Origin of the sequence: Lentzea albidocapillata subsp. violacea (assembly GCF_900100275.1) — a bacterium.
Taxonomy (GTDB): domain Bacteria; phylum Actinomycetota; class Actinomycetes; order Mycobacteriales; family Pseudonocardiaceae; genus Lentzea; species Lentzea violacea.
Window position 1 is genome coordinate 402723 of sequence record NZ_FNET01000001.1, and the last position, 115343, is coordinate 518065.

Consider the following 115343-nt stretch of genomic DNA (forward strand, 5'->3'; position numbering starts at 1 on the left):
TCCTCAACATCTGCCGGCACCGCGGCGCCAAGCTGTGCGTCGAGGAGACCGGCACGGTCAAGCGCAACTTCCAGTGTCCGTACCACGCCTGGACCTACGGGCTCGACGGCAAGCTGGTCGCCGCCCCGAACCTCACCTCGATGCCGGACATCGACCGCACCGAGTATGGCCTGAAGACCGTTCACCTGCGCGAGTGGCTCGGCTACGCGTGGATCTGTCTCGCCGCGGAGCCGCCGCCGTTCGAACAGACCGTTCAGCACGACGTCCAGGAACGGCTCGGCAACCTCGACGCGATCGGCAACTACCAGGTCAGCGAACTGGAGCTGGGCCGCCGGATCACCTACGACGTCAAGGCCAACTGGAAGCTCATCATCGAGAACTTCATGGAGTGCTACCACTGCGCGACCATCCACCCCGAGCTCACGGAGGTCCTGCCGGAGTTCGCGGACGGGTACGCGGCGCAGTACTACGTCGGGCACGGCGCGGTGTTCGGCGAGGAGATCAAGGGCTTCACCATCGACGGCGGCGAGGGCTTCGACCGGCTTGATGGAGTGGACTCCGAGCAGGACCGCCGGTACTACGCGATCACGGTGCGCCCGCAGGTGTTCATCAACCTGGTGCCCGACCACGTGATCGTGCATCGGATGTTCCCGATGGCCGCCGACCGCACGATCGTCGAGTGCGACTGGCTCTACGCCAAGGACGTCGTGGCGTCCGGCAAGGACGTCTCTCGGTCCGTGGAGCTCTTCCACCGCGTCAACGAGCAGGACTTCGACGCGTGTGAACGGTGCCAGCCCGCGATGTCGTCGCGGGCCTACGCCAATGGTGGCGTCCTCGTTCCCTCCGAGCACCACATCGGAGAGTTTCATCAGTGGGTGCAGGACGCTCTGGCGACCGGCACGACCAGGGGGCACGACCAGCAGACCACATCAACGAAGAGGTGGTAACCGCTATGCCCGCCAAACCCGAACCGACAACCCATCCCACCAGGAAGACGGGCACCGACCGCGTCGTGTTCGTCGTGTCCGCGGCCGTTGCCGGGGCGTTCCTGGCCTGGGGTGTGCTCGGCACCGAAAGTCTCGGCAGCGTTTCCTCCGCGGTGCTCGGCTGGCTGATCACGAACGCCGGCTGGGCGTTCCTCACCGCGGCCACCGGTTTCGTGATCTTCGCGTTGTGGCTGGCTTTCAGCCGTTACGGCAAGATCCCGCTCGGTCAGGACGGGGAACGGCCGGAGTTCCGGACGATCTCGTGGGTCGCGATGATGTTCAGCGCCGGCATGGGCATCGGGCTGATGTTCTACGGCGTCGCGGAACCTCTGTCCCACTTCGTGAAGCCACCGCCCGGCACGGTGCCGGGTGGGTCGGACGCCGCGGTCGAGACCGCGATGGCGACCTCGTTGTTCCACTGGGCGATCCACCCGTGGTCGATCTACGCCGTCGTCGGCCTGGCGATCGCCTACGGCACGTTCCGCCGCGGGCGCAGGCAGCTGATCAGCGCCGCGTTCGCCCCGCTGTTCGGTGACCGCGTCTCCGAGGGCCCGCTCGGCCGGCTGATCGACATCCTGGCGATCTTCGCGACCCTCTTCGGCTCCGCCGCGTCGCTCGGCCTCGGCGCGCTGCAGATCGGCAGCGGGTTGAAGGCGGGCGGCTTCGTGGCCGAGAACCCCGGTGTCGGCGTGCTCATCGGCATCATCGCCGTGCTGACCGTCGCGTTCGTCGCCTCGGCCGTCTCCGGTGTGGCCAAGGGCATCCAGTGGTTGTCCAACATCAACATGGTCCTCGCGACCGTGCTGGCGGTCTTCGTGTTCGTCGTCGGGCCGACGGTGCTGATCCTCAACCTGGTGCCGGCGGCCATCGGTGACTACTTCCGCGAGATGGGCGAGATGATCTCCCGCTCCGGCGCGTCCGGCGGCGAGGCCATGGAGAGCTGGCTGTCGTCGTGGACGATCTTCTACTGGGCCTGGTGGATCTCGTGGACGCCGTTCGTCGGGATGTTCATCGCGCGGATCAGCCGCGGCCGGACGATCAAGCAGTTCGTCAGCGGTGTGATCCTGGTTCCGTCGGTGGTCAGCCTGATCTGGTTCACGATCATGGGCGGTACCGCGATCACGTTGCAGCGCACCGGAACCGATCTGGCCGGCGCGGGGAGCCCGGAGGGGCAGCTGTTCGGCGTACTCGACCAGTTCCCGCTGGCCGCGGTCGCCGGCGTGGTGGTGATGGTCCTCGTGGCGATCTTCTTCGTCTCCGGCGCCGACGCCGCCTCACTGGTCATGGGCACGCTGTCGCAGCGCGGCGCCATCGAACCGCGTCGTGGCCTGGTGGTGTTCTGGGGCGTGGCGACCGGTGGCGTGGCCGCGGTGATGCTGCTGGTCGGCGGTGGCGGCGCGACCGCGCTGACCGGCCTGCAGAACCTCACGATCATCGCCGCCGCACCGTTCGCGCTGATCATGGTCGTGCTGTGCGTGGCCCTGGCCAAGGACCTGCGCAGTGACCCGATGGTCCTGCGCAACGAGCAGAGCGCCGAGATCGTCGAGCAGGCCGTGCTCGTGGGCAACGAGGAGTACGACGGCGACTTCTGCCTGCAGCTGGCGCCGATTCCTGCCAAGGCCGTCGGCAACGGCAACGGCAAGGTCGTGGATCCCGTGGTGCTGGAGGAGAAGGCCTGATGGCGCGACGCGCTCCCGAGCAGGACATCGACGAGAACGACCTGGAGGTGGGTGAGCCCGGCCGGCCGGCGGCCGGGGTCACCGGCGTCCTGGTCTCGCTCGGCCGCAGCTGGGAGCAGATGGGTGTGGTCCGCTCCGTGCGGACCCTGCCCCTGCTCAACCAGCATGGCGGGTTCGACTGCCCGGGCTGCGCGTGGCCGGATCCGCAGGGTCATCGCAAGGTGGCGGAGTTCTGCGAGAACGGCGCGAAGGCCGTCGCCGAGGAAGCCACCACGCGGCGGATCGGCCCCGAGTTCTTCGCCCGGCACTCGTTGTCCGAGCTGGAGGAGAAGACCGACTACTGGCTCGGTCAGCAGGGCAGGCTGACCGAGCCGATGGTCCGCCGGCCCGGTGACGACCACTACCGGCCGATCAGCTGGGACGACGCGTTCAGCCTCATCGCCCGTGAGCTGAACGCGCTGCCCAGCCCGGACGCGGCCGCCTTCTACACCTCCGGCCGGACCAGCAACGAGGCCGCGTTCCTCTACCAGCTGCTGGTCCGCTCGTTCGGCACCAACAACCTGCCGGACTGCTCGAACATGTGCCACGAGTCGTCCGGCTCGGCACTCGTCGAGACCATCGGCATCGGCAAGGGTTCGGTGTCGCTGGAGGATCTGGAGAACGCCGACCTGGTGCTCGTGGTCGGGCAGAACCCCGGCACGAACCACCCGCGGATGCTGGCGTCGCTGGAGACGGTGAAGCGGCGAGGCGGGAAGATCATCGCGGTCAACCCGTTGCCGGAAGCCGGTTTGCTGCGGTTCAAGAACCCCCAGAACGTGCGGGGCGTGCTCGGCCACGGCACCGCACTGGCCGACGAGTTCGCGCAGATCCGGCTCGGCGGTGATCTCGCGCTGTTCAAGGCGATCTCGGGGTTGCTGCTGAAGGCCGGCGCGGTCGACCACGACTTCGTCTCGCGGTACACCCACGGGTTCGCCGAGTTCGCCGCGCAGGACGTCGACTGGGAGCTCACCGAACGCGCGACCGGGCTGGAGCGCGAGCAGATCGAGCGGATCGCGGACATGATCGCGTCCGCCGAGCGCGTGGTGGCGTGCTGGGCGATGGGCCTCACCCAGCACAAGCAGGCGGTGCCGACCATCCGCGAGGTGGTCAACGTGCTGTTGCTGCGCGGGATGATCGGCAAGCCGGGCGCCGGCGTGTGCCCGGTGCGCGGCCACTCCAACGTCCAGGGCGACCGCACGATGGGCATCTGGGAGAAGATGCCCGAGTCGTTCCTGGCTGCGCTGGAGCAGGAGTTCGGTGTGCCGGTGCCGCGCCGCCACGGGTTCGACGTCGTCGAGGCGCTGCACGCGATGCACGAGCGCAAGGTCCGGGCTCTCGTGGCGGTGGGCGGCAACTTCGCTTCCGCCACGCCGGACACCGAAGCGACGGAACGTGCTCTTCGCAGTCTTGCTTTGACCGTGCACGTGTCGACGAAGCTCAACCGTTCGCACGTGGTGGCGGGCCGGACGGCGTTGATCCTGCCGACGCTGGGCCGCACCGAACGTGACGTGCAGGAGGCGGGGGAGCAGTTCGTCACCGTCGAGGACTCGATGTCGGTCGTGCACACGTCACGTGGACGGCTGGGGCCTGCCTCGTCGCACCTGTTGTCCGAGATCGCGATCGTCTGCCGGCTCGGTTCGGCGTTGCTGGGCAACGACCACGCGGTGCCGTGGGCGAGCTTCGAGCGGGATTACGACCTCGTGCGTGACCGCATCGCGCGGGTCGTGCCCGGCTGCCACGACTACAACCGCCGGGTCCGCGAGCCCGACGGGTTCGTGCTGCCGCATCCGCCGCGTGACAGCCGCGAGTTCGACACGCCGACCGGCAAGGCGAACTTCACGGTCAACGAGGTGGAACTGATCGAGGTGCCACCCGGCAGGTTGCTCTTGCAGACCCTGCGCAGCCACGACCAGTACAACACCACGATCTACGGGCTGTCCGACCGTTATCGCGGCATCGAGAACGCGCGCCGCGTGGTCCTGGTGCACCGGCAGGACATCGAGGACGCGGGGTTCGCCGACGGCGACCTGGTCGACATCGTGTCCGAGTTCGGCGACGAGGAGCGGTGGGCGCGCGGGTTCCGCGTGGTCGCGTTCCCGACGCCCCGCGGCTGCGCGGCGGCCTACTACCCGGAGGCGAACGCCTTGGTACCGCTGCGATCCGTGGCCGACGGCTCGAACACCCCGGTCTCCAAGGCCGTCGTCATCCGGCTGGTACGGCCGTGAGCTCAGATCAGGGCGCGAACGGCGCGTTCGAACCCGATCACGTGCTGGGAGGCGAGCTCGGCCGCCTTCTTGCCGTCGCCCTCGACGATGGCGGTCAGCAGTGGGACGTGTTCGTCGACGTGACCGGCCATTCCGGACAGTCGCGGCAGGAACACGCACCAGATGCGGGTGGCCAGGTTGTCGTAGGAGATCAGCGTGTCCTCGAGGAACGGGTTGTGCACGCAGCGGTAGATGGCGCGGTGCACGCCGACGTCGGTGCGGAGCAGTTCCGTGTTGTCGCCCGATGGCGCCGCCGTGTCCAGCTGGGAGCGCAGCTCGGTCAGCGCGGCCCGGTCCTCGGTCGTGGCGCGTTCGGCTGCGGCTGCCGCGGCGAGGGGTTCCAGCGTCCGGCGGACCTCGGAGATGTGCGCGAGGTCGGAGATGTTCACGTCGGTGGCGAACGTGCCGCGGCGCGCGAAGGCGACGACGAGCCGTTCCTGCTCGAGTCGCTTCAACGCCTCGCGGATCGGGGTGCGGCCGACGCCGAGCTCGGCGCGCAGCCGTTCCTCGTTGATGGGCTCGCCGGGCTTGATCTCCAGCATCACCAGGCGATCGCGCAGGACGGTGTACGCCTGCTCGGTGAGTGAAGCGGCCGCGGGCTCGTCGTTGACCCGAGTGTTCATGTGACCTACTGTACTACGCAGACTGATATACCAGTAGTCGACCAGATGATTTCGCTGGAGGCGTCGCGCATGACCAGCCCGGCTCAGCCCCCCGGAGCACACCTGCCCGAGCACCCGGACTTCCTGTGGGAGAACCCGGAACCGAAGGCTTCCTACGACGTTGTGATCGTCGGCGGTGGCGGGCACGGCCTCGCGACCGCGTACTACCTCGCGAAGGTGCACGGCATCACGAACGTCGCGGTGCTGGAGAAGGGCTGGCTCGCGGGCGGCAACATGGCCCGCAACACCACGATCATCCGGTCGAACTACCTGTGGGACGAGAGCTCCGGCATCTATGAGCACTCGCTGAAGCTGTGGGAGGGCCTGGAGGAGGACCTCGGTTACCCGATCCTGTTCGACCAGCGCGGTGTGCTGAACCTCGCGCACAGCCTGCAGGACGTGCGGGACAGCGTCCGGCGGGTCAACGCGAACCGCCTGAACGGCATCGACGCGGAGTGGGTGGATCCCGCCGGGGTCAAGGAGATCTGCCCGATCGTCAACGTTTCGCCGGACGTGCGCTACCCGGTGCTGGGCGCGACCTATCAGCCGCGTGCGGGTATCGCGAAGCACGACTACGTGGCGTGGGGCTACGCGCGGGCCGCGCACGCGATGGGTGTCGATCTGATCCAGAACTGCGAGGTCACCGGCCTGGAGACCGCAGGTGGCCGGATCACCGCGGTCCAGACTTCGCGCGGTCGCATCGCCGCCGGCAAGGTCGCGTTGTGCGCCGCCGGACACAGTTCGGTGCTGGCGAAGATGGCCGGTATCCGGCTTCCGCTCGCCTCGCATCCGTTGCAGGCACTGGTGTCCGAGTTGCTGGAGCCGGTGCATCCGACCGTCGTGATGTCGAACGCGGTGCACGTCTACGTCTCCCAGGCGCACAAGGGAGAACTGGTGATGGGCGCCGGGATCGACAGCTACAACGGTTACGGCCAGCGGGGTTCGTTTCACATCATCGAGCAGCAGATGTCGGCGGCGCTGGAGCTGTTCCCGGTCTTCGCCAGGGCGCACCTGCTGCGGACGTGGGCGGGCATCGTCGACGTCAGCCCCGACGCCTCGCCGATCGTCGGTCTGACCCCTGTTGGTGGGTTGTATCTGAACTGCGGCTGGGGAACCGGTGGTTTCAAGGCGACGCCCGGTGTCGGCGACTGTTTCGCGCACACGATCGCGCACGACAAGCCGCATCCGTTCAACGAGCCGTTCACCCTCGAGCGCTTCACCACCGGCGCTCTCGTCGACGAGCACGGCGCTGCCGCCGTCGCGCACTAGTAGGAGCCGAGAATGCAACTCATCCCGTGTCCGTGGTGCGGGCCGCGCGAGGAAGCGGAGTTCCACTACGGCGGCCAGGCCCACGTCGCCTATCCCGAGGACCCGTCCGCGCTGACCGACGAGGAATGGGCCCAGTACGTGTTCTTCCGGGAGAACCCGAGCGGCCCGTTCGCCGAGCGCTGGAGCCACAGCGCCGGGTGCCGGCGGTGGTTCAACGCCGTCCGCGACACCCGCAGCCACGACCTGCTCGCCGTCTACCGCGCGGGCGAGCCGATGCCAGAGGTGCTCTCATGACCTTCCGCACGCCCACCGGTGGCACGATCGACCGGAACACCTTGCTGCACTTCACCTTCAACGGCCGGAAGCTGACCGGGCACCCCGGTGACACGCTGGCCTCCGCTCTGCTGGCGAACGGCGTGCACGAGGTCGGCAGCAGCGTGAAACTCGGGCGCCCGCGCGGGATCGTCGCGGCGGGGTCCGAGGACCCGACCTCGCTGGTCCAGGTCGAGGAGCCGTTTCCAGAGCCGATGTTGCTCGCGACGACCGTCGAGCTCTTCGACGGTCTGGTCGCGCGTGGTCTGGCGGGCCAGGGCAGGCTGGCGCCCGAACCGGACCCGGCGCGGTACGACGCCAAGCACGAGCACTGCGACGTGCTGGTGGTCGGCGCGGGTCCGGCCGGCCTGGCGGCCGCGCTGACCGCCGCCCGCAGTGGCGCGCGGGTAGTCCTGGTCGACGAGCAGAACCAGGCTGGCGGCGCGTTGCTGGGCGTGGACGAGTACCTCGACGACCGGCCGTCCGCGGCGTGGGTCGCGGATGTGCTCGCCGAGCTCAGGAGCACGGCGGGGGTGCTGGTGCTGGAGCGGACCACGGCGTTCGGCATGTACCAGGACGGGTTCGTGCTCGCCCTGCAGAAGCGCACCGACCACCTCGGGTTCGCCGCGCCGGCCGGCGTCGCCCGCCAGCGGGTCTGGCGGATCAGGACCAGGCAGATCGTGCTCGCCACGGGTGCGCACGAACGTCCGGTGGTGTTCGCCGGCAACGACCGGCCAGGGATCATGCTCGCCTCGTCGGCCCGCACGTTCCTGCACCGCTACGGCGTACTGCCCGGTTCGCGGGCGGTGGTGTTCACCACCAACGACAGTGCGTACTGCGCGGCGATCGACCTCGCCGAGTCCGGTGTGGACGTTCCAATGATCGTCGATGCCCGGCCGGAGGCTCCCGCCCGGCTCGCGACCGAGTGCGCTGCGCGCGGCATCGAGGTGCGCGCCGGGCACGTGGTGATCGGGACCGAGGGTGCGGGGCGGGTGACTGACGCGCACGTCGCTCCGCTCGACGGTGTGGCCGGTCACTGCGACACGGTCGTGTGCGACACGGTTCTGGTGTCGGGCGGCTGGAACCCGGTGGTGAACCTGTTCAGCCAGGCCCGCGGAAAGCTGCGCTATGACGCGGAACTCGGTGCGTTCGTGCCGGGGGAGGAACTGGAGACGGTCCGGGTCGCGGGCTCGGCGACCGGTGAGCTGGACCTGACGGCGTGTGTTCGGCAGGGACGCAACGCCGGTGCCTCGGCAGCGATCTCCGCCGGGTTCACACCGCGCGGTCAGATGCCGCTGCCGGTGTCGGACTCGCGGTGCACGTCACGGTCCGGTCTGGTGCTGTGGCGGGTGCCGGGCGACGACGACGCCAGTTTCGTCGATCTGCAACGGGATGCGACGGTGGCGGACGTGCTGCGGGCGACCGGTGCGGGTCTGCGGTCGTTGGAGCACATCAAGCGCTACACGACCATCGGCACCGCGCACGACCAGGGCAAGACGTCCGGCATGATCGCGGCGGGCATCGTCGCGGAGGCACTGGGCGTCGAGCTGGCGGACCAGCGGCCCACGACGTTCCGCCCGCCTTACACCGCGGTGTCCTTCGCCGCGCTGGCCGGCCGGGACCGCGGCGAGCTGCACGACCCGGTGCGGGTCACGGCGATCCACCCGTGGCACGTGGCGCACGGGGCGTTGTTCGAGGACGTCGGCCAGTGGAAGCGGCCCTGGTACTACCCGCAGGCCGGGGAAGACCTGCACACGGCCGTGCTGCGCGAGTGCAAGGCCACGCGCGAAAGCGTCGGCATGATGGACGGCTCGACGCTGGGCAAGATCGACGTGCAGGGCCGTGACGCCGGCAAGTTCCTGGACATGCTCTACACCAACATGATGAGCACGTTGAAGGTCGGCAGGATCCGCTACGGCGTGATGTGCGGCGTCGACGGGATGGTGATCGACGACGGCACCGTGATCCGGGTCGGGGAGGAGCGTTACCTCGTCACCACGACCACCGGCAACGCCGCCAAGATCCTCGACTGGATGGAGGAGTGGCTGCAGACGGAGTGGCCACACCTCGACGTGCACTGCACCTCGGTCACCGAGCACTGGGCCACGATCCCGCTGGTGGGCCCGAAGTCCCGGGACGTGCTCGCCGCGGTGGCTCCTGATCTCGACGTTTCCAACGAGGCGTTCGAGTTCATGACGTGGCACGACACTCATGTGGCGGGCGTTCCCGCGCGTGTGTGCCGGATCAGCTTCTCCGGCGAGCTGGCCTACGAGATCAACGTGACCGCGTGGCACGGCCTCGCCGTGTGGGAGGCGTTGATGGCGGCGGGGGAGCAGTACGGGATCACGCCGTACGGCACCGAGACCATGCACGTGCTGCGCGCCGAGAAGGGCTACCCGATCATCGGCCAGGAGACCGACGCCACGGTCACCCCACAGGACCTCGGCATGTCCTGGGCCGTCTCCAAGAAGAAACCCGACTTCATCGGCAAGCGCTCGTTCGCCCGCGCGGAGAACAACCGCACCGACCGCAAACAACTGGTCGGTCTCCTGCCCGTGGACCCGAGCGTGCTGCTTCCGGAAGGCTCCCAGATCGTCGAGACCGATCGCCTGCCCGAACCCCCGGTCCGGATGCTCGGCCACGTCACGTCCAGCTACCCCAGCGCGGCGCTGGGCCGCACGTTCGCCCTCGCCCTGGTGCGGTCAGGACACGAACGGATCGGCGAGACCCTGTACGTGCCGGTCGAGGACTCGCTGGTGCCGGTCACCGTCACCGAATCCGTGCTGTACGACAAGGAAGGAGCCCGTCGTGACGGTTAGTCCCCTCGCTGCCTGGCGCGGCCGGCTGGCGGCGCTCGCCCCCGCGCTGGCTGTTGCCGAGCGACCCTTCCGCTCGCAGCTCACCGTGCGCGCGTCGGAGCCTTCCGCGATCGCGGCGATGGGTTCGGCGCTGGGAGTCGTGTTCCCGTCGGTTCCGTGCACCTTCACCGCGGGCTCTGGACAGTTCGGAGACGTCGAGGTGCTGTGGCTCGGGCCCGACGAGTTCCTCGTCGTGGCGGCTCCGGATTTGCAGGTGTCGATCGAGGAGGTGTTGCGTGGCGCGCTCGGTTCCTCCCGTGGGTCCGTTGTGGACACTTCGGCTCAACGCACGACCGTGATCCTGGAAGGACCGCACGTCCGTGACGTGCTGGCCCACGGATGTTCCGTGGACCTGCACCCGTCTGCGGCTCCCGCCGGCACCTGCGTGCAGACGTTGCTCGCCAGGACCGGGATCATCCTGCAGGTCACGGGTCCGGACCGCTGCACGGTGCTGGTGCGGTCGTCGTTCGCCGAGTACCTCGCGGCCTGGCTGAGCGACGCGTGCGTCGAATATCAGGCGGCCGCGCCGTGAGCCTCAGCGTGTTCGACCTGTTCAAGGTCGGCATCGGGCCGTCCAGCTCGCACACGGTCGGCCCGATGCGCGCAGCGAAGTCCTTTGTGGACTCTCTTGGTGACGAGCTGCCGCAGATCGCCTCCGTGCGGGCGGAGCTGTTCGGCTCACTCGGCGCGACTGGCCACGGGCACGGCAGCGTGAAGGCGGTCGTGCTCGGGCTGGCCGGACATGCTCCCGACACCGTTGATCCACTCGACGCCCAGCCGGTGGCGGACTCCGTCGCGGAAACCGGGAAGCTGGAGCTCACCGGTGGCCACGTGATCAAGTTCTCCGTCGCCGACGACGTGGTGCTGCACCGGAAGAAGCGGCTCGACTTCCACAGCAACGGCATGGTGTTCCACGCTTTCGACCGCTCCGGTCACCCCGTCTCGGTCCGCACGTACTACTCGGTCGGCGGCGGCTTCGTGGTGGACGAGGACGCGGCCGGCGCCAAGGTTCTCGTCGAGGACTCGACTCCGGTGGAGTTCCCGTTCTCCACCGGGGAGGAACTGCTCGCCCACACCCGTCGCACCGGTCTGCCGATCAGCTCGATCGTGCTGGCGAACGAGCTGGCTCGACGCAGTGAACAGGAAGTCCGGGAGGGCCTGCTGGCGATCTGGGACGTCATGCGCGCCTGCGTCGAGCGCGGCTGCGAGACGCCCGGTGTGCTGCCGGGCGGCTTGAAGGTGCGGCGGCGTGCGGCAACGTTACGCGAGCAGCTCGAAGCGGTGGGTGAGACATCGGATCCGTTGCGCGCCATGGAATGGGTCACCCTGTTCGCGCTCGCGGTGAACGAGGAGAACGCGGCGGGCGGCCGGGTCGTGACCGCCCCGACCAACGGGGCGGCGGGCATCATCCCCGCGGTGCTGCTCTACTACGACCGGTTCGTCCCCGGCTCCTGCGCGGACGGCGTGGTGCGGTTCCTGCTGACCGCGGGCGCCGTAGGCATGCTGTTCAAGCAGAACGCCTCCATCTCCGGGGCCGAGGTCGGCTGCCAGGGTGAGGTCGGATCGGCGTGCTCGATGGCCGCCGCGGGCCTCGCGGAGGTGCTCGGCGGCTCGCCGGAGCAGGTGGAGAACGCCGCGGAGATCGGCATCGAGCACAACCTCGGCCTGACCTGCGATCCGGTCGGTGGACTGGTGCAGATTCCGTGCATCGAACGCAACGCGATCGCCTCGATCAAGGCGATCACGGCGGCCCGGATGTCCGTACGCGGCGACGGCACCCATCACGTGAGCCTCGACAAGGCGATCAAGACGATGCGCGAGACCGGGGCCGACATGAAGGACAAGTACAAGGAGACCTCCCGGGGCGGGCTGGCCCTCAATGTCGTCGAGTGCTGAGCGCCTGGGCGCGGGTGCGCCGGTGGCCGCCGTGCTGCGGGCGCTGGCCCGGCGGGCCGAACGCGACGGGATCGCGCCGCCGGCCGCGTTGACCGGATCGTGGTTCGGCTCGCGCGCGGTCGTGGCGCCCAGCCTGGACGTTCGCGCTGTCGATGCCGGGGAAGCACTCCGCACCGGGTCCCGCCGCTCCGGCGGTTTCATCGGCGGTGGCTGGTTCCTCGCCCTGCGCTATCCCGACGACGGCCTGGACTCGCTCGACGCGACCGGGGCCTGGTCGGACTCGGTGCTGCGCATGGATGATCAGGGCTGCTGGTGGTTCGAGAGCTTGTCCGGCCAGTCGTGCCCACCGGACGTTCGCCGCGCGGTTCGCCGCGGGGACGTCGCGCAGCACTGGGAGATCGACTGGATCCCGCCCGACGGCGACGCGCACCGAGCGGCGGTGCGGGCCTGCCTCACCGCGATTGCCGCAGGCGATGTCTACCAGACCTGCGTCTGCACGCGGTTCACCGGAGAGTTCAGAGGATCTGTGGCCGACCTCTTCGCGGACGGGATCGAGGCGACCGCGCCGGAGCGGGGAGCGTTCCTCGGCGGCGTTGCCTCCTTCTCGCCGGAGCTCTTCCTCTCCCGGCACGGCAACGAGGTCCGGTCCAGTCCGATCAAGGGAACCCTGCCGCTGTCGGCCGATCCCGCGCTGCTGCGGCGATCGGAGAAGGAGGTCGCCGAGAACGTCATGATCGTCGACCTGGTGCGCAACGACCTCGGCCGCGTCTGCCTGCCCGGCACCGTGACCGTTCCCGAACTTCTCCAGGTCCGTCCCGCGCCGGGTGTCTGGCACCTGATGTCCACTGTGTCCGGCGCCCTGCCGCCCGCAGTGTCCGATCTGGACGTCGTGGCAGCGGTCTTTCCGCCCGGATCGGTGACCGGAGCACCGAAATCCTCGGCACGCCGGTTCATTCGCCAGTGGGAGCACGCACCGCGCGGCGCGTACTGCGGCGCGGTCGGGCTCTCATCACCGGTCGCGGGGCTGGAGCTCAACGTGGCCATCCGGACGGTCGAGGTCTCGGGCAGCACTGCCGTCCTCGGCGTGGGTGGCGGTATCACGATCGACTCGGACCCTGAGGCGGAGTGGCAGGAGTGCCTGACGAAGGCACGCGCCGTAACGGGCCTCACGGCTCGTGCGAAAGTACCGATTTTCGTTGGCTGACAACATGTTCTTCGGTCTTCGGCACTTGACCGAGAGGTAGTCCGGAGTTAGTGTGAGCTTAATATATCAGTCGGCTACCAGGCGAGGAGACGTCGTGGCTCGACACTTCACCCTGACCTTGAGCTGCCCGGAACGGGCGGGCATCGTCCACGCGGTGACCTCGTTCCTGGTCGACCAGGGCTGCGACATCGTGGAGCACCAACAGTTCGACGACGACGTGCGCAGCAGGTTGTTCCTGCGCACCGCGTTCTCCTGTGCCTCAGCCGATGTCGACGATCTCGCGAGTGAGTTCGCCGCTGTGGCGAACGAGTTCGAAATGGACTTCAACCTGCGGGACGAGCGTCAGCCACGCGTCCTCGTGATGGTGTCGAAGGCCGGTCACTGCCTGAACGATCTGCTGTTTCGCTGGCGTGCGGGGAGTCTCGGCGCCGAGCTCGCGGCAGTGGTGTCCAATCACGAGGACCTGCGCCCGATGGCGGAAGCCGCCGGACTCGACTTCGTGCACGTGCCGAACACCGCCGACACCAAGCACGCCGCGGAGCAGCGCCTGCTGGACCTCGTCGAGGAGTACCAGGCCGACCTGGTGGTGCTCGCGCGGTACATGCAGGTGCTCTCCAACGACCTGTGCGCCAAGCTGGCCGGGCGAGTGATCAACATCCACCACTCGTTCCTGCCGGGGTTCAAGGGCGCCAAGCCCTATCACCAGGCCTACGACCGAGGCGTGAAGTACGTCGGCGCGACGGCGCACTACGTGACCCCCGACCTCGACGAGGGACCGATCATCGAGCAGGAGGTGCTGCGGGTCGACCACACCTTCGACCCGCGCGCGCTCACCGCCGCCGGCCGCGACGCCGAGGCGCTCGCCCTGTCACGAGCGGTGCGCTGGCACTGCGAGCACCGCGTGCTCCTCAACGGCAACAGCACCGTCGTCTTCCGATGACTCACCGGAACGGAGAAGTGATGCGTGGCCAGACAATCGACGACTTCTTGACCGACCTCGCGGCGCGGGTGCCCGCGCCCGGCGGCGGCGCGACCGCGGCGTTGCACGCGGCTCAAGCGGCGGCGCTGGTGGGGATGGTCGCCCGCTACAGCGACGGTGCCCGGTTCGCCGAGCACGCCGAGGAAATCGCGGGCATCGTTGCCGGCGCGGACCGGTTGCGGGTGGAGGCGCTCCGGCTGGCAGAGGCCGACGCGACCGCGTTCACCGCCGTAGCGGACGCCTACTCGCTGCCACGCGCCACGGATGACGAGAAGGCGTTGCGCCGCAATATGATCGCGGTCGCTCTGAAGGGGGCGTGCGTGCCGCCTGCCGCCGTTGTCGAGGTCGCCGCTGACACCGTAGTGCTCGCGGAGCGGCTGATCCCGATCGGCAACCGGTCCGTGATCACCGACGTGGCGGCCGCCGCGGAGGCGGCGCGGGCGGCGGCGACGACCGCGCGGGTGAACATCGAGGTCAACCTCGGCGGGATCACCGACGCCGACAACAAGGCCGTGCTGCTGGCCTCTGCCCACTCCGTCGACCTGATCGTGGAACGTGCCGAGAAGGTAACGGCCGCCGTGCGCGCGGAGCTGGCCGCGTGACCGCGACGACGACCGCCGGGCGCCAGATCGCGACCCCGTTGAGCGGGAAGGCGCTGGCCGCCGAGATCCGACGCCGCACCACCGAGCGGGTGACCGCGCTCGCCGCCGCCGGCACCATCACCAAGCTGGTCGTCGTCACGGCCACGGACGACGAGTCGAGCATCTGGTACGTCCGGTCGATCGCCAAGGCCGCGGCCGCGGTCGGCATCGACTGCGACATCGCCGACCTCGGTCCGACGGCGTCGCCGAGCCACATCCGGCACACCCTGCGCGACCTCAGCCAGGATCCGACCGTGCACGGCATCATCCTGCAGACGCCGCTGCCGTCCGGGGTCCAGCTCTCGGACCTGGCCGGCGACATCGCCCCGGCCAAGGACGTCGACGGTGCGAACCCCGCGAGCCTCGGCCGGTGCGCGGCGGGGCAGCCCGGCTTCGCGCCCGCCACGGCCGAGGCCGTGCTCGAGCTCCTCGACCACCACGCCGTCGAACTCGAGGGCCGGCACGTCGCGATCGTGGGCCGGTCGATCGTGGTCGGAACACCCGTGGCACTCCTCCTGCTCGATCGCCGCGCCACCGTCACCGTCTGCCACTCACGCACGACCGCCCTCGAATCGCACACCTCGCGGGCGGACATAGTGGTCGTGGCCGTGGGCAAGCCCGGACTCGTCAGCGCCGGCCACGTCGCACCGGGCGCGGTTGTCATCGACGTCGGCACCACGCCGTCCGAGAACGGAGGACTGCTCGGCGACGTCGACGTCGCAGAGGTCGAACGGGTCGCCGGTGCCCTGACCCCCGTGCCCGGCGGCGTCGGCCCGGTCACCACAGCGTTGCTGCTGTCCCACACCGCCGATGCGGCGGAGCGCTGACACGATTGGCCGTGAGTGGTCGGAATCAGGGCCCGCTCAAATGCTGTCGAGCAGTTCTGCGAATCTGGTGCCCAGGCGGGTGCGGAGCCTGCTGAGCTCGTGCCGGATGGGGGTGGCCGGAGCCGAGGTCACCGCCGCCATCACCGGCCGTGCCAGCTCCACGGCGGCGTCGAGGTCGCCTCGGCACGCCTGGCTGTCGGCCAGGCGCAGGGTCAGCATGAGCCTGCTGCCGTGCATCCGGGCGGGCACGTTCGCCAGTGATGTCTCCGCGTACATCACCGCGCGGTCGGCGATCACCGATCGGCCGGTGACCTCTGCCAGGTCGCGCAGGCCGCCGGCCAGGTGCGAGGCGACGTAGGTCGCGCCCGCCGCGCCGGTCAGCCACGGCGCCTCGATGCGGTCCCGGTCGTCAAACTGGTCGGCGGCTCGTTGCGCGGCCCTCGACAGCCTGGCGAATTCCCGGTGGTCACCGAGCATGGCGTGCGCGCGGGCCTGGTTCAGCTGCGCGTGCACGCCCATCCACCGACGGTTGCGGTCCACCGCGGCCGCGGCACCGCTGTAGTCGAGCGCGGTCGCCGCGTCGCCTTCGATCATGGCGAGCACGCCCATGCTGCTCAGCGCCTCACAGGCCGTTGCGACGCCACCGGACGCCAGCGCCCACTCGACGCTGCGATGCAGCCATGTCATGGCGATTCCGTGCTGCCCCCGCTTGACCCGGAGCCATCCGGCCAGGTCGGCGTACCTGGCGGCGAGCTGCAGCAGACCGTTCGCCTGTGCGCCCCGCGCCATCGGCACCAGGGTCGTGAGGGTGCGCAACGCCCGTTCGACAGGAACAGCGAGGTCACCGGCGACCTCGCTGATGTCGGCATCGAGGTACGTCGTCAGCAGCGCGGCGAATCCGTGCAGCGTCTCGGCACCCACGGTGAGCCCATCGACACCGGGCACCTCCGCGAGGCCGCCGGGCACCGGCGCCGCGCAGCCGTTGATGCCATGCGACGGGCAGATGACGCCGAACGCCGGCAACCGGACGTACCGGGTGAGCGAGGGCCGCAACTGGTCAGCACCATGTGGTGCTCGGGGCAACGGGACCGAAGCCTCCCCGGCGGAGGCGACAAGTCCAGCGCACAGCCGCGCACGGATCCTCGTCGCCACGGCGAGCAGTGAGCCGCCCGCTGCCAGCAGATCGTCGGCCTTGTCGGCGAACGCGATCCGCGGCTCCCTGGCGCCACTCTCGATCTTGGAGACGTAGGAGTGGTGATAGCCGAGGCGAGCAGCCAGCTGGACCTGAGTGAGACCCGCCTGCTCACGCAGGCGGCGTAGTTCCTGCCCGAACTCGTTCCGGCCTGTTTCCTCGTGCGTCATCGCCTGCCACTCCCACGCTTCGTTCGGGCGCCGGACGTGGAAGGCAGTGTGGTCGCGTCCGGCGCCCTGAACGCTACGGCGGCTCTCCTCGCGTTGTCAGCAGGCAGGGCGGTGAACTGGTCGCCGACACCATTGTTCGAATCGAATTTCGACGATTCCTCGATGCTCGTTCATCGGTATATCCTGTTTGGACAGTCAAGTTGCTGAACACTGTGGCCGACCGCGCGACTTTGACAGTTCTTGACAACCGCGTTCCACGGGCGTCGGTGTGCCTCCTCGTGCTCATACGGTGATCCTTGCCCTGCAGCACGTTGTTGAGGAGATCCGAGCGATGATGAACGCACGCCCAGGCATCCGGCGCTTCGGCAGATTCGCCGCGACTTGGCCGCTCGTGGCCGCAGCCTTCGTGGGCACCGCCCAGCCCGCCGTCGCGGCCGACGTTCCTCCGAACCCTGTGCAGAAGCCTGGTTGGATCCTCGATCGGCACGACGAATTCAACGGTTCGCTCGACAGCAGTCTGTGGATCACCAACTACCTCGAGTCGCGGACGCCGGCGTGGCGGTCCAAGGCGCGGTACGGGTTCCGCAACAACGCGCTGGTGCTGCGGATCGACAACGACCAGCCGACGTATTACGCGGGCGGCGGCAAGATGAAGGTCTCCAGCATCCAGACGGGGCAGAAGACCGGGCTGCACAAGGGTTCGCCCCAAGACCACACGATCCCGACAATCTGGAAGTACGCGCCCAGGTACGGCTACTTCGAGATTCGCGGGAGGACGTCCGCGCGCAGCGGGCTGCACGCCGCGTTCTGGACGGTGGGCAAGCAGGACACGCCGTCCCAGAGTGCCGAGATCGACATCATGGAACATCCAGGGCGGACTCCCCGGAACTTCAACTTCAACCTGTTCAAGTGGTCGGACCCGAACATCACCCAGGTCACCCAGTCGGTCGGGACGTCGTTCGACCTCGCCGGCGGGATGCACATCTACGCGCTCGAGTGGACGCCCACCCAGATCAAGCTGTACGTCGACAACCGGCTGACCAGGACGGTCAACCAGTCGCCGGCCTATGCCTCAGGATTCCTCCTGGGAATCTACGAGAACGCGGGGTGGACCGGGAACGTGGATCCCAATGACCCGAGGCCGAAGGAGTTCGTCGTGGACTACTTCCGTGCCTACCGCAAGGCCGGCTGACGCGTCTACATTGGACTGAACGGTGCCGTCGCGATCTTGACGAATCGGCGGTCGAACAGAGCGGCAGGAGGGTTGGCGCTGATCCTCGGCTGCGTGATGGCCATCGGAGTGCACGGTCCACAGGAGACCGCGCACTCCGATGGCCGGCAGGAACCCTGGCGGCCTCAAGGTGATCTTCGGCGTGGCCCGCGATCGTGGATTCCCACACAGTGCGCGGCGCCGGCACCGTTCCCACCGCGAGCGCCGGTTACGACGCGGGCAAGAAGACCAAGGGCCGCCACGACGCCAAGTAGTGGGCCCGCGCCCCTCGGTCACCCGTGAGCTACCGGGGTCTTCACCGGCGTTGTCGACGCCGCCGCACCAGGATGACCGCCCCGACCGCGAGCCCGACCAGCCCAACGCCGCCCAGCACCACCAGTGTCACCTCGGCGGTGGACGGGCCTCGGACGTACCGCGTGTGGACCACCACCGCCCGGTACGTCTCGTCCTCGGCTGCCTGGGTGAGGTGGATGTCGTCGGTGACCTCCTCCGGGTCGACCCGCGCGTCGTAGCGGGTCAGGAACCGACGCTCGGTCACCAGCTTCGCCAGCTCCGGATGCTCGTCGAGTTCGTCGGGCGTCAGCCAGCCGGCAAAGGTCAGGTCGGGCTCGCTGTCGCCGGGGGTGGGGTCGGTGACGTCCATCCTGTGGTCGGCGAGCACGTACAGCCGCAGCGGTTGGCTGCGCTCGGCGGCGGCCGACAACCGCATCGGGTAGACCGGCTCGTCGGTGGCGAAGCTGATCCGCATCGGCGGCAACCCGTCGTGGAAGGTCTCCTCCGCCGCCTCCGGCCGCAGGTGCACCGCGATGACCAGCCAGCCCTCGGCCAGGTACGGGCCGAGGTGCCTGGCGAGGTCAGGGGGCAGGGCGAAGTCCTTGGCGGTGAGCCAGTCGCTGACCGCGCGGTTGTCGGTGCCGGTCAGCTGGGCCAGCTCGTAGGGCCCGACCTCGACGTGGTCGACGACCGTGACCTCGCCGCCCGGTGCCTCGACGCTACCGGCTCCGTTGCCGTCGATCTTCTTCTCGCGGTACTCGACCCTGGGCCGGCTCACTTCGTCCAGGTCAGTGAACAACGCAGCGTCGGCGATGGCGAACTCGGCCCGGCTCGGCACCGGCATGAGGAACGCCACCGAGTCCGACGTGGTGTCGGCGGTGATGTTCACCGTGACGTGCTCGGTCGGGCCAACCAGCTCGACCAGCGCGGTCTCCCGTACCGGCGTCAGCTCGTCGGCGATCGCCGCTCCGCACGCACAGGCGTTCGCCACGCCCGGCCCAACCAACACCGCCCCGAGTCCACCGAGCAGGGTGAGCAGGGTGAGCAGCCAGCGTGCCAGCACGGAAAGTCGCATGGTTGCTCAGAGTGCGCCAACACTCTCGCGGTTCACGCCGTGACCAATCCGTTGTGACGGTCAGGCGGCGAGGTCGAGTGCGCCGGGGAGGTGGGCACGCACGTTGTCCCTGGCGACCCTCTTTGCACATCGTGACCCGACGCCGATCCCGGGTTCGGAACTCTGGGAGCCACCCAACCATCGAGTGAACTTCCCGGAGCAGGCACACGGGGCCCGTGATGTCTCACATGCGTGTCGTTGTTATGGTCGCGGAGGCGAGGGGTGGGGCGGAATGGTCGTGATCGTCCAACTGGTGTACCTGGTGTTGACGACACTGTGGCTGGGGTCGATGGTCTACAGCCTGGTCGTGGTGCAGCCCAGGGTCGCCAGGTTCTTCCGGGATGACGAGCAGCGCGAGGAGTTCCTCGTCGTCCTGGCCAACGGCAACCGGTGGCCGGTCGTCGCGCTCGTCGTCGGGCTGCTGCTCAGCGGGGGTGGCGTCGCGATCGCCGGCTCCGGGGCGGTGTCCGTCGGCTTCACCCTGGCCGTGGGGCTCGACCTGGTCGCGGCGGGGATCTTCGTCGACGTCTCGTGGCGGCACTGGCCGGCCAGGATCTTCGCGCTGCCCGAGGAAATTCCCGGCTTCCGCCGTCGGCTGACCGTGCGTGCGGCTACCATGACTGTTCTTATCGGAGTGTCCTATGTGGTCGCCTTGACGGTGAGTCTGCGATGAGGATCGTGATCGCGGGGTCGAGCGGTCTGATCGGGACCGCGCTGCGCCGGTCGTATGCCGCGGACGGGCATACCGTGATCCGGTTGGTTCGCCGGGAACCCACCGCCGCCGACGAACGACGCTGGGACCCTACTGCTTCACCGGATTCCGGATTGCTGGCCGGCGCCGACATTGTGGTCAACCTCGCCGGAGCCGGGCTCGGCGAGCGGCGGTGGACGCGCGCGTACCAAGAAGTACTGCGGCGCAGCCGGATCGACACCGCGCACGCGCTCGCCGCGCTGACCGCGCAGGCCGACCCGCAACCCCGGATCCTGCTCTCGGCGTCGGGAATGCGTTACTACGGCGTGGATCGCGGTGAACTCGAGCTGACCGAGATCGCCGACTCGGCCCGGTCCGGTTTCCTGCCAGACCTCACCCGGGAATGGGAACGGGCCACCGAACCGGCCACGATCCCGGTGTGCCATCTGCGTATGGGTCTCGTGCTCGCCCGCGAAGGTGGGGTACTCCCGCAGCTGCTGCCGTTGTTCCGCAAGGGACTCGGTGGCCGGTTGGGTTCCGGCCGCGAGTACTGGAGCTATGTCGGCCTCACCGATGCCGTGCGCGCCATCCGGTTCCTCGCCGAATCGCCCGGTGCGCGGGGCCCGTACAACATCACCACGCCGAACCCGGTTCGCAGCATCGAGTTCACCCGCACCCTGGCCAGGGTGGTCGGCCGGCCCGCCGTGCTGCGCGTACCCACCTGGGCCATGCGGCTGGCACTGGGCAAGGTCGCCCCCGAGGTGCTCGGCAGCCTGCGCGTGCTTCCGGCCCGTCTGACCGAGGGCGGGTTCCGGTTCACGCAGCCGGAGCTGAAACAGGTACTGCGCCACGAACTCGTGCGGCGCTGAGTCACAGGCCGACGTGGAAGCCGGGATTGGTAGACGACACCGCGAGCGCGACCGGCGTCGATCCCTCAGGCACACCGGTGTCGCACCACAACGGGCGGCCGACCAACAGTAGCGACCTGGCGCGTTCAAAGGGCTCCGGACCTGGCGTTAACGCCGCGTGAGGTCCGGCTGAGCGTGACTTTGCCGGTTTCTCCACTTGAAGAAGCCCCAGAACAGGAACGACCCCGCGCAGAATCCTACGAACAGCCAGATCGACTTCAGCACGTCCACCGAGCGACTGCCCTCCCGCTGCAGTGTCTGTTGTGGACCTAGCAGCAGCAGGACGAACAGCAGAGCCGCTGGCAGGTACACGGCGAACCACACACGTCGGCTCCATTTCCGCAGCAGGCCGCCGTGCAGGAAGTCGATGGGAATCAGGCCGATCGCAAGTGTCTCCATGCTGAGCACGGCGATCTGCACCAACGCGGTGTCCAGCACACGCAGCGGCAGCGAGGTGGCGTCGCCGGCGGTCGCCGGGTGCGTGCCGAACTGCCACAGGACCCAGGCGCCGCAGGCGAGTGCAAACAACAACACAACGCCTCGCAGTACGCCGGCAGCGCGCACGCGCAGCGGATCGGAGTCCCTCGCCTTGATGTCGTTGTAGGCGATCAGCAATCCGTACACGTAGCCGGGAACGAAGTCGAGCCACCGCGACACCACGGCGCAGACGACAGCCACGACGAGTGCGGGTACGACGATCCGCAGCCGGGCGATGCCGCCCGCGGGGCCATTGCGGTAGTGGGTTTCGATCGCGAACTCGTAGCTGATCGCGACCAGCGGGATCGCGATCAGGTAGCCGAGGGCCTGTGCGATGTCGGCGCGCCCCACGCCCGGACCGGCCTGCACCCAGGTGAGCAGGCAGGCCGCGATCGCCGCGAACAGCAGCACAAGTGGCCACGCCGTGGGCCGGGCGGGCTTCCGCTCTCCTCGCAGGCCCAGCCAGCGCCGGATCGTGGGTTCGTTCTTCTTGTAGGTGTTGTTGAACAGCTCAGCGGGCCAGCCGACAAGCAGCCAGACCGCGATCACCAGCAGGATGCCCCACGGGAACAGGGCAGCGGCGGAGTCGAGCACCTGCGACGCGGTCGGCATGCTCGTGACGAACTCGGGTTCGGGCCAGCCCGATGTCGGTGTTGTCGTCACGACGTCCTGCCCCGACGTGGTCGTGGGCGGTGCAGACGTCGTTTCCGAGCTGGTGGTCGGCGGTGTGGTCGTGGTGACCACGGGCGGCGACGTCGTTGTGGGAGCCGCCTGGCCGGGGTTCACCCTGAACGCGGCGTGGGCGTAGTCGCCGCCCGGGCATTGGGCGACCACCCTGTGGTTGGTCACGGAGGCGTTGCGCGGCACCGAGAAGGTGGCTGTGAACGTACCGTCCGCGCTGACGGCGGCGGCGCCGGTGGTGGACTCGTCCCACAGGATCTCGACGCGGTTGTCCTGGCACGCGGTGAACCCGGTACCGCGGACGGTGACCTGGGTGGCGGGCCTGCCGGTCTGTGGTCGCAGGGTGATCACCGGGTCCGACTGCGGCGCGGCTGTCACGGTGAAGGTGGCCGTGGCGTACTCGCCGCCGTCCTGGCACCGGCCGTAGACCAGGTGATCACCGGTTGTGGCCTCGGTAGGCACGGTCATCGCGGCGCTGAACGTTCCGTCGGCCCGGATGGGCGCGGTGACGCCCGTGCCGAAGCCGTCGAAGAGGACGTCCACCGTACGGCTGCCGTAGTCGGGGCACGTGTTGTAACCCTTGCCGGAGACGGTCACCGAGGTGCCCGGCGGGCCGGACACCGGGTTCAACCACACGGAGAGTGGCGCGGCCACTGCGGGTGGACTGGCGCAGAACAGCAGCGCCACCACGCCGAGAACGGCGCTCCAGCACCGGATCCGCATCAGACGTCCCCCCACGAGTCCGCGCCCGCGGGAAGCTCGCCGTGCACGCGGCGGCGCTCGTTCACGGCGTCCACGAGCGCCTGCATGCTGATGGCACGCATGTCCTGCCCCACGGAGTCCTGCATGAACTCCCGGTGGTTTTCCCGTCCGTACAGTGCGAGCTGCATGCGTAGTGCCGTGATGTGCGTCGCGAGTTGCTCAGCCCTGGTGCGCGGGCGGCGTTCGAGCCGTTCCGCGAGCCGTTCCGAGAGGGTCTCGCGGTCGGCCGGCACGCCGAACGAGGGCGGTGGCAACCCGATGGCCTCGTCGAGCGCTGCGCGGTCGAACTCGACCAGCAGGTCGACGCCCTCGCGGCCTTCGCCGAGCGCCTGCTTGACGACCTGCCGGTACCGTTCGACCCGGTCGGGAACGTGAATCTGCGGTGCTGCGGCCTGGTCGCTGAACAGCGCCTCCACGCCGCGGGCGAACAGGTGCTCGGCGACGGCGACCACGGCGTCGGAGGGCACCAGTTCGATCGAGCGGCGGTACTCGTCGGCCGCGGTCATCCAGCCGTAGTCGATCGCGATGGCGATGAGCGCCGGGTCGACCGTCAACGGATCATGCACGTTGATCGACGGCACGACCACGCGCACGTCGTGGCCCCACCCCGCCGGATCCGGGTCGATGTCGGACCGGTACACCTCGTCCACCGCGATGTCGTTGGCGCGGAAGGCGATGTCCAGCGTTCCGCGACCGCCGAACGAGCCGTCGGGTGGCGCTCCGAGCGCTGAGCAGCCGATCGCCCACACGTAGTCGGCGCCCGCCTCCACCGCAGCACGCACGGGGCACACCTCACGCACGCCACCGTCCACATAGGTCCCCGCGCCCAGGGACACCGGAGGGAACGCCACGGGGATCGACGACGAGGCGAGGATCGCGTCCACGAGGTCGACGGGGCCCTCGCCGTTGTCGGTGAACCGGCCGTGCTGGTCAACGAACCGCAACGCTCCCGACTCCAGCCCGACCATTCCCATCCGGAGCTCGATGCCGGAGGCGGCGAGCGCGGCAGTGTCGAGGTTGCCGGCGACCAGCCCGCGCGTCGGACCGAGGTGGTAGATGCTCTGAGTCCGGCCGAACTGCTCGACCACGCAGACCAGGTGCTGGATCGTCGGTACCAGGTCGAGTGCCGCGCCCGCCGCGCCGAGGAGAAACCCCAGCGGACCGAGGAACAGCGTGGCGATGCCGGCGGCGCCACCGGCCGTGATCGCCCTGGTGGCGAAGTCCCGCAGCGCACGCTCGACCGCCTCCAGCGACGGTGCCCCGCCCAGCAGGCGTTCGAGCTCGTGCAGTGCCTCGGTCTTCAGGTAGAACGAGTCGTTGCTCGCCAACCCGCGCCAGATGGACTCGAGACGACTGAGGTACTGCGGTCCGTGCGCCAGCATGGTCCCGTTGACCGCCCCCACGGACACACCGGCGATCACCTGCGGGTTGAGCCCCGTCTCCTCGTACAGGTACTTCAGTGCGCCGAGCTGGAAGTCACCACGTGCGCCCCCGCCGCTCAACGCCAGTCCAACAGTTCTCATGTCCGTCTCTCCCCTGTGCCGGATGGACGCCAACTTGGCCTCCGCAAGCCTCAGCAGCGCGTCGACGGAGTCGACGGGGACGTCGAGCCGGTGGGCGATCTCCACCGCGCTCGCGCCCAGTTCGCGCAGGTGCAGGGCTTGCGCGTAGGTGGTTGGCAGGGCGTGCAGCACCTCGTCTGGCTTCACGAAGCGATGCTGGAGGCGACGGCCGTGTCGTGGCTTGAGTACCTCGGTACTCAATCGAGGCCGAACAGGCCGGGAAGGTCGTTGCGCGTGACGCCGAGCCTGCCGTACAGGCGCGCGAGGTGGTTTTCGACGGTGCGGATGGACAACGTGAGGCGGTCGGAGATCTCCTGGTTGCTCAACCTGCGGGCGACCAGTTCGGCGATCTCGCGCTCTCGCGTGGTCAACGCCGCGAGCACCGGCGACTCGTCCACGGCACGAAGGGCTGGAGTCACCGCGCCCTCCACTCGCCGTGCGAGAGCGCGACACCGGTGCACCGCCGCAGCCTTCGCGTTGATGTCGTTCGTGAACGCTCGAGCGGCGCTCGCGGCCGTTTCCGCGGCGAGTAGCGTCGCGCCGAGCTCCTCGAACCGTTGCGAGACGGCTAGAAACTCGGTTCCGGCCTGGGCGGCGGCGTGCGCTGCGAAGCACCGCACCAGTTCGCCGTCCACCTGATCCGCGAGCAGCGCGAGCCGCTGCCGCAAGCCGGGGAACCCGAGCCGGACGCCGTCGTGCAATGCCAACGCTTCCAGCGCCCGCTGGCCCCGTGCCACGGCTGTGTCGGCCGCGGAACGAACGAGCCGCTCGGCCCGGCTGTGCTCACCCCGCGCTGCCGCCAGCCACGCCTCTGCCAGGAGGATCTCCGAGTCGTGGGTGTGGACCATCGGCTGGTGGACACGCTGTGCCTCGGCCAGCAGTTCGAGGGCGCCGTCGAGATCGCCCAGCCACGTCGCGGCGATCGACTGGCCAGCGTGACACCAGGACAACATGCTGCCGAAGTCGTGCTGCCGCAACAGGTCTGCCGCTTCCCGGAACTGATGGCGTGCCGACGCGACGAGCCCTCTGGAAAGCAACGCGCGTCCCAGCAGCGTGGCCCACAGGCCGCGCACGTCGTCGGTCCGCCGGTTCGTTGCCGCCGTGTATCCCTCCTGCGCGAGGGCGTGCATGTCGGCGAGCCGCCCGGCCAGCCAGTACGCGGTCGCCTGGCCCGCTTGCAGGTAGTTCACCGACCACGGCACGTCGGCGGAGGCGCTGCGCGCGAACGTGATCCCGGCATCGGCGGCCTCGATCGCTCGGTTCGTGTGGCCGGTGAGAGCCAGCGCCGGGATCAGGGCCTGCAACGCCCGCGCGCGGCTGAGATCAGTGGCGGCCGCCGAGGTGAGCACTGCCTCCGCGATCGCGCGCGCCTCGTGCGGGCGACCGTTGAACATCACGATGAACGCCCTGTGCGCAGCGAACTCGTCGTGTTCGGGGCTGGGCCCGAAGTCGTCCTGCGCCTTGCGGAGAACCGTCTCCGCCGCCTCGGTGTCACCGAGGCCCCAGAACAGGTTCGACGCGGTGACAATGGGCCGCCACGCGTCGTGGCCGCCCTCGTGCGACCGGCTCAGCACGGCCGCGGCCTCATCGTGACGACACTGCCAGTACAGCGCATCGGCCAGCAGGACATGCGCGTCCGGCCCGCCACCCTTCTCCGTCGCGCTGCGGGCGAACCGCTCGGTCGCGCGGTGGTCGAAAACGTGCCTGGCCTCCCGCGCGGCCGCCAGCAACGTCTCCGGGTCGAGTGCTCTTCCCCCGTCGAGACTCCAGCCGGCCAAGCGGATCAGGTCTCCCCGGCGACGCACACCGGCCGCCGCCAGCTCGTCCGCGAGCCCGCTCAAGATCGCCCGGCGGCGCAGCATGCCCATCCGAGCACGCAACGACTCGCCGTAGAGGGGGTGCGCCAACCGGATCGACACCCGGCCGCCGTCATCGGTGGCGGACACCAGCCCGCGCGCCTCCAGCGACTCGAGCACGTCGACGTGAGGCAGGAACTCGAGTTCCAGCGGTTCACCGACGGCGAGGACCTCCAGCACCGCGGTCTCGTCCGCGGTCAGTCCGACCAGCCGCGCCTCGATCAGCTCGGACAACCGCTCGCCGAACGCGATGTCACCGTCCCAGCTCCACACGCCGCCGCGCAGGCACAATCGGCCGGACATCTGCCCGGCCCGCGCCAGCTCACGGAGGAACAACACGTTGCCTCGGGTCGCGTACCACAGCCGGTTAACCGTCAGCCTGCTCACCTGGCCGGCGAGTCCGGCGGCTAGCACGTCCGCGGTTTCCAGGCGGGACAACGGTTGCAGCTCGAGCCGCACCGCCAGCCCGTCCTTCCACAACGTCGTGATCGGGTCGGCCACGGGCTCCCGCGCCCGCACGGTGACGACGACGAACACGGTGCCCGTGGCAGCCAGCATGTGGATCGCCGCCGCCGAGGCGTCGTCGAGCAGGTGGCCGTCGTCCACGAACAACAACACCTGCTGCTCACGCCGTAGTTCGTCCCGCAGGCCCTGCATCAGTTCGACCGTGCTGTCGCTGGTGTCGGCGCCGGAAGGAACCAGATGGATCAGTGCACCGAACGCGACGTCGGACAGCGACCGGTTCGCGGTGACCCGTTCCACGACGCACCCGCGTTCCGCCGCACGCTGCGTCAGTTCCGTCGCGAGCCGTGTCTTGCCGACACCAGCCGGCCCGGAAACCACGACACCACAATGGTCTGGACCGACCAGGATCTTCTCGAGGAGATCCAGTTCCTCCGTCCGGCCGGTCAGCGGCCAGTTGCTTTCCACACCCGTACGTCGCTCACGGAACAACTTGCGTAACCGACCCATCACGGTCCGATAGCGAGGAACACCCGAACGGATGAAGTGACGTGATGGAGTACCCGGCTACTCACTCACCCAGAACCCCACCTCGGCGAACGTGACGCCGTCACAAGCAGCCAAAGGGAGGGGCATCATGACCACACGCACCTGGGCACTGCGGGCAGCAGCACTGTGTGCCACCGTGCCGTTGATCGGCGCACCGGGCATGGCGAACGGGGACACTTCTCAGCAAGCCACGGCGTACACGCTGGTGGCCAAGCACAGCGGCAAGTGCCTGACCGCAGCGGGCACGGGCGACGGCGCGGCCGTCATGCAGATGACGTGCGCAGGCCACAGCACCCAGAAGTGGATCCTGGACATCGGGGGTACCACTACGAAGATCAGGAGCGTCGGCGCCACGAACCACTGCCTCGACCTGTGGGGCAACATCAACGGCGACACGGTCGGCATCGTGAGCTGGACCTGCTACAACGCGCCGCAGCAGAACTGGCGGCTGAACTGGCGCGGTGGCCGGTACTACGAGATCCGCGCCCACGACACCGACCGGTGCATCGACGTCCCGCACACCAGCCGAGCGGAAGGCGTTCCGGTGTACCAGTGGGGCTGCCACATCGCCGACAACGCCAACCAACAGTGGGAGCTCAGGTACGAGGGATAGGTCGAGGCCCTGCGGTCGCAGGCGGCGGGGTCGTCCTCCACGGCCCCGCCGCTGCGCACACCGGTTCGCCAAGGTCTCGGCCTCGGTCAACTGGGCAGGTGAACCGTGGAGGTTGTCGCGGCCGTCACTTGCGGGATGCAGCCTGGACGAACAGCTCACGTTCAGCCCTGCCAACGCGAGCGCGCCCACCTGCCGCTCCAGTTCGACAGCTCGATCACACCGTCACCAGGCGCTCAGGGCTGATCTTGCTGTCGATATGTGCACGGCAGGACCGGGTAGCTCAGGCAGCCTGATCCGGGTGGTGCCGGGGGAGGGTGGGAGCAGCCTGACGAAGCCGGGACGTGTCAGCGTTGCCAGATAGTGCGGGTCCGGCGAGCGGAACGGAAAGGAGTACGCGAGGAACCCGCGTTGTTACCCGCTGTGCTGCACGGCTCGTCAGGTTTCGCTCAGCCAGGCCGTCGTGCAACACGCTTGCGCATCGCCCAACCGTCCTTTCCAGGACTTCGCCACCGGTGATCTTCACCGCCCGTGGCATGAACGCTGCGTGCGCATACGTGATCTTCAACCGCTGCACCCGCGGCGGTGATTCCGCCGATGGACAGGCGCTGAGGTCGGTCGAGGTACGCGACGCAATGCAGCCGAAGCCGTCCCGCCAGAGTCCCAAGATCGCCTTTGTGTCTGCATTCAAGATCGAGAGATCCTGGCGTTGTCTCGTAGTCGTGACGTGGAATAGATGCGCTACGCGAACTAGAATTCAGAGATTGGCAGCTTCACTCAAATGGAGGTACAAGGTCCGCGTGTCATCCTGCCAATATCGGTCCCCGACCACGAAGTGGTCGCTGCGCGGGGGGCGCATCCTGGGGGATTCTGTGTATGCGCGGGATCGTCTTATGCTGCCATTATGTGGTGGCGAGTTCGTGCACTCCTCGTTCAGTCGAAATCGGTTTCGATTCGAGGGATTCGATGAGGTCAGTACCTCGGCAATGGCGCGCGGCCGCAGCGGTGCTCATAGCCGTGCTGTCGATCGCAACGGCCACCGCGCCCGCGAGCGGTGAAGTCTCAGCAAAGCAGCGGTCAGCCGCTGAGCTGGCGAAGATCGCGCAGGTGCCGGATCGCATGCCACTGCCGCAGAGAGATCAGATCAGAGTCAGCAACGGCGCCGACTGCGAAAAGCCGACTAAGGACGGCGCGTCCGCCTGCCTGACGGTAGTCCGCCCTGACAAGTCCACGGTGGCGGCGCCGCCCGGCGGTGAGATGTCGACGTCCGCAATCCAGCCCATGCCGCAGTTCTGTGTTGACAATCCGTTCACTGGATGGTGGGTAAACCGAACGAGCGCCTGCTCGATCTCCGGCCTGAGGCTGACCACGACGCGGACGGTCAATGGCGTCACCACTGTGACGGGCGAGGCGAACATGAACGTCTACCCGTACGCGTACAGCTCCACAACTCTTCAGACGATCGGCTATCAGATTCAGTTGTCGATGCACAACGGTTGGGGTGATGCGAGGAACGCTTCCGTGTCCGGCGGGTCGAACCTGGTCGGCGCCTGCCTGACGCGAAGCCGTCAGTTCCCGTCCCAGCCTCTTCTGCCGCTCAACAGCTTCAAGGACGGCGAGTGGTACTTCGACACCACCGCGACCGCTCCCGGAGCCATCGGGCACTGTGATCCGACCTGGGAGGTCACTTTCACCACCTCGGGATACGCGCCCGCAACCGCGAACTATCTGACCTACGCCTTCCGCTGTGACAACGCGACCGGCGGAAATCCCAATGTGGGCTGCGTGGTGCCGCAATACCCGTCAGCACTGCTCTACTTCAGCAGCTCCTACCCGGCGCTGGCGTCTCACGTGTCACGGGCGCAGGCTTCGGGACTTCCCGGCGCCACGTTCGATGCACCGTTGACGCGCAGCACCGACGCCGCAGTCGAGGCACGCAACCGCGCGCTGGCCTGTGGAGACGCTCCAAGCATCGACGGCAAGACCTGTGACGAGTATCCGTTGGCCACGTCACGGAACGGCTTGAGCGCCGGCGGAGCCCGGCGAATCTTCGACAACTGCGGATTCGCTCCGCAGCCCGGCAGCGGACCAGACGGAGCGAGCGCGTGCATGATCACCGCAAGCGAGAACAACGCTCAAGGCGGTCTCAACACGCAGTTCTACCGCAGTGAACGGGTCCTTGACGGGGATCCCTTCCGGGTGATCGTCATCTAATCGTCGGAAATCCGGCCATACTGCGGGGCTTGCGTGAGGAGATAAACTGGAGGCGCGAGCCCCGCAGTGTCGGTGCCGAATGACGAGGAACTAGGAGAACGCTGTGCACGACTACAAGATTGTTCGTGTCAGCGAGCAAGGCTTCGGGTTGTTCGACCGAGGCGAAGTTCCCATGATCCCTGGACACTTCACCAACGGACTTTTGCGCCCGCTGCCGTTCGGAGCGTTGGTGTACACCGGGGTCAGTGTCGGAACAGTTAATGTCGCGGCGAAAAGCCTTGTCGACAGACCTGATCTCGCCGAGGTTGCCAACTGGGATGATGCAGTCGAGGTCAGCGTGCGCAGCGAGTACGGTCAGCTCAATGTCGAGTCGTACGAAGACGGACCTGTTGATGGTTTGCCGCTTCTGAGTGCGCGCGGGCCAGGTTGGTACCGGATCCGTGCGCACGTACGACATCGTGACCGGTACTACGATGCGATCAACGCAGACGGAGCGGAGAACTATCTTCTGCTGAGCTGGCCGGAGGGGAACCCTTCTTCCGAAGTTGTGCTGCGTGCAACCGATATGTGTGGGAGGCAACTCCGATTGACCAGCGCATATACCCCGGAAGCCGTCTCTCAGACGCCGCCGATGGCGCGCGATGAGACGCGTGAGCGGACGCACCAAGCGCTTCTGGACGCACAGAAGCTGGCCCCTGATCCTGAGAGTCAGTGAAGCGTTCTATCGCGTGGCCGCACGTTCGCAACCGGCCCCCTGGCCCGGATGGCTCACGCACGCTCAAGCTCGACGCACCGGCTCCACGGTTGTTGTCGGGCCAAGTACACCCCAGTCCCTGCTCGCTGGTGCGCACAGCAGTGCGGCTCACTGTCGGTGCATCGTCAGCCCTGTTGATCGGGAACACTTGAGCTGCCCGCGTCGCTGTTGGTGTCGTTGTGTCCGATGAACGCACGGGTGACGGCGTAGCGGCGGCGACGAGTGCGGCGATGGTGTGGGACGCCGACGTTGTCGACATCGACCGGTCCTGAGTTGGAGGAGCGGGTTAACCGACTTCGCACGAAAGCGATCGGCGAGGGCGCGTCAAGGTGTCGCCAGGTTGAGCAGCCGCTAGCCGATGATAGCGCTGGCGCTGCTCACCCAGGACCTCAGCACTCACGCCATGCCACGAGTCAATAGCGGACTGGGACACCGAACGCCTCGTTGACACGTCTGAGACGTGGCATCTCTGGCTGGCCAAGGCGAACGTGTCGGAACGTGGTCGAGCCTGAGGAGACGTCATAACCCCACCAGAAATGTTCGGCAGCGCGCAGCAAGGAGCGGGCTGTCCACTGGTGGTGATCTTGAGTCGACAGAGGAAGATCCAGCGCTGGGAGACGAACGCCCTGTTCGTGGCGCTCGACACCAGCGTCACCTCATGCACCCCTCAATGCTGGAGATGCTGGTTCGCGGAGCTTCTTCGCTGGTCAGCCGTGGGAGCACGTTCCGGGAGCAGTGGGGACATCCGCGCGACGTACGGCGCCGGGGTGACCGTGCCACGGGTGCTGGGCTTCGTGTTGGTGCGGCTGCTGGCCGAGGGCATGCGCTATCTGGTACAGGAGCTGTGGAAGGACCTGCTGCGACGGTGGTGACCGTGCCCCGGTGACCTGGGCTGTTGCCGGGGCCTTTCGCCTGAAAGTGCGCCAGAGGCAAACCTTCGCCTGGCTGAGCTTCTTGGCGATGGTGCACGTTGCCGCGCCGCTCCTTGGTGGGAGGATGACGTAAAAGCGCCGCCTGACCTGCAGGGATCACGAGGACAGGTCGGGTGTTGATGACGTGCGGCGGCACACCTGACCTGAGCAACCTCACCGCTTGCGGCGTACGCCTTTGACGGTGACGAGCACTGGGTAGATCGCCGTGACGATTACACCGACGACGATCAGCACAACCGACGCCAGCGCGACACCTCCGACCAGCAGCGTCAAGCCGACCACGTAGGTGAGCAACAACAGGACGACGAACAGCGCTCTCTGCGACAGCCGGTGGTGATGTCGTACCCCGCTGAGATTGGCAAGATCCCTCAGTACTGCAAGGATCGCTGCGGTGCCGACCGGTGTACGGATGCCCCGCACGCCCACTCCGCTTTCGCGACGAACCGCGAGACTTCGCGCAACCAAGCCACGTTACGAGCCAGATCGGCCTCCATCGCGGGGGGCGGGTGGTTCGAGCCGGTGCCCTCGACGCGCTCGTCGCGTCTGAGTGCGGACGTCAGCATCGCCGCCTCCGCGAACGCTGCTCGCTCGTCGCCCGCGAGACCCGCGCGATCGGCGGCGTGCAGTGCGCGGTCGTATTCGGCCGGGTCACAGTAGTCGGTCAACGCGCGGCGCGCGTCCCAGATCTGCACGACCCGCAGGTGCAGGCGGAGATCCATCTCGTGCGGATGCGGCGCCCACTTGTCGTCCCACCACGGCCCGAGTCTCGTGCCTCCCAGGTCCATCGTCACGTGCGGAAACCGTGCGGTGAGAGCCGCCCACAACGAGTGCAGCTGGTGATGCGCCCGGTACCGCCGCGCCCAGAGGATCAGCGTGGTGAGGCGCGGACCCCAGCCCGGAACGGTCAGGCCGACGAGCCCCAGCGGCACGGCCACGAGGATCACCGGTCCGGTCAGGACCATTTCACCGACTCGCGGTGTGACACCGAAGCGGGCTAACAGGAGATAGGACGCCTTGATGACACTGTAGACGGCACCAGCCGTGCATCCGGCGGCGCCGACCGCCATGCCCCGCCGGATCCACGGATCGCTCGCCAGTCGGGACCACCGCGCGGACAGCAGCGCGGCGGCGACGATCAGCACCCCGAGGTAGACCACGTAGGTCACCAGGTACAGCGACGTGAACGGTGCGTCGACGTAGTGTGCCAAGAATCCAGCGGAGTAGTCGGCGGGTGTGGCCACGAACGCGAACGTCAACGCGACCAGGACCGCGGCCAGCAGCACCGCGCCATGCCGCCTGGCGAGTCGCTTCGCCACCGGCGCCGGGTGCACCGAGAACAGGAAGAACACCAGCACCAGATACAGGCTCACCATGGTGAGCAGGTGCTGCATCACGGAGATCCGCCACTTCACCGCGCTCATCGGGTACACCAGGTGAGCGTCCGCGGTCACCAGGCCCAGTCCGATCGCCAGCAGCATCACGAGCATCGCCGCACAGGCCGCGCGCAACGCCTGGTTCGCCGGATTCATCATCATTGATCTCAGCATGTATCCCAGCGACAGCGCCGCGACGAGCGTGATCGCAACGATGATCGGCGGCATCACCGGCTCCTGGCACGGGTGAGCGCCGCATGGAAGCGTTCATCGGCCTCCGCGATCTCGGGCGCACGCTCGCGGGGCGGGATCATGCTGCGCGCCGTCCCGACCCGTTGCCACATCAACGCCGCCGCGATCTCGGCCTCGGTCTCCTCGTGCTGCGAGTAGCCGTGCCGGCGCGCGAAGCGTTGCGCTGTCTTGACCACCTCCGGGTCCAGTTCGGACAGTTCGTCCGCACCGCCGAGGTCATCCAGCGTCGTGCCGCGATGTCCGAACAGGATGTGCGAGACCTCGTGCATGATGATGTGCTCTTGCTGCAACATCGGCAGCCGGTCGTCGAACACGATCACCAGGTCGTCCCGCCGTTCGACGACGAGACCGCCGGGGCCCTCCGCGGGCAGTTCCGCAGGGAACAACGCGATCGGTTTACCACGCCGGACCGCAATCTGATCGAGCAGGACGCCGATGTCGAACGGCACCGGCCACTCGAATGAGTTCAGCTCACGGTCGATCCGCTCGCGGAAGCTGCGGAGACTTGAACGGTGTGGCTCGGTCATGAGTGGCTGATTCCTGTCCTTCGGACTCGCCGAGTTCCTCGATGAGCTGGGCAACCGCCGCGAGGCTGTTCGCGGAGAGGCTGCCGAGTCGGGCGTTGACGCCCTGCACGCCGTGCTTCTCGGCCACCTCCTGCAACCGCCGCGCCGCCAGCAGCGAGTCCAGCTGCTCGTCGGCGGCGGCCGCGCTGTCCTCGTCGAGGAAGTAGCTCACCCGAACGCCGAAGAATCGCGCCAGCGCCTCCAGCGTCTCGATCTTCGGGTTGACCTCGTGACCCATGCGCAGCTTCCACACCGTGGTGCGCGACTTGCCGATGTGCTCGCCGATCACCTGGTCCGCGACGCTGTCCGGACCGTCGCGCTGGGCCTTCTTCTCGATCAGCGTGGTCAATGCTCGCGCCAGGGTGCGCCGTTCCCCTGCAGCTGGCACGGATCCCTCCCCTGGGGCGATCCGGATCATGGTGAGCCGGAACACCGTGTTCATTAAACTTTACTTGACATCGACCCGTGGGGGTCGGCTAGATTGCTCAGCGTACTCAAGGGGGAATTGAGTCAAGTCGGTGCGCTGGGGGTGCACCGTCGAACGGCAGGGCTGCCGGTCTCTCGAACGGCAGCCCTGCCGTATCCGTCGCCTTAGAACGTTTCAAGGCGAAAAAGTCCTGGGGGGACACATGAAGATCGTGCATGCCCGCCTTCGCGGCGGGCAATTTCGACGCGCCAGAAGGCTGGCATTGCTGGGGGTCGGCACGCTGTTGCTGGCCTCGATCACCACATCGGGAGCCACGGCTCTGCCCGCGGAGTCGCCGGCCGCGTCGGATCCCAACAACTTCGCACCCGCGTCCCGGACGTTGAAGCCGGTCGCGGTGCACCAGACGATCGGCACGGTTGCGGAGCCGGGCAACCTCGTCACCGGAGGGGCGGCCCGGTTGTCCGGCAACGGTTCCTACGTCGTCCTCGACTTCGGTAAGGAGGTCGGTGGCCTCGTCAGCCTGCGGTTCGCCGGTGTGAGCGGCGTCGGCAGGCAGGTCGGCCTGGCGTTCTCGGAGACGGCGGCATACGTCGGCACGAACAGCGACCGGAGCAGCCAACACCAGAGGGAGGACGGCGCGATCTACGCCTCCGTCGACGCTGCCGGCGCGTACACGATGCCCAAGGAGAAGCTGCGCGGCGGATTCCGTTACCTGACGCTGTTTCTCGCGAGTGACGGCTGGGTCGACGTCAACGACGTGACGCTGAAGTTCACGCCCGACCCCGATCGCGCGAACCTGCGCGACTACCCGAACTACTTCCGTTCCAACGACGATCTGCTCAACAAGCTGTGGTACGCCGGGGCTTACACGGTGCAGACCAACACGATCGCACCCGACACGGGCCGGACCGCGGACGCGCCGAACCCTGGCTGGAAGAATGCCGCGGTCATCGGGCCCGGCACCAGCGTGCTGACCGACGGAGCGAAGCGCGACCGCACGGTGTGGCCTGGAGATCTCGGCGTCGCACTTCCCACCGCCTACGCGTCGCTGAACGACACGAAGTCCTCGCGCAACGCATTGGAGGCGCTGTACGGGCTGCAGGGCGCCGACGGCATGCTCCCGTACGCGGGGCCGGAGATCGGCCAGCCGGGCAAGGTCGACACCTACGCCTCTGACACCTACCACCTGTGGACGCTGGTGGGCACCGGCCTCTACCACCGCTACACCGACGACACGGCGTGGGTGCGGTCGGTCTGGCCCAAATACACCAATGCGATGCACTACAGCCTGGGCAAGATCGACGGTACCGGTCTGCTGAACGTCACCAAGGTGGCCGACTGGGGGCAGGCCGCAGGTGGCGGCCGCAAGCTGTCGGCGAACGCGCTGCTGTACGGGGCGCTCACCAGCGGGGTCAAGCTGGCCGACGCGCTGGGCGACACGGCACGCGCCACCGCCTGGCGGCAGCGGGCGGCAGCGGTGAAGGCCGAGGCGAACACGAGGCTGTGGAACCCGGCCACCGGTCTGTACCGCGACACCCCCGACAGCGACCTGCACCCGCAGGGCGGCAACTCGCTGGCCGTCTGGCTCGGGCTCACCGATGGCGTCGCGAAGGACTCCTCTGTGGCCAGGACGCTCACCGGGAACTGGTCCGCGATCGGTGCGGTGACACCGGAGTATCCCGGTGTGATCGGCACGTTCACCGGCTCGCTGGAGCTCGTCGCGCAGCTCGTGGCGAACAACGACACCGCCGCGCTGGCGTTGATGCGCCGGGAGTGGGGCCACATGCTCAACTCCCCGAACGGAACCAACAGCACGTTCTGGGAGAGTTTCCACTTCGACGGTGCGCCCTACTACGGCTCGTACATGAGCGCCGCGCACGGCTGGTCGTCCGGCCCGACCAACGCGCTGACGTTCTTCGTGCTGGGGCTGAACCCCAGTGACGCCACGCGCTACGACTTCGTGCCGCACCTCGGCGACCTCACCCACGTAGAAGGCAACATCACCACGCCGAAGGGTGCGGTGAAGGGTAGCTGGGACTACACGCCGGGCACGTTCACCTCGACGCTCACCGCGCCGGCAGGCACCACGGGACGGATCGGCATTCCCACCTATGGCTCCCCGTCGGTGAAGGTCATGGTCAACGGCGCCACCGTGTGGAGTGACGGCAAGTTCCAACCCGGTGCGGGCCTCTCCGGAGGCTCGTCCGATGGCGGCTACATCTACCTCACCGGTGCCGGTGGCGGCAGCTACACCGTCACCGCGACCGGTGTGGTGCGGACCGAGAAGTTCGACATCGCAGTGCCTTCCGGACAGCTTCCGCCCGGCTACACGTTCTGCGCGTCCGAGGGCCAGACGTGCACTCCCAACGGCTCGCAGGTGGTTGCGTTCGGCGCCGGCAGCCACGAGTACAGGGTGGTCAGCGGTCCGGTCACGTGTGAGGTCGCTTCCTTCGCGAAGGATCCCACGCCCGGTGTGTTCAAGTACTGCTACCTCGCCCCGGCAGGCGGTCCGGCTGGTGCCGTCAAGTGCGCCTCCGAGAATGACGTGTGCCGAGTGGACGGCAGGCGTGCTATCGCGTACGGCACGAACGGTGCGTTCCGGTTCATGACGGTCAACGACACCGTTCCCTGCACTACCGCCGCGTTTGGCTCCGATCCGTTGCAGGGCACCACGAAATCCTGCTACGTGCTGCCGGAGGCGCCGGCGGGTGCGTGGGAGAAGTGCGCCGACGAAGGCGCCAGGTGCGCGGCCGCGGGCCTGCAGGCATTCGGCACCAAGGGTTCGTACTGGACGGCGAAGTCGGACGGCACCGCGAAGTGCGAGCTCGGCACGTTCGGCACCGATCCGCTCTACGGTGTCGTCAAGTCCTGCTTCATCTGGGCCGGCACGCCCGCCGGCTTCACGCGGGAGTGTGCCGCGGAGAACGGAACGTGCTCCTTCAGCGGCACGCAGACCGTCGCGTTCGGACGCAACGGCTCGTACGTCTACAAGACCTTCACCGGCCCGACGTCCTGCGTCGAAGGGGCGTTCGGCACCGACCCTGTCTACGGGGTCGTGAAGTCCTGCTACCTGGTCAGCTGACCGGCAGCACCGGGGTGTGGGCGGCCTGCCCGCCCGCACCCCCTTCTTCGGCCGTCTGATCACAACGCATCAACGGTCTCTTCTCAACGTAACAACGAAAGGTGTGTTCGGCATGTCCAAAAAACGTTCATCACACCGCGGCGCTGCCGTCGGACTTATTCTCGCTGCTGTAGCCGGCGGCCTGTTCACCCCGGCCGCGCACGCCGTGAACCCGCCGCACGTGCAGTGCCGAGCCGGAGGTCCGTCCGAACAGGACCGTGCGCTCGCCTCCGCTCTGGCCGGGCGAATGACCCACTACCTCAGGAACGATCTCGACGCCGAGAAGATCTCGTGCGCCAGAGCGATCTACGAGAACACGCTTGCCAAGGGCTATCCCAGCCACGCGGCGCTGATCGAGATCGACGCCGCCATCACCGAAGCACGGTTGCTCAACCAGCTCCAGGGCCACTCCAGCAGCATCGGGCTGTTCCAGATGCTCGACGACAAGGGCACCGTCGCGCAGCGAACCAACGTCCCCTTCCAGGTCAACTGGTTCCTCGACACGATGAACCGGTTCTACCCCCGCGACTCTTGGCTGAACAAGCCGATCTGGGAAGTGGCACAGGGAGTCGAACGGTCGGCGTTCCCCGATCGTTACGAGCCGAACGCCGCCGACGCGAAGACGATCCTCGAAGGGATCATGGCGCAGTCGTCGTCGGACCGGGCGTACCCGTTGTTCCACGAGACGCGCACCGGCACGAACGGTGGCTGGAGCGGGTTCAAGCCACTGCCCGGATTCGGCGGTGCGCCGCACTTCGAGGCACACAAGGTCGTGACCGCCGGGTTCGCCGACGGTTCCGCGCACTACGTTGCGACCGGCACCGACAAGTTCCTCTACCACAACATCCGCAACGCGGACGGCTCGTGGCAGGGCTGGAACCGCATGCCGGGCAACACCGGCTCCGCGCAGTTCCAGGCGAGCGGAATGACCGTCGCGGCGACTCCCAACGGGGACCTGCACGTGTTCGCCATCGGCAACGACGGCTTCCTCTACCACAACATCCGCAAGGCCGACACGACGTGGGCCGGCTGGAACCCCCTGCCCGGCAGGGGAACCGTCTTCTTCCAGGCGAAGTCCCTCAGCGCCACCGGCATGAGCGACAACTCGGTTCAGATCATCGCCAGCGGCGGGGACAAGCTGCTCCACCACAACATCCGCAAGGCGGACACGACCTGGCAGGGCTGGGGAACGTTGCCGGGCTACGCGGGCGCCGCCCACTTCCAGGCCGGTGAGGTCTCCATCTCCGGCCAGGTCAACGGTGCCGTCCAGGTAATCGCCACCGGCAACGACGGCCTGATCTACCACACCATCCGCAACAACGACGTTAGCGGCACGTGGCAGCAGTGGAACCCCGTCGCGGGACGCGCCGGCTCGCCGTTCTTCCAGGCTTCGGCACTCGCCGCCGCCGCGAACGCCAACGGCGACACCCAGATGACCGCGATCGGCATCGACGGACTCGTCTACCACAACATCCGCAAGGCCGACACGACCTGGCAGGGCTGGAACCGCATCGCCGGCTTCAACGGGGCCGGCGAGATGGCCGCCAGCACCCTCGCCCTGGCCGCACGCCCCGGATCCGACGACATCCAGCTCGTCGCGACCGGCAACAAGTAGTCCGCACAACGAGAAATCCTGGGGGAAAATCATGAACACGACCTTCGGCAGAGCGAGACGCGCCGCAGTCGGCGTGCTCGCCGGAATCGCGGCACTGGCAGGGACGCTCACCGGCGTCACTCCCGCCCTCGCCACCACCGGCGGTGACATCGCGAACATCGCCGACGACCACATCGGCAAGGGCTGTTCGGGCAACGGCTGGGAATGCCACCCCGGTGCGTGGTGCGCGGACTTCGCCGGCTGGGTCTGGCGTCAGGCAGGCATCGACGCCCGCGGCATCGACGCCAGGGCCGCGAGCTTCGTCGAGTACGGCAACAAGAACGGCACGAGGACGACGACACCGCACGTCGGTGACGCCATCGTCTACCGCTACAACGGATCGAACTGGGCAGAGCACGTCAACCTCGTCTACGAAACGCGGTCGGACGGCCAGATCCGGACGATCGGCGGCAACGAGGGCGACCGGGTCACTCTGTCCGGCTGGCACCGGCCGGAGAACTTCCAGGGGCCGATCATCATCGTGCGGCCCACTGGACTGAACGAAGCTCCTGCACGGAGGCACTTCACGCTGTTCCACGAGGTGCGAAACGGTACGGACGGCGCCTGGAGCGGGTTCAAGCCGCTGCAGGGTGCCACCGGCTCACCGACCTTCGCCGCGAGCAAGGTCGCGACCGCCGGGTTCGCCAACGGTTCCGCGCAGTACACGGCCATCGGCACGGACGACTCGCTTTACCACAACATCCGCAACGCGGACGGTTCGTGGCAGGGCTGGAACCGCGTGGCGGGCAACGCGGGCGCCGGCCAGTTCCAGGCACGCAACGTCGCCGCCGCCGCTACCCCGAACGGTGACCTGCACGTCTTCGCCATCGGCAACGACGGCCTCATGCACCACAACGTCCGCAGGGCCGACACGACGTGGGCCGGCTGGAACCCCCTGCCCGGTGCGGGAACCGTCTTCTTCCACGCCAAGTCCCTCACGGCCACCGGCATGAGCGACAACTCCGTGCAACTCGTGGCCAACGGGCCGGATGGCGTGCTGTACCACAACATCCGCAAGGCGGACACGACCTGGCAGGGCTGGAGGATGTTGCCCGGCAACGCGGGCGCGGCGAACTTCCAGGCCGGTGAGGTCACCATCGCGGGCCACGCCGACGGTACGGTCCAGCTCATCGCGACCGGCAACGACGGCCTGATCTACCACACCGTCCGCGGCAACGACGCCGCCGGCACCTGGCAGCAGTGGAACCCGGTCGCCGGACGGGCCGGGTCGCCGTTCTTCCAGGCTTATGCGCTCGCCATGGCCGGAAACACCAACGGCGACACGCAGATCACCGCCGTCGGCATCGACGGCTTGGTGTACCACAACATCCGCAAGGCCGACACGACCTGGCAGGGCTGGAACCGCATCGCCGGCTTCAACGGAGCCGGCGAGATGGCCGCCAGCACGGTGGCGATGGCCTCACGACCGGGCAGCAACGACATCCAGCTCGTCGCGACCGGCAACGCGTAGGAACCTGGAGCTCGACCTGGGTTTCTAGGTCTGTATCGAAGTCCGTGTTCGCGATAGCCGGGCCTGACGCGGCCCCTGGCGGCACGGTCGAACGACCCACATACAACACCGGTATGCGGGCCGTTCGGCCGCACCACCAGGAACCACCTCAGGCGCGACTCTCATCGAACGGGACTTCGATACAGACCCTAGTTGACGATGCGTTGCGTGGAACGAAAAACTCTGCGCAACGCATCGACCTCTCACGCGTGGGGTTGCGGCCCGGGAGGCTTGTGGAAGCTGTCCTCGAGGAAGATCATCAGGCCGCTCAAGAAGTACGACATCGTGTCGATCAAAGTGAAGCCGGCCCGCAACGGCTCTCGGGTCGAGAGCTGGAAACCGGACATGACGAGCCTGCAGATGCAGGACAATCTACCGCCGTGGAAGCGGCGGCGACCGTTCGTCGATCCGTACATCACGGAGTCCATGTGCGAAGTGTTGGGCGCGGTCAAGACGCATCCACCGGCTCGGTCGTTGGCCGCGGTTCGTCCCGTTTCAATCCAGGGCGTTGACTTCGAAGCTCATCCGGGGGTGACGACGGACGAGCAGGGGGAGATCAACCAGTATGTCGGCCAGATCGACATGTTCGGCACTGACCGCACAGCGCTGGAAGCTCCGCGTTTCCGAGGCTGGTACCGGTACAAGTGCACGACGCCCACCTGCGGCGGTCACCGTCAGGGCATCCTCGACCGGGAGTTCGTGGCACTGCAGCGCCGTCTCTGCGACCTTGACGGCGATGCGTTGAAACTCGCGTTGCGCAAAAGTTCTTCGACGAGATGTGCTCCGATGACAAAGACGTGGCGTTCTACGTTGGCAACCAGGCCAAACGCCATCATGTGTTCGGAGTGATCGGCGTGTACTACCCGAAGCGCTTGACCCGGACGAGGTCGCGCTCGAGCCGCAGGCGCACCTGGTGAAGGACGACCTCGCGATGACACCGCTGCTCGTTGGCCTCGAAGCACATGACCGCTACGCACTGCTGCTTGGCGAATTCGACGAGTTGGTCCAGCGCGATCTCTGCCGCGTCATCGGTCAGCAGTGCCGCGTAGCGATCACGGGCTTCGGTGAGCTCCTCAGATCTCCACCGAAACCTGCCCGGTTGGTCTTCGGGTTGCCCAGGCCACGCAGGTGCACGTAGTCGACACTGGCTGAGGTGACCGCGTTCGTGAGCGCAGTCTTGCTGAATCCACGCTTGCGCGAGATCGGGTTCAGGCGAACATCGACGAGGACGTCGACCCGCTGTTCGCCGAGGCGCACGAGGAACGCGTCGAGATCGACTCTTTCGTAGCCCGTACCGACGATGCCTGGTGACTTTCCGTGCATGCCCCGACCTCACTGCTGCGTGCGTCACCGGATCAGGGAGCGTTTCGACAGCCTGGCCGGTCACGTGGCCGGTGCGGTGTCGGCGGGATCGTGGCCACGCGGGCGGCTCAGCGGGCGATGGGCGCACCCTGGCGAACTGGTGTCGATCGGGCGGAGTCAACCTCGTTGGTCACGAGCGGCCTGTTCACGCGCGTGCGCAACCCGGTCCTCACCGCGATGATCGCGACCGGCGTCGGCCTCACCTTGTTGGCGCCCAACGTGATCGCGTTGGGGCGCGCTCGAAGCGGGGCTAATGGGCCGCGGAACCCGACGACCGGCGTACCTCGAATGTGTTCACACCCACCGGCTCCAAGATCATCGTTAACGCCAGGGTTTTCGTTCCGATGTTCCTCACGGGCCGGCCATACACCGTGAGTTAGGGGCTGCCTGCTCACCGCGCGGTGAGCAGGCCATGCGACCTGTGAGGCTACGAGGTCAACGGGTGGTATTCACCGGTGCGTGTGGCGAGCGCGGTGGCGATCTCTTCGAGTGTGGCGCGGACGTACGTCGTCGTGCTTCCGGCGTCGGTGTTGGTGTCGTTGTGTCCGGCGTATGCGCGGGCGACGGCGTAGCCGAAATGGCGTTCGACCCAGGTGAGCGTGGTGTAACGGATCCAATGGTGCTGACTCCCTGCTTCCCCGCCCAAGGCGAATTTCGCCGGCGCGCCTCCACAGGCTGTCGTAGCGGTGGTAGGTGATCTGGCGTCCGTCTGCGTTGCGGAGTAGCCGTCCGTTCATGGGGGCGCCGCGATGTTCATAACCCCACCAGAAGTGCTCCTCGGCGGCGCACCGCCAAGGAGCGGGCTGTCCACTGGTGGTGGTCTTGAGCCGACAGTGCAACACCCGCTGACCAGCAAGCTTTTGGCCTTGAGCTTGACAAGCGAGCAACGACTTCAGCGAGTGGATCATGACCATGCAGAGGGAGATCCAACGCTGGGAGATCCAACGCTGGGAGATCCAACGCTGGGAGCCCCGCTTGCGACGCTCGGCACCAGCGTTTACCTGATGAGCGTTTACCCTATGCACCCCTCAATGCTGGAGATGCTGGTTCGCGGAGCTTCTTCGCCGGTCAGCTTGAGGCAGCGCAAGCTCATACCTGCGAACTCAGCACGTATCCAGTTGAGTGGCCAACCGGAGGGGTCATCGGCCGTGGGAGCACGTTCCGGTGGGATTGCCCCGTTTTGACGGACAGGGTTGATGAGGTGTGATCACGCTACCTGATCGACTGGCTGGTACCGGGTCGATTCGTAGGCTGCGGGGCTGAGGTAGCCGAGGCTGGAGTGCCTGCGGCGGGTGTTGTACCAGCCCTCGATGTACTCGAAGATTGCCTTGTGTGCCTTGGTTTTCGGGGGCCAGGGCTGCCGGTCGAGCAGCTCGGTCTTGATGGTGGCGAAGAACGATTCGGCGACCACCGCGGTCTCGGTCAGGTCGAAGTCCTTCGCGACCTGACCGATCGAGCGGTCACCACGCTGGCACTGCTCGACGATTCCCGCCTTGAACTCCGGGGTGAACGCACGACGAGGACGCCGGGGCTTGTTCGAGCCCGAGGTCTTCATAAGGACATCCTTCCAGGGGCAAAACCCCTGATCTCAGATGTCCGTCAAAACGGGTCAGGCCCACGGGAGCAGTGGGGAGCAAAACCATGCGCCGAACGTGCCAGTAAGTTCCTCAACGAATTTGAACGGAGCCGCACTCACCTGCAAGAGTTGCATTTCCGCAGGTCAGTGCAGCTTTCATGCCATAGGAATCCACTCCGTCTTCACCGTGACCGCGTCCAGGGCGTCCGGCAACGGCGTCACACCCAGGCCCGGCCCGGTCGGCACGCTCAGGTGTCCGTCGTCCAGCACGAACGGCTCGGTGATGTCCATCCGGTAGTAGCGGCCAGACGCCGAGGTGTCGCCGGGCAGCGTGCAGCCGGGCAATGCCGCCAGCGCCACGTTCGCGGCCCTGCCGATGCCGGTCTCGAGCATCCCGCCGACCCAGACCGCGACGTTGTGCGCCGCGCAGACGTCGTGGATGCGCCGCGCCTCCAGGTAGCCGCCGACCCTGCTGGGCTTGATGTTGACGATCTGGCAGGCGCCAAGCTTGATCGCGTCGGCGGCCGACGACGCCGACGTGATCGACTCGTCGAGGCAGATCGGCGTTCGCACGACCTTGGCCAGCTCGGCGTGGGCGAGCAGTTCCTCCTCGGCCAGCGGCTGCTCGATCAGCAGCAGGTCGAACGGGTCGAGCTTCGCGAGGTGCCGCGCGTCGCCCAGCGTGTAGGCGGTGTTCGCGTCGACCTGCAGCAGCATGTCGTCGCCGAACCGCTCGCGCACGGCCCGCACGGGTTCGACGTCCCAGCCGGGCTCGATCTTCAGCTTGATCCGCTCGTAGCCCTCGTCGAGGTAACCGCCGACGGCGTCGAGCAGCTCCGGGATCGAGTTCATGATCCCTACCGACACCCCGCACGGCACGCGATCGCGGACCGCGCCCAGCTCACGGCCGAACGACACCCCGCGAGCACGTAGTTCGGCGTCGAGCACGGCCATCTCCAGGGCGGCCTTGGCCATCCGGTGGCCGTGGAACTTCGCCAGCCGGGGTGCGACGGAGATGCCGTCGACCGGTCCGGTCAGCGCGGGGACGAAGAACCGCCGCAGCACGTCCGCGCAGCCCTCCACGTATTCCGGCGAGTACACCGGATCGACCAGGGCACCGCACTCGCCCCAGCCCTCACCCTCGTCCGTGACGGCGCGCAGCAGCAGCAACTGCCGCACGGTCTGCGTGCCGAACGAGGTGCGGAACGGCGACTTCAGCGGCATCTCGATCCAGCGGATCTCCACCCCGGTCAGCTTCACGAACTGCTCCTTTCCACTACGTACCAGCCGGACCTGTCGAACCCGGTGACGCGGGCACCGCTCGCGAGCAGCCCGCCGAGCACCTCCCGCACGGCGTGCCGCCACTCGGTGGCCGCGGCCGGGTTCGTGACCCGCAGCGCCTCGATGTCCGGGGGCACGGCGACCAGCACGGTGGTGCCCGTGGACGTGTCTCGCACGGGCAGTCCACCGGCGGAGAGGCCCAGTGCGACCGTGCCCGTGGACGTGCCTCGCACGGGCAGTCCGCCCTCGGAGATCCCCAGGGCGACCGCACCCGTGGCGCTGACGACCCGCGGCTGACCGGCACAGGCGGCGACGACCTCGGGGGCCTCGACCCGCCAGCTGACCAGCAGCCGGTCGCTCTCACCGCCGGCGTTGATGTCGTCGTGCATGAGGCCGTAGAAGTCCGGCAGGTACTCGATCGCGTCCGCGCCGAGCTTGCCCAGGTTGAAGTAGGCGTTGCGGCGCACCAGCGGGTCGAACGTCCAGGTGACCTCGCGCAGCCCCCGTTCCAGCGCCCACGTCCGTTGGTGCAGCTTCAACGCGTAACCGACGTTGCGTCCTCGCGAGTCCGCCGCCACCCCGGCGATGTGGCTGTGCAGGGCGCCCTCGTTCGGCGGCGAGCAGAAACCGATGCACGCGCCGATCAGGTCTTCGCCGTCGAACGCGCCCGCGACGTAGCTGCCCGCCTTGGTCATCGCCCGCAGCAGCTCCGCGGTGACCGGGGGAGTGTTGCCGTTCGACCGCCAGATCGACTCGTAGAGCCGTTGGGTGGCAACGAGTTCGGTGTACTCGGTGAGCCGGCGGACGACGACGTTCTGTGCCACCAACATCATGTCAACTCCCTCACGAGGGCCGCGAGCAGCTGCGTGCGCGGAACGAGCTCCGCCACCAGCACGTGCTCGTGCTCGGCGTGCGCCCCGCCACCGACGGCACCGAGTCCGTCGAGCGTCGGAATTCCTGCACCTGCGGTGAAGTTGCCGTCGGACGCGCCCCCGACCGCGGCCTGCGTGATCCCTGGAAGGAGCCCGGACGCCAGTTCGAACAACGCGGAGGACGCGGAGAGCTCCATCGGCGGACGGTTCGGGCCGCCGTCGACCTCGACCTTCGCGCCGTCGAGCACGGGACGCAGTGCCTTCATGTCGTCGTCGACCCGGAGCTGTTCGGCGAGGTTGCGCACGCGCACGTCCACCATGAACTTCCCTTGCGCGGGAACGGTGTTCGTCGTGGTGCCGGACGAGAGCACGGTCGGCACCACGGTCGTGCCGGTCGCGTCGTCGGCCAACTGCGCGACCGCCAGAATCTGATGCGCTGCCTCGATCGTGGCGTTCACGCCGCGTTCGGGTTCGAGCCCGGCGTGCGAGGCACGGCCGTGCAGCGTCACCTCGTACATCGACGTGCCCTTGCGCTCGGTCTTCAACGCGCCGCCGTCCGCGGAGCCCTCGCAGACGAGGACGGCCGCGTGCTCCACCGCCTCGGTCTCGATCAGGCCGCGTGACGACGGCGAGCCGATCTCCTCGTCGCCGGTCACGAGAACCGTGACGCCGTCGGGAGAACCCAGCGCCGCGACGGCGTGGAAGATCATCGCGACGCCGGTCTTCATGTCGAAGCAGCCGGGCCCGCGCAGCACGCCGTCCTGCACGCTGAACGGAATCCGTGCCAGCGTCCCGATCGGCCACACCGTGTCGTGGTGGCCGAGCAGCAACACCCTGCGCGGCCCCGAACCCAGCCGCCACCGCAGATGGGTGCGGCCGTCGACCACGATCCGTTCCGGTTCCGAGCCGAGCAGTGCGGCACCCACCTCGGCGGTGACCTCCGCGCTGCGGGCCACCGCCGCCAGGTCGGTGGACGGCGACTCGCAGGACACGAGCCGCTCGATGTCGTTCAGCAGGTTCATCAGGACACCTTCGGCGTGGCGCGGACACCCATGTGCACGTACTGCTCCCCGGTGGGCAGCGAGTAGAACACCAGGGAGGACCAGCTCCTGGAGTCCGGCCACAGGTAGAGGAAACGCCCGTCGCCGGCCGGGACGAGATCCACCAGGGGCGGCTTGGGGAACATGTCGGCCATCGGACCGGTGGGCGTCAGGTCCAGCTGCAGCCCGTTCTCTCCCTCGACGATGTCGAGGATCATCGAGGCCCGCTCGTACCTGCCGAGGTAGGTGGCGTTGTCCACGGCAGGCGGTTCGGCGGCCGGCACCCGCGGCATCGGCATGTCGAGGTCCGCCAGCTCGGCGAAGATCTCCTTGTACAGCTCCAGGTACACCTCGCGGGCGGTGTCGCCGTTGGTCAGCAACGTGACCGCGAGATCGTGCTCCGGCAGGACGCGCAGGAACGCGGACTGCCCGATGGTGTTGCCGTCGTGGCCGATCAGCCGCTGCCCGTCCCAGTCGAACCGGATCCAGCCGATGCCCCACGAGTCGCCCAGCGCCTCCGGGTCGGGCACGTCGGTCTGCTTCTCGGTCATCGCGGCGGCCGACTCCTCCGACAACACCCGCGTGCCGTCCTGCGCCTCGCCGCCGTTCAGGTGCATGGCCGCGAACCTGAGCACGTCCTCGGTGCTGCCGAAGATCGTTCCGGCCGGGCCGACCGAGCGCGGCAGCATCCACACCGGCACGGTTTCGAGCTTCTCGTCCCTGGTGACGTGGCCGACGGCGGCGCGGTGCAGCAGCGCCTCCTCCGGCAGCGTGCCGGTGCGGGTGAGTCCGAGCGGGGCGAAGAGCTTCTCCCGCATCGCGACGTCCCACGTCTTGCCGGTGAGCTTCTCGATCACCCGCCCGGCGAGGACGAAACCGGCGTTGCTGTAGGAGAACGTCGCGCCGAGCGGGTGGTTCTGGGCGGCTTCGGCGAGCAGTTCGGTGTAGCGCTCCAGGCAGTCGTCGCCGCGGCCGGTGTCGGTGAAGTTGTCACCGTCGATGCCGCTGGTGTGGGTGAGCAGGTGCCGCATGGTCACCTTCTGCTCGACCACCGGGTCGGAGAGCTTCAGCTCGGGCAGCACGTCGACGATCGGCGCGTCGAGGTCGAGCAGGCCTTCGTCGACGAGCCGCATCACGACCGTCGTCGTGAACACCTTGCCCATCGAGCCGATCTGGAAGATCGTGTCGTCGGTGACCTCGACCCCGGTCGACAGGTTCAGCACGCCGTGGTGCGCGAGGACCGTCTCGCCCTGGTAGAGAATGCCGAGCGCGGCACCGGGCAGGTCGTGCTTCTTCGCGAGCGCGGAAAGCCTGCGCTGCCAGTGCTTCTGGTCGAGCGGCTTGCGGTCCTCCGCGTGCTCGCGCACCCAGTCGACGACGCGGCGGTTGAAGTCCTCGCGGTGCGACGGCTTGCCGCTGAGGATGAACAGGTGCGACTCGTCGGGATAGAGCACCAGTTCGGCCGGCACGCCGTTGCGGCGCAGCGCGGTGAACCACTGCTCGGCCTGGCCCGCCGGGCACCGGTCGTCGGCGGCGCCCTGGTAGACCAGGGTGGGTGTGCGGACGTCGGCCACGCGCGTCAGCGGGGAGAGTTCGGCGATGTGCCCGCCCGCGCCGCCCAGTTCCAGCTCGGTCAGGTAGTGGCCGCCGTCGGACGTGCCGCCCATGCTGGTCAGGTCGCTGACCACGCCGCCTGCCACGGCAGCGGCGAACCTGGTGTCGCGGCTGGTCAGGTAGCAGGTCATGTAGCCGCCGTAGCTGTAGCCGGTGACGGCGAGCTTCGCCGGATCAGCGAGCCCCTCGGCCACCAGCTGGTCGATCGGTTCGAGGAAGTCCTTGGCGTCGGACTTACCCCACGCGCCGAGCGCGGCCTTGTAGAAGGCCTCGCCGTAACCGTCGCTGCCGCGCGGGTTGAGGAGCAGCACCGCCCAGCCCTGCTGCGCCAGCACCTGGTGGTAGAGGTGCACCGGGTCGGCGGTGCCGTTCCACGCGTTGTGCGGGCCGCCGTGGATGTCGAGCAGCAGCGGCGACGGGCCGGTGCGTGCGGGGTCGCGGACCAGCCAGCCGTGCACGACCGTGCCGTCCGAGATCGTGAACTCGCGTTCCTCGCGGACGAACGGCGTGATCTCGTTGTGTCCGGTGTGGACGGTGACCTCGCCCGTGGTCAGGTCGACGGTGGCGACCTCGCCGAACGACGTGGGTGTGCTCAGCACGACGGCTGCGCTGTCCCCGGCGACGGAAAGCCCTGCCACGACACGGGAATCCCCGCCCAGGACCAGGCGCGGCACGTCGCCGGCTTCCAGGCCCACGGCGTAGAGCTGGGTGCAGCCTCGATCGCGCGCGCAGAACAGCACCGTGTTCCCGTGCTGGGCGGGCAGTCCGCCGGGATAGCCCGCCATGCCGGGCATGACGTTGCGGTCGAGCGACGCGGACAGGGTGCGGACCTCGCCGTCCAGCGGCAGGTGCAGGAGGTCGAGGTGCCCGGCGTCCGCGGTGGTGCGACCGGTCACGAGCAGCCCGGCCTCGGTCCACGTGACCGTCGCGGCCTGCCCCTCGGCGAGTCCGGCGACCTTCGGTTCCGAGGTGCCGTCGACGTCGACGACGTGCACCGGCACGCGGAAGGTCAGGTCGGCGTCCTCGTCGCGGGCGGCCGTGAAGGCGAGCTTCGTGCCGTCCGGTGACCACGCGGGGGCGCTCGCGTGCCAGTCGCCGCTGGTCAGCTGCCGCACCTCGCGGGTCTCCAGGTCGAGGACGTGCAGGTGGGCGCGGACGCTGCGCAGGTAGCCGGACCCGTCGGACTTGTGGTCGAGACGGCTCGTGACGATCGGCGCGGTGGCGTCCGCGATGTCGATGGGCGCCGAGAACGCCAGCTTCGTACCGTCGGCGCTCCAGACCGGGGCACCGGCACCGAGCGGCAGCGTCGTGAGCTGTTCCGGCTCGCCGTCCAGCAGCCAGACCTGGGCCGGGCCGTCCTGGGCGCGCAGGAACGCGATCCTGCCGTCCGGTGACCACGCCGGTGCCGAGTCGGCCTTACCCCTGGTGAGCTGCTTCGCCGTGCCGTTCGAGATCCGCCAGAGCGCGCGTTCGTCGCGGTCGTTCTCGCGGTCGGTGGTGCGCAGGACGTAGACGACCTCGGACCCATCGGGCGAGATGGCGGGCTGTTCCGGCAGCGCGTGGCCGTACAGGTCCTCGATGGTGGTCACGATGCGGATCCCCTCAGTTCGGAACGGAACAGGTCGAGCACGTTCAGGCCGAGGACCCGGACGATGTCGTCCTCCGGCCAGCCCCTCTTCTGCAGTGCCTCGGTCACCAGCGGCAGTCCCGCCGGTCCCTCCAACCCTGGCAGGAACCGGTCGGTCGGGACGCCCTCGATCAACTGCGCCTCGCAGCACGGCGGTGTGACGTCCTCGAGGACCTCCTTGACGAAATCCGGGCCGAGGCCGACGTGGCGCACTCCCATGACGCCCGCGATGTGCTCGATGTGGTCGGCCAGGCGGTCGATCGTGAAGTCGGACTCGTGCAGGAACGGCGCGAAGAAGTTCACGCACACCACGCCGCCGTTGGCCGCGATGCCCCGCAGTTGCGCATCGGTGAGGTTGCGGTGGTGGTCGCGCAACGCCCGTGCCGACGAGTGCGTCGCCATCACCGGACGGGACGAGAGCTCCAGCACGTGGTCGACGCCCGCCACGCTCAGGTGGCTGACGTCGAAGATCATGCCGAGGCGTTCCATCTCGGCGTGCGCGGCGACGCCGGCCCTGGTCAGCCTGCTGCCGGTGGCGTCCTCGCCGCTGCCGTCGGCCAGCGCGGTGCGGCCGAAGTGGGCGAGGGACGCGATCCGCACGCCCAGCCGGTACAGGGTCTCCAGAAGTTCCACGTCCTCGCCGACGCCCGGCGCGCTCTCCAGCGCGAGCACGAGCGCGATCTGGTCGCCTGCCAGCGCCTGGTCGATGTCGGTGCCGTCGAGGCAGAGCCTGGTCTCCGGGCTGGCCTCGGCGATGCGGTGCGCTGCCTCGATCATCCGCAGCGTCTGCCTGAGCGCGCCTTCCGGCCGGAACAGGTCGTCGATGAACACCGGCAGCACCTGCAGGTTCACCCCGCCCTTCCGCAGTTGCGGCAGCCACCGTTCGCGGAAGTGCGGCACCCACCGCTCGACCGGGCGGTGGACGATGGCGTCCAGCAGGTCGTTGTGGGTGTCCGCGACGACACTGCGCCCGTGCAGATCGTCGATCATGAAGCCTCCAGCCTCGTGTGCCTTCTCGGCGCGGCCGCGAGCAGCTCGCGCGTGTACTCGTGCTGTGGATCTTCGAGCACCTGTCCGGCCGGACCCTCCTCCACGATCCTGCCCGCCTTCATCACCGCGATGCGGTCGCTCACGTACCGCACGACGGCGAGGTTGTGCGAGATGAACAGCATGGAGAGGCCGAGCTGTCGTTGCAGGTCGCGCACCAGGTTCAGCACGGCGCCCTGCACGGACACGTCGAGCGCGGACGTGATCTCGTCGGCGATGACGACCCTGGGGTGGCCGGCCAGCGCCCTGGCGAGCGCGACCCGTTGCCGTTGCCCGCCGGAGAGCCTCGCCGGCAGTGCCGTGGCCCGGCCGGGGTCGAGGTTCACCAGTTCGAGCAGCCGTGCGACCTCTGCCTTCTTGTCGGTGCCCCTCGGCATGGCCTCGGCGATCGAGTTGCCGATGCTCATCCGCGGGTCGAGCGACGAGTACGGGTCCTGGAAGACCATCTGGACCTTGCCGTCCGCCCTGATGTGGCCCGAGGTGGGTTTCCGGAGGCCGACCGCGGTGGCGGCGAGCGTCGACTTGCCCGACCCCGACTCGCCGACGAGGCCCATGACCTGCCCCGCCGGCACGGTGAGGCTGACGTCGTCGACGGCCGTGTGGTGGCCGAAGCGGACGGTGACGTTGGTGAAGACGAGTTCGCTCATCGCACACCTGCCAGTTCGGTCTCCGACTTCCAGCACGCGACCCGGTGGTCCTGCCGGTGGGTCGTGAGTTCGGGTTCTTCGGTGCGGCACTGGTCGTCGGCGAGCGGGCACCGCGGCGCGAACGGGCACCCGCGACCGATCTCACCGGGTTCCGGCGGCCGGCCGGGGATGACCGCGAGTGGCGCGTCCCGGTCCGTGTCGAGGTCCGGCACCGCCTTCAGCAACGCCGTCGTGTACGGGTGCCGCGCGGCCGTGAAGAGCTCGTCCGTGGGCAGTTCCTCGACGATCCGGCCCGCGTACATCACGAGCACGCGGTCGCAGGTCTGCGCCACGACGGTGATGTCGTGACTGATGAGCAGCACCGCCGCGCTGCGGTCCTGCCTGATCCTGGCGAGCAGCTTGAGCACCTCGCGCTGCACGGTGACGTCGAGCGCGGTGGTGGGTTCGTCGGCGATCACCAGCTGCGGTTCGCCCATCAGCCCCATCGCGATCATCGCCCGCTGCCGCATGCCGCCCGAGAACTCGTGCGGGTACTGCTTCGCCCGGCGCTCCGGCTCCGGGATCCGCACGGCGTCGAGCCGGTCGACGGCCTTGCGCGCCGCGGCCCCGCGGCCGAGCCCTTGGTGCACCTCGGACACCTCGGCGATCTGCCGGCCGATGCGTTTGGTGGGGTTGAACGAGGTCGTCGGGTCCTGGAACACCATCGCGAGCCGCGTGCCCAGCTCCCGGTCCGGGGTCCGGTCGAGCGGCTTTCCGTTGAACTCCAACGTGTCCGCGGTGACGGTGCCGGGGTGCTCCACGAGCCGCGACACGGCCAGCGCGGTGAGGCTCTTGCCGGAGCCGGACTCGCCGACCACGCCGATCATCTCTCCCTTGTGGACGGTGAACGACACGCCGCGCACCGGCGTGATGCCGCCGGGGAAGGACACGTGCAGGTTCCGGACGGTCAGCAACCCGGCATCGGCCGGTGCGCTGGTGGTCTTCGGCGCCAGGGTCGCGGCGCGGTGTGACCGCTGCCGGTGACCCGCCGCGGCGGCCTCGCCGAACAGGTTGAACGCCAGCCCCGCGAGCACCACGGCGACCGCCGGCCCCAGCGCGGGAGCGGGGGAGATGTAGATGCGGTTGAGGCCTTCGCCGAGCAGCCGTCCCCAGTCGTAGGAGGGTGCCTGCACGCCGATGCCGAGGAACGACAGCCCGGCGAACGCGGTCAGCGCCGACCCCGCCGCGAGGGTGGCGTTGATGACGAGCGGCTCGGCGATGTTGGGCAGGACGTGCCGGGTCAGCAGCCGGAACCGGCCCACCCCGCACACCCGCGCGGCCGCGATGAAGTCGCGTCCGCTGACCGAGGCCGTCAGCGTCTGGGTGAGGCGGGCGAACGACGGCGTGATCGCGAACGCGATGGCCAGCGCCGCGCCGATCGTCCCGGTGCCGAAGATGACGGCGAAGAACAGCGCCAGCAACAGCCCGGGGAACGCGACGGCGATGTTCACCGCGGACGTGACGATCCGCGCCGCCCACCTCGGGAGCACCGACGGCACGGAACCGAGGACCAGGCCCGTGGCGACGCCGATCACCGTCGCCAGCAACGCGAGGCCGATCGTGAGCCGGGTGGCCACGAGGACACGGAAGAAGATGTCGCGGCCGAGCTGGTCGGTGCCCAGCAGGTGGTCCGCGGACGGGCCCTGCTGGAGGGCGTCGGTGTTGATGGCGGCGGCGCGGTCGCCCCAGAGGAGCGGGGCGAAGATCGCCAGGGCGAGCAGGATGGTGAGGAGGACGGCGGAGGCGGCGCCTACGGGGGAGCGGAGGACGGTCAGGCGACGCATGCCGCCTCCCCGGACGTTGGTGGTGCGTGAGTCGGGCGGGGAACGGCGCACGCATCCCCGATCGTCGGCTGCGGCCCGGCGAGCGGGCGGAGGGCCGGGCGCATCACGCCTCCCTGATCGTCGAACGCGGATCGAGCAGTGCCAGCACCACGTCCACCACCAGGTTCACCAGCAGCACCCCGGCCCCGTACACCAGCACGATGCCCTGCACTGCCGGATAGTCCTTCTGCTGGATCGAGCCGACGATGGTCGACCCCAGACCGGGCCACGCGAACACGTTCTCCACCAGCACGGTCCCCGCGACGAGGGCGGCGAGCATCATGCCGCCCAGGGTCAGGGTCGCGGTGACGGCGTTGGGCAGCGCGTGCCGCACGTACACCAGCCGTGCCGGCAGGCGCTTGGCCCGTGCGGTTCGCACGTAGTCGTTGCCCAGCACGGAAAGCAGCTCGACCCGCACGATCCGGGCGAGCACCGCGGCCGGGCCGATCGCCAGGGCCAGCACCGGCAGCACCCACGAGCCGGCGGCGTCGTTGCCCGCCACGGGGAACAGGCCGAGCTGCACGGCGAACAGGCCCACGAGCCCCACGGCGAGCAGGAACTCCGGGATCGCGGCCAGCACCACGCTCGTCGACGTGAACGCCAGCTCGCCGCCGCGCCGGCGGCCGCCCTTCGTCAGGACGGCCATCACGACGCCCACCGGCACCGCCACGGCGACGACCACCAGGAAGGCGAGCACCGCCAGCTGCACGGTGGCGGGCAGGCGGTCGCCGATCAGCGACGCGACCGGGGTGCCGCTGATCAGCGATGTGCCGAACTCGCCGCGGAACAGGCCGGTGAGGTAGTGCCAGTACTGCACGGGCAACGGGTCTTCGAGGCCCAGGGCGGCGCGGCGGGCGGCGACGAGGTCCGGTGGTGCGGCCAGGCCCAGGGACTCGCGGACCGGGTCGCCGGGAATCAGGTGGATCATCAGGAAGGCCGCGGTCACCAGCACCCACAGGGAGGTCAGGAACCGGAGTGCCCGCCGCCGGGCGAACGGGGCCCACCCGGTCATGAGGCGAGCATCCGGATCGACGCCGGGTCGAGGCTGTCGCTGATCGTGAACCGCGCGCCCTTGACGAAGGTCGGTACCACGGCGTCGAAGTACGGCACCAGGCTGGTGTCGCGCACCAGCGCGGCCTCGGCCCTGTTCCAGTGCTCGCAGCCGTCCGCGCCGGTCAGTGACGCGGCCTGCTTGGACGCCGCGGCGAACTCGGAGTTGGTGACGTGGGCGAAGTTCACGCCCTGCGGCGGCACCGGGCCGGACGCGAACGGAACGAGCTGGCTCGGCAGCGACAACGTCACCGGCGCCATCGACACGTCCCACGCGCCGGTGCCGAACAGCGTCTGGTTGATGCCGGCGCCGTCGACGGGCGCGATCTCCACCTTCACGCCGATGCCCTGCCACGCCTGCTGGATCAGCTCGGCGGCCGACGTCAGTGTCGGGCCGAGGACGGTCGGCTGGAGCAGCTTGACCGACAACGGTGTGCCGTCCTTCGACCGCACGCCGTCCGATCCGGCACGCCACCCCGCCGTGTCCAGCGCAGCGGCGGCCGCCGCCTTGTCGAACGCGGGCAGGTGGGACGTGACGTTGTCGCCGGTGCAGGGACGGGGTTCCACGGTCACGAGGCTCTTGGACGGCCTGCCCTTGCCGTTGGTCAGTACCTTGCCGACCTGGGCGAGATCGAGCGCCTGGACCAGCGCGCGCCGGACGGCGGGATCCTGGCCGGGATGGCCTGCCGCCTGGTTGAACCACAGCGTGCCCAGCGGGGTCGCGATGTCGACGTGGTCGAGTTTCTGGCCGAACAGGCGTTCCTGGTCCGGGCCGGCCACGGTCGCGGCGGTGAGCTGACCGGACAGCAACAGGTTCACGGCGGTCGTCTCGTTCGCGATCACCCGGACGACGACCTTGTCCGGCAGGCCCTGCTGGTCCTTCTCCCAGTCGCCGGGGCCCCACGCGAAGTCCTTGCGCCGCACCAGGGTGTAGTGGTCGTTGGGCACGATCTCGGAGATCGTGAACATGCCGGTGCCCTGCTCGCCCTTGGTGAGCAACGAGCGGTCGCTCAGGCCCTTGGCGCACACGATCGGCAGCGTGCCGACGTTGTTCAGCAGGAACGCGTCGGGCGCGCCGCTCGTCACCGTGACGGTGCGGGTCGCCTCGTCCGCGGTGGCCGACGTGCCGGGCGCGACCTGGATTCCGGCCAGCGGCGACTTGTTCTTCGGGTCGCCTACGAACGTGATGTTCGCGGCGACGTCCGCGGCGGTCAGCGGTGCACCGTCGGCGCACGTGATGCCTTGGCGCAGCGTGAAAGTCGCCGTCGTGACCGTCGCGTCCCACTTCTCGGCGAGACCGGCGACGATCTCGCCACTGGACGTGCGTTCGATCAGCCTGCCGTAGAGGAACCGGCCGACCGAGCGGGCGACGGACAGGACCGTCAGCGCGGGATCGAGCGTGCCCGGATCCGTACCGATGGACATCGTGAACGTCCTGCCCTCGGCCAGGTTCTGGCTGCCGGACGGCGCCGGCGTACCGCATCCGGCCAGGACGACGACCGCGAGTAAAGCCACCGCGCGCTTCATGAGGTCCTCCGGACTTGGTCGACGGCGAGGCGTCCGGCGCGGCCGATCACCGCGTCGGCGGCGGGGTTGCGCAGGTCGAGCGACTGCGAGCGGGTGAACACCGCGACGGCGTAGCCGCGGCCGTCCGGGTAGGTGACGACGCCGGCCTCGTTGCGGACGCCCGGCAGCGTGCCGGTCTTGGCGGCGACCAGGACGTCGGCGGGGAAGCCCGACGAGAGCCGGTGCGGCCAGATCTGCTGGGCCATGATCGCCCGTACCCGCTCGCACGCCTCGGGTGCGGCGGCGCGATCGGTCCAGATCGCGTCGAGCAGTGTCGTGATCTCCCTCGGCGTCGAGGAGGTGGTGCGTTCGGGATCCACAATGGACAGCTTGGGAACCAGGGCGGGATCCGTCAGCGCCTCCTCGACGTCGTCGGTGCCGAGGTCCGCGACCACCGAGGCGAACAGGTCCTCGCAGCACCCCAGGATCCGGGTCCGCGGCAGCCCGGCCACCACCGCGTCGACGGCGGCCTGCCCGACGCGGTGGAAGACGACGTCCGTCGCGGCGTTGTCGCTCATGGTCATCATGAACAACGCCAGGTCGCGCCAGCTCATCTCGACGTCGTCGCGGCACCCGGCCGTGCCGATCCCGCCGATCCGGTAGCGGGGCGTGACGCGCGTCCGCGCCATCTCGTCGAGCCGTCCCGCCGCCACCTCGGCCGCGTAGGCCACGGCGACCGGGATCTTGAACACCGACGCCAGCACGACCTGCTCGTCCGCGCCGTGCCCGGCCTCCGGGCCGTCGACCCCGATCTCGCGGGCGTGCACGAACCCTTCCACGCCCGCTTCGGCGAAGGCCTCCGCGATCACCGGACGACCCGGCGGTCCGCGCGGCCGGTGTGCAGGAACAGCGCCCGCCCGTTGCCGTCGTCACCGACGAACGCGTGCGGCATGTGGATGCCCATGACGGGCTCGGCGGCGACGAGCGTGTCGTCGCGCCACGGCACCAGTTCGGTCCTGCCGGCGGACTCCGGGCTCAGCTCGGCCATGATCCCCTTCGGGATGACCTCCATCCAGATCCGGCCGTCCTCGTCCTGGGTGACCACGCGCTCGCCGACCGCCGACACGTACACGCCGGTGAACCGCTCGCCGTCGACCCGCGCAGGTTCCGCTGCGGGCTCGGGCATCGCGGGCAGCTCGACGCCGGTGAGCTCGCGCAGCACGTGCCGGAAGATCGCCTGGTACAGGTCGATCGTCTTGCCGCCGTTGGTCAGCAGCGCGACGGCGACGCCGTGCTCGGGAACCAGGCGCAGGAAGGCGTTCTGCCCGATCGTGCCGCCGTCGTGCCCGATGACCGTCGCCTGTGGATAGTGGAACAGCTCCCAGCCGAGCCCCCAGGCGTCCCCCATCAACGCCAGGTCGGGCACCTGCACCTGGACCTGCTGCATGGCCGCGACGCTGTCCGATGACAGCACCCCGGCGCCGTCGTTCATGTGCATGCGTGCGAACTTCAGCAGGTCGCGAGGGCTCATCGAGAGCACCGAGCCGGCCGGGGCGTTCGACCGCACCAAAGCCCAGACCGGCGCCGTCTGCGGCCCGGCGGCCTCGTCGTGGGTGAGGTGCCCGGCGGCGGCCCGGTGCAGGATCGCCTCGTACACGTCCGCGGCGGCGTGGGTCAGGCCGAGCGGCGCGAACAGGTGCTCGCGCAGGCAGTCGTCGTAGGACTTGCCGCGCACGACCTCGACGATCCGGCCGAGCACGCAGTAGCCCGCGTTGTTGTAGCTGAACATCTCGCCGGGCGCGAAGAGCTGGGGCGTGTCGTGCAACGTGGCGACGTACTTCTCGACGCAGTCGTCGCCGCGGCCGGTGTCGGTGAAGAGGTCACCTTCGAAGCCCGACGTGTGGTTCATCAACTGCCGCACCGTGATCCGCGCGGCGGCGTCCTCGTCGGCGATCCTGAAGTCGGCCAGGTAGTCCCGCACGGGCGCGTCGAGGTCCAGCAGGTCCTCGTCGACCAGTTGCATAGCGAGCGTCGTCGTCCAGACCTTGGTGATCGACCCGATCTGGAACAGCGAGTCGGTCGTCGTCTCGACGCCGGTGTTCTTGTTGAGCACCCCCGCCGCCGACTCGGCCACCTCGTCGCCGACGGTGACGGCGACCGCGGCACCGGGCACCCCGTGCTCGGCCAGCAGTCGCGGCAGGTTCTCCTGCAGCCAGTCGTTGATCTCGTTGAGCTTGGACATCCGCGCCTCATCCACGTCGACGTGACTCCGGTCACCGCCAACGCTAGGTTCGGCGCCCGCACGGACACCTCGTCGCCGCCGACGAATCTGACCTCCCCGATCTGTCCGCGCCGACGAACCCACCCGGTGGTAGAGCCTGCTCCACCCCGGTCCCGGCAGCCTGCGTGATCGCTCCGCACCGCCTCGCAGATCTACGTTCTTGCTCAGAAGTCGTTGCGAGCCAAGGAGAACGTGATGAGTGCAGACGCGCTGTCGCTGCAGGCGGTGCGGAAGGTGTACGGCTCCGGGGGTGGTGCCGTCACCGCGCTGGACGAGGTCACCGTCGCCATCCGGCGGGGCACGTTCACCGCCGTGATGGGACCGTCCGGCTCGGGCAAGAGCACCTTCCTGCACTGCGCGTCGGGCATGGACCGGCCGACGTCCGGGCGCGTGCTGCTCGGCGACACCGATCTCGGCGGCCTGAAGGAGGCCGCGCTGACGCGGGTGCGGCGCGACCGGATCGGGTTCGTCTTCCAGGCCTACAACCTGCTGCCGTCGCTGACCGTCGAGCAGAACGTCACCCTGCCGCTGCGCCTCGCCGGACGCGCGGCGGACCGGGGCTGGCTGCACGAGATCGTCGGCAGGGTCGGTCTAGACGGGCGGCTCGACCGGCTTCCCGCCGAGCTGTCCGGCGGCCAGCAGCAACGCGTCGCGATCGCCCGTGCGCTGGTGGCCCGGCCCGAGGTGGTGCTGGCCGACGAACCGACCGGCGCGCTGGACTCCAGGACCGCGCACCAGGTGCTGACGCTGCTGCGGTCCATTGTGGACGACATGGGGCAGACGGTCCTGATGGTCACGCACGACCCCGTAGCCGCTTCGGCCGCGCACAGCGTGCTGTTCCTGGCGGACGGACGGCTCGCGGGCGAACTGGTCGCGCCAACTCCGGAGAAGGTCGCCGAGCGCATGACGCACCTGGGGGAGTGGTGATCGTGGGACAGGTCCTGACCGCCGATTTGCCGGCCTTCGCGCTGGTGATCGCATGGAAGTTCGTGGGGAGTGACCGGCGGTGCTGAGCCTTGCCTGGCAGACCGTGAAGGCCCGCACCAGCGGGTTCATCGGCGCGTTCGTCGCCATCCTGTGCGGCACCGCGCTCGTCGCGGCCTGCGGGATCCTGATGGAGTCGGGCCTGCGCGGCGGCGTGCCGACCCAGCGCTACGCGGCCGCCGACGCGGTCGTCACCGGTGACCGGATCGTGCGGCCGCCCGGCGGCGACGTCACGGCGTTCGAACACGCCGCCGAACAGCCCTCCCTGCCCGCGGCGCTGGTCGCCAAGATCGCCGCGGTGCCGGGCGCGCGGGCCGTTCCCGAGCAGACGTTCCCTGCCGTGGTGGTCGGGCCGGACGGGCAGCCGCTCGCGAGCAAGTCCTCGTACGGTCACAACTGGGACTCCGCCGTGCTGGCGCCGTTCACGCTGAAGCAGGGCACCGCGCCGAAGCCGGGCGAGGTCGTCCTGGACTCGGGGCTGGCGGCCGAGGCGGGCGTGGGTGTGGGTGGCGACGTCAGGATCATGACCCGTTCCGTCCCCGGGACCTACCGCGTGGCCGGAGTCGCCGAGGCGGCCGGACAGGCGCGCCAGGCCTCGGTGTTCTTCAGCGAGACCGAGGCGGCCGCGCTCTTCGGACGCTCCGGCCAGGTGAGCGCCATCGGCGTGCTGGGCGCCGATGCCCGGCAGATCGAGAAGGTTCTCACGAACGACCACGTCACGGTGTCGTCCGGTGCCGACCGCAGCGCCGCCGAGTTCGACGACGTCAGCCAGACCAAGTCGATCCTCGCGATCCTGGCCGGCTCGTTCGGCGGGTACGCGGTCCTGGTCGCGATCTTCGTCGTGGCCAGCACCCTCGCCCTGACCGTCGAGCAACGCCGCCGCGAGTTCGCCTTGCTGCGGGCCGTGGGCGCGACGCCGAGGCAGATCCGCAAGCTCATCGGCGTCGAGACGACGGTCGTCTCGGTCATCGCCGGCGTGATCGGCAGCCTGCTCGGCATCGGGGTCAGCCAGGGACTGCGGGCCGCGTTCGTGCGGATCGGCGTGGTGCCGGCCGACTTCGACCTCTCGATCAGTCCGATTCCGCTGGTGGCGGCCCTGCTCATCGGGGTGGGCGCGGCGCGGCTCGCGGCCTGGAGCGCGTCGCGCCGGCCGTCGTCGATCAACCCGGTCGAGGCGCTGGGGGAGGCCGCCGTGCAGAAGCGGGACGTCGGCAGGGTCCGGCTGGCCATCGGATGGGTCCTGACCGCGATGGGACTCGGCGCGACCGTGGTGCCGTTGTTCGTCGGCGGGCAGATCGGCGCGGCGCTCGCGGTGTCGGCGGCACTCGTGCTGATCATCGGGCTGGCGCTCACCGGGCCAAGGGTGATCGGGGCGGCGGTCCGGGTGATCGCGCCGGTGCTGGCCAGGTCGTCCGGCGTGAGCGGCTATCTGGCCTCGGCGAACGTGCTGAAGAACTCGCGGAGGCTCGCGGCCGCGGTGACGCCGCTGATGCTCGCCATCGGGTTCGCGGTGGTGAACTTCTACAGCCAGACGACGTTCACGGCCGCCGTGCAGCAGCAGACCGAGCGGTCGATCACCGCCGATCACGTGATCACCGGTGTCACCGGCGTGCCCGCCGAGATCGTCCGGCAGATTCCGGGCGGGACGGCCACGTCGCTGGTGCGCACGCAGGTGATCACGGCGAGCAGGACCGGTGACAGCGTCGAGGTGCAGAGCCGTCCGGCCAACGGCCTCGACTCCACCGCGAGCGGCATGGTCGACCTCGGTGTCGTGTCCGGCAGCCTCGACGACCTCCGGACGGGCACGGTCGCGTTGAGCGACGCGCACGCCTCCTGGGAGGACAAGCGTGTCGGCGACACGGTGGAGTTCTGGTTCGCCGACGGCCAGCAGGCGAAGCTGAGGGTCGTCGCGACCTACGAGCACGACCTCGTGTTCGGCGACTACGTGCTGTCCGCCGCCGACGCCCGTGCCCACACCACGGCCGGCATGGACAGCGCCGTGCTCGTGAAGGGCGCGGACGTCACCGCTCTCAACTACCTGACCAGCCGCTATCCGGGGTTGCAGGTGACCGAGCGGGTGGCTGCGCAGGACCGCAGCGCCGAGCGGACCCAGTTCCTGCTCAACCTGGTCGCGGTCGGTGTGATCCTCGGCTACGTCGCGATCTCCGTGTCGAACACGCTGGTGATGTCCACGGCCGCGCGCCGCCGCGAGTTCGCCCTGCTGCGGCTGGTCGGCACCGGACGCCGCCAGATCGTCCGGATGATGCGGACCGAAGCGTTGCTGACGGTGGGCCTGGCCGCGGTGCTGGGGTCACTCGTGGCGGCGGTGCCGCTGGCAATGCTCGCGCTCGGCCTCATCGGGAGCCCGCTGCCCGCCGGGTCGATCCTGGTCTACCTGGGCGCGCTCGCCGGTGCCACGCTGCTCGGCCTCGTGTCGGTGGCGGTGTCCACCCGGTTGTCGTTGCGCGGCAAGCCCATCGACACGATCGGCATGCGGGAGTGAACGCGAGGAAAGCCACCCGGACTGGGTGGCTTTTTCTCGTGCCGTCATCAGCCCACGGGCGGTGCCATGTCGAACCAGTTGAAGCCCTCCACCAGCTGCGTGGTGGACCCTCAACCCCAGGAGCGAAACGTTGGGTGTATCAGGCCATCCCCACGCACCTCCGCTAAAGAACCTGCTGGATCGGGCTGGGCTGCCTGCCGAGGTGCATCGGCATCGAATGCAGCCCGTAGACGATCGAGAGCTTGCGGAACGACAGGTCGCCCGGCGCGACCGCGAGGCGCATCTCCGGGAACCGCTTGACGAGCGCCGGGTAGGCGATCCTCAGCTCGATCTTCGCGAGCTCGGCGCCGATGCAGCGGTGCGCGCCGTAGCCGAACGCGAGGTGCTGGCCCGCGGCACGCTCCGGAACGATGACGTCCGGGCTGGGGTACGCGCTCGGGTCGCGGTTCGCCTGGGACAGCGAGCACGCCACGATGTCGCCCGCCTTGATCTTCGTGCCGGCGACCTCGATGTCGTGCCGCGCGATCCGCAGGAACGCCACCGACACGACGCTGAGGTGCCGCAGCAGCTCGTCGACCAGCCCGTTCACGGCCTTGTCGTCGCCGAGCGCCTGTTCGCGCAGGCCGGGGTCGCGCAGCAGCGCGAGGGTGCCGAGCGAGATCATGCTGGCCGTCGTCTCGAACCCGCCGGTGAGCAGGCCGTCCGCGAGGCCCGCGAGCTCGTCGTCGCCCAGGTCGTCGCCGTGCTTGCGGACGAGTTCGCCGAGCAGCCCGTCGGTCGGGGCCAGGCGCTGGGACCGCACGAGCTCCCGGAAGTAGACGATCGACTCGGACACGGCCGACAGCGACGTCGTGGCCGCACCGCCGAGGTCGAACCGCGAGACGCTGCGGCGCTGGAACTCCTCGCGCTCACTCGCGGGCACGCCCAGCAGTTCGCAGATCGTGAGCGCCGGCACGGTCATCGCGAAGTGCTCGACGAGGTCGACGGGGCCGTCCTTCATGGACATCAGGTCGAGCTGGTCCGCCACGATCGCCTCGATCCGCGGCACGAGCCGGGAGAGGCGGCGCATGGTGAACTCCGGCGTCAGCACCTTGCGCAGCCGCGTGTGCTCCGGCGGGTCGCTGAACCCCAGTCCGCCCGGTGCCTCGTCGGAGAACAACCCGAGCTCGCGCAGGTGCCCGAAGTCGTTGCTGAACGCCTCGGAGTCCACGAGCACCTGCTTGGACGCCTCGTAACCCGTCACCAGCCACACCGTCACCGGCAGCGGCAGTCGCGTCACCGGCCCGTGGGCCTGCATCCGCGCCAGCTCCGGCACGGGGTCCAGGCCGTTGCGCCGCAGTGGAGCGAGCACCTTCGAGGGCACGAACCAGGACGACTCGAGGTCGAACCCGGTCTTGCTCAGGTGCGCGAGGAACCGTTTCCCCATCCACTCGGTGACGCGCGACCGGACGTCGGTCGCTGACTGCAGAACTTCCCACATGACGCGGCTGTCCCTCCGGCGGAAAGGGGGTTACGAGCTGATGATGTCCAACGGAACGGACAATAACGACGTGGCCGTCCGCCCGCGTCATACCTGGGCCTAACGCGCCGTCATACTTTGGTCCAGATGTCGATCAGAACCAGTGCAGGCAATGCGGAGGGCGTTCGGCACGGAACAGAGCGTCAGCTTTCACCGTGGATCCGTGAGCCTGGAAATGTCCGGCCCGGACGAGCGTACTGGGGGCCGTTCCGCCCAGGTAGATCGAGCCCAGGTCCCGCACGTCCAGCGACAGGTCCGGAGCGCGGGTCGTCGACGGCGAGCACGAGCTCGTCGGGCCCGCGCCCAGGGCCCACCAGCGGTGCGGCCTCGACAGCGCGCCGGGTTGGGTGCGGCGGTAGCGGTCGCAGACCTCCTCCGGCACGAGCACAGACGCTTTTTCTGGCAAGGTCTCCGCGGTGACGAGCGCAGAGGCGCTGCGGGAGTGCCTGCGCGTCCCGCGGCCCGGCGGACGGCTCGTCGTCACCTGCTGGCAGGCGGCCGAGCCCGGGGACGAGCGCGTCTGGCGCCGCATCCGCGAACTCGACCTCGCCCGCCAGCTTCCCGAGGCCGGCTTCACCGACACCGAGGTCGTCGACCGGCCGCAGTGGCGGGAACGGGAGAAGCGGATGTGGGAGGAGGCTCTCGCCACCGACGCACCCGGCGACCCCGCGATGGTGTCGATGCGGGAGGAGGCGCGGAGCGTCCTGGCGACCTTCGACCAGAAGCGCCGCGTCCTCGCCACCGCGACCAGACCCCGCTGATCAGTGGCAGTGGCCCTGCCGCCCCAGCGTCTGCACCGGCGTCGCCCCCGGACGGGTCCACTGCGGCACGGGCCTGCTGTCCTCGCCCCAGCTGGAGTCGCCGTCGGCGTTCGTCCGCCAGAACCACCCCGCCGGCCGTGACTCGGGCCAGCCCTCCGGATGCTGCTCCCACACCTCGCCGCGCCCGTACACGGTCATGTCGAGCAGCGCCAGCGACCCGTTGACCCCCTCACAGCCGCGCGCGGTCGTGGAGTAGGTGAGGAACGTGCGGTCGCCATCGCGCAGGTAGCTGGTCAGGTATCCCATGTCGCCACCGGCGGGACCGTCCACTCCGCGCACCGAGTACCAGGGCTGTTTGTAGCCCATGAACTCCACGAACGGCGCCACCTCGTCCCACGCACCGGTGGTCAGCATCGCGAACGAGACCCCGCGCGCGTTGAGGTAGGCGGCGTCGTCGAAGTGCCACGGCATATGGGTGCAGCCCTCGCACTGCCCCTGGTGCGGCGCGCCGTCCCACCACATGTGCTTGTAGACGACGAGCTCGTCCCGCCCCTGGAACAGCTCCACGAACGGCACAGGCCCCTCGGCACCGACGACCTCGACCTTGCCGTCGAACTCGACCATCGGCAGCTTCCGGCGTTCGGCCGCGATCGCGTCGCCCTCGCGGGTGTGGGCCTTCTCGCGGACCAGCAGCGCGTCGCGGGCCTGCTGCCAGGTGGCGAGGTCGGCGACGGGCGGGCGTCCGGTCATGATCAGTCCTCCGTGGTTGCGTGAGTGTCCTTGCACAACCACGTCGAAGCTGTTTCCGCCGTTTCGACATGTCCAGCTCGGCGCCTCAGTCGTGCGCGGCCAGCTTGCCGCCGTCCAGGCGCAGCCGGCGGTCGATCCTCACCTCGCTCAGGAACCGTTCGTCGTGGCTGACGACGACGAACGCGCCCCGGTACGCGTTCAGCGCGCTCTCCAGCTGCCCGGCGCTGACCAGGTCGAGGTTGTTCGTCGGTTCGTCCAGCAACAGCAGCTGCGGCGCGGGTTCGGCGAACAGGACGCACGCCAGCGTGGCGCGCAGCCGTTCGCCGCCGGACAGCACGCCGACCGGCAGGTGCGCGCGGGTACCGCGGAACAGGAAGCGCGCCAGCAGGTTCATCCGTTCGGCCGGGGGCATGGCCGGGGCGAACTCGGCCAGGTTCTCCGCCACCGTGCGGGCGTCGTCGAGCAGGTCGAGTCGCTGGGACAGGTACGCGACCCGGCCGTCGGCCCGTTTCACCTCGCCGCTGTCCGGCGTGAGCGAACCGTGCACCACCCGCAGCAGCGTCGACTTGCCGGCGCCGTTCGGGGCGGCGAGCGCGATGCGTTCCGGCCCCCGGATCGCCAGCGAGAGGTCGTCGAACAGGTCACGCACCCGGATGTCCGAGCCGAGGAACAACGTGCGGCCCGCCGGCACCGCGGTCTGTGGCAGCTCCAGGCTGATCCTCTGCTCGTCCTTCAACGCCCGTTCGGCCTGGTCGAGCTTCGAACGGGCCGCGCCGAGGCGGGCCGCGTGGGTGCCGTCCGCCTTGGCCGCGGACACCTCGGCGTTGCGTTTCATGGTGCCCGCGAAGATCTTCGGCAGTCCGGCGTTCGAGAGGTTGCGCTGCGCGTTGGACGCCCGGCGCGCGGCGCGTTCGCGGGCCTGTTGCATCTCCCGCTTCTCGCGTTTGACCTCCTGCTCGGCGCTGCGGACGTTCTTCTCGGCCACCTCGCGCTCGGCCGCCACCGCCTCCTCGTAGGAGGTGAAGTTCCCGCCGTAGAAGCGGACCTCGCCGCCGTCGAGCTCCGCGATCCGGTCCATCCGGTCGAGCAGCGCACGGTCGTGGCTCACCACGACCAGGCATCCGCGCCAGTCGTCCAGCACGTCGTGGAGCCGGTGCCGGGCGTCCAGGTCGAGGTTGTTGGTCGGCTCGTCGAGCAGCAGCACGTCCGGCTGCTTCAGCAACTGGGCCGCGAGTCCCAGCGAGATGACCTGCCCGCCGCTCAGCGTGCCGAGCACCCGGTCGAGCGCGAGATCGCCGAGCCCGAGCCGGTCGAGCTGGGCGCGCGTGCGTTCCTCCAGGTCCCAGTCGTTGCCGATGGTGGTGAAGTGCTCCTCGCCGACGTCGCCGGACTCGACGGCACGGATGGCGCGCAGCACGTCCGCTACCCCGAGCACCTCGGCCACGGTCAGCCCGGCGGTGAGCGGGAGGTCCTGCGGGAGGTAGCCGAGGACGCCCTCGACGGACACGCTGCCCGCGGACGGCGTGAGCGTGCCCGCCACGAGCTTGAGCAGCGTCGACTTGCCGGCACCGTTCGGGGCGACGAGACCGGTGCGCCCGCCCGGCACCGAGACGGACAGGCCGTCGAACACGGGGGTGTCGTCCGGCCAGGAGAAGGACAGGGACGACACGACGATGAATGCGTCGGACATGGATGTGAGACCTCAAAGACGCGGAGCGGGTGGAAAAGGGGACGACTGAACGGCCATCGCGATCGACGGCCTGTCACATCCAGGGCTCACCCTGAGATGTCGTCTTCACCCACCAGCACGTCGAGCTCCTCATCGAGGGCGGTTGATCTCACTTCCACATTAGCAGCGTGGCGGAAGGTCCGAAGATAGGGTTTTGGACATGACGGTTCTCGAGTTGCTGCGGGAGCGCAGGCGGCAACAAAGCGTTCCAGGACAACGGAACGACGACGCGCGGCTCGTCCTGCTGGTCGAGGGCGGGAGCTCGCGCGGCGTCTACTCCAGCGGGATGACCGTCGCGATCGAACGGCTCGGGCTGCTGCCGCTGTTCGACGCCGTCTACGGCAGCTCGGCGGGATCGCTGAACGCGGCCTGGCTGCTGTGCGGCCGGGCGGACCGGAGCAAGCACGCCTGGTGGGACCCGGCCGTCATGCGCACCACCATCAACCCGAGGCGCGCGTTCAGCAGGCGTCCGGTCGTCGACACCCTGCACCTCGTCCACACCATCTACACGGAGGTCCACCCGATGGGCTTCCAGGAGATCCTCGACAGTCCCGTCGAGTTCCACCCGATGACCACGGACGGACTCACCGGCGAGGCGGTCGACCTGCACGGGTACGTGCGCGACCGGCTGAGCCTGCAGACCGCGCTGCGGGCGTCGGCCGCGATGCCGTTCCTCGCCGGCGACCCCGTGACGATCGACGGCCGCCCGTACGTGGACGCGGGGCTGAGCGAGACGATTCCCGTCGGCACGGCGATCTCGCAGGGGGCGACGCACGTCGTCGCCCTGCGCACGCGGCGCGAGGACGAGTTCCTGGGCGTGCCGCCGTCCCGTGGCGAACGGTTCGTGTTGTCGCGCTGGTTCGCCCGGCACGCACCGGGAGTCGTGGCGAACTGGTTGCGCCGTGAGGAGATCAGGGCCAAGGACGAGGAGCTGCTCGCCACCCACCCGGCCTGCCTGCAGATCCGGCCACCGCTGGGCAGTGCGGTGATCGGCCGCACGGAACGACGGCAGCGCGTCATGCAGGACGCGCTGGACGTCGGAGTGGAGGCCGCGATGAGACACCTGGGCAACGGGCACTTGTGATGACGTGCCGGGACCCCCTACGGTATCGCTACAACTTGTTGCGAATTTGAGGGGTGCCGGTGGCAGGGCGTCCGCGGGATCCCGATCTCGAACAGCGGTTGCTGGCGACGGCGTGGTCGCTGCTGACCTCGAACGGCTACGACGCGCTGACGTTGACGCAGGTCGCGGCCCAGGCGGGCGCGCACAGGACCGACGTCTACCGGCGCTGGAGCAGCAAGGTGCGGCTGGTGGCGGACGTGCTCGACGCGTACCTGCCACCCGTGCCGGACCCCGACACCGGCACGCTGCACGGTGACCTCAGGGCGTTCGCGCAGGACCTGGCGGGCGCCTGGGACGAGCCGTGGAACGACGGCCTGGTCGGCTTCCTCGCGGACCTGCGCGGCGACGCCGAGGCCGAGCGGACGTTCCGCGGCCTCGTCGTGCGCCGGTCGCAGCCGCTGGTCGACGCGATCGCACGGGCCGTGCGGCGCGGGGAGATCGCCGAGGTGCCGGAGCTGCCGTTCGTCGGCAACCTGCTGGAAGGCCCGCTGATGCACCGGCGGATGTTCGGTGGCGAGCCGATGACGCCCGAGGAGCTCGACGTGGTGACGTGGTCGGTGCACCGCCTGCTGACCGGAACCTCCGTGAAGCCATGAGTCTGCACGAACTCACGGCCGCGCAGCAGCTCAAGGCGTTGCGCGCCAAGGAGATCAGCTCCCGCGAACTGACCGAGCACTACCTCGCGCGCATCGAACGGCACGCCGGGCTCGGCGCGTTCGTGACGATCAACGAGAACGCGCTCGACGAGGCCGCACGCGCGGACGAACAGCTCGCCGGGGGAGACCGGGCGGCGCTGCTCGGACTGCCGCTGGGCATCAAGGACCTCGCCGCGACCGCGGGCATCCGCACGACGTTCGGGTCGGCGGCGCTGGCGGAGTTCGTGCCGCGGGAGGACTCCTGGACGGTCGGGCTGCTGCGGCGGGCCGGCGCGGTCGTGCTGGGCAAGACGAACACGTCGGAGTTCGGCGCGACCTGTTACACCGAGAACGACGTCACCCCGAATCCGGCCGTGACCCCTTACGCCCCAACGCGTTACTCGAGCGGTTCCAGCGGTGGAGCGGCCACGGCGGTCGCGGCGGGCCTGCTGCCCGTGGCGCACGCCAGCGACGGCGCCGGATCGATCCGCACACCCGCGGCGACCTGCCACCTGGTCGGGATGAAACCGAGCCGCGGCCTGGTGAGCCCGGCGCCCGCCACGTCGTTCCTCCTCACGAGCACCGAGGGTCCGATGGCGAGAACGGTCGAGGACGCGGCACTCCTACTGGACGTGATGGCGTCTCCCGCGCCCGGCGACCTGTACGGGTGGCGCAACGACGGCAGCTTCGCCTCGGCCTTGACACTCCAGCGTCGGCTCAAGGTCGCGATGTGGACGGACAGCGGCACCGACGAGGACACCGACCCGCAGGCCGAACTGGCCGTGCGGCGGGCCGCGGAGGTCCTCACCGGACTCGGTCACGACGTGCGGGAGATCCCGTTGCCGTGGCGCTGGGACTGGCACATGCGGCGGGCGGTCACGCACTGGTTCGCCTACCAGGTCGCCGCCGTGGTCGGAAACACGGTGTCGCCGCCGCGGATTCCCCTGCTCCGGCCCTACACGCGGCACCTGCTCGCCACGAACGAGACCTTGAACGTCCAGAGCGTTGTCGCGGCCCAGGCGGTGCTCGCCCGCTACGCCAGCGCGTTCCTCGCCGCGGTGGACGACTACGACGTCGTGCTGACACCCACGACCAACGGCCCGCCGGTCCCGATCGGCTACTACACCGGCGACGAGGCCGACCTGATGCTGAAGTGGTCCTGCCACACGCCGTGGGCCAACCTCGCCGGAGTACCCGCGATCTCACTTCCGTCGCATGTGGACGGTGACGGGCTGCCGCACGGCGTGCACCTCGTCGGCCGCGCCCGCCGTGACGCCGAACTGCTCGCTCTCGCCGCACAGCTGGAAAGCGCGGCGCTGTGGGACGAGCTCCACCCGCCGAGCTGGCACCAGTGAAAGGCCTCGCGATGCTGGAGAAGTTCGTCACGCTCCCGGACGGCCGGGGAATCCGCGCGGTCACGGCGGGGGAGGGTCCCGGCCCGTTGATCGTCTTCGAGGCCGGGATGAGCGCGCCCGGTTCGACCTGGATCCACACCCAGCGTGAGGTGAGCGCCCGCTACCGCACGCTGTCCTACGACCGCGCCGGCTACGGCGGCAGCGATGTCGACCCGCACGACCGCACGCTCGACCGGATCGTGGACGACCTGACCTCGCTGCTCGACGCGCTCGGCGAGACCGAGCCGGTGCTGCTGGTCGGGCACAGCTGGGGCGGCCCGATCATCCGCGTGTTCGCCGACCGGTACCCGCGGCGCGTGGCCGGGATGGTGTTCGTGGACGCGACCCTCGCCGAGATCATGTCGACGCGCAACGCCAAGGTCGCGGCGCGGTTCTTCGGCTTCATGGCGGTGCTGGCCCGCCTGGGAGCCAAGGGGCTGATCAGGCGGCAGACGTTCCGCAACGGCGTGTCGCCGGAGATCTCCGCGGCCGACGTGGAGACCATGACGAACGACTACGCGACCGTGCGGGCGATGAAGGCGGGCAGCCGGGAGGCGCTGCAGATCGCGTCCGCCCTGCCGGTGATGCGCCGGGTGCAGGCGGCGGGCACCCCGGACGTGCCCACGGTCTGCCTGCAGGCAGGGCTGGTCGAGCGGGGGATGGCCAAGTGGCGCCCGCAGTTCAACCGGTACGCGGCCGACCTGATGGACGCCGTCCCGCGCGGCAGGATGGTCGTCGTCGAGGACGCCGGGCACCTCATCCCGCAGGAGAACCCGGCTGTGGTGCGGGAGATCGTGTTCGGCGTGGCCGAGCAGCTACCTTGAGCCCGTGGACTTCGACGAGTACCGGAAGTACGACGCCACCGGGCTGGCCCGGCTCGTCGCGGACAGGCACGTGTCCGCGGCCGAACTCCTCGCGGTGGCGAGGGAACGCGCCGCGGAGGTCAACCCCCGGCTCAACGCGATCGTCCGGGACGTTCCGGCCGAACCGTCCGACGCCCTCACCGGTCCGTTCGCCGGGGTGCCGTTCCTGATCAAGGACCTCGGCCAGGACTACGCGGGCCTGCCGACCTCGAACGGGTCGCGCTCGTTGAAGGCGCTGAAGGTCGCCGCGCACTCGACCGTCGTCCAGCGCTGGGTCGACGCCGGCCTGGTGATCTTCGGCAAGACCAACCTGCCGGAGTTCGGCGCCAAGGCGATCAGCGAGTCGGCCGTCTGGGGCCCGGCGCGCAATCCCTGGGATCTGGAACGGACCCCCGGCGGTTCGTCGGGCGGCTCGGCGGCCGCGGTCGCCGCCGGGATCGTGCCCTGCGCGGGCGCGAACGACGGTGGTGGCTCGACCCGGATCCCGGCGGCGTGCTGCGGGCTCGTCGGGCTGAAGCCGGGACGTGGCCTCACGCCGTTCGGGCCGGAGACCGCCGAGATGATGCACGGCGCGGCGGTGCAGGGCGTCGTCTCCCGCACGGTCCGCGACACGGCCGCGATGCTCGACGTCATCTGCGGTGGTGAGCCGGCCGGGCCGTACTCGCCCGCGCTGCCGCCGGAGTCGTTCGCGTCGTACGTCGGCCAGGCTCCCGGCACGCTCCGGATCGGCGTGCGGGTGCCGTCGGCGATCAACCCGGACCCGCATCCCGAGGCGGTCGCGGCCGTCGCGTCGGCCGTCCGCGTGCTGACCGATCTCGGGCACCACGTGGAGGAACTGCCGCAGGCGCCGTTCGACGACGCGGTGCTGGCCAAGGACTTCCTGCTGACGTGGTTCGTGAACCTCGCGTGGAAGGTCGCCGACGCGAAGCGCCTGACCGGGGCGCCGGACGTCGCGTTCGAACGCGACACGCTGCTCATGGCCGCCCTGGGACGGGCCACGAGCAGCGTCGACTATGTGGACGCGGTGCAGCGGCGGCACGAGCACACCCGCCGCCTCAGCACCTACTTCGAGTCCTACGACCTGCTGCTGACGCCGACGCTCGCGACCCCGCCGCCCAAGGTCGGCCAGTTCGACCTGCCGGTGTCGTTGCAACGTGCCACCGACGTGCTGCTCAAGACGGGCACGGCCCGGTTCCTCAAGCACACGAAGATCGTCGACGACATGATCAGGGACAACCTCGGCTGGGTGCCGTACACGCAGCTCGCGAACATCACCGGCCGCCCCGCCCTCTCGCTGCCGCTGCACTGGACGGCGGACGGGCTGCCGCTGGGCGTCCAGTTCGTCGCGCCGCTCGCGGGGGAGGCGTTGCTGATCAAGCTCGCGGCGCAGCTGGAAGAGGCGCTGCCGTGGTTCGATCGCGTGCCGGTCATGAACTGAGGAAGGCCAGCAGTTCGGTGGTGACGAACTGCGGATTCTCCTCGACCAGCCAATGTCCCGCCTTCGGGACGTCGAGCGTGCGCACGATGTTCGTCATCCGCGGTGCGGCCGTGCCCTTGATCGCCTCGGCCTGCCCCTCCGCGGCCATGACCAGGGCCGGGGTCTGCACTGGCCGGGCTGCCTCGGTGTCGCGGACGTCCTGGTCGAGCGCGCGGTACAGCTCGAAGCCGTTCGACAGCGCCAAGCTGTAGGTGCGCGCGTACTCGTCGATCTCGTCGTCGGCGAACGGGGATTTCGTCGACGTGCCGCCGAACGCGCTGCCCTGGTAGGAGACCTGCGGGTAGAAGAGCTTCAGGTAGTCGCGGACGTCGTTCCGGACGATCGCCTCGGGGACGCTGGGCTGCGAGTGGAACGCGATGTGCCAGCTGAGCGTGCGGTAGGTGCGCGCGTCGATCGCCGGACCCGGTAGCGGCAGGTCGAGGTAGCCCAGCCGGGCGGTGTCCTCGGGGAACTGGCTGGCGTACTGGAACGCGACGGCCGCGCCGAGGTCGTGGCCGACGACGGAGGCGTTCCGCAGGCCGAGCCGGCTGGTCAGCGCGTGGACGTACCGCGCGAGGGTGGCCTTGTCGTAACCCTTGGGCGTGCCGGTGCTGTCGCCGAGTCCGGGCAGGTCGAGCGCGTAGACGGTGTGGCGTTCGGCGAGCGCGGGCATGATCGGCCACCAGCCGTACCAGGTCTGCGGCCAGCCATGGATCAGCACGACCGGGCTGCCGCTGCCGCCCGTCACGTAGTGCATCCGCACGCCCTCGACGTCGGCGAACTCGTGCCGGAAGGTCTTCTGAAAGGCCGGGTCGTTCTGGGTGACAGCGGCGTGCGCCGGGGTCTCCGGGGGCGTCGCACAGGCGGTGATCAGGAGCAGCAGGGCGAGTACGAGGCGTTTCATGCGACCAGCTTGGGTCGTGATTGCCATATCTGGCACGAAAACTTGCCAGTGTGGCAAGCTCGGCCTGGTGAACCGCGAAACCGAAGACGTTCTCGACGGGGTGGGCGCGCGGCTGCGGACGTTGCGCCGGCACCGCGGCATCACCCTCGCCGACCTCGCGACGACCACGGGGATCTCGGAGAGCACCCTGTCCCGGCTGGAGAGCGGGCAGCGCCGGGCGACGCTGGAACTGCTGCTACCGCTGTCGCGCGTCTACGACGTGCCGCTGGACGACCTCGTCGGTGCCCCGCGGACCGGCGATCCGCGCATCCACCTCAAGCCGATCCACAAGTACGGCATGACGTTCGTGCCGTTGTCGCGGCGGCCGGGCGGGGTGCAGTCGTTCAAGATGCTCATCCCGGCCGTGCCGGAACCGCTGGCACCCACTCTGCGGACGCACGACGGGTTCGAGTGGCTCTACGTCCTCAATGGACGGTTGCGGCTGGTGCTCGACGACCTCGACCTGACGTTGCCGCCCGGCGAGGCCGCCGAGTTCGACACCTCGAAGCCGCACTGGCTGGGCAGCGCGGACGGCGGCGCGGTCGAACTGCTGATCCTGTTCGATCCCCAGGGGGTGCGCACGCACGTCCACGCCGACCGGATCAGCTCCGGTTGACGCGGTTCGCGCGCGGCCTGAGCGCCACCGAGCCCGCCAGGAGCAGTCCGGCGGCGACGAGCAAGGCGTGCGGCACGAGCAGACCCGCCGCCACCAGCGCGAGAGCTGCCAGGTGGAAGGGCCAGGTGGTGGTCATCGGGCGCCTCCAGAGAGGTTGAGGGCGTCTGACTCCACGATCGTCACTTTTGGTCGTTTCGGCGATCCGTCGTGGCACCCAACCGGGGCGCCGTGCGGGCCGCTGATGGCGCCGGTCGTGAGTGTCATCGCCCGTAGCCCGCCGACCGGCACACCTGCCGGGCTCCGGCGAATATGGGTGTTGCCACGGATGGACAGGTGGCGCCCTCGCCCGTCAGCCTCGCAGGCGTGGCGGGAAGCGATCACGGAGAGGCGGCGCACGTGTCGTTGTTCGGGCGGATCTTCCTGCTCAACGCCCTGGTTCTGGTCATCGCGGCCATGTTGCTCGTGTTCGGGCCCGCGACGGTGTCGACGCCGGCGCCGTTGCGCGAGGTGCTGGTGCTGGCGGCCGGGCTGGTGGTGATGCTGATCGCGAACGCCCTGCTGATCCGGGTGGGGCTGGCGCCGCTCGGGCGGCTCACGCGGGCGATGACCACGATCGACCTGCTCAAGCCCGGACCTCGGTTGCGGGCGACGGGGCACGGGGAGATCGCCGAGCTGATCACGACCTTCAACAGCATGATCGACCGGCTGGAGACCGAGCGCGGGTACAGCTCGGCCATCGCGTTGTCGGCGCAGGAGTCGGAGCGGCGGCGGGTGGCGCAGGAGCTGCACGACGAGGTGGGACAGTCGCTGACGGCGGTGCTGCTGAGTCTCAAGCGGGTGGCGGACCAGTCGCCGCGGGAGACGCGCGAGGAACTCCTCCAGGTGCAGGAGACGACGCGCAGCACGCTCGACGAGATCCGCCGCATCGCGCGGCGACTGCGGCCCGGTGTGCTGGAGGAGCTGGGGCTGGTCAGCGCGCTCAAGGCGCTCACACGGGAGATCGGCGACCCGGCCGGTCTCACGATCAGGCGGTCGTTCGACAGGAACCTGCCCGCGCTCGGCGCCGAGACCGAGCTGGTGGTCTACCGCGTCGCGCAGGAGGGTCTCACCAACGCCGTCCGGCACGCGAAGGCGGACGAGATCGAACTCACCCTGACGGCTCGTCCGTCCGAAGTGGAGCTACGACTGCGCGACAACGGCCGGGGGATCGGCGACAGCCAGGAGGGCGCGGGCATCCGCGGCATGCGGGAACGCGCACTGCTGGTCGGCGCCGAGCTGACCGTCGGGCCGGCGCTGACGGGCACCGAGGTCAGGCTGGTAGTGAAGGCCAAGGGGGAGGGCGAATGACCGTGCGCATCCTGCTCGCGGACGACCACGCGCTCGTCCGCCGCGGCGTCCGGATGATCCTGGACAACGAACCCGACCTGGAGGTCGTCGGCGAGGCGGGCGACGGCGCGGAAGCGATCAGCCTGGCCCGCAGGGACAAGCCGGACCTGGCGATCCTCGACATCGCCATGCCGCGGCTGACCGGGTTGCAGGCCGCGCGGGAGCTCTCGCGTCTCCTGCCGGACCTGCGGATCCTGATCCTCACGATGTACGACAACGAGCAGTACTTCTTCGAGGCGCTCAAGGCGGGCGCCTCCGGGTACGTGCTGAAGTCCGTCGCCGACCGCGACCTGGTGGAGGCGTGCCGCTCGGCCATGCGCGGCGAGCCGTTCCTCTACCCCGGCGCGGTGAACTCGCTGATCCGCAACTACCTGGACCGCGCCAGGGAGGGCGGCGGCTTCCCGGCCAAGGCGATCACCGATCGCGAGGAGGAGATCCTCAAGCTGGTCGCGGAGGGCCATTCCTCCAAGGAGATCGCGGACATGCTCGTGATCAGCGTCAAGACCGTCGAGCGGCACCGGGCCAACCTGCTGCAGAAACTCGGGCTCAGGGACCGTCTCGAACTCACCCGGTACGCGATCCGCGCCGGGCTCATCGAACCCTAGCGGCGCGACACCACGATGCACCCGTCCGACCCCGAACTCCCCGGCAACGTTCCGGGCCACACCACTAGGAAACTCGAGTGAACGTCGAAGTGACGCCCCTGCCCGGCATAGGGGTCAGGCAGGACTTCTCCATCCGTTCCGGCCGCCGGATCGGCGTGATCTCCTACCGTGACGGCAAGTTCGAGCTCATCATGTCCAAACAGGATGATCCCGACACGACCGCCGCGTCCATCCCGCTCTCGCCGGAGGAGGCGGGCACGCTCGCCGGGCTGCTCGGGGCGCCGCAGCTCGTCTCGAAGCTCGCCCGGCAGCACGCCGACATCACCGGGATCACGACCCGCCAGTTGCCGGTCACGGCGTTCTCCAGCCGCACCCTCGGCGACACGGCGCTGCGCACCCGCACCGGCGCCTCCATCGTCGCCGTCGTGCGCGGGGGCAACGCGCATCCGTCGCCGGGCCCTGACTTCCTGTTCCAGAACGGCGATCTCGCGGTCGTCGTCGGCACCGCGGACGGTCTTGATGCCGCCGCGGACATCCTGACGGGCGGCTGAGCGAGTGCACGACACCACGATCGCGCTGATCCAACTGGGTGCGGTCTTCTTCGGACTGGGCCTGCTCGGCCGCCTCGCCTGGAGATTCGGCATCTCGCCGATCCCGCTCTACCTCGTCGGCGGTCTCGCGTTCGGGTCCGGCGGACTCGTCCCGTTGCACGGCATCGAGAACTTCACCCACCTCGCCAGCGAGATCGGCGTGGTGCTGCTGCTCCTCCTGCTGGGCCTCGAGTACTCGGCGTCCGAACTGACCACCGGCCTGAAGAAGTCGTGGATGGCCGGTGTCCTCGACATCGTGCTCAACGCGGCACCCGGCGCCATCGTCGCGCTGATGCTCGGCTGGGGCATGGTCGGCGCGCTGGCGATGGCGGGCGTCACCTACATCTCGTCGTCCGGCATCATCGCGAAGGTCCTCGGCGACCTCGGCCGCCTGGGCAACCGGGAGACGCCGGTGATCCTCTCGGTGCTGGTGTTCGAGGACCTGGCGATGGCCGTCTACCTGCCGGTGCTCACGGCCGTGCTCGCGGGCGTCAGCTTCGTCGGCGGGCTGACGTCGGTCGGCATCTCGCTGCTCGCGATCACCATCGTTCTGGTGGTGGCGCTGAAGTACGGCCGGTTCATCTCGGCCATCGTGGACAGTCCCGACCACGAGGTGTTCCTGCTCAAGCTGCTCGGCTCGGCGCTGCTGGTCGCCGGCATCGCCTCGGAACTGCAGGTGTCCGCCGCCGTCGGCGCGTTCCTGCTGGGCATCGCGATCTCCGGCTCCACCGCCGAGAACGCCACGCGCCTGCTGGAACCGTTGCGCGACCTGTTCGCCGCGATGTTCTTCGTGGTGTTCGGCCTGAACACCGATCCACGCACGATCCCGCCCGTGCTCGGCATGGCGGTGCTGCTCGCCGTGATCACCACCGTGACGAAGGTGGCGACGGGGTGGTGGGCGGCACGACGCCAGGGCATCGGACCGATGGGCCGCGCCCGCACGGGTGCCGCGCTGGTCGCGCGAGGTGAGTTCTCCATCGTCATCGCCGGTCTCGCGGTCGCCTCCGGTCAGGTGAACGAGCAACTGGCCGCGCTCGCCACCGCGTACGTGCTGCTGATGGCGATCATCGGCCCGATCGCGGCGCGCTACGTGGAACCGGTCGGCGAGTTCTTCCTACGCAGGCGGGCAGTGGCTCAGTGAGGTGGCCGGCACTCCTGCTGGCCCTGCTGCTGGCGTTCGTCGCCACGAGCACCCGCGACACAGCCGCGGACCGGCCGGGATCGGGGCTCAACGCTCCGGTGTCGGCCGTCCACGTGCAGACGACGGCGTCCCCGGACGGCTGCTGGGCGCTGCCCGGCCCCGCGACCGGTCCGCGCCCGCCGCAGGGCCGGGCGGCGGTCGTCGTGGCCACCGCCCAGAACGCCGAAGGAACGACCTCAGGTCACCGGTCGAGCCGGGCGCCGCCGCACGCGGCCGCTCCCGACTCCACCCACCCCTGACCTGAGGACCTCACATGTCGTACGTCGTTCTGGTGTTGTTCGTCGCGTCCGTGCTCGTCGGTATCGGCGCGCTGGGCGCGATGCTGAAGAAGAAGGAGCCGTTCTACGGCGTGGTCGGACTCGTGACCATCTGCGTCCCGAGTTCGCTCCTGGCGTTCCTCTACCTGGCCGTGGCCTGATCAGCGGACTGGCCGAGCTGGGCGATCCCCCGCGCCACGCCCAGCTCGACCAAGTCCTGCGGCCGCAACCGCAACTCCTCCGCCGTCTGCCGCGCCCGCGCCGGATCCCGTTTGAGGATCGCGTTCGCCAGTTCGGGTGAGATGACCGCGAAGTAGCCGTCCGGCGTCACCCACATCCGGTCCGGTGCGGCGAACGCCAGCGCGCCACCGGAGCCGCCCTCCCCGATCACCAGCGTCGTCACCGGCACGCGCGCGGCCGCGATCGCGGTGAACAGGTCGGCGATGGCGGCGCCCACACCCGCCTTCTCGGCGGCCGCGTCGTTGGCCGCGCCCGGTGTGTCCACGAGCGTCAGCACCGGGATTCCCAGCCGGTCCGCCAGCCGGACGAGACGGGCCGCCGTACGGAAGCCGGGGGGCCGGGTCGCCGTGCCGCACTGCGCCGCGTAGGCGATGGTCTGCCCGTCGCGATACCCGAACCCGCACAGCACACCGGGGTCGACGCCGCCGCTGCGATCGCCGTTGATCGGCTCGTGCCAGCCGAAGTAGGAGGCGAGGTACTCCTTGGCGCGCGGCCGGCCCAGCGTGCGGGCGCGCACCACCGCGTCCCAGCCGGTCTTCGGCAACGTCGTCTGGCCCAGCGCCGCCGGCACGGGGGCGGGGGCGCCGGTGGACGTGGTGAGCAGCCGCAGCCAGCGCTCCAGCCGGTCGCGCAACTCCTCCGGCGGCACGAGCTGGTCGACCAGACCGGCCGCGAACTGCTGCGTCACCGAGTATCCCGGCGGCCGCACGCGTGACCCGGCGAACCCGACCTGCGCGCCGCGCAGTCCCAGCACGACGTCCGCGCCCGCCCCGAGCGTGGCCCAGCCGCCCCCGGTCGTGGGATCGCGCAGCACGGCGACGTGCGGCAGCCCGGCCTCGCGGGTGAGCGTGAGCTGCCGGGCGATCCGGGGCAGCTGCATCAACGCGAGCGTGCCCTCCTGCATGCGGCTGCCCCCGGTCGCGACCAGCGAGACGACCGGCAGGCGGCGTTCGCGGGCGTGTGTGAAGGCCTGCTCGATGCGGGCGCCGGTGCGGGTTCCCAGCGAGCCGCCGAGGAACCCGAACTCGAACGCCACCACCATCGTCGTCACGCCGCCGATCTCCGCGATCCCGCAGACGACGGACTCGCGTTCACCGGTCGAGGCGGCTGCTCGCGCGAGCTGGTCGCCGTAACCCGGCCAGCCGAGCGGTCCGTCCCCAGTGGAGGGTCCGAGGTCGTCCGGCAGCTCCTCGAACGCGGACGCCAGCCGGCCGATCAGCTCGCGGGCCGGCTCACGCCCGCAGGGCACGCTTCATCACCTTGCCCATGTCGTTGCGCGGCAACGACTCCACGAACCGCACCACCCGAGGCCGTTTGTGCGGGGTGAGCAGCCGCGCTACGTGGTCGGCGAGCTCGCCCGAGGACGGCTCCGCCCCGGCGGGCACGACCCAGGCGACGATCCGCTCGCCCAGGTCGTCGTCGGGCTCGCCGGTCACCGCCACCTCCTTCACCCCGGGGTGCTCCAGCAGGGCGTTCTCGATCTCGCCCGCGCCGATCTTGTAGCCGCCGCTCTTGATGATGTCCGTCGCCTTGCGCCCGACGATGCGGAAGTAGCCGTCCTCGTCCCGCGTGCCCACGTCGCCGGTGCGGAACCAGCCGTCCGCGAACGCCTCGGCGGTGGCGTCGGGCCGGTTGAGGTACTCGGTGAACAGGTTCGGCCCGCGTACCTGGATCTCACCGATCGCGCCTACGTCGTCCAGCGCCAGTCCGGCGTCGTCGACCAGCCGCACCTCGACGCCGGGCAGCGGCACACCGACCGCGCCCGGCCTGCGGTCGCCGTCCGCGCGGACGCTGGTGTTCATCAGCGTCTCGGTCATCCCGTACCGCTCGACGACGCGCTGCCCGGTGGCGGCGGCGATCCGTTCGTGGTCGCGCACCGGCAACGCGGCCGACCCCGACACCAGCAACCGCGCTCCGCTCAACGCGTCGGCGAGCTTTACGTCCTCGCCCACTTCTTCCGCGATCCGGTGGTACATCGTCGGAACGCCGAACATCATCGTGCCGTCGTTCAAAGCCTGGGTGACCGCGTCGGTGGAGAACTTGCCGAGGTGGTGCACCGTGCCACCGCGCCGCAACGGGCCCAGCACGCCGAGGATCAGCCCGTGCACGTGGAACAACGGCAAGGCGTGCACCAGCACGTCCTCCGAGGTCCACTCCCACGCCTCCGCGACCGCGTCCAAAGTGGACACGATCGCCCTGCGCGGCAGCACCACGCCCTTGGGTGCGCCGGTGGTGCCCGAGGTGTAGACGATCAACGCCGGAGCCTCGTCGCCGGGATCGGCGAACGGCCCGAAGTCACCGCCGTCGAGCGTGACATCGCGGCGCGGCACCGAGTCCAGTCCGGTCGGAAGCCGCGTGCCGGGAGCGGCCAGCACCAGCGCGGGCGCGCTGTCCGACACGATGTGCGCGAGTTCGCGTTCGCCGACCTTCGGGTTGAGCGGCACGGCGGGCACCCCGGCGAGCAGGGCCGCGACCACCGCGACGCACGTCTCGATGGCCGGAGTCGCCCAGATCGCCACCCGAGGCAGGCCGGACAGCTGCTGTGCCAGCGTTCCGGCACAGGCGGCGAGTTCGGTGTGGGTGAGGGTGCGGTCGCCGAAGCGGAGGGCGACGCGGTCTGACTGCAAGGCGAACATCAAGGTCACCAGATCTCCGGGACGACGAGGGCGAGCCACACCAGCGGCGGCGCCGCCGCGACCATGATCCCGCCGTAGACCATCAGTTGCTTGAAGAACTTGTCACGGTCGACGTCCTGCGCGCCGGCCAGCACCAGAGCGCCGTTGGTGGAGAACGGACTCACGTCGACCACGGTCGCCGACACCGCCAGCGCCGCGATCAGGCCGATCGCGCTGACCTCGCCCTGCAGCAGGAACGGCACGGCCAGCGGGATCAGCGCGCCCATGATGCCGACGGACGAGGCGAACGCCGACACGATCGCGCCGATGTAGCAGATCAGCAGGGCAGCGAGCAGGGGAGCGCCGACACCGGCGACCGAGTCGCCCGCCCACTTGATCGTGCCCATCGTCTGCAGCACGGCGACGTAGGTGAGGATGCCGCAGATCAGCAGCACCGTCGGCCACGTGATCTGGGTGATCGCCTGCTTGGACGTCTCCGGCCACACCACGCTGAGCAGTACGGCCACCGTGATCGCGGCGAGGCCGACGTCGAGGTCGAACACCAGCGCGGCGGTCACGAGGGCGGCGAGACCGAGCAGCGTCGCGATGCGGGGCGCGGTCAGGGCGACACGCTCTTCGGTCAGGTCGCTGCTGCCGTCTTCGCCGATTCCGCCACCGCCGCCACCACCACCGGCGCGGGCCAGTGCGGGCGCTTCCAGTGGCTGCCTGGCGAGCTTCATGCCGCCCAGCACCACGAACACCACGGCGGCGATCAGCAGGTTCACCACGAGGCTGGCCAGGAACAGCACGATCTCGTTGCCCGGCAGGCCTTCCTTGGCCACGATGCCGTTGACGATCGTGCCGTAGATGCTGATGGGCGAGAAGCCGCCGGCCTGCGCGCCGTGCACCACCATCACGCCCATCAACAAGGGGCTGATCCGGTACTTCGCGGCGAACCCCATCGCGATCGGCGCCACGATCGCGACCGCGGCCGGGCTCACCGCACCGATCGCCGTCAGCACGCCGGTGATCGCGAACATCACCCACGGCATCAGCGCGATCCGCCCGCCGACGAGCCGGATCGCCCGGTACACCAGCCAGTCCGTGGTGCCGTTGGCGCGGGCGATGGCGAACAGGAACGTCACCCCGACCAGCACGACGAACAACGAGGCGGGGAAGCCCTCGAAGATGTCGTCGGTCTTCATGTCCGCCACCAGCGTGCCGACGCCGAAGGCCGCGGCGAAGGCGAGCGCGCCCATGTTGATCGACCTGGTCGTGGCGATGACGAACACCACGACCAGCACGAGTATCGAGATCAGTTCGGCGGACATGCGGGGCTCCCGTCGTTGGGACTGTCCGAGTGGATGAGTGGTTCAGCCACTTTCCGCCCGCGGTCCAGCCGCTGTCAAGAGGTGGCCTAGTGGCTGAGCCACTTGACCGGTTATCCTGGGACGATGTCCGAGGCACTGCGGCCCATGGTCAAGTCCCGCCTGTACGAGCAGGTGCTCGAACGCCTGCGCGCGCACGTGGTGGAGGCCGGCCTGAGCGCGGGGGACAGGTTGCCCGCCGAACGCGACCTCGCGGCGAGCCTTGGCGTGAGCCGCGCGTCCATCAAGCAGGCGATCGTGGTCCTGGAGGTCCAGGGCCTGGTCGAGGCACGGCACGGCGGCGGCACCTACCTGGTGCGCGACACCCTCGACGTCGAACCGGTCGAGCAGCTCGTCGAACGCCGCAAACGCCTCCCGGAGGTGCTGGAGGCCCGCGAGGCGTTGGAGACCAAGCTCGCCGAACTGGCCGCCGAACGCCGCACCGACGCCGAGCTGGAGACGATCCGCGCGGCGCTGGACTTCATGCGCGACGAGATCGGCGGCGGGGACAACGGCGTGGAAGGGGATCGCCGCTTCCACGCCGCCGTCACCGCCGCCGCCCACAGCTCGCTGCTCGCCGAGTTCATGAAGACCATCGCCGAGCAGATCACCGAGAGCCGCACCGAGTCGCTGCGCCAGCCGGGACGCCCCTCCCGGTCACTGGCGCAGCACACGGCGATCTACGAGGCCATCGCCGCGGGGGACGCGAAGAAGGCCGCCGCGGCGATGCGGAAGCACGTCCGCACCGTCGCGAAGGTCAGGCTGCTCACCTGGGTGCCCGAAGACTGACCACCACCGGCGAGTTGCGGGCGTGCACGACGTGGCTGGACCCGTCCGCCTGGTGCACGACGAACTTCCAGTCCCGCTTGGACACCTTGCCGGCCAGCAGGAAGAGCGTGTCGCCGCGCTGGATGATCCGCGTGCGCCCGCTGTCCTCGTACAGCGTGAACTCGCCCTTCGCTCCGGCCGTCACGTGCACGGTCAGGGCGTCGGCCGGGTTGTGCACGTCGTTGGCCACATCAGAGCTGCGTTCGACCACCATTCCGCCCGCACGCATGAACACCGGCATGGTGTCCAGGCCCGCGCTGACGGTCGCCCAGGTGTTGCCCTGGTAGACCTGCCCGGTGAAGTAGTCGGTCCACTGCCCCGGCGGGAACCAGACCCGCGTCGAACCCGTGTCGCCGGGCGTCGTGATCGGCGCGACCAGTACGTCCGGCCCCAGCAGGAACTGACTGTCCACAGTGGAGTAGGCCTCCGGACTGCCAGGGTACTCGAGCCACGCCGGCCGCTGGATCGGCACGCCGGTCCGGTTCGCCTGCTCCGCCAGCGAGTAGATGTACGGCACGAGCCGTTCGCGCAGGTTCAGGAACTTCGTCGCCGACGCCTGCGCTGCCGCCCCGTACTGCCACGGCAGCCGGTCGCCGTGGTTGCTGTGCAGTCGCGTGATCGGCTGGAACGCGCCCAGCTGCACCCACCGCGCGTACATGTCGTCCGGCAGCTTGGTGGTGTAGCGGACCTGGCCGTTGTCGAGGTAGGTCTCCGACCCGCGCAGCCCGGTGGTGTCGTTGTGACCGCCGATGTCGTGGCTGATGTTCGACATCCCGGTCGCCACGCCCTCGGCCGAGGTGTAGCCGATGGTCGCCTTCAGCGCGCCCCACGTCGACGACGTGTCGCCGGTGAAGTGCAGGGTCGAGCGCTTCTCCGCCCACGGGCCGGTCGGCAACGGCCCGGAGCCGCTGTACCCGCCCGCCTGCAGCGATCCGAAGCCGCGCGAGAACGCGAACGAGCCGATCTTCGCGTACTGCTCGTTGATCCACGAGTCGGGCGTGACCCCGCGCAGCGACGAACCCGAGCCGTCGCAACACCAGTCGAGCCACCAGAAGTCGGTCGGCATCTGCTGGTGCAGCTCCAGGTAGGCGCGCAGCTGGTCCGGGTCGCCCCAGTCGAACACGTAGCAGTTCGCGCAGGAACCCTTGGCCAGCTTGCCCTTCGCGGTGGCCTGCGCACGAGCGAAGTCGGGGTCGTCGCCCTGGATGCTGGGGTGGATGTTGAGCGTGCTGTGCAGGCCTTCGCCGTGCGCCCAGTCGAGGAAGCCCTGCGGGTCGGGGAACTTCGTCTGGTCCATGCGCCAGCCGTTCCACAGGTTGTGCGCCTTGAAGTCGGTGTCGACCACCAGCACGTCCAGCGGCACACCGTGCTGCCGGAACGCCGGCAGGATGCGGTCGCGGTAGTCGGCGGCGGTCCGGTCGATGTACTCGGAGTACCAGACGCCGTAAGCCCAGCGCGGCAACAACTTCGGCCCGCCGGTCAGCGCGGTGAGATCACCGAGCGCCGCCTTGTGGTTCTGGCCGTAGCCGAACACGTAGCCGTCCTGGTAGGGCTGGGCGCCCCGATCCACGCGCGGAGTTCCGTTGCGCAGAGCGGAAGTCGTGTCGTCCAGCAGGTACCAGCCGTCGCGGTACATCAGGCCGGGCGTCAGCTGCGGATCACCGCTGTTGCCGGTGTAGCCGTCGAGCGAACGCCGGTAGCCGCCGAGCGCCAGGTGCTGGACCGAGCTGTTGATCCCGACGGTGTCCAGGTTGACGTGGCAACCCGCGTCCGGACAGGTGACGGTGAGGTCGGACGTGCCTGCGGGCAAGGACACCTGTGCCGTCGCGGTGGACCACGTCGCCCAGTTCGCCGTGACGGGCAACGTGATCGCCTGACCGTTGATCAGCACGGTCCGCGCCTCGTGCTTGCCGTCGCCGCCGACGCCGTTGGCGTACCGCAGCACCACGGGGTACGTGCCCGCCGCCGGAACGCTGGTCACGCGCTGGCTCAGCCGCGTTCCCCCGACGAGTTCGGCGACGAACCCGGTGCCCGCGAACCCCGCGTGCTCGACAGCGATCTTGGCCGAACCGCTCACCAGGCCGTTCTCGGCCTCGCAGCTCGTGCCGAACCGGCAGTCGTCCACCGCTCGCACGCCGGGATATGCCTGGTCACCGCTGAGCAGGGCGAGGCTGTCCACGTTGACGTTGCCCGAATCGGCGGCACCGCGCGTCAGGGACACACGGTGTTCGCCCGCGGCCAGGTCGAGGTCCGTGGACACCTGCTGCCAGGCACCCCAGTCGGCGGTCGCGGGCAGGGTGACCTGCCGAGGAGCCTGCCCGTCGACAGCGAGCCCGAGCGTGCGGCTCTCGTGCCTGCCGTCGCCACCCCGCCCGTTCGCGTACTTCACGACCAGCCGGTGCCTGCCCGCACTGGAAGCACGCACTGTCGCCGTGATCCCGTTGTTGAGGTAGGAGAACCCGGCGACGAACCCGGCACCGGAGTGCCCGGGATGATCGGCCGCGACCAGCAGGCCCTCCCGTTGCTGGTCCTCGGCCTCGCAGAGCTGCCCGGTCGCACAGACCACCCGCCGCCACGGGGACGCGGTCGTGCCGGCCGTTTTCATCTCGAAGTTGTCCGCGCGGAACGGCCCGGACCCCACGCGGTACCGCAGGGTCATGGCCGACGTGGTGATGGTCAGCCAGCCGTCCCGAACGCGCGAGGTGTAGGCCGTGCGGGGGAAGGTTCGATTTACAACGTTGTAAGTGCCCTGATCTTCGAAGCGGCGATCCCCGGCGAATTCGGAACGCACGAGGGTGGGGGACAGGATCTGGAACCTGGCCTGCCCGGAGACCACCGTGCCGTTCGGCTGGGCGGTCGCGGGCGCGGGGAGGACCAGGCTCAGGAGAGCTAGCAGAGGGACGATCGTCGTGCGTTTCCGCATTCGTGCTCCTCGTCTGACGCCGTCGGCTTCCGAGGTGTTCAGCTACCTGAACCTTCCTCACCTTGGCCTGACGATGTGGAGCGATCAAGACGCCAGTCAGCGCACGACCCGATAGGTCATATGCGTGAAGGAGGCACCCGCACGGGAGTCGACCTGCTCGAGGTTCAGCCCGGGAACACCGTCGAACAGCCGCGACCCGGCGCCGATCGTGATCGGCACGATCCGCAGCCGAAGCTCGTCGATCAGGCCCGCCGCCAGGTACTGGTTGATCGTGGCAGCACCGCCCTGGACGGAGGTGTTGCCGTCCCCGGCCGCCTCGCGGGCCAGTTCGAACGCCGCCGCGATGCCCTCGGTCACGAAGTGGAACGTCGTGCCACCCTCCATCGGCTGGGGCTCGCGCGGATGGTGGGTGAGCACGAAGACCGGCCCGTGGTACGGCGGGTCGTCGCCCCACCAGCCGTTCCACGGGCGGTCCCACGAACCGCGGACCGGGCCGAACATGTTGCGCCCCATGATGAACGCCTTCGTCTCGGCCAGGCGGTCCATCTGCCACTTCAGCTCGGCCGGATCCTCCATCCACGCGTGCAGTTCGCTGCCCCAGCCGTCGCCGCCGTCCTCACCGAACGGCCGGTCCTCGGACTGGCCGAGCCCCGCCGCGTAGCCGTCGAGAGAGATCGAGAGGTCGCACGTCACCTTGGTCATGAACCCCAGCCTGACTCAACGACCCTTACGGCGGAAGGGCGCTCGTTCAGCGTTTGAGCGTGAAGGTGAAGTCGCCGGAGACCTTGCCGGTCAGCCGGATCGCCGACACGACCTTCCCTTCGGTGATCAGCCGTTCGACCTCACCGCGCGACAGCCCGCACGCGTCCGCGATCAGCCGCACCGGCCGGACCGGGATCCGGGCCGTGAACCGGACCGACACGTCGACCACCTCCTGGTCGAGGTGATCGGACCCGCCGGTGTCGAGCCGCCACGCGTCCTCCCAGTCGAGAGAGATGTGGTTGCGGCGCTGCAGAACGGTGTCCTGCAGCAGTTCCGCGACCAGCGACAGGTCGTTGGCGTGCAGGCGGTCCAGCAACGCGGGCCGGACCGTGCGGACGTGAGTTCGTTCGAAGATCGTGAGCTTGGCGGTGTCCCCGCAGCCCGTGCAGAGCACGAGGAGCCAGGCGTCGAGGATCTTGTGGTTGGCGTTGACGCGGAACTTGCCGCTCGCCCGGAAGCGGTCGGCGGCGCACACGTGGCAACGACGGCGGACAAGGGGAAGGCAGGTGGGCACGACGGCCCAGGTGGTGAGCACAGAGGTACACCGTTCGGTGAGAAATCCGCAGCAAGGGGAGCGCGCTGCTCAGCGAGCGGCGCGCAACGAAGACCAGCGCTTGGGAGAACTCAAACGGTGTACAACGGCACGTCCTTGTCCAGGGATCAGTCCGGCAGGAACGTAACGGCCTGGGGCCGCACCACTCCACTCAATTTCGGCAGGGACGCGTCAGAACGTCCACAACGGACTGGTGCCACGCGTCCTCGCCACGGTCGGATACCGAGGGCATCGCTCGATTGCCGGGCGGCCATGCGTGTCCGTACGCCCCCGGATCGTGTGGTCGTACCGGGCCGTACGGGTTGCCCGCTCCACCCGCGGATCTCGCCGCCAAGACCCTCACCTGCGTCGCGCACCTGGGCGAACCGGGACTACCAGGTAGTGACTTGATCTACAACCGCCGGTATAACTTGTTCTCATGCGCCCACAGTGAGGAAGATCACATGACCCACACAATGACGTGTGACAACGGTTTCAAGGGTCCTTCACGACGTTCGTTCATTGCTGGAACAGGTTCTATTCTGGGAGCTGTCGCACTCGGCGGTGTCACGCCGGTGGCACAGGCGGCGGCTTCGATCGCGGACGGGGCGGTCGTGCCCGCCCTGGTGATCGGCACCGGATACGGCGGAAGCGTGGCGGCCCTGCGTCTCGCTCAGGCCGGTGTCGACGTCCACATGGTCGAGATGGGCATGGCGTGGGACACCCCCGGTGCCGACGGGAAGATCTTCGCCAACACCACGAACCCGGACCAGCGGTCCTTCTGGCTGCGCACCAAGACGAAACAGCCACTCAGCAACTTCCTGGGCTTCCCGATCGACAGGGCGATCCCGCGCTACACCGGCATCCTCGACGCCGAGGACTTCGCCGGCATCACCGTCTACCAGGGACGCGGCGTCGGCGGCGGCTCGCTCGTCAACGGCGGCATGGCCGTCACGCCGAAACGGGAGCACTTCGGCGACGTCCTGCCGACGGTGAACCCCGACGAGATGTACGGCACCTACTATCCGCGCGCCAACGCCGAGCTCGGGGTCAACATGATCCGGCCGGCCTGGTTCGACACCACCGAGGCCTACCAGTACGCGCGGGTCGGCCGGAAGCACGCCCAGCGGTCGAACTTCCCGTACGTCTTCGTGCCCACCGTGTACGACTGGAACTACATGGAGCAGGAGGCGGCGGGAACGGTGCCGAAGTCGGCGCTGGTGGGAGAGATCCTCTTCGGCAACAACCACGGCAAGAAGTCGTTGCAGCAGACCTACCTCAGCAAGGTCAGGGCCACCGGGCGCGTCACCATCTCGCCGTTGCACCGGGTCGTCGGCGTCGTGCCCGCGACGGGCGGTTACAAGGTCACCATCGAGCAGCTCGACACCAACGGCGACCCGGTCGCGGTCAAGGAGGTGACTGCGGCCAAGGTGTTCTTCGCGGCGGGCAGCGTCGGCACGAGCAAGCTCCTGGTGAAGCTCAAGGCCACGGGCGCGCTGCCGAACCTGAACAGCGAGGTCGGCAAGGGCTGGGGCGACAACGGCAACGTCATGTGCGGTCGCGCGAACCACATGTGGGACCCGACCGGCAAGCTGCAGTCGTCCATCCCGACCCTGGGCATCGACAACTGGGCCGCGGGTGGTGCCTTCGCCGAGGTGGCACCCCTGCCGACCGGCATCGAGACCTACGCCTCGTTCTACCTGTCGATCACGAAGACCCCGAACCGCGCCCAGTTCACCTGGAACGCCGCCGCGGGCAAGGTCGACCTGAACTGGCAGACGGCGTGGAAGAACGTCTCGATCAACGCGGCGAAGTCCATCTTCGACCGGATCAACTCAAAGGAGGGGACGATCTACCGGACCGACCTCTTCGGCGTCTACAAGATCTGGGGCGACCACCTGACGTACCACCCGCTCGGCGGCGCGATCCTGAACAGGGCCACCGACAACTACGGGCGCCTGCACGGCTATCCGGGCCTGTACGTGATGGACGGGTCGCTGATTCCCGGCACCACCGTGGTGAACCCGTTCGTCACCATCACGGCGCTGGCCGAGAGGAACATCGAGAAGATCATCGCCACCGATCTCTGAGTCCGGGGTGGACGTCAGAACTTCGGTAGCACGCAGATGGCGTCGAGGCCGAACACCCGGTTCAGCCTGCCGAACACGAGCCAGGCCCCGACGCTCATCGTGAGTTCCACGATCTCCACCTGACTGTAGTGCGCGGTCATGCGCGACCAGAACTCGTCGTTGAGACCGTGGTGGTCCAGTGCGTACCGCTCGGCGTACTCCGCGGCCAGCCTCGCCCGGTCGTCGAAGGCGTCGGTGGTGCGCCACTGGGTCACCGCGTCGATGAAGTCGTCCTCGACCTTCTCGCCGTCGCGTTCGGTCCGCCATTCGAGGCAGAACATGCAGCCGTTGATCTGCGCGATCCGCAGCCGCGCCGCCTCGAACTCGCGCAGCCCCAGCGTGGTGTGCTGGTACACGGCCAGCGAGAGGTTCGCGGCGGCCATGCCGATGCCCGGCACCAGCTCGCCCCACACGTATCCGATGGGGTCCTTGCCCTCGGGGATGTCGATGTTCACCGCTTGCTCCTTCCGAGTTTGCCGGCTGCGGGCCGCAACGGGACGTCGAGCGCGTCGTAGAGGCCGGGCTCGGCCTCGGCGAGCCAGTCGATGGCGTTGACGATGCGGCCGACGGCGGTCGCGTTGCCGCCCGCGGAACGGTTCTCGCCCTCGTCGGCGGACTCGACCGAGACCTCGATGCGCGGCCGGCCCTCGATGATCACCTTGTGCGTGCCGTCGCCGGACGGCGGCATCGGCCAGTCCGTCGCGCACGAGCTGTGGATGCGCGTCACGTGCTCGATGACGATGAGCGGCTCGCCGTCCACGATGCCCTGCACCTCGAACCGGATCGCGCCCTGGGTGCCCTTCTCGAACTCGCCCATCGTCCGCGTCGTGACCGTCTCGTCGAGCGCGCGCCGGTCGACGGTCTCGCGGATCTCGTCGAGCTCGACCCCGAACGCCCTGGCCATCAACCGGACCTGCCCGCCCCACACCATGGTCGGCACCGTCGGCATCAGCATCGGCGCCTGGTAGTCGAGCGGCTGCCCGAACCCGATCAGCCACCGCACCGCGTCGGGCTGGTCGTAGGTGGAGTAGTCGAAGATCTCCTGGCAGCGCACCGCGTCGATGGTGTGGCCGAGCCCGCTGACCAGCAACGGCAGCACGTCGTTGCCCCAGCCGGGATCGACGCCGGAGACGAACAGCGACCCGCCGCCCTCCTTGATGGCGGCTAGAACCGGTTCTCGAAGTTCGGGCGGCGCGCTGCGTGGGTCGTACAGCGCGTACAGCGACGGCGTGACGACCACGGCGCCCGCGCGGATCGCCCTGGTGATGTCGGCCAGCGCGTCGTCCGGCCGGATGTCGCCCGACGCGGCGTACACCACGGCACGCGGACTCGTGGCGAGCACCGCGTCGATGTCGTTCGTGGCAGCGACTCCGAGCTCCTGCTCGATCCCGGCGAGATCGCCGGCGTCCCGGCCGACCTTCTCGGGGTTGTGGACGACCACGGCCGTCAGTTTCAGCGCCGGATGGGCATCGACGGCGCGAATGGCGGCACGGCCGACGTTGCCGGTGCCCCACACCACTGTGGCGATCATGTGCTGCAGATTACCTAGAACACGTTCTAGTTGTACAGCGTCCAACCGGCGCGAAGCGGCCGCTTGATCAGGTGTGGGGCTGCAGGCCTGGTGGGCGCGTGCTCAGCGGTTCGAGTGCGGGAACCGGCCGTCCGTGCTGCCGAGCGCCACCAGTCCGGTGTACTGGTCCTGCCACGACCTCTCGGTCGCGAGCAGGTCGGCGAGCCGCTGCACCCACGCCTCGTCGACCGTTCGCGCGGTACCCGAGGCCAGGTGGCGGGCTGTTTCCTCGCGGGCCTTGAGCCATTCGGACAGCGTGGGCGAGAGCGCCGGTCCACCTTCGTCTTCGGGCATGGGCCGACGATACGCGGTGCTCATGGTGCTTGTCCCTGGTCAGTGGGCTACTGTGGGACGGGTTGGGGTACCAGCCGACGGCAACCAGCCGCTGCGGTCCCCGATCCCGTCCGGTCCGGTGTCTCCGGCCGGAGAACGGAGCACCGGCTTGCAGCCGGAATTCCAGTCTTCCCCTTCCTCGCCTTCCCGGTTCGGCAAGCCGCGTCACGCGGCCCAGGACTTCGCGCAAGCGAGGCTGGCCGCCGAGACCACCGGGCTCCAGCACCAGCGCCAGGCCGCCAAGCGCGTGGCCGAGCACGCTCGTGACGTGAGCGACTGCCGTGATCTGTTGTCCATGCTCGGCCTGGCGAACCTGCCGGCGTCCACCGCAGTCAGCGTCGAAGGAGCTCGCAGGTGACTCGAGGAACTGTCAAGTGGTTCAACGGCAGCAAGGGCTTCGGCTTCATCGCTCCCGAGGGTGGCGGGCCTGACCTGTTCGTGCACCAGTCCGAGGTGCAGGACTACGGGCACCACGGCATCGCCGACAACCAGGCCGTGGAGTTCGAGATCGGTGAGGGGCAGAAGGGGCCGCAGGCTCGCGCCGTGCGCCTCGTCTAGACCTGTCCACTGTGGAGTGATCGGTCTCCGGCCGCTCACTCCACGGTGATGAAGCCGCGTGGTCAGTCCGGCAGCAGCGGCACGGAGATGCCGGGATCGCGGCCGAGCAGCGTCGCCCGCGTCACCGACCTCGACCCGAAGCGATCGCGCACGTGGTCCAGCGCCGCGTCCAGCGCGGCCGGTTTCCGCTCCTCGAACGGCAGCGCCAGCTGCATCGGCGCGTCGTTCTGGAGATTCGTGAGCGAGACGCCCAGCAACGTGATGCCGCGGCTCTCGATCATCGGCGTCGCGGTGCCGAGCAGCTCCCGCGCCGCCGCCAGCAGCACCTCGGTCTCCGTCGTCGGGTGCCGCAACGTGTGCGAACGGGTCGCGCGCGTGAAGTCCCCGAACCTCAGGCGCAGCACCACGGTCCGGCACGCGCGCTCGGCCGTGCGCAGCCGCCGTGAGATGCCGTCGATCAGCGACGCGAGGGTGGCGTCGAGGTCGTCGCGGGTGCGTTCCCGGCGGCCCAGCGCACGTTGTGAGCCGATCGAACGGCGGCGCCGTCCTGTCTGGACCGGACGCGGGTCGTGGTTGTGCGCCAGCGCGTGCAGGTGCCGCCCTGCCGCCCGGCCGATCATCGAGACCAGCGCCGCCTCGCCGAGCCCGGCGACCTCGCCGACCGTGCGCAGGCCCAGGGCGTGCAGCTTGGCCGCCGTCACCTCGCCGACGCCCCACAGCCGTTCGACGGGCAGCGGGTGCAGGAACTCCAGTTCGCGGTCGGCGGGCACGACCAGCAGTCCGTCCGGCTTCGCGACCCCGCTCGCGACCTTGGCCAGGAACTTCGTCCGCGCCACGCCGACCGTGATCGGCAGACCGGCCTGCGCGAGCACGTCCGCCCGCAGTCGTGCGGCGATCACCTCCGGCGGGCCGGCGATCCGGTGCAGGCCACCGACGTCGAGGAACGCCTCGTCGATCGACAGGCCTTCCACCAGCGGCGTCGTGCCGCGGAACACCTCGAACACCGCCTTGCTCGCGGCGGTGTAGGCCGACATCCGCGGCGGTACGACGATCGCGTGCGGGCACAGCCGCCGTGCCCTCGCGCCGCCCATCGCCGTGCGCACACCGAACGCCTTGGCCTCGTAGCTAGCGGCCAGCACCACTCCGCCACCCACGATCACCGGACGGCCGCGCAGGCTCGGATCGTCCCGTTGCTCGACCGACGCGTAGAACGCGTCGAGGTCGGCGTGCAGGATCGGGGTGCTCACGAACACATGTTCGCATCCGTCACCCGTTCAGAACAGTCCCGTCAGGACATGAGTGCGCGCGCGATCGGCCAGGCGCCGGGCGAGGTGTTCGACAGGACGGTGATGGTGGTGCCGGTGTGCGGGTCGTGAGTGGACTTGAACGACTCACCGGCGTCGTACCCGGCGAGGATCACGGTGTCGCTGGTCTGGTGCAGCCAGAACCCGAGACCGTAGCGCAGCGACTCCTCGGGCACGTCGTGGCGCGGCCTCGTGACCAGCTCGGCGTCGCCACCGGCGAACAACGCCCGCCAGAACTTCGACATGTCGCCCGCCGTCGTGTGGATGCCGCCGTCACCGGTCGCCAGCACCGGCAGGTGGAAGACGTTCGAGCGGTCGAGGCCCTCCAGGTAGCCGACGGCGGCGTCGGCGGGCAGTTCGTCGGAGCGCAGGAAGCCGGTCCTCGTCATGTCCGCCGGGCGGAGCACCCTGGAGCGGACGAGGTCGTGGTAGCCCTGCCCGCTGACCCGTTCGGCGAGAAGGGCCAGCACCACATAGCCACCGTTGCAGTACCCGAACCGTTCGCCGGCCTTGAACTTGGCGGGGATCCCGTCCAGCAGCGGCAGGAAGGCCTCCGTCGTGGTCAGCAAGTGCACGGCGCCGATCACGTAGTCGTTCGCCTCCCAGTCGCCTTCCTCGTCGAGGTAGTCGCCGATGCCGGACGTGTGCGTGAGCAGGTGCTCGACCGTCACGTCGTCGGCGATCAACGGCAGGTCGTCGCCGAGCACGGAACGGGCGGTGGTGTCGAGTGCCAGCTTCCCCTCGTGGATCAGCGATAGCACGGTCAGTGCGGTGAAGCCCTTGCCGCCGCTGGCGATGCCGAACCTGGTGTCCACGGTGTTGGGCACGCCGTACGCCCGGTTGGCGAGCCCGTAGGCCTTCGCGAACTCGATCTCCCCGGCGCGGTCGATCTGGACCACGCCGGAGAAACCGGTGTCCTCGGCGATCCTGTCGATGTCTCCCAGTGGCATTCGCGCAGGTTAGCCCTGTGCCGCTGCCTCGCTGAAACGGATTTTCCGCTGACCGGACCGGCCGGGCGGCCTCGGCCGGGGGACTTCCGTAGCGACGTATGGAGCAACCGATCCGGCGGGCATCCCGTTTCGGGAAGTGTCGGGTTCGTTCACCCATCCGAGAGGACCGAGCGGTCTTGTCGCTCGCCACGATCCAACGCCCCGCCGAGGCGTCGCCGGTGCCGGTGAGAGCACCGCGGCGCTGGCTGTTCGTGCTGGCCGCGGCCGTGCTGCTGGCCCAGATGGCGATCGCGATGATCACCACCGCGGTCGGGCAGACGCCGACCGTCGACGAACCGGTCTACCTCGGCGCGACGGTCGTCCAGCTGGAACAGCACAGCCTCCGCTACAACCCCGAGCACCCGCCGCTGGGCAAACTGATCATGGCGACCGGGCTCGCGTTCGCCGACGTCCGCCTCGACCCCGGCTTCCAGGGCGACCAGACCGAACTGGGCAGGCACCTGCTCTACGAGTCGGGCAACGACCCCGGCGAACTGCTGCTGGCGGCCCGGCTGCCGATGATCGTGCTGACGCTGCTGTTCGGGGTGGTCGTCCTCCTGTTCGCCCGCGACCTCACGAACACCTCCGGCGGCCTCGTCGCGCTCGCGCTGTACACGTTCTCGCCTGACCTCGTCGCCCACGGATCACTGGCCACGCTGGACGTTCCGGCGGCCGGGTTCCTGCTCACCTCGGCCTGGCTGCTGTGGCGGGCGCGCACCGACCCCGCGCTCTGCCTGCCGCTCGCCGGACTGGCCCTCGGCGCGGCACTGGCGACCAAGATGAACACCCTGGCCGCGGTCCCGGTGCTGCTGTTCCTGGCCTTCTGGCACGCGCGCGCCAAGGCCGTGCTCGCGATGGTGCTGATCGCGATCGCCGTCGTGTGGGCGTCCTACCTCGCCGTGGACCCGTTGCTGCGCTGGGAGACCCCGCCGGACCTGCCGGGCGCGCCGGTCGGCCTGCTGCCGTTCCCCGAGCCCTACCTCGACGGCCTGCGCGTCCAGCTGGGGTTCGAGAACCGCGTCTGGGGCGGCTACCTCTTCGGCACGCACTACGAGGGCTCGCACTGGTACTACCTGCCGGCCGCGCTGCTGGTGAAGACACCGCTCGGAGCCCTGCTCCTCTGGGCGGCCGGAGCCGTCGCCATGATCAGGCGCCCGGCGGCCGGGTACGTGCTCGCTCCCGCCGCCGTGCTGCTGCTGTTCGCGATGACCGGCAGCCGCGACCTCGGCGTCCGGTACGCGATCTTCGTGCCGATGTTCCTGGCGGTCGCCGCCGCGACGGTCGCGCACCGCCGCTACGCCGCGCTCGCGGTCGCCGCGGTGGCCGCCAGTTCACTGTGGACGTTCCCCTACTACCTGCCGTACTCCAACGAGATCTTCGGCGGCCCGTCCAAGACCCACCTGCACCTGCACGACTCGAACGTCGACTGGGGCCAGGACCTGGGCAGGCTGGCCGACCGCCTGAAGCGGTACCCCGGCGAACGGATGTGGCTCGTCTACAAGGGCTCCGGGGTGCCCGAGCACTACGGCATCCACGCCGCCGACCCGCGCGGGGTGCTGCCGGACCAGGTGCACGGCCTGCTCGTCGTGTCCAACACGGCCATCGCCAAGGCCGACGACGCTCTGCGGGCGCTCATCGACACGAGCGCGCCGATCGACGTCGTGGGCCACTCCATCACGATCTTCCGCCGGCCGTAGGGAGAAAGTTCCGTACCCCTACGGATGCGGACCCTGATTGTTCCGCACGTGCGGGGCTCCGACAGTGATCGCAGCGAACGGCCGCCGTCCCTGCCCTGAGGTGGGCCGTTCCGAGATCCGGAGAGGAACCAACGTGACGAGAACACCACGGTCCTGGGGCCTGCTGGCCCTGGTCGCGGCCACGGTGCTGACGCCGGTCAGCATCGCGAACGCCGCACCGCCGAACGCCCCTGCGGCCAACTATCTGGGGGACACCGTCCCCGCCAACCTCGGTGACGCCTCGCCCATGTTCGTCGGCGGGCAGAACGCCACCGTGAGCGAGTTTCCCGGCATCGTCGCGGGCATCCGCGCCGGTGGCACCCGGCCGGAGGGCCAGACCTGCTCCGGCACGGTCGTGGCGCCGCGCAAGATCCTGATCGCGGCGCACTGCGCGGATGCCCAGGGGGAGAAGAAGTTCGTCTACGGGCTCGACGACCTCAAGGACTACCAGGGCGGCGCCGGTACCGGCTTCGCCGTCAACGTCGTCAGCTACAAGAAGCACCCGAAGTACGTCAACTTCGACCAGGGTTACGACGTCGCCGTCGTGACCGTGGACCGCGACATCGCGCTCAAGGGCGGTGCCGCGTACCCGACGTTCGCCACCTCGGCGGACGCCGGTGGTGCCGCGCCGGGCAGGACCGGACTCGGTTTCGGCTACGGCAAGAAGGACTTCAACGACAACTCCCAGGACGTCACCCTCGACAAGGCGAGCCTGCCGGTCGTCAACGGGGACAGCGTCTGCCAGGGCGTCGGCGCGGGCTTCAAGTCGGCGACCATGATCTGCGCCGGGTACTCCGACGGACGGATCTCGATCCTGCCCGGTGACAGCGGCGGCCCGCTGATCTTCGACGGCAAGATCTACGGCGTCGCGTCGTGGAGCCGGTCGGACTTCAAGTGGTACTCGATCTATGCCCGCCTCGACAACGACATGGGCGACTGGGTCAGGACCGAGGTCGGCCAGCAGCCCCCGGTCGGTGACTTCGGGCTGACCGTCGCACCGGGCAGCGGTTCGGTGGCGGCGGGCAAGACGCTCTCCGCGGGCATCACCACCACGGCCGGTTCGGGTGGCGCGGAGAACGCCACGCTGTCGGCGAGTGGCCTGCCCAGCGGGGTGAAGGCGGTCTTCCAGCCGACATCGGTGACCACCGGCAACTCGGCCAAGGTCACGTTCGACGCGAGCACCACGGCACCGAACGGCACCTACGAGGTCTCGATCACGGGCACCACGTCGAGCGGCAAGACCGCGTCCGGCAAGTACTCGCTGACCGTCACCGGTGGTGGCGACCCGCAGCCGGGCGACTTCACCCTGGGAGCCTCGCCGAGCAGTGTCAAGGCGGCCAAGGGCAAGTACGTCTCCACGACCATCTCGTCGAACGGCGACGGCCAGACGATCACCCTGTCGGCTTCGGGCGTGCCCAGCGGCGTGAAGGCCACGTTCCAGCCGGCCACGGTGGGTGCCGGCAGCTCGTCCAAGCTGACGCTGGACGTCTCCAGCACCGCGACCGCCGGCACGACCGGCATCACGGTGACCGGCACGGACGCGGGCGGGAAGACCGCCACCACGACGGTGTCTCTCACGGTCGAGGGCACCGATCCGCCGACCGGTGAGGTCACGGTGACCGCGTCGCCGTCGTCGGCCAGCGTCAGGCAGGGCATGCTGGCCCAGACCCTGGTGAAGGCCGCAGGTGGCACCGGCAACCTGACGCTGACGGCGTCCGGTGCGCCCACCGGTGCATGGATGTCGTTCAACCCGGCCACGATCGGCCAGAACGGCAGCAGCAACGTCTGGATCTTCACGAACTTCTCCACCCCGCCCGGCACCTACCCGATCACCATCAAGGCCACCTCGGCCGACGGGAAGACCGGCACGACGACGTTCACGCTGACCGTCACCCGCTAGACCCCGTTGGGGGAACAGGGAAAGAGCCCCGGAGCCACCAGGCTCCGGGGCTCGTTCTGTTACGCGACACTCAGACCGTCAGGGTCCAGGTGTCGATGTTGCCGACGTCGTAGGTGTAGATGTCGGTCACCTGCAGCTTCCAGGTGCCGTTGCGCGCCTCCGAGGACAGGTCGACGGTGTAGGTCTCGTGGACACCCGCCGAGGACGAGGCGCCGCCCGCCTTCTTGAGCACGTAGGACTTGCCGGACGGGCTGACCAGGTCGATGGCCAGATCGCCGGTGTAGGTGTGGTTGATGTCGACCTTGACGGTTGCCGAGGCCGTGGAGTTGCCGGTGCAGCCCGAGATCGTCACCGACGACGAGACGGCGGTGCCGGTGTCCGGAATGGACACATCGTCGCCGTTCGTGCCTGGGCCGCACACCTGGTCGGGACCGCCGCCGATGAAACCGCTGTAGAGCAGCTTGTTCGGCGAACCGGTGCCCGGGTTGGTGACCTTGCCGTCGGTGGCGTTGTTCACCAGCGCGTCACGCAGGGCCTGTGGGCTCGCGGACGGGTTGGCCGACAGGTACAGGGCCGCGACCCCCGCGACGTGCGGGGAGGCCATGGACGTGCCGGACATGTTCGTGGCGCCGCCGTTCAGCCCCAGCGAGGTGATGCCGTCACCGGGGGCGAAGATGTCCGTGCAGCTACCGAAGTTGGAGAACGAGGCACGCGCGTCGTTGGTCGAGGTGGCGTTGACCGTGATCAGCGACGCGATCTTGGCGGGGCCGGTGGAACAGGCGTTGGTGGAGCTGTTCCCCGACGCGGCGGCCATCTGCACGCCGGAGCTGATCATGCCGGCGATGGCGTCGTTGCCGATGTCGGCGGTGTCGAAGGTCCAGGAAGCGTTGACCACCGCGGGCTTCTGCGCGTTCGCGGTGACCCACTCGATGGCCTTGACACCGGCCGAGTCAGGACCGCTGTTCCCGCAGCTCGCGCCGAGCATGCGGACCGAGACCAGCTTGGCCTTCTTCGCCACGCCGTAGGTTCTCGAGCCGACCGTGCCCGCCACGTGCGTGCCGTGACCGGAGCAGTCCTGACCGTTCTGACCGTCCTCGATGAAGTCGGCGCCCACGGACGCGCGTCCCTCGAAGTCGGCGATCGAGGTTTTGATGCCGGTGTCGGTGACGTAGACCGTCACGTTCGACGCGCCACCGCTGGGGTAGGTGAACTTCTTGTCCAGCGGCAGGTTCGCCTGGTCCACGCGGTCCAGGCCCCACGTCGGGTTGGTCTGCACGTCCAGCGCCTTCGCGGTGCCGTCCTGGTAGACGGCCTTGACGGCCGGGTCGGCCGCCAGCCTCCGCGCCGCGGCCTCGGTCAGGTTCTTGACCTGGAAGCCGCGCATGGCGTGGGAGAACACGGCGTCGAGAGTGCCGCCGTACCTCTGGGTGAGAGCGCTCGACGACGCCTGGACGGCGGCGCCGGGCTTGAGGGACACGATGAAGCTGCCGCCGGCCACGGGGTTCTTGGCCTTGACGAAGTCGGCCTCGGCCGCCTGTGCCGGGGTGGCCAGCAGGGCGGAGGCGACGATCAGCACGGCGAGCCCGCAGGTGGTGCGATGCATGGGAATCCTTCCGGGCGTCGTCAGAACGTCAAGGTCCAGGTGTCGATGTTCCCGGCGTCGTAGGTCCAGACGTCGGTCACCTGCAGCTTCCACGTGCCGTCGCGGTTCTCCGCGGAGGCGTCGACCGTGAAGGTCTCGTGCACACCGGCGGACGAGGTGGCGCCCTTGGCCTTCTTGAGGCTGTAGGTGGCGCCGGACGGACCGACCAGGTCGATGGCCAGGTCGGCGGTGTAGGGGTGGTTGATGTCGACCTTGACCTTGGTGGTGGCCGAGGCCTTGCCGGTGCAGCCGGTGACGCTCACCGACGACGTGACCGCGGTGTTGGTGTCCGGAATGGACACGTCGTCACCGTTGGTGGCCGCCGGGCACTCGGGGTCGGGGCCACCGCCGCCGATGAAGCTGATGTTGAGCAGCTTGTTCGGCGAGCCCTGGAGATCGGTGATCTTACCGGTCGTGGCGTTGTTCACCAGCGCGTCGCGAACCTGGGCAGGGGTTGCGGACGGGTTCGCGGACAGGTACAGCGCGGCGGCGCCGACGACGTGCGGGGTGGCCATCGAGGTGCCGCCCATGGACGTGGTGCCGCCGCCGTTCCTGGTCGACGTGATGTTCGAGCCGGGCCCGAAGAGGTCGACGCAGGAGCCCCAGTTCGAGGCCTGCCCGCCGGTGTAGATCGAGCGCCTGTCGGCCGAGTCGCTGGCGGCCACCGTGATGCCTTCCGGCACGCGGGCGGGGGAGGTGTTGCAGGCGTTGCCGTTGTTGTTGCCCGCCGCCAGGCCGAACGTCACGCCGGTCGCGATCGCGCGCTTCACCGCGTTGTCCACAGTGGAGTCCGCGCCGCCGCCGAGGCTCATGTTCGCCACGGCGGGTTTCGTCGCGTTCTGGGCCACCCAGTCGATGCCCTTGATGATCTGCGAGTACTGCCCGCTGCCGTTGCAGTCGAGCACGCGGACCCCGACCAGGTTCACCTTCTTCGCCACGCCGTACGTCTTCGATCCGACCGTGCCGGCGACGTGCGTGCCGTGACCCTGGCAGTCCGACGCGTCCGGGTCGTTGTCGATGAAGTCGTAGCCGTCCGTGGCCCGGCCCTCGAAGTCGCTGTGCGGCTTGTAGATGCCGGTGTCCAGGATGTACGCGGTCACGGTCGGGGCCGTGTTCGGGTACGTGTACTTCGAGTCGACGGGCAGGTTCGCCTGGTCGATCCGGTCCAGTCCCCAGGTCGGGTTCGTCTGGGTGTCGGAGATGCTCGCCCAGCCGTCCTGCTGCACGTAGGCCACCGACGGGTCGGCCGCGAGCCGCCGCGCCGCCGCCTCGTCCAGCTTCACGGCGAAGCCGCGCACCGACGCGACATAGGTGTTGCTGACCTTGCCGCCGTGCTTGCGGGCGAGGCCGAGCGCCTTGGCGTTGGTGGTCGGGACGTCGGTGGCACCGTCCTTGAAGACGACGATGTAGCTGCCCGCGACGGGCTTGTCGCTCTTCTGGATCGAGCCCGTCTGAGCGGAGACGGGGCTGCTCACCGCCGCCGCGACGGCCAGGCCGAGGCCGGCCGCCGCGAGCACGCGTGTTGTGCGATCGAGTCGCATCTCGGGTTCTCCGTTCTGGCCGCCACTGCAGGGATGGGCGGCACGTGCCGATCACCATCGATCGAGGCCGAACGGCGAACAATCCGGATATCTCTACGTAGGGATACCCGTCTTTCACATAACATCGGTGCGGATGAGCCGGACACCGAAGTCCAGGGCGCGGCGCTGCGACCCCGGCGGACTGATGCGCACCAGCTCGCCGGTGCTGGTGGGCCGAGGTGACCAGCTCGGCGCGCTGCGGACGGCCGTGCCGAGCCAGCCCGCGGTGATCATGATCGAGGGCGAGGCGGGCGTCGGGAAGTCACGCCTGGTGCGCGAGTTGCTGGACACCGATCTGGGGCCGCTCCTCGTCCTCATGGGCCACTGCCAGCCGGTGGGGGAGCCGTTCCCGTACGGCGCGGTGCTGGAGGCGTTGCGCGACTGCACGGATCGCCTGGCGCGCAACCACTCGCGGCTGAGCCCGGTGTCGGGTGTGCTCGGTTCACTGTTGCCGGAACTCGCTGAGTACCTGCCCGCGCCGCCGCCTCCTACCGGTGACCCGAGGGCTGATCGGCATCGGCTGTTCCGAGCTCTCCGCGAGCTGCTCGGGGTGCTCGGGCCGGTGCTGCTCGTCGTCGAGGACCTGCACTGGGCCGACGACGGTTCCCGGCAGCTGCTGCGGTTCCTGATGGGCGATCCGCCGGCCAATGTGTCCATCGTGGTCACGTACCGGCGCGAGGACGTGCCCGGCGGTGTGCCGCTCGGCTCGGCGTACCGGCCGCCCACCGGCATCACCAGCGCGTTGCTCGAACTCGAACCGCTCGACGTGGCCGAGGTGCGGGCGCTGACGTCGGCGATCCTCGACGGCGAGGCGGTGTCGGCGGAGTTCGCGGCCAAGCTGCACGAACGCACGGCGGGCATCCCGTTCGTGGTCGAGGAGACGTTGCGGGCGTTGCGGAATCCCGCCGGTGCCGTGCACGCGGACGGAGCCACGGCACGCAGGCTGCTCGACAACGTGGACGTTCCGGTCCTGCTGCGCGACGCCATCGCCGAACGCCTGGCCGCCCTGCCCGTCGCCGCCACCCGGCTGGTCGAGGCCGCGGCGGTGCTGGGCGCGCCCGCGTCCGCCGAACTGCTCGGCGAGGTGGCCGAGATCAGTGAGAGTCGTGCTGCCTTGACGCACGCGCTGACGGGCCATGTCCTGCACGAGGTCGACGCACGGCGGTACGGCTTCCGGCACGCGCTGGCCCAGCAGGCCGTCTACGACACGTTGAGCGGACCGGACCGCCAGGACCTGCACCGCCGCGCGGCCGAGGTGCTCGACAGGATCGAACCACGCCCGCTGGTCCAGCTCGCCGAGCACAGCGAACGCGCCGGCCGCACGTCCGCGTGGCTGCGCTACGGCGAGGCCGCCGCGGACAGGGCGGTCGAGAACGGCGACGCGGGCACGGCCACCGCCCTGCTGCAACGGCTGCTGCTCGACCCGGCCGTGCCCGTGGCCGACGTCGACCGGCTGGCGATCAAGCTCGGCAAGGTCGCCCACCAGGGCCTCGACCAGCTGGACCCGACCGAGGCGCTGGAACGCCTGCTGTCGGACCGGCGCCTGTCGACCGCCGCGCGGGGGCAGGTCCGGCACTACCGGGGTGTGCTGCTGATCCGCCAGGCGGGCGGAATCGAGGAGGCCCGTTCCGAGCTCGAACGGGCCGTCGCCGACCTGACCGAGCTCCCGGACCTGGCCGCGCGGGGAGAAGCCGTGCTGGGACTGTCCTACCTGGGCGTGACCCCGATGAGCGAGGTCCAGCCCTGGCTCGACCGCGTCAGCCGGGCACGCGCCGCCGAGACCGACCCGGAGCAGAGAATGGCGTTGTACGCCAACGAGGTCGGCTCCAAGATGCACACGGGCGACCCCTCGGTGCTGGCCGAGTGGGAGTTCCGGCCCGCGTCCACCCCCGGCGAACTGCGCCAGCTCGCCCGCGCCCACTGCAACCTCGCCGACGCCATGACCACGACCGGCCATCTCGGCCGGTGCGCCGACCTGCTGCGCGACGGCCTGCGGTTCGCCGCCGAGTGCGGTGCCCCGTTCGTCGCGAGCACCGCCCACGCGACGAAGGCCCGCCTCGACTGGATGACCGGCGACTGGGACGGCCTCGCCGACCGGGCGTCGAGCCTGCTCGACGAGTACCGTGACCTGTTCCCGCTGGCCAGCGAGCTGTGCCTGGTGCTCGGCTCGCTGGCGATGGCGCGGGGGGAGTGGGCGGAGGCGACCAGCTACCTCACCGAGACCGGCGCGTTCGCGCCCGAGGAGTCGATCATTCCGGTCGCCGTCGCGGGCTGCGCGGCGCTCGCGAGGACCATGCTCGCGCAGGACGAGATCACCCGCGCCTGCGTGGACGTCGACCGAGGCCTGGCGATCGTGCGCACGAAGGGCGTGTGGGTGTGGGCCACCGAACTGGGCCCGGTCGCCGTGGCCACGTTCCTCGCGGCCGGCCGGGAGACCGACGCCGAGACGCTCATCGAGCAGATCGCGGCGGGGATCGAGGGCAGGGACGCCCCGATGGCGTTCGCCGCCCTCGCCTGGTGCCACGGCCTGCTCGCCGAGGCACGCGGTCAGCTCGACACCGCCATCTCGTTCTTCCGCGAGGCCGCCGACCGGTACTCGGTGCTGCCCGCGCCCTACCCCGCCGCACTGGTCGCCGAACGTGAAGCCGCGTGCCTGCTGCCGTCCGACCAGGAGAAGGCGGCCGAGATCCTCTCGGCCCTGGTGGACACGTTCGACGGCCTGGGCGCCACCCGTGACGCGGCCCGGTGCCGGCACCAGCTGCGCAGCATCGGCGGCGGCAAACCGTCGCGGCGCGGCAGGCGCGGCTACGGCGACGAGCTGTCGCCACGTGAGCAGGAGGTCGCCCGGCTGCTGGTCGCCGGCCACACCAACCGCAAGATCGCCGACGTGCTGTTCCTGTCGCCGCGCACCGTCGAGCAGCATGCGGCACGGGTGCTGCGCAAGCTCGGGGTGTCGTCGCGGGCAGAGCTGCAGGCCGAGGACCTGGCTTAGAGCTCGGCGTTGGTCATGGTGACAGCGGCCATTCTCACGCCACGGCCTCTTGGCCGCCCGTGTCCACGTAGATCACGCCGTCCCGCACCACGACCGGGTACGTGCGCACGGCCTTCTTGGCGGGCAGACACGTCGGCATGCCCGTGCGGAGGTCGAAGAGCGCGGCGTGCAGCGGGCATTCCACGAAGCACCCCTCCAGCCAGCCCTCGGACAGCGACGCGTCCTGGTGACTGCAGGTGTCGTCGATCGCGTAGAGCTCGCCGTCCGCGTTGAAAACCGCGATCGCAGGCTTGCCGTCAACCCGCACGGACTCGCCCGGTGGCAGGTCGTCGACGGCGCAGGCGGTGATCATCAGGAACCCTCCGTTGCGTATTACGGAACTGGGTGTGCGATACGCAACAGCAGAATGACGGAGGCGTTCGGGACGCGTCAAGGCTCAAATGCGACGGGCGCCCTCTCGGGGCAACGTCCGGGTGTCCGTTCGCAACACAGCGTTGCGCCAATCGGATAGTGTTGCGTGATGGGCAACAACGGGGAGGCGCGCGACCCGGCGCTGGTGCAATCGGTCGATCGGGCGGTGGCGGTGCTGGAACTGCTGGCCCGCAACGGGGAAGCGGGGATCACCGAGATCGCCGCCGAGCTCGGCGTGCACAAGTCCTCCGCGTCCAGACTCGTCTACACGCTCCAGGCCCGTGAGCTCGTGGAACAGGACGGCGAACGCGGCCCGTTCCGGATCGGCATCGGCATGCTCCGCTTCGCCGGGGCGGTGAGCGGTCAGCTCGACTACGTCCGGGTGGGAGCTCCCGTCTGCTCGGCGCTGGCGGATCGGCTGGGGGAGACCGTCAACATCGCGATCCTCGACAGCGACGTGGCCCTCAACGTGAGCCAGGCGCGGGGGAGTTCGGCGGTGGCGGCGCAGAACTGGATCGGCCAGCGCACGCCGTTGCACGCCACGTCGAGCGGCAAGGTCCTGCTCGCCGCCGCGCCGCCGGCCGAGCAGGAACGCCTGTTGTCCGGCAACCTGGAGCCCTGCGCCCCGCGCACGATCACCGATCCCGTGAAGCTGCGCTGCGTGCTGCGCCGCACCGCCGAGGACGGGTTCGCCACCTGCATGGAGGAGCTGGAAGCCGGTCTGCACGCGGTCGCCGTGCCCGTGTTCGGCTCCCGTGGCGACGTCGTGGCGGCGATCAGCGCCGCCGGGCCCGCCTACCGGCTCTCGCAGAAGCGCATGCCCGAGATCGTCGAGGAGCTGCGGGTCGCGTCCCGTGACCTCTCGGTCCGCATGGGGCATCCCGTGCTGTGAAAGAGATTCAGGAATAGCGAGCCCCCGGCCACGGCCGGGGGCTCTTGTGCTTTTCGGATGCCTCCGTCCGTGCGACAAGGGCTTGACAACGGCCCGTTCGGGCCGCACCGTGATGCGCTGTAGTTGCATAATGCGAATCTCGTTGCGTATTGCGGAACTTTGCTCGGCGAAGAACCCCCTCCAACTCCACGTCTGACAGGAGCGTTCGCAGTGGCACATGCGGTGAAAGGTGTCGTGGCGGCGGGGCGCGGGGCCAGGGTCTCGGTCGAGACCATCCTCGTGCCTGACCCCGGCCCCGGTGAGGCGCTGGTGGCGGTGCGGGCCTGCGGGGTCTGCCACACCGACCTGCACTACCGGGAGGGTGGGATCAACGACGAGTTCCCGTTCCTGCTCGGGCACGAGGCGGCGGGGGTCGTCGAGGCTGTCGGCGCCGGTGTGACCGACCTGGCGCCCGGCGACTTCGTGATCCTGAACTGGCGCGCGGTGTGCGGCTCCTGCCGCTCCTGCCTGCGCGGCCGGCCGCAGTACTGCTTCAACACCCACAACGCCGCGCAGCCCATGACGCTGGAGGACGGCACGCCGCTGTCACCCGCGCTGGGCATCGGCGCGTTCGCGGAGAAGACGCTCGTCCACTCGGGACAGTGCACGAAGGTGAACCCGAAGGCGCCGGCGGAGGTCGCGGGCCTGCTCGGCTGCGGCGTGATGGCGGGCATCGGGGCCGCGATCAACACCGGCGGCGTGACCCGGGGCGACAGCGTGGCCGTGCTCGGCTGCGGTGGTGTCGGTGACGCGGCCATCGCGGGTGCCCGGCTGGCGGGGGCGCGCACGATCATCGCCGTCGACCTCGACGACACGAAACTGGAGTGGGCGCGGCGGTTCGGTGCCACACATACGATCAACGCACGCGAGCAGGACGTCGTGGAGGCGATCCGCGAGCTCACCGAGGGCAACGGCGCCGACGTCGTGATCGACGCGGTCGGCCGCCCGGAGACGTTCCAGCAGGCGTTCTACGCCCGCGACCACGCCGGCCTCACCGTGCTCGTGGGTGTGCCTACCCCGGACATGAAGCTTGAACTGCCATTGATCGACGTGTTCTCGCGCGGCGGCGCGGTGAAGTCGTCCTGGTACGGCGACTGCCTGCCGTCACGTGACTTCCCGATGCTGATCGACCTGTACCTGCAGGGCCGGCTCGACCTCGGCGCGTTCGTCTCGGAGACCATCGGGCTCGGCGACGTCGAGAAGGCGTTCGAGGACATGCACCACGGCCGCGTGCTCCGTTCGGTGGTGGTCCTGTGACCCAGCCGAGAGTCGTGCTGATCGGCGCGGGCATCGTCGGATGCGCGCTGGCCGACGAACTGACCGCGCGTGGATGGACCGACATCACCGTGCTCGAACAGGGACCGCTGTTCGCGACGGGCGGGTCGAGCTCGCACGCGCCGGGCCTGGTCTTCCAGACCACCGGCTGTAAGACCATGACCTCGTTCGCCAAGTACACCGTCGAGAAGTACACGGCGCTGACGCTGGACGACCAGTGGTGCTTCCAGCAGCTCGGCGGCCTGGAGGTCGCCACCACCCCGGAACGCTGGACGGACATCAAGCGCCGCCACGGCTGGGCGACGTCGTGGGGCGTCGAGAGCTTTCTGCGCGATCCGGAGGAGTGCGCGCGGCTGCACCCGTTGCTCGACCCGGCCAAGATCCTCGGCGGGTTCCACATCCCGAGTGACGGCATCGCGAAGCCATTGCGCGCGGCCGAGGCACAGGCACGCAGGGCGATGGAACGCGGCGCGAAGTTCCTGGCACACCACAAGGTCACCGGCATCGAACGCACCGGCCGCCGGGTGAAGGCCGTCGTCACCGAGCACGACACCTTCCCCGCTGACGTCGTGGTGTCGTGCGTCGGCATGTGGGGCCCGCGGATCGGGCGGATGGTCGACCTCGACATCCCGCTCGTCCCGATGGCCCACCAGTACGCGAAGACGGCACCCTTGGCGGCGCTGAAGGGCGTCAACACCGAGCTGTCCGAGATGTCGAAGCCGTTGCTGCGCCACCAGGACGCGGACCTGTACTTCCGCGAGCACGTCGACCGTATCGGCATCGGCGCGTACGGGCACCGCCCGATGCCGATCTCGGCGGACGACATCCTCGACTTCGACGTCGCGCCGACCATGCCGTCCGAGATCGCGTTCACCCCGGAGGACTTCGAGACCTCCTGGGACGCCGCCGTCGACCTGCTGCCGGTGCTGGCCGACTCGAAGGTCGAGGAAGGCGTCAACGGCCTGTTCTCCTTCACCCCGGACGGCAACCCGCTGCTCGGCGAACACCCCGGCCTGAACGGGTTCTGGGTGGCCGAAGCGGTGTGGATCACGCACTCCGCCGGTGTCGCCAAGGCGATGGCCGAATGGCTGGTGGACGGACAGCCGACCATCGACCTGCACGGCTGCGACCTCAACCGGTTCGAAGACGTCCAGCGCTCGCCCGGTTACGTGCACGAACGCAGCTGCCGCGCGTTCGTCGAGGTCTACGACATCCTGCACCCGCTGCAGCCCGCCGAGAACCCACGGCCGTTGCGCACCAGCCCGTTCTACGAGCGGCAGCACGAACTCGGCGCGGTGTTCCTCGAAGCGTCGGGCTGGGAGCGGCCGCACTGGTACGAGGCCAACGCGGACCTGCCCGAGGTGGCGGAGATCCCGGAGCGCAACGAGTGGGCGTCCCGGTTCTGGTCGCCGATCGCGGGCGCCGAGGCCCTCGTCGCACGTAAGCGGGTCGCGATGTTCGACATGACGGCGCTGAAGCGGCTGGAGGTCAGCGGCCCGGAAGCGCTGACGTTCCTGCAGACCATGACCACCAACCAGCTCGACCGCAAACCGGGCGCGGTGGTCTACACGTTGCTGCTCAACGAGGACGGGGGAGTGCGCAGCGACCTGACCATCGCCCGGCTCGGCGAGAACCGGTTCCAGGTCGGTGCCAACGGCCCGCTCGACCTCGACTGGCTGCGCAGGCGCATGCCACCCAACGGCGGCGTGCACATCACCGACATCACCCCCGGCACGTGCTGCATCGGCCTGTGGGGGCCGCTGGCCCGCGATCTCCTGCAACCGTTGACCCGCACCGACTTCTCCCACCAGGCAATGGGCTACTTCAAGGCCCAGGAAGCCTTCGTCGGTGACGTGCCGGTCACCGCGATGCGCCTGTCGTACGTCGGTGAACTCGGCTGGGAGCTCTACACCACCGCGGACATGGGGCGTCGTCTCTGGGACACACTCTGGGAAGCCGGGCAGGAGCACGGTGTCATCGCCGCCGGCCGCAGCGCGTTCACCAGCATGCGGCTGGAGAAGGGCTACCGCTCGTGGGGCGCCGACGTGACCACCGAGCACGACCCGTTCGAGGCGGGGCTGGGCTTCGCGGTCCGGATGAACAAGGGCTACTTCCACGGCCGCAAGGCGTTGGAGGGCAGGTCGGAGGAGACCGTGGCCCGCAAGCTCACCTGCCTGGTCATCAACGACGACTACCAGGTCGTGATGGGTTCCGAACCGGTGCTCGCGGGCGGGGTGGCGGCCGGGTACGTCACCAGCGCGGCGCGTGGCTACTCGATCGGCAAGAACATCGCCTACGCGTGGCTGCCTGCCGAGGTGGCCGTCGAGGGCACGCCGGTCGAGATCGAGTACTTCGGGGAGCGCGTCGGGGCCGTGGTGGCCTCCGAACCGCTCTTCGACCCCAAGATGACGCGGATCAGGTCCTGACGCGCGATCCCTCCTCCTCTGACTTCTCTTCACGGAGCCACCATGACCGCGACCGAACTCCCGTCGAGCCTGATCCCCACGTTGCCCGGCCACACCTACACCGACCCGGCGATCTTCGCGCTGGAGCAGCAGAACATCTTCGAGCGGATGTGGTTCTGCGCGGTCCGCGCCGCCGACCTGCCGGACGCCGGCAACTTCCGGACCGTCCAGATCGGACGCGAGAGCGTCCTCGTGACCCGCTCGCGCGACGGCTCGCTGCGCGCGTTCCTCAACATCTGCCGGCACCGCGGCGCCAAGCTGTGCGTCGAGGAGACCGGCACGGTCAAGCGCAACTTCCAGTGCCCGTACCACGCCTGGACCTACGGCCTGGACGGCAAGCTGGTCGCCGCGCCGAACCTCACGTCGATGCCGGACATCGACCGCGTCGAGTACGGCCTCAAGCCCGTACATCTCAGAGAATGGCTCGGTTACGCCTGGCTGTCGCTGGCCGACGAGCCCGCGTCGTTCGAACAGACCGTGCAGCAGGACGTGCGGGAGCGCCTGGGCAACCTCGACGCGATCGGCAACTACCAGGTCAGCGAACTGGAGCTGGGCAGGCGGATCACCTACGACGTCAAGGCCAACTGGAAGCTCATCATCGAGAACTTCATGGAGTGCTACCACTGCGCGACCATCCACCCCGAGCTCACGGAGGTCCTGCCGGAGTTCGCGGACGGATACGCGGCGCAGTACTACGTCGGGCACGGCGCGGTGTTCGGCGAGGAGATCAAGGGCTTCACCATCGACGGCAGTGAGGGCTTCGAGAACCTGTCCGGCGTCGCCTCCGACCAGGAACGCCGGTACTACGCGATCACCGTGCGGCCGCAGGTGTTCATCAACCTCGTGCCGGACCACGTGATCATCCACCGGATGTTCCCGATGGCCGCCGACCGCACGATCGTCGAGTGCGACTGGCTCTACGCCAAGGACGTGGTGGCGTCGGGCAAGGACGTGTCGCGGTCCGTCGAGCTCTTCCACCGCGTCAACGAGCAGGACTTCGAGGCCTGTGAACGGTGCCAGCCCGGCATGTCGTCGCGGGCCTACGCGCAAGGGGGTGTGCTGGTTCCCTCCGAGCACCACATCGGGGAGTTCCACCGCTGGGTGCAGGACGAGCTGACCGTCAGATCGACGCCCTGATCGCCTGTTCGAAACCGATGACGTGCTGGGAGGCGAGTTCGCTCGCCTTCTTCGCGTCGCCCTCGATGATCGCGGTGAGGAGGGCACGTGTTCGTCGACGTGACCGGCCATTCCGGACAGGCGTGGCAGGAAGACGCACCAGATCCGGTGTGGGAGGCGTTGATGGCGGCGGGGGAGAAGTACGGCATCACGCCGTACGGCACCGAGACCATGCACGTGCTGCGCGCCGAGAAGGGCTACCCGATCATCGGCCAGGAGACCGACGCCACGGTCACGCCGCAGGACCTGGGCATGTCGTGGGCGGTGTCGAAGAAGCCCGACTTCATCGGCAAGCGCTCGTTCGCCCGTGCCGAGAACAACCGCACGGACCGCAAGCAGCTCGTGGGGCTCCTGTCCGTCGATCCGGCCGTGTTGCTGCCGGAGGGGTCGCAGATCGTGGAGACCGACCGGCTGCCCGAACCGCCGGTCCGGATGCTCGGCCACGTCACGTCCAGCTACCCGAGTGCCGCTCTGGGCCGGACGTTCGCGCCGGCGCTGGTGCGCTCCGGCCGCGAACGCATCGGCGAGACGCTGTACGTGCCGGTCGAGGACTCGCTGGTGCCGGTCACCGTCACCGAATCGGTGCTGTACGACAAGGAAGGAGCCCGTCGTAACGGTTAGTCCCCTCGCTGCCTGGCGCGACCGGCTGGCGGCGCTCGCCCCGGTGCTGGACGTCGCCGAGGTGCCGTTCCGCTCGCAGCTCACCGTGCGCGTGTCCGACCCGGACGCCGTCGCGGCGACGGGCTCGGAGTCCCGTTTTCTTCCGCTGCTTGCACTTTCGCCTCGGGCACCGGACGATTCGGGGACGTCGAGGTGCTCTGGCTCGGCCCGGACGAGTTCCTCGTCACGGCCTCGCCCGGCCTGCAGGTCACGATCGAGGAGGTGTTGCGTGGCGCGCTCGGTTCCTCCCGTGGGTCCGTTGTGGACACTTCGGCTCAACGCACGACCGTGGTCCTTCAAGGGCCGCTCGTCCGGCAAGTGCTGGCTCACGGATGTTCCGTGGACCTGCACCCGGCTGCGGCTCCCGTCGGCACTTGCGTGCAAACACTCCTCGCCAGGACCGGAATCGTCCTGCAGGTGACCGGCGAGGACCGGTACACGCGCACCGCGTTCTCGTGCGACTCCTCTGACGCAGACGATCTCGCGACGGAGTTCGCGAAGGTGGCGAGCCAGTTCGCGATGGAGTTCGACCTGTGGGACGACCGGCCGCCGCGCGTCCTCGTGATGGTCTCGAAGGCCGGCCACTGCCTGAACGACCTGCTCTTCCGCTGGCGCGCGGGCAGTCTCGGCGGGGAGATCGCCGCCGTCGTGTCCAACCACGAGGACCTGCGGCCGATGGCGGAGGCGGCGGGCCTCGACTTCGTGCACGTGCCGAACACCGCCGGCACCAGGCACGCCGCCGAGCAGCGCCTGATCGAGCTCGTCGAGGAGAATACCAGGCCGATCTGGTGGTGCTGGCGCGGTACATGCAGGTGCTGTCGAACGACCTGCGCGTCGACCACTCCTACGACCCGCGCGCGCTGACCGCCGCGGGCCGCGACGCCGAGGCGCTCGCCCTGTCGCGGGCGGTCCGCTGGCACTGCGAACACCGCGTCCTGCTCAACGGCAACGGCACGGTCGTCTTTCGCTAGGGCTTGCGCACCAGCAGCTGGGCCTGCAGGAACCGTTCGCCCTCGACCGGCTCTCGCACCAGCCGTCCGACCTCGGCGAAACCAGCCTTCCCCAGCAGATCCGCGAGACTGGAGGGCGACCAGCGGTAGGCGAGCGTCACCTTGTGGTCGAACTCCTGCGGCTCGGGATCGTCACCCGCGAAGAACCCCAGCAGCAGATGGCCTCCCGGTGCCAGCACGCGGAAGAACTCGGCGAACACGGTCGGGAGCTCGTCTGGCGGCAGGTGGATGACCGAGTAGAACGCCAGAATGCCGCCGAGAACCCCGTCCCCGAGGTCCAGCGCGGTCATCGACCCCTGCTCGAACCTCAGTTCCGGATGCGCTTCGCGGGCGAGAGCGATCATGGCGGGGGAGAGGTCGAGCCCGAAGACGTCCAGCCCCAGCGAGTGCAGGTGCGCGGTCAGGTGGCCGGGGCCGCAGCCGAGGTCCGCCACCGGGCCGTCGGCGAGTTCGGCGAACGCGGCCAGCATCGCGCGTTCGAGCGGACGGGTGTCGAGCATGTCGCTGAACAGTTCGGCGTAGAGGGAAGCGACGGCGTCATACGGGGTGGGCACGGCGAAAATCCTACAACGAATTAATGTGAGTCTATTGCTGTTGCCAGTGTTCGGCTGTTGCACCGTCGACGCAAACCTGTTCTCGTGCTTATAGTTTGGCCGTGATTTCCGTGCTGCGCGATCCGGTCTACCGGAATCTGTTCGGCGCCCAGGTCGTGGCGCTGACCGGAACGGGACTGGCGACCGTCGCGCTCGGCCTGCTGGCCTACGACCTGGCCGGGCCGGAGGCGGGCGCGGTGCTCGGCACCGCGCTGGCGATCAAGATGATCGCCTACGTCACGGTGGCGCCGATCGCCACGGCGTTGCTCGGCGCGTTGCCTCGCCGAGCCGTGCTGGTGGCGCTGGACCTCGTTCGCGTCGGGGTCGCGGCGATGCTGCCGTGGGTCGGCGAGGTGTGGCACGTCTACGTGCTGATCTTCCTGCTGCAGGCCGGATCCGCCGCGTTCACGCCGTTGTTCCAGGCGACCATCCCGGAGGTCCTGCCCGACGAACGGGACTACACCCGCGCGATCACGTTGTCGCGCACGGCCTACGACCTGGAAAGCCTCCTCAGCCCGGCGCTCGCCGCCGCGGCTCTGACGTTGGTGAGCTTCCACGAGCTGTTCCTCGGCACCGCTCTCGGGTTCGCGGCATCGGCTCTGCTCGTGCTCTCCGTCGCTCTGCCGCGCCCGAAATCGTTGCCGCGCAAGGGTGACTGGTACGACGCCACCACACGGGGCATCCGCATCTACCTCGCCACCCCGCGGTTGCGCGGGCTTCTCGCCGTGCACCTCGCCGCGGCGGCCGCGGGCTCGATGGTGTTCGTGAACACCGTGGCGCACGTGCGGGACGGCCTCGGCCGCGATGCGTCCGACGTCGCCGTCGCACTGGCCGCGAACGGGCTCGGATCGCTCGTCGCGGCACTCACCCTGCCCCGGCTGCTCGACCGGTTCGCGGATCGCGTCGTGGTGTTGCGCGCGGCGGTCCTGCTGGTCGTCGTGCTGTTCGCGGGGACGGTGTTCGCCGGGCACTGGCAGACATTGCTGGTGCTGTGGGCGTTGATCGGCGCCGGGTGCTCGCTCGCCCTCACGCCGGGCGCGCGTCTCCTGCGTCGCTCCGCCGATCCCGCGGACCGCCCGGCGTTGTTCGCCGCGGACTTCGCGCTGTCCCACGCGTGCTGGCTGCTCTGCTACCCGCTCGCGGGCTGGGTGGCGACGTCCGCGAGCACGGCCACGGCCTTCCTCGTGCTCGGCGCGGTGACCGCCGTGGCCGCGGTGATCGCCGTGAAGTTCTGGCCCACGCACGATCCGGAAGTGGTCGAGCACGAACATTGTGACGCCGCGGGCGTTGTGTGGACACACGCTCACGAGTTCCGCATCAACGACGAGCACGTTCGCTGGCCGCGCTGACTGAACAGTTAAACAATGCGCCTTCGAGGCAGGCCGGAATACCGTTTCCACACCCTGCCTTTTGAAGGAGTTTCACTCATGCGAATGCGCAGCAAAATCATCGCTGCCGCGTGCGGATCGATCCTGACGCTCGGTGCGTTCACGCTCGTTCCGAGCGCGGCCGCCGCCGTCGGGCCGGACGTCGGCGCCCAGCAACAGGACGAGGCACACCAGCGGTTCAACGGACTGTCGCAGGACCTGCGCGGCCGGCTCGCCGGCCACTGGTTCGACTCGGCGGCGGGCAAGCTCACCGTCGCCGTCCCGGACGAGCAAGCCGCCCGGCAAGCGCGCGCCGAGGGCATCAACGCCGTGGTGGTGCGACGCAGTGCCGCCGACCTGGAGAAGCTGCTCGGCGACGTGAAGAAGCTGATCGGTGACGGCGTGCCCGGCGTGTACAGCTGGGGCGTCGACGTGCGCGACAACCAGGTCGACGTCACGGTCAACACCACGCGCAAAACCGAAGCCACGGAACGGTTCCTGGAGAAGGTGCGTGCGCTCGGCGACGGTGTCCACGTCTCGGAGACCAGGTCCCAGCAACGCCAGCAGGCCGGCACCGTGCAGGCCGGCAGCCCGTGGTGGCCGGGGTCGGAGACGAACTGCTCGATCGGGTTCGCCGCGACGGACGCCAACGGCGGCAAGCACTTCCTCACCGCCGGGCACTGCACGAACGACGCCAACCAGGCCGCGTACGGGCAGTCGGGGCAGCAGAACAGGATCGGCACGTCGAACGTCGGCGGCAGCCGCAGCGTGAACGCCCGCGAGGGCGACATGGGCGTGGTCGCGGTGACCGAGGCGGGCTGGAACCTGTCCGCGGCGGTCAACACCTGGGGCCAGCCCGCGATCACGGTGACCGGTTCGGCCGAGGCGATGGTCGGCGACCGCGTCTGCCACTCCGGCAACACCTCGAAGTGGCAGTGCGGCGAGGTCAAGTACACGAACAAGGCCGTGGACTACGGCGGCGGCCTGGTGATCGAGGGGCTCACCTGGACGACCGCGTGCTCCAAGGGCGGCGACTCCGGCGGAGCGTGGCTGCTCGGCGACAAGGCGGTCGGCCTGCACGACGGCGGCCCGTCGCAGTGCGTGCAGAACCCGACCGACGACGCCGACCTGTCGATCTTCCAGCCGGTCAACGAGGCCCTGCGCAAGTGGAACCTCACCCTCGTCACCGGGGGATCGGGCGACACCGCCGCGCCCAGCGTGCCGGGCAACGCGCGCTCGACCGGCACCACCGCATCGAGCGTCTCCCTGGCGTGGGACGCCTCGACCGACAACGTCGGCGTGACGGGTTACGAGGTGCTCAACGGCAGCACGGTCGCCACCACGGTCACGGGCACCTCCGCGACCGTGACCGGGCTGAACGCCGACACCGCGTACAC

97 protein-coding genes and 2 pseudogenes (2 of these 99 cut by a window edge) are annotated in these 115343 nt (G+C 69.3%); 53 read left to right on the forward strand and 46 right to left on the reverse strand.

Features of this window, described 5'->3' with window-relative positions:
- The 3 genes in view from BLR21_RS01585 to BLR21_RS01595 are tightly spaced (at most 5 nt apart) and all read left to right on the forward strand, a layout consistent with a single transcriptional unit that may run on beyond the window.
- On the forward strand, positions 1 to 947 hold the 3' portion of the coding sequence (locus BLR21_RS01585) for an aromatic ring-hydroxylating oxygenase subunit alpha (RefSeq protein ID WP_090004438.1). The gene continues 223 nt to the left of window position 1, outside the view; only the last 947 of its 1170 coding nucleotides appear in the window; its start codon lies beyond the left edge, outside the window; its stop codon occupies positions 945 to 947.
- Between the two features lie 5 nt (positions 948 to 952).
- Positions 953 to 2665 (forward strand): BCCT family transporter, encoded by a 1713-nt coding sequence (locus tag BLR21_RS01590; RefSeq protein ID WP_090003825.1) that lies wholly within the window; start codon positions 953 to 955, stop codon positions 2663 to 2665.
- A complete protein-coding gene (locus BLR21_RS01595) occupies positions 2665 to 4929 on the forward strand; it encodes an FdhF/YdeP family oxidoreductase (RefSeq protein ID WP_090003826.1) in 2265 nt (754 codons plus the stop codon). Before BLR21_RS01590 ends, BLR21_RS01595 begins: the two co-directional genes overlap by 1 nt.
- 2 nt (positions 4930 to 4931) lie before the next feature.
- Here BLR21_RS01595 and BLR21_RS01600 read toward each other — a convergent pair whose 3' ends face one another.
- Entirely contained in the window at positions 4932 to 5591 is a 660-nt protein-coding gene (locus BLR21_RS01600; RefSeq protein ID WP_090003827.1) for a GntR family transcriptional regulator, read from the reverse strand.
- Between the two features lie 69 nt (positions 5592 to 5660).
- Here BLR21_RS01600 and BLR21_RS01605 point away from each other — a divergent pair, with 69 nt between their 5' ends.
- The 9 genes from BLR21_RS01605 (at position 5661) to BLR21_RS01645 (ending at position 15616) form a co-directional block, all read left to right on the forward strand.
- A complete protein-coding gene (locus tag BLR21_RS01605) occupies positions 5661 to 6899 on the forward strand; it encodes a sarcosine oxidase subunit beta family protein (protein WP_090003828.1) in 1239 nt (412 codons plus the stop codon).
- Positions 6900 to 6911: 12 nt separating this feature from the next.
- The gene (locus BLR21_RS01610) at positions 6912 to 7193 is read left to right on the forward strand and encodes a sarcosine oxidase subunit delta (RefSeq protein ID WP_090003829.1); all 282 of its coding nucleotides are present in this window, start codon (positions 6912 to 6914) and stop codon (positions 7191 to 7193) included.
- A complete protein-coding gene (locus BLR21_RS01615) occupies positions 7190 to 10030 on the forward strand; it encodes a sarcosine oxidase subunit alpha family protein (RefSeq protein WP_090003830.1) in 2841 nt (946 codons plus the stop codon). Before BLR21_RS01610 ends, BLR21_RS01615 begins: the two co-directional genes overlap by 4 nt.
- The gene (locus BLR21_RS01620) at positions 10020 to 10601 is read left to right on the forward strand and encodes a sarcosine oxidase subunit gamma (RefSeq protein ID WP_090003831.1); all 582 of its coding nucleotides are present in this window, start codon (positions 10020 to 10022) and stop codon (positions 10599 to 10601) included. The genes BLR21_RS01615 and BLR21_RS01620 overlap by 11 nt, the downstream gene beginning before the upstream one ends.
- A complete protein-coding gene (locus BLR21_RS01625) occupies positions 10598 to 11965 on the forward strand; it encodes an L-serine ammonia-lyase (RefSeq protein WP_090003832.1) in 1368 nt (455 codons plus the stop codon). The genes BLR21_RS01620 and BLR21_RS01625 overlap by 4 nt, the downstream gene beginning before the upstream one ends.
- Positions 11949 to 13169 (forward strand): aminodeoxychorismate synthase component I, encoded by a 1221-nt coding sequence (locus BLR21_RS01630; protein WP_090003833.1) that lies wholly within the window; start codon positions 11949 to 11951, stop codon positions 13167 to 13169. The genes BLR21_RS01625 and BLR21_RS01630 overlap by 17 nt, the downstream gene beginning before the upstream one ends.
- 94 nt (positions 13170 to 13263) lie before the next feature.
- The gene (gene purU, locus BLR21_RS01635; RefSeq protein WP_090003834.1) at positions 13264 to 14109 is read left to right on the forward strand and encodes a formyltetrahydrofolate deformylase; all 846 of its coding nucleotides are present in this window, start codon (positions 13264 to 13266) and stop codon (positions 14107 to 14109) included.
- A gap of 20 nt (positions 14110 to 14129) precedes the next feature.
- Positions 14130 to 14750 (forward strand): cyclodeaminase/cyclohydrolase family protein, encoded by a 621-nt coding sequence (locus BLR21_RS01640; protein ID WP_090003835.1) that lies wholly within the window; start codon positions 14130 to 14132, stop codon positions 14748 to 14750.
- A complete protein-coding gene (locus BLR21_RS01645; protein ID WP_090003836.1) occupies positions 14747 to 15616 on the forward strand; it encodes a bifunctional 5,10-methylenetetrahydrofolate dehydrogenase/5,10-methenyltetrahydrofolate cyclohydrolase in 870 nt (289 codons plus the stop codon). The genes BLR21_RS01640 and BLR21_RS01645 overlap by 4 nt, the downstream gene beginning before the upstream one ends.
- A 36-nt stretch (positions 15617 to 15652) precedes the next feature.
- Here BLR21_RS01645 and BLR21_RS01650 read toward each other — a convergent pair whose 3' ends face one another.
- Positions 15653 to 16978: a helix-turn-helix domain-containing protein gene (locus tag BLR21_RS01650; protein WP_090003837.1), complete on the reverse strand. Its 1326-nt coding sequence runs from the start codon at positions 16976 to 16978 to the stop codon at positions 15653 to 15655.
- 334 nt (positions 16979 to 17312) lie between these two features.
- On the opposite strand from BLR21_RS01650, the gene BLR21_RS01655 reads away from it, so the two are divergent.
- Complete coding sequence (locus BLR21_RS01655; RefSeq protein ID WP_176929402.1) at positions 17313 to 18170, forward strand: glycoside hydrolase family 16 protein; 858 nt, start codon at positions 17313 to 17315, stop codon at positions 18168 to 18170.
- 334 nt (positions 18171 to 18504) lie between these two features.
- Here the strand turns inward: BLR21_RS01655 and BLR21_RS01660 are convergent, their stop codons facing one another.
- Positions 18505 to 19557 carry a DUF2330 domain-containing protein gene (locus tag BLR21_RS01660; RefSeq protein WP_090003839.1) on the reverse strand — a complete coding sequence of 351 codons (1053 nt, stop codon included), beginning with the start codon at positions 19555 to 19557 and terminating at the stop codon, positions 18505 to 18507.
- A gap of 271 nt (positions 19558 to 19828) precedes the next feature.
- Here BLR21_RS01660 and BLR21_RS01665 point away from each other — a divergent pair, with 271 nt between their 5' ends.
- Together BLR21_RS01665 and BLR21_RS01670 are read left to right on the forward strand one after the other, a co-directional pair.
- On the forward strand, positions 19829 to 20269 hold the full coding sequence (locus tag BLR21_RS01665; protein WP_090003840.1) for a hypothetical protein: 441 nt from the start codon (positions 19829 to 19831) through the stop codon (positions 20267 to 20269).
- Entirely contained in the window at positions 20266 to 21156 is an 891-nt protein-coding gene (locus BLR21_RS01670; protein WP_090003841.1) for a TIGR01777 family oxidoreductase, read from the forward strand. Before BLR21_RS01665 ends, BLR21_RS01670 begins: the two co-directional genes overlap by 4 nt.
- A gap of 147 nt (positions 21157 to 21303) precedes the next feature.
- Here BLR21_RS01670 and BLR21_RS01675 read toward each other — a convergent pair whose 3' ends face one another.
- From BLR21_RS01675 to BLR21_RS01685, 3 genes are read right to left on the reverse strand one after another with little or no spacing between them, the layout of a single operon-like run.
- Positions 21304 to 23076 (reverse strand): FGLLP motif-containing membrane protein, encoded by a 1773-nt coding sequence (locus tag BLR21_RS01675; protein WP_090003842.1) that lies wholly within the window; start codon positions 23074 to 23076, stop codon positions 21304 to 21306.
- Complete coding sequence (locus BLR21_RS01680) at positions 23076 to 24824, reverse strand: patatin-like phospholipase family protein (protein ID WP_090003843.1); 1749 nt, start codon at positions 24822 to 24824, stop codon at positions 23076 to 23078. The genes BLR21_RS01675 and BLR21_RS01680 overlap by 1 nt, the downstream gene beginning before the upstream one ends.
- Positions 24825 to 24874: 50 nt before the next feature.
- Complete coding sequence (locus BLR21_RS01685; protein WP_176929403.1) at positions 24875 to 27463, reverse strand: LuxR C-terminal-related transcriptional regulator; 2589 nt, start codon at positions 27461 to 27463, stop codon at positions 24875 to 24877.
- Between the two features lie 169 nt (positions 27464 to 27632).
- Between BLR21_RS01685 and BLR21_RS01690 the strand changes: the two genes are divergently transcribed.
- The 4 genes from BLR21_RS01690 to BLR21_RS42205 all read left to right on the forward strand — a co-directional run bounded on the left by BLR21_RS01690 (position 27633) and on the right by BLR21_RS42205 (position 31994).
- Positions 27633 to 28157 carry an RICIN domain-containing protein gene (locus tag BLR21_RS01690; protein ID WP_090003845.1) on the forward strand — a complete coding sequence of 175 codons (525 nt, stop codon included), beginning with the start codon at positions 27633 to 27635 and terminating at the stop codon, positions 28155 to 28157.
- Positions 28158 to 29171: 1014 nt separating this feature from the next.
- The gene (locus BLR21_RS41525) at positions 29172 to 30368 is read left to right on the forward strand and encodes a NucA/NucB deoxyribonuclease domain-containing protein (RefSeq protein WP_176929404.1); all 1197 of its coding nucleotides are present in this window, start codon (positions 29172 to 29174) and stop codon (positions 30366 to 30368) included.
- Between the two features lie 103 nt (positions 30369 to 30471).
- The gene (locus BLR21_RS41530) at positions 30472 to 31083 is read left to right on the forward strand and encodes a hypothetical protein (RefSeq protein WP_143027574.1); all 612 of its coding nucleotides are present in this window, start codon (positions 30472 to 30474) and stop codon (positions 31081 to 31083) included.
- A 752-nt stretch (positions 31084 to 31835) separates the two neighbouring features.
- On the forward strand, positions 31836 to 31994 hold the full coding sequence (locus BLR21_RS42205) for a hypothetical protein (RefSeq protein ID WP_176929405.1): 159 nt from the start codon (positions 31836 to 31838) through the stop codon (positions 31992 to 31994).
- A gap of 213 nt (positions 31995 to 32207) precedes the next feature.
- On the opposite strand, the gene BLR21_RS41535 is transcribed toward BLR21_RS42205, so the two are convergent.
- From BLR21_RS41535 to BLR21_RS01715, 4 genes are read right to left on the reverse strand one after another with little or no spacing between them, the layout of a single operon-like run.
- Positions 32208 to 32474: a DUF3040 domain-containing protein gene (locus tag BLR21_RS41535; protein ID WP_143027575.1), complete on the reverse strand. Its 267-nt coding sequence runs from the start codon at positions 32472 to 32474 to the stop codon at positions 32208 to 32210.
- A complete protein-coding gene (locus BLR21_RS01705; protein WP_143027576.1) occupies positions 32423 to 33655 on the reverse strand; it encodes an MAB_1171c family putative transporter in 1233 nt (410 codons plus the stop codon). Before BLR21_RS01705 ends, BLR21_RS41535 begins: the two co-directional genes overlap by 52 nt.
- Positions 33655 to 34206: a hypothetical protein gene (locus BLR21_RS01710; RefSeq protein WP_176929406.1), complete on the reverse strand. Its 552-nt coding sequence runs from the start codon at positions 34204 to 34206 to the stop codon at positions 33655 to 33657. The genes BLR21_RS01705 and BLR21_RS01710 overlap by 1 nt, the downstream gene beginning before the upstream one ends.
- Positions 34151 to 34633 (reverse strand): helix-turn-helix domain-containing protein, encoded by a 483-nt coding sequence (locus BLR21_RS01715; RefSeq protein ID WP_143027577.1) that lies wholly within the window; start codon positions 34631 to 34633, stop codon positions 34151 to 34153. The genes BLR21_RS01710 and BLR21_RS01715 overlap by 56 nt, the downstream gene beginning before the upstream one ends.
- A 241-nt stretch (positions 34634 to 34874) precedes the next feature.
- Between BLR21_RS01715 and BLR21_RS01720 the strand changes: the two genes are divergently transcribed.
- The 4 genes from BLR21_RS01720 (at position 34875) to BLR21_RS01735 (ending at position 41806) form a co-directional block, all read left to right on the forward strand.
- Positions 34875 to 37754, forward strand: a complete 2880-nt coding sequence (locus BLR21_RS01720) for an alpha-L-rhamnosidase-related protein (protein WP_090003851.1) — start codon at positions 34875 to 34877, stop codon at positions 37752 to 37754.
- Between the two features lie 112 nt (positions 37755 to 37866).
- Positions 37867 to 39408 carry a DUF8189 domain-containing protein gene (locus BLR21_RS01725; RefSeq protein ID WP_143027578.1) on the forward strand — a complete coding sequence of 514 codons (1542 nt, stop codon included), beginning with the start codon at positions 37867 to 37869 and terminating at the stop codon, positions 39406 to 39408.
- Between the two features lie 31 nt (positions 39409 to 39439).
- Entirely contained in the window at positions 39440 to 40918 is a 1479-nt protein-coding gene (locus tag BLR21_RS01730; protein WP_090003853.1) for a DUF8189 domain-containing protein, read from the forward strand.
- Positions 40919 to 41125: 207 nt separating this feature from the next.
- The gene (locus BLR21_RS01735) at positions 41126 to 41806 is read left to right on the forward strand and encodes a hypothetical protein (RefSeq protein WP_143027579.1); all 681 of its coding nucleotides are present in this window, start codon (positions 41126 to 41128) and stop codon (positions 41804 to 41806) included.
- Positions 41807 to 41816: 10 nt separating this feature from the next.
- Here BLR21_RS01735 and BLR21_RS44590 read toward each other — a convergent pair whose 3' ends face one another.
- The 15 genes from BLR21_RS44590 to BLR21_RS01805 form a co-directional block, all read right to left on the reverse strand.
- Positions 41817 to 41996: a DUF488 family protein gene (locus tag BLR21_RS44590; protein ID WP_420843850.1), complete on the reverse strand. Its 180-nt coding sequence runs from the start codon at positions 41994 to 41996 to the stop codon at positions 41817 to 41819.
- Positions 41990 to 42280: a DUF488 domain-containing protein gene (locus BLR21_RS43440; protein WP_256334378.1), complete on the reverse strand. Its 291-nt coding sequence runs from the start codon at positions 42278 to 42280 to the stop codon at positions 41990 to 41992. Before BLR21_RS43440 ends, BLR21_RS44590 begins: the two co-directional genes overlap by 7 nt.
- Before the next feature lie 466 nt (positions 42281 to 42746).
- Positions 42747 to 42965, reverse strand: a complete 219-nt coding sequence (locus BLR21_RS01745; protein WP_090003855.1) for a hypothetical protein — start codon at positions 42963 to 42965, stop codon at positions 42747 to 42749.
- Between the two features lie 561 nt (positions 42966 to 43526).
- The gene (locus BLR21_RS44595; protein WP_090003856.1) at positions 43527 to 43874 is read right to left on the reverse strand and encodes an IS3 family transposase; all 348 of its coding nucleotides are present in this window, start codon (positions 43872 to 43874) and stop codon (positions 43527 to 43529) included.
- A 177-nt stretch (positions 43875 to 44051) separates the two neighbouring features.
- On the reverse strand, positions 44052 to 45155 hold the full coding sequence (gene menC / locus BLR21_RS01755; protein ID WP_090003857.1) for an o-succinylbenzoate synthase: 1104 nt from the start codon (positions 45153 to 45155) through the stop codon (positions 44052 to 44054).
- Entirely contained in the window at positions 45152 to 46009 is an 858-nt protein-coding gene (locus BLR21_RS01760) for a GNAT family N-acetyltransferase (protein ID WP_090003858.1), read from the reverse strand. Before BLR21_RS01760 ends, menC begins: the two co-directional genes overlap by 4 nt.
- Positions 46006 to 47070, reverse strand: a complete 1065-nt coding sequence (locus BLR21_RS01765) for a M20 family metallopeptidase (RefSeq protein ID WP_090003859.1) — start codon at positions 47068 to 47070, stop codon at positions 46006 to 46008. The genes BLR21_RS01760 and BLR21_RS01765 overlap by 4 nt, the downstream gene beginning before the upstream one ends.
- Positions 47070 to 50291, reverse strand: a complete 3222-nt coding sequence (locus BLR21_RS01770; protein ID WP_256334380.1) for a serine hydrolase — start codon at positions 50289 to 50291, stop codon at positions 47070 to 47072. Before BLR21_RS01770 ends, BLR21_RS01765 begins: the two co-directional genes overlap by 1 nt.
- Positions 50288 to 51319 (reverse strand): dipeptidase, encoded by a 1032-nt coding sequence (locus tag BLR21_RS01775; protein ID WP_090003860.1) that lies wholly within the window; start codon positions 51317 to 51319, stop codon positions 50288 to 50290. Before BLR21_RS01775 ends, BLR21_RS01770 begins: the two co-directional genes overlap by 4 nt.
- Positions 51316 to 52023, reverse strand: a complete 708-nt coding sequence (locus BLR21_RS01780) for an ABC transporter ATP-binding protein (RefSeq protein ID WP_090003861.1) — start codon at positions 52021 to 52023, stop codon at positions 51316 to 51318. The genes BLR21_RS01775 and BLR21_RS01780 overlap by 4 nt, the downstream gene beginning before the upstream one ends.
- Positions 52020 to 53846 (reverse strand): dipeptide/oligopeptide/nickel ABC transporter permease/ATP-binding protein, encoded by a 1827-nt coding sequence (locus BLR21_RS01785; RefSeq protein ID WP_090004440.1) that lies wholly within the window; start codon positions 53844 to 53846, stop codon positions 52020 to 52022. Before BLR21_RS01785 ends, BLR21_RS01780 begins: the two co-directional genes overlap by 4 nt.
- Positions 53847 to 53949: 103 nt before the next feature.
- Complete coding sequence (locus tag BLR21_RS01790; protein WP_090003862.1) at positions 53950 to 54897, reverse strand: ABC transporter permease; 948 nt, start codon at positions 54895 to 54897, stop codon at positions 53950 to 53952.
- Entirely contained in the window at positions 54894 to 56462 is a 1569-nt protein-coding gene (locus BLR21_RS01795) for an ABC transporter substrate-binding protein (RefSeq protein WP_090003863.1), read from the reverse strand. Before BLR21_RS01795 ends, BLR21_RS01790 begins: the two co-directional genes overlap by 4 nt.
- Entirely contained in the window at positions 56459 to 57310 is an 852-nt protein-coding gene (locus BLR21_RS01800) for a serine hydrolase (protein WP_090003864.1), read from the reverse strand. The genes BLR21_RS01795 and BLR21_RS01800 overlap by 4 nt, the downstream gene beginning before the upstream one ends.
- Positions 57307 to 58683 carry a serine hydrolase domain-containing protein gene (locus BLR21_RS01805; protein ID WP_090003865.1) on the reverse strand — a complete coding sequence of 459 codons (1377 nt, stop codon included), beginning with the start codon at positions 58681 to 58683 and terminating at the stop codon, positions 57307 to 57309. The genes BLR21_RS01800 and BLR21_RS01805 overlap by 4 nt, the downstream gene beginning before the upstream one ends.
- Before the next feature lie 234 nt (positions 58684 to 58917).
- Between BLR21_RS01805 and BLR21_RS01810 the strand changes: the two genes are divergently transcribed.
- Together BLR21_RS01810 and BLR21_RS01815 are read left to right on the forward strand one after the other, a co-directional pair.
- The gene (locus BLR21_RS01810; RefSeq protein ID WP_090003866.1) at positions 58918 to 59649 is read left to right on the forward strand and encodes an ABC transporter ATP-binding protein; all 732 of its coding nucleotides are present in this window, start codon (positions 58918 to 58920) and stop codon (positions 59647 to 59649) included.
- Positions 59650 to 59728: 79 nt separating this feature from the next.
- The gene (locus tag BLR21_RS01815; RefSeq protein WP_090003867.1) at positions 59729 to 62209 is read left to right on the forward strand and encodes an FtsX-like permease family protein; all 2481 of its coding nucleotides are present in this window, start codon (positions 59729 to 59731) and stop codon (positions 62207 to 62209) included.
- Positions 62210 to 62372: 163 nt separating this feature from the next.
- Here BLR21_RS01815 and BLR21_RS01820 read toward each other — a convergent pair whose 3' ends face one another.
- Together BLR21_RS01820 and BLR21_RS01825 are read right to left on the reverse strand one after the other, a co-directional pair.
- The gene (locus BLR21_RS01820; RefSeq protein WP_090003868.1) at positions 62373 to 63689 is read right to left on the reverse strand and encodes a cytochrome P450; all 1317 of its coding nucleotides are present in this window, start codon (positions 63687 to 63689) and stop codon (positions 62373 to 62375) included.
- Between the two features lie 133 nt (positions 63690 to 63822).
- Positions 63823 to 64116 carry a sterol carrier protein domain-containing protein gene (locus tag BLR21_RS01825; protein ID WP_256334381.1) on the reverse strand — a complete coding sequence of 98 codons (294 nt, stop codon included), beginning with the start codon at positions 64114 to 64116 and terminating at the stop codon, positions 63823 to 63825.
- A 28-nt stretch (positions 64117 to 64144) separates the two neighbouring features.
- On the opposite strand from BLR21_RS01825, the gene BLR21_RS42210 reads away from it, so the two are divergent.
- The gene (locus BLR21_RS42210; RefSeq protein WP_176929383.1) at positions 64145 to 64489 is read left to right on the forward strand and encodes a methyltransferase domain-containing protein; all 345 of its coding nucleotides are present in this window, start codon (positions 64145 to 64147) and stop codon (positions 64487 to 64489) included.
- Here BLR21_RS42210 and BLR21_RS01830 read toward each other — a convergent pair whose 3' ends face one another.
- Together BLR21_RS01830 and BLR21_RS01835 are read right to left on the reverse strand one after the other, a co-directional pair.
- The gene (locus tag BLR21_RS01830; protein ID WP_090003870.1) at positions 64490 to 65239 is read right to left on the reverse strand and encodes a DUF899 family protein; all 750 of its coding nucleotides are present in this window, start codon (positions 65237 to 65239) and stop codon (positions 64490 to 64492) included.
- An 85-nt stretch (positions 65240 to 65324) separates the two neighbouring features.
- Positions 65325 to 66929, reverse strand: a complete 1605-nt coding sequence (locus tag BLR21_RS01835) for an ABC-F family ATP-binding cassette domain-containing protein (protein ID WP_090003871.1) — start codon at positions 66927 to 66929, stop codon at positions 65325 to 65327.
- Between the two features lie 199 nt (positions 66930 to 67128).
- Here BLR21_RS01835 and BLR21_RS01840 point away from each other — a divergent pair, with 199 nt between their 5' ends.
- The 5 genes from BLR21_RS01840 to BLR21_RS01860 are packed head-to-tail and all read left to right on the forward strand — an operon-like array spanning position 67129 to position 72421.
- Positions 67129 to 68052: a patatin-like phospholipase family protein gene (locus tag BLR21_RS01840; RefSeq protein ID WP_176929407.1), complete on the forward strand. Its 924-nt coding sequence runs from the start codon at positions 67129 to 67131 to the stop codon at positions 68050 to 68052.
- A gap of 59 nt (positions 68053 to 68111) precedes the next feature.
- Entirely contained in the window at positions 68112 to 68687 is a 576-nt protein-coding gene (locus BLR21_RS01845; protein ID WP_176929408.1) for a TetR/AcrR family transcriptional regulator, read from the forward strand.
- A complete protein-coding gene (locus BLR21_RS01850; protein WP_090003874.1) occupies positions 68684 to 70081 on the forward strand; it encodes an amidase in 1398 nt (465 codons plus the stop codon). Before BLR21_RS01845 ends, BLR21_RS01850 begins: the two co-directional genes overlap by 4 nt.
- Positions 70078 to 70944 (forward strand): alpha/beta fold hydrolase, encoded by an 867-nt coding sequence (locus tag BLR21_RS01855; RefSeq protein ID WP_090003875.1) that lies wholly within the window; start codon positions 70078 to 70080, stop codon positions 70942 to 70944. Before BLR21_RS01850 ends, BLR21_RS01855 begins: the two co-directional genes overlap by 4 nt.
- Positions 70945 to 70948: 4 nt before the next feature.
- Positions 70949 to 72421 (forward strand): amidase, encoded by a 1473-nt coding sequence (locus BLR21_RS01860; RefSeq protein WP_090003876.1) that lies wholly within the window; start codon positions 70949 to 70951, stop codon positions 72419 to 72421.
- Here the strand turns inward: BLR21_RS01860 and BLR21_RS01865 are convergent.
- The gene (locus BLR21_RS01865) at positions 72411 to 73364 is read right to left on the reverse strand and encodes an alpha/beta fold hydrolase (RefSeq protein ID WP_090003877.1); all 954 of its coding nucleotides are present in this window, start codon (positions 73362 to 73364) and stop codon (positions 72411 to 72413) included. The two genes, BLR21_RS01860 and BLR21_RS01865, sit on opposite strands and share 11 nt — an antisense overlap.
- A 67-nt stretch (positions 73365 to 73431) precedes the next feature.
- Between BLR21_RS01865 and BLR21_RS01870 the strand changes: the two genes are divergently transcribed.
- Entirely contained in the window at positions 73432 to 74019 is a 588-nt protein-coding gene (locus tag BLR21_RS01870; protein WP_090003878.1) for a helix-turn-helix domain-containing protein, read from the forward strand.
- Here BLR21_RS01870 and BLR21_RS42215 read toward each other — a convergent pair.
- Positions 74006 to 74155, reverse strand: a complete 150-nt coding sequence (locus tag BLR21_RS42215; RefSeq protein WP_176929409.1) for a hypothetical protein — start codon at positions 74153 to 74155, stop codon at positions 74006 to 74008. The two genes, BLR21_RS01870 and BLR21_RS42215, sit on opposite strands and share 14 nt — an antisense overlap.
- A 227-nt stretch (positions 74156 to 74382) precedes the next feature.
- Here BLR21_RS42215 and BLR21_RS01875 point away from each other — a divergent pair, with 227 nt between their 5' ends.
- From BLR21_RS01875 to BLR21_RS42220, 6 genes are all read left to right on the forward strand, one after another.
- Entirely contained in the window at positions 74383 to 75366 is a 984-nt protein-coding gene (locus tag BLR21_RS01875; protein WP_256334383.1) for a HAMP domain-containing sensor histidine kinase, read from the forward strand.
- Entirely contained in the window at positions 75363 to 76010 is a 648-nt protein-coding gene (locus tag BLR21_RS01880) for a response regulator (RefSeq protein WP_090003879.1), read from the forward strand. The genes BLR21_RS01875 and BLR21_RS01880 overlap by 4 nt, the downstream gene beginning before the upstream one ends.
- A gap of 77 nt (positions 76011 to 76087) precedes the next feature.
- On the forward strand, positions 76088 to 76561 hold the full coding sequence (locus BLR21_RS01885; RefSeq protein ID WP_090003880.1) for a cation:proton antiporter regulatory subunit: 474 nt from the start codon (positions 76088 to 76090) through the stop codon (positions 76559 to 76561).
- Between the two features lie 4 nt (positions 76562 to 76565).
- The gene (locus BLR21_RS01890; RefSeq protein ID WP_090003881.1) at positions 76566 to 77741 is read left to right on the forward strand and encodes a cation:proton antiporter; all 1176 of its coding nucleotides are present in this window, start codon (positions 76566 to 76568) and stop codon (positions 77739 to 77741) included.
- Positions 77738 to 78040 carry a hypothetical protein gene (locus BLR21_RS01895; RefSeq protein WP_090003882.1) on the forward strand — a complete coding sequence of 101 codons (303 nt, stop codon included), beginning with the start codon at positions 77738 to 77740 and terminating at the stop codon, positions 78038 to 78040. Before BLR21_RS01890 ends, BLR21_RS01895 begins: the two co-directional genes overlap by 4 nt.
- Before the next feature lie 14 nt (positions 78041 to 78054).
- Positions 78055 to 78219 carry a hypothetical protein gene (locus tag BLR21_RS42220; protein ID WP_176929410.1) on the forward strand — a complete coding sequence of 55 codons (165 nt, stop codon included), beginning with the start codon at positions 78055 to 78057 and terminating at the stop codon, positions 78217 to 78219.
- Here BLR21_RS42220 and BLR21_RS01900 read toward each other — a convergent pair.
- Genes BLR21_RS01900 through BLR21_RS01910 form a run of 3 tightly spaced genes read right to left on the reverse strand, consistent with a single transcriptional unit; the run spans position 78201 to position 82244 of the window.
- Positions 78201 to 79547, reverse strand: coding sequence for a carboxyl transferase domain-containing protein (locus BLR21_RS01900; protein WP_090003883.1), 1347 nt, complete (start codon positions 79545 to 79547; stop codon positions 78201 to 78203). The two genes, BLR21_RS42220 and BLR21_RS01900, sit on opposite strands and share 19 nt — an antisense overlap.
- On the reverse strand, positions 79531 to 80934 hold the full coding sequence (locus BLR21_RS01905) for an acyl-CoA synthetase (RefSeq protein ID WP_090004442.1): 1404 nt from the start codon (positions 80932 to 80934) through the stop codon (positions 79531 to 79533). The genes BLR21_RS01900 and BLR21_RS01905 overlap by 17 nt, the downstream gene beginning before the upstream one ends.
- A gap of 5 nt (positions 80935 to 80939) precedes the next feature.
- Positions 80940 to 82244, reverse strand: a complete 1305-nt coding sequence (locus BLR21_RS01910; RefSeq protein ID WP_090003884.1) for an SLC13 family permease — start codon at positions 82242 to 82244, stop codon at positions 80940 to 80942.
- A gap of 123 nt (positions 82245 to 82367) precedes the next feature.
- Here BLR21_RS01910 and BLR21_RS01915 point away from each other — a divergent pair, with 123 nt between their 5' ends.
- Complete coding sequence (locus tag BLR21_RS01915) at positions 82368 to 83069, forward strand: FadR/GntR family transcriptional regulator (protein ID WP_030479807.1); 702 nt, start codon at positions 82368 to 82370, stop codon at positions 83067 to 83069.
- Here the strand turns inward: BLR21_RS01915 and BLR21_RS01920 are convergent.
- From BLR21_RS01920 to BLR21_RS01930, 3 genes are all read right to left on the reverse strand, one after another.
- Positions 83047 to 86031 carry a TIM-barrel domain-containing protein gene (locus BLR21_RS01920; protein WP_090003885.1) on the reverse strand — a complete coding sequence of 995 codons (2985 nt, stop codon included), beginning with the start codon at positions 86029 to 86031 and terminating at the stop codon, positions 83047 to 83049. The two genes, BLR21_RS01915 and BLR21_RS01920, sit on opposite strands and share 23 nt — an antisense overlap.
- A 96-nt stretch (positions 86032 to 86127) precedes the next feature.
- A complete protein-coding gene (locus BLR21_RS01925; protein WP_090003886.1) occupies positions 86128 to 86733 on the reverse strand; it encodes a dihydrofolate reductase family protein in 606 nt (201 codons plus the stop codon).
- 46 nt (positions 86734 to 86779) lie between these two features.
- A complete protein-coding gene (locus tag BLR21_RS01930) occupies positions 86780 to 87328 on the reverse strand; it encodes a DUF1062 domain-containing protein (RefSeq protein ID WP_090003887.1) in 549 nt (182 codons plus the stop codon).
- Between the two features lie 572 nt (positions 87329 to 87900).
- On the opposite strand from BLR21_RS01930, the gene BLR21_RS01935 reads away from it, so the two are divergent.
- Positions 87901 to 89415 (forward strand): GMC oxidoreductase, encoded by a 1515-nt coding sequence (locus tag BLR21_RS01935; RefSeq protein ID WP_476737554.1) that lies wholly within the window; start codon positions 87901 to 87903, stop codon positions 89413 to 89415.
- A gap of 14 nt (positions 89416 to 89429) precedes the next feature.
- Here the strand turns inward: BLR21_RS01935 and BLR21_RS01940 are convergent, their stop codons facing one another.
- The 3 genes from BLR21_RS01940 to BLR21_RS01950 form a co-directional block, all read right to left on the reverse strand.
- Positions 89430 to 89909, reverse strand: a complete 480-nt coding sequence (locus BLR21_RS01940) for a carboxymuconolactone decarboxylase family protein (RefSeq protein ID WP_090003888.1) — start codon at positions 89907 to 89909, stop codon at positions 89430 to 89432.
- On the reverse strand, positions 89906 to 90985 hold the full coding sequence (locus BLR21_RS01945; protein WP_090003889.1) for an NAD(P)H-dependent amine dehydrogenase family protein: 1080 nt from the start codon (positions 90983 to 90985) through the stop codon (positions 89906 to 89908). The genes BLR21_RS01940 and BLR21_RS01945 overlap by 4 nt, the downstream gene beginning before the upstream one ends.
- A 102-nt stretch (positions 90986 to 91087) precedes the next feature.
- Positions 91088 to 91318: a hypothetical protein gene (locus BLR21_RS01950; RefSeq protein ID WP_030479800.1), complete on the reverse strand. Its 231-nt coding sequence runs from the start codon at positions 91316 to 91318 to the stop codon at positions 91088 to 91090.
- A 148-nt stretch (positions 91319 to 91466) separates the two neighbouring features.
- Between BLR21_RS01950 and BLR21_RS01955 the strand changes: the two genes are divergently transcribed.
- Together BLR21_RS01955 and BLR21_RS01960 are read left to right on the forward strand one after the other, a co-directional pair.
- Entirely contained in the window at positions 91467 to 91715 is a 249-nt protein-coding gene (locus BLR21_RS01955; protein WP_030479799.1) for a hypothetical protein, read from the forward strand.
- On the forward strand, positions 91712 to 91915 hold the full coding sequence (locus tag BLR21_RS01960) for a cold-shock protein (protein WP_090003890.1): 204 nt from the start codon (positions 91712 to 91714) through the stop codon (positions 91913 to 91915). Before BLR21_RS01955 ends, BLR21_RS01960 begins: the two co-directional genes overlap by 4 nt.
- A 62-nt stretch (positions 91916 to 91977) precedes the next feature.
- Here BLR21_RS01960 and dinB read toward each other — a convergent pair whose 3' ends face one another.
- Positions 91978 to 93168 (reverse strand): DNA polymerase IV, encoded by a 1191-nt coding sequence (gene dinB / locus BLR21_RS01965; RefSeq protein ID WP_090003891.1) that lies wholly within the window; start codon positions 93166 to 93168, stop codon positions 91978 to 91980.
- 35 nt (positions 93169 to 93203) lie between these two features.
- Positions 93204 to 94169 (reverse strand): serine hydrolase domain-containing protein, encoded by a 966-nt coding sequence (locus BLR21_RS01970; RefSeq protein ID WP_176929412.1) that lies wholly within the window; start codon positions 94167 to 94169, stop codon positions 93204 to 93206.
- 176 nt (positions 94170 to 94345) lie between these two features.
- Between BLR21_RS01970 and BLR21_RS01975 the strand changes: the two genes are divergently transcribed.
- Together BLR21_RS01975 and BLR21_RS01980 are read left to right on the forward strand one after the other, a co-directional pair.
- On the forward strand, positions 94346 to 95905 hold the full coding sequence (locus BLR21_RS01975; RefSeq protein WP_256334384.1) for an ArnT family glycosyltransferase: 1560 nt from the start codon (positions 94346 to 94348) through the stop codon (positions 95903 to 95905).
- Between the two features lie 133 nt (positions 95906 to 96038).
- Positions 96039 to 97844, forward strand: coding sequence for a trypsin-like serine protease (locus BLR21_RS01980; RefSeq protein WP_090004445.1), 1806 nt, complete (start codon positions 96039 to 96041; stop codon positions 97842 to 97844).
- A gap of 70 nt (positions 97845 to 97914) precedes the next feature.
- Here the strand turns inward: BLR21_RS01980 and BLR21_RS01985 are convergent, their stop codons facing one another.
- Together BLR21_RS01985 and BLR21_RS01990 are read right to left on the reverse strand one after the other, a co-directional pair.
- Positions 97915 to 99447 carry a S8 family serine peptidase gene (locus BLR21_RS01985; protein WP_090003893.1) on the reverse strand — a complete coding sequence of 511 codons (1533 nt, stop codon included), beginning with the start codon at positions 99445 to 99447 and terminating at the stop codon, positions 97915 to 97917.
- 20 nt (positions 99448 to 99467) lie between these two features.
- Positions 99468 to 101027: a S8 family peptidase gene (locus BLR21_RS01990; RefSeq protein WP_090003894.1), complete on the reverse strand. Its 1560-nt coding sequence runs from the start codon at positions 101025 to 101027 to the stop codon at positions 99468 to 99470.
- Between the two features lie 133 nt (positions 101028 to 101160).
- Between BLR21_RS01990 and BLR21_RS01995 the strand changes: the two genes are divergently transcribed.
- Positions 101161 to 104058: an ATP-binding protein gene (locus tag BLR21_RS01995; RefSeq protein ID WP_256334385.1), complete on the forward strand. Its 2898-nt coding sequence runs from the start codon at positions 101161 to 101163 to the stop codon at positions 104056 to 104058.
- 34 nt (positions 104059 to 104092) lie between these two features.
- Here BLR21_RS01995 and BLR21_RS02000 read toward each other — a convergent pair whose 3' ends face one another.
- On the reverse strand, positions 104093 to 104410 hold the full coding sequence (locus BLR21_RS02000) for a bifunctional 3-phenylpropionate/cinnamic acid dioxygenase ferredoxin subunit (RefSeq protein WP_090003896.1): 318 nt from the start codon (positions 104408 to 104410) through the stop codon (positions 104093 to 104095).
- A gap of 168 nt (positions 104411 to 104578) precedes the next feature.
- On the opposite strand from BLR21_RS02000, the gene BLR21_RS02005 reads away from it, so the two are divergent.
- From BLR21_RS02005 to BLR21_RS43455, 6 genes and pseudogenes are all read left to right on the forward strand, one after another.
- The gene (locus BLR21_RS02005; RefSeq protein ID WP_090003897.1) at positions 104579 to 105361 is read left to right on the forward strand and encodes an IclR family transcriptional regulator; all 783 of its coding nucleotides are present in this window, start codon (positions 104579 to 104581) and stop codon (positions 105359 to 105361) included.
- Positions 105362 to 105571: 210 nt separating this feature from the next.
- The gene (locus BLR21_RS02010) at positions 105572 to 106657 is read left to right on the forward strand and encodes an S-(hydroxymethyl)mycothiol dehydrogenase (RefSeq protein WP_090003898.1); all 1086 of its coding nucleotides are present in this window, start codon (positions 105572 to 105574) and stop codon (positions 106655 to 106657) included.
- Entirely contained in the window at positions 106654 to 109101 is a 2448-nt protein-coding gene (locus BLR21_RS02015) for a GcvT family protein (RefSeq protein WP_218130712.1), read from the forward strand. The genes BLR21_RS02010 and BLR21_RS02015 overlap by 4 nt, the downstream gene beginning before the upstream one ends.
- A gap of 42 nt (positions 109102 to 109143) precedes the next feature.
- Entirely contained in the window at positions 109144 to 110277 is a 1134-nt protein-coding gene (locus BLR21_RS02020; protein WP_090003899.1) for an aromatic ring-hydroxylating oxygenase subunit alpha, read from the forward strand.
- A 183-nt stretch (positions 110278 to 110460) separates the two neighbouring features.
- Positions 110461 to 110937 (forward strand): annotated as a pseudogene (locus BLR21_RS02030) (glycine cleavage T C-terminal barrel domain-containing protein); the annotation flags it as partial.
- A gap of 192 nt (positions 110938 to 111129) precedes the next feature.
- Positions 111130 to 111947, forward strand: a pseudogene (locus BLR21_RS43455) (sarcosine oxidase subunit gamma family protein).
- On the opposite strand, the gene BLR21_RS02040 reads toward BLR21_RS43455, so the two are convergent.
- Positions 111944 to 112486 carry a class I SAM-dependent DNA methyltransferase gene (locus BLR21_RS02040; protein WP_090004447.1) on the reverse strand — a complete coding sequence of 181 codons (543 nt, stop codon included), beginning with the start codon at positions 112484 to 112486 and terminating at the stop codon, positions 111944 to 111946. The pseudogene BLR21_RS43455 and the gene BLR21_RS02040 sit on opposite strands and share 4 nt — an antisense overlap.
- A 155-nt stretch (positions 112487 to 112641) precedes the next feature.
- Here BLR21_RS02040 and BLR21_RS02045 point away from each other — a divergent pair, with 155 nt between their 5' ends.
- Both BLR21_RS02045 and BLR21_RS02050 read left to right on the forward strand, forming a co-directional pair.
- Positions 112642 to 113928, forward strand: a complete 1287-nt coding sequence (locus tag BLR21_RS02045) for an MFS transporter (protein ID WP_090003900.1) — start codon at positions 112642 to 112644, stop codon at positions 113926 to 113928.
- A gap of 84 nt (positions 113929 to 114012) precedes the next feature.
- Positions 114013 to 115343, forward strand: partial view of a proprotein convertase P-domain-containing protein gene (locus BLR21_RS02050; protein WP_090003901.1) — the 5' portion only. It continues 442 nt past the right edge of the window; the window shows 1331 of its 1773 coding nt (coding positions 1-1331); the start codon lies at positions 114013 to 114015; its stop codon lies beyond the right edge, outside the window.

Bases quoted from the DNA above. Each gene is read 5' to 3' on its own strand.
- BLR21_RS01950 (WP_030479800.1), bottom strand. From the start codon at position 91,318: ATGCCCGAAGACGAAGGTGGACCGGCGCTCTCGCCCACGCTGTCCGAA.
- BLR21_RS01915 (WP_030479807.1), top strand. From the start codon at position 82,368: ATGTCCGAGGCACTGCGGCCCATGGTCAAGTCCCGCCTGTACGAGCAG.
- BLR21_RS01670 (WP_090003841.1), top strand. From the start codon at position 20,266: ATGAGGATCGTGATCGCGGGGTCGAGCGGTCTGATCGGGACCGCGCTG.
- BLR21_RS01780 (WP_090003861.1), bottom strand. From the start codon at position 52,023: ATGAGCGAACTCGTCTTCACCAACGTCACCGTCCGCTTCGGCCACCAC.
- BLR21_RS01665 (WP_090003840.1), top strand. From the start codon at position 19,829: ATGGTCGTGATCGTCCAACTGGTGTACCTGGTGTTGACGACACTGTGG.
- BLR21_RS01615 (WP_090003830.1), top strand. From the start codon at position 7,190: ATGACCTTCCGCACGCCCACCGGTGGCACGATCGACCGGAACACCTTG.
- BLR21_RS01910 (WP_090003884.1), bottom strand. From the start codon at position 82,244: ATGTCCGCCGAACTGATCTCGATACTCGTGCTGGTCGTGGTGTTCGTC.
- BLR21_RS01785 (WP_090004440.1), bottom strand. From the start codon at position 53,846: ATGCGTCGCCTGACCGTCCTCCGCTCCCCCGTAGGCGCCGCCTCCGCC.
- BLR21_RS01990 (WP_090003894.1), bottom strand. From the start codon at position 101,027: ATGCGACTCGATCGCACAACACGCGTGCTCGCGGCGGCCGGCCTCGGC.
- BLR21_RS01805 (WP_090003865.1), bottom strand. From the start codon at position 58,683: ATGTCCAAGCTCAACGAGATCAACGACTGGCTGCAGGAGAACCTGCCG.
- BLR21_RS01725 (WP_143027578.1), top strand. From the start codon at position 37,867: ATGTCCAAAAAACGTTCATCACACCGCGGCGCTGCCGTCGGACTTATT.
- BLR21_RS01985 (WP_090003893.1), bottom strand. From the start codon at position 99,447: ATGCATCGCACCACCTGCGGGCTCGCCGTGCTGATCGTCGCCTCCGCC.
- BLR21_RS01850 (WP_090003874.1), top strand. From the start codon at position 68,684: ATGAGTCTGCACGAACTCACGGCCGCGCAGCAGCTCAAGGCGTTGCGC.
- BLR21_RS02000 (WP_090003896.1), bottom strand. From the start codon at position 104,410: ATGATCACCGCCTGCGCCGTCGACGACCTGCCACCGGGCGAGTCCGTG.
- BLR21_RS42215 (WP_176929409.1), bottom strand. From the start codon at position 74,155: ATGACCACCACCTGGCCCTTCCACCTGGCAGCTCTCGCGCTGGTGGCG.
- BLR21_RS01820 (WP_090003868.1), bottom strand. From the start codon at position 63,689: ATGTGGGAAGTTCTGCAGTCAGCGACCGACGTCCGGTCGCGCGTCACC.
- BLR21_RS01795 (WP_090003863.1), bottom strand. From the start codon at position 56,462: ATGAAGCGCGCGGTGGCTTTACTCGCGGTCGTCGTCCTGGCCGGATGC.
- BLR21_RS43440 (WP_256334378.1), bottom strand. From the start codon at position 42,280: ATGCACGGAAAGTCACCAGGCATCGTCGGTACGGGCTACGAAAGAGTC.
- BLR21_RS01705 (WP_143027576.1), bottom strand. From the start codon at position 33,655: ATGCCGCCGATCATCGTTGCGATCACGCTCGTCGCGGCGCTGTCGCTG.
- BLR21_RS01765 (WP_090003859.1), bottom strand. From the start codon at position 47,070: ATGAACCTGCTGAACGACATCGAGCGGCTCGTGTCCTGCGAGTCGCCG.
- BLR21_RS01830 (WP_090003870.1), bottom strand. From the start codon at position 65,239: ATGACCGGACGCCCGCCCGTCGCCGACCTCGCCACCTGGCAGCAGGCC.
- BLR21_RS01945 (WP_090003889.1), bottom strand. From the start codon at position 90,985: ATGATCGCCACAGTGGTGTGGGGCACCGGCAACGTCGGCCGTGCCGCC.
- BLR21_RS01710 (WP_176929406.1), bottom strand. From the start codon at position 34,206: ATGACCGAGCCACACCGTTCAAGTCTCCGCAGCTTCCGCGAGCGGATC.
- BLR21_RS01690 (WP_090003845.1), top strand. From the start codon at position 27,633: ATGACCACACGCACCTGGGCACTGCGGGCAGCAGCACTGTGTGCCACC.
- BLR21_RS01730 (WP_090003853.1), top strand. From the start codon at position 39,440: ATGAACACGACCTTCGGCAGAGCGAGACGCGCCGCAGTCGGCGTGCTC.
- BLR21_RS01835 (WP_090003871.1), bottom strand. From the start codon at position 66,929: ATGTCCGACGCATTCATCGTCGTGTCGTCCCTGTCCTTCTCCTGGCCG.
- BLR21_RS01810 (WP_090003866.1), top strand. From the start codon at position 58,918: ATGAGTGCAGACGCGCTGTCGCTGCAGGCGGTGCGGAAGGTGTACGGC.
- BLR21_RS01605 (WP_090003828.1), top strand. From the start codon at position 5,661: ATGACCAGCCCGGCTCAGCCCCCCGGAGCACACCTGCCCGAGCACCCG.
- BLR21_RS02020 (WP_090003899.1), top strand. From the start codon at position 109,144: ATGACCGCGACCGAACTCCCGTCGAGCCTGATCCCCACGTTGCCCGGC.
- BLR21_RS01775 (WP_090003860.1), bottom strand. From the start codon at position 51,319: ATGATCGACGATCTGCACGGGCGCAGTGTCGTCGCGGACACCCACAAC.
- BLR21_RS01720 (WP_090003851.1), top strand. From the start codon at position 34,875: ATGAAGATCGTGCATGCCCGCCTTCGCGGCGGGCAATTTCGACGCGCC.
- BLR21_RS01840 (WP_176929407.1), top strand. From the start codon at position 67,129: ATGACGGTTCTCGAGTTGCTGCGGGAGCGCAGGCGGCAACAAAGCGTT.
- BLR21_RS01590 (WP_090003825.1), top strand. From the start codon at position 953: ATGCCCGCCAAACCCGAACCGACAACCCATCCCACCAGGAAGACGGGC.
- BLR21_RS01880 (WP_090003879.1), top strand. From the start codon at position 75,363: ATGACCGTGCGCATCCTGCTCGCGGACGACCACGCGCTCGTCCGCCGC.
- BLR21_RS01675 (WP_090003842.1), bottom strand. From the start codon at position 23,076: ATGCGGATCCGGTGCTGGAGCGCCGTTCTCGGCGTGGTGGCGCTGCTG.
- BLR21_RS01865 (WP_090003877.1), bottom strand. From the start codon at position 73,364: ATGAAACGCCTCGTACTCGCCCTGCTGCTCCTGATCACCGCCTGTGCG.
- BLR21_RS01925 (WP_090003886.1), bottom strand. From the start codon at position 86,733: ATGACCAAGGTGACGTGCGACCTCTCGATCTCTCTCGACGGCTACGCG.
- BLR21_RS01600 (WP_090003827.1), bottom strand. From the start codon at position 5,591: ATGAACACTCGGGTCAACGACGAGCCCGCGGCCGCTTCACTCACCGAG.
- BLR21_RS01920 (WP_090003885.1), bottom strand. From the start codon at position 86,031: ATGCGGAAACGCACGACGATCGTCCCTCTGCTAGCTCTCCTGAGCCTG.
- BLR21_RS02005 (WP_090003897.1), top strand. From the start codon at position 104,579: ATGGGCAACAACGGGGAGGCGCGCGACCCGGCGCTGGTGCAATCGGTC.
- BLR21_RS02040 (WP_090004447.1), bottom strand. From the start codon at position 112,486: ATGCTCGACACCCGTCCGCTCGAACGCGCGATGCTGGCCGCGTTCGCC.
- BLR21_RS01905 (WP_090004442.1), bottom strand. From the start codon at position 80,934: ATGTTCGCCTTGCAGTCAGACCGCGTCGCCCTCCGCTTCGGCGACCGC.
- BLR21_RS01970 (WP_176929412.1), bottom strand. From the start codon at position 94,169: ATGCCACTGGGAGACATCGACAGGATCGCCGAGGACACCGGTTTCTCC.
- BLR21_RS01995 (WP_256334385.1), top strand. From the start codon at position 101,161: ATGAGCCGGACACCGAAGTCCAGGGCGCGGCGCTGCGACCCCGGCGGA.
- BLR21_RS01640 (WP_090003835.1), top strand. From the start codon at position 14,130: ATGCGTGGCCAGACAATCGACGACTTCTTGACCGACCTCGCGGCGCGG.
- BLR21_RS01760 (WP_090003858.1), bottom strand. From the start codon at position 46,009: ATGATGTTGGTGGCACAGAACGTCGTCGTCCGCCGGCTCACCGAGTAC.
- BLR21_RS01790 (WP_090003862.1), bottom strand. From the start codon at position 54,897: ATGACCGGGTGGGCCCCGTTCGCCCGGCGGCGGGCACTCCGGTTCCTG.
- BLR21_RS01650 (WP_090003837.1), bottom strand. From the start codon at position 16,978: ATGACGCACGAGGAAACAGGCCGGAACGAGTTCGGGCAGGAACTACGC.
- BLR21_RS01595 (WP_090003826.1), top strand. From the start codon at position 2,665: ATGGCGCGACGCGCTCCCGAGCAGGACATCGACGAGAACGACCTGGAG.
- BLR21_RS01610 (WP_090003829.1), top strand. From the start codon at position 6,912: ATGCAACTCATCCCGTGTCCGTGGTGCGGGCCGCGCGAGGAAGCGGAG.
- BLR21_RS01660 (WP_090003839.1), bottom strand. From the start codon at position 19,557: ATGCGACTTTCCGTGCTGGCACGCTGGCTGCTCACCCTGCTCACCCTG.
- BLR21_RS42220 (WP_176929410.1), top strand. From the start codon at position 78,055: ATGTCGTACGTCGTTCTGGTGTTGTTCGTCGCGTCCGTGCTCGTCGGT.
- BLR21_RS01655 (WP_176929402.1), top strand. From the start codon at position 17,313: ATGAACGCACGCCCAGGCATCCGGCGCTTCGGCAGATTCGCCGCGACT.
- BLR21_RS44595 (WP_090003856.1), bottom strand. From the start codon at position 43,874: ATGAAGACCTCGGGCTCGAACAAGCCCCGGCGTCCTCGTCGTGCGTTC.
- BLR21_RS01630 (WP_090003833.1), top strand. From the start codon at position 11,949: ATGTCGTCGAGTGCTGAGCGCCTGGGCGCGGGTGCGCCGGTGGCCGCC.